The following is a 115343-nucleotide window of genomic DNA, read 5'->3' on the forward strand; positions in this document are numbered from 1 at the left end:
GCGGCCGTCGCCCGCACGCGGCGCAACCGGCTGCGTCTGGCCGTGGCCGGCACGGCCGTCGCTGCCGGCCTCGCCCTGGGCGGCGGGTTCCTCGGCGCCACCCTGGGCACTCCGGCGACTCTCGAGGCCGCACCGCCCTCATCCGCACCGTCCGCCACCGCGCCGCCCACACCCGCCGACCCGGCCCCGACGATGGTCGTTGCCATGGAGCCCGTGGAGGACGACGCCCTCACCGCGGCCCTCACCATCACCGACACCGACTGGGGCACCCGGTTCGACTGGTCGTGCGTGTACCTCAATCAGCTCTGGAAGGACAACGGGCCCCAGGACTACGACATGGTGATGACCGATCAGGACGGCACCGCGACGGTGCTCGCGACCTGGACGGCGACGAGCCCGAGCACCGAGAACCTCGCCGCGTCGACCGATGTGACCCTCGACCAGATTCGGAGCGTCGAGATCCGGGCCAGCCTCAGCGGCCTGCCGCTGGCGCACACAGACCTGTAGGACCGTTCGGAGAGTCAGACCGTGAGCGGCCGCAGTGTCCGCTCAGCCTGAACGCGCACCGCCGTCGAAACCGCGTCGAGCAGCGGCGACGCCAGGTTCCAGCGCTGCCAGTAGAGCGGCACGTCCACCGGATGCGCCGCCGCCAGCTCCACCAGACGGCCGTCGGCGATCTCGTCCAGACACTGCTGCTCGGGCAGCACTCCCCAGCCCATGCCCAGCAGCACTGTGCGGGCGAAATCGTGGGAGGTGGGGATGACGTGCCGGGGTGGGTCACCGGGCCCGCCGGCGTGCGCCCGCAGGAAGGAGTCCTGCAGGTCGTCGTTGCGGTCGAAGGTGACCACGGGCGCCTCCGGCAACGCGGCGAGTCCGTGGGCGAGCCAGCGGGCCACGAAGGCCGGCGTGGCGACTGCACGGTAGCGCATCCGGCCCAGCGGCTCGGTGACACAGCCCTGGATCGATTCGCGGTCGGAGGTGACCGCGGCCATCACGGCGCCGGAGCGCAGCAGCGAGATCGTGTGCTCCTGGTCTTCGCGGTGCAGGTCGAAGGTGATGTCGAGTTCGTCGGCCACCCCGGCGAGCGCGCCGAGGAACCAGGTGGCCAGGCTGTCCGCGTTCACGGCGAGGGAGATCTGCACGGACCGTTCGGCGGACCCGTTCTCGCGCAGCGCTCGCTCGGTGTCGGCCTCCAGGAGTTCGACCTGGCGCGCGTAGCGCAGCACCACCGCACCGGCGGCCGTGAGACAGACGGGGGTGGTGCGCTGCACGAGGACCCGGCCGCAGGACTGCTCCATGGCCTTGACCCGCTGCGAGACCGCCGACGCCGTGACGTGCAGCCGGCGGGCGGCCTTCTCGAAGGTGCCGTCCTGGACCAGGGCGCGCAGGGTCTCCAGCTGGTCGAGGGTGAAGCGTTGCATAAGTCCAGCTTACGCATCCTAAGAAAACGTAGCTGGACTGAATCACTGCGACTCCCTAGCGTGGGAGGCATGACACCTGCGACAACCCTCCTCCCCGCACTGTTGGGCCTGGTCACGGGTCTGTCCCTCATCATCGCCATCGGCGCCCAGAACGCGTTCGTGTTGCGGCTGGGCATCGAGGGCCGCACCCGGGTGATCGCACCGGTGGTGGCCATTGCCGCTCTGTCCGATGCGGCTCTCGTCCTCGCTGGCGTGCTGGGAATGGGTGCCCTGGTGGCGGCGGCGCCGGCGGTCATGGTGGTCGTGCGACTGGTCGGGGCCGCTTTCCTGGTCGGTTACGGCCTGTGGGCGGCGCGGCGGGCCATCCGTCCGGGCGCGCTTCTGGTGACCGGATCCTCGGGCAGCACCGGGATGCGGGTCGCCGTGGGCACGGTTCTCGCCCTCACCTGGCTCAACCCGCACGTTTACCTGGACACCGTGGTGTTCCTCGGCGCCGTGGCCAGCCAACAGGACCCCGCCGAGCGCTGGTGGTGGGCCGGCGGCGCCATCACGGCTAGCATCCTGTGGTTCACCGGCCTCGGCTTCGGGGCTCGTCTGCTGCGCCCGATCTTCGCGCGCCCCGGTGCCTGGCGGGTGCTCGACGGCGCTATCGCTGTGCTCATGCTCGCCCTCGGCGCCCGGCTCGCGTTCGACCTCTGACCCCGGTCGGCCGGCTAAGCGGCGGTACGCTTGCCCCGTGCTTTCCAAGGACCTGATCCGCCTCTACCCCGAGCTGTACCACGTGGCAGCGGATGGGTCGTGGCCGTCGATCGAGCGGCACGGACTGCTCAGCACGGCCGCGCTGGTCACCCGATGGGGCGTGCGGCAGGGGGCACCGCAGGCCGCGATCCTCACCAAGCGGCGTGGTGAGTCGCTGGAGTTGGAACATCCGGACTACGGCACCGCCGTCATCCGGCACCAGAAGGCGATTCACGAGTCATCGCTGGCGGCCGCGCTGGAGGACCTCTCCCCCAGCGAGTGGTACACGATGCTCAACGACCGGGTGTTCTTCTTCCTGCAGAAGCCGCGGCTGAACGAGCTGCTCGCCGCGCGCTCCTACCGGGACGACGCCCACACCGTGATCACGGTGGACACCCGCCGCCTGATCACCGCGCACGAGGCCGACATCGAGCTCACCAGCGTGAACACCGGCTTCGCGCAGCGATTCAGCGCCGAGCCGCGCGGGCGGGACAGCTTCCAGTCGATCGAGGAATTCGCGCATCCGACCCGGTCACACGCCTCGACCAAGGTGGTGGATGTTGCCGAACTCGCGGTGTATCGCGGGGTGCGCGACATCGCCAAGCACGTGAAGCGCGTCGAGCGGATGCGCGAGGGCACGGTGCTCGAGCGCTTCGTCTAGCCGCGCGGCGTCCCGCCGCACTGTTCCCGTTCCGGACACGTTCGGCCGGCGCACCGGGACCATTTGTCCGCCGGCAACAGTTGCAGCCGCGGAGGCGGCTCAGACGCCCTCCCGGGCCTCCAGCCAGCCGGTGTGCACGGCCTCGAGGAAGGCCTCGTAGTCCTTCTCGTTCTGGTCGGCATACCGGTTGGAGAAGTCGGTGACCGCGCGGTCGAACGTGTCGCTCTTTCCGAGGTACGCCGCGATCGCGACGGGGTCGCCCGACCTGGCGTGGGCCCGGGCCAGGGTCCAGCCGCAGGCGTGCGCGTAGAACGTCATCCCCATCGGCACCATCGCCTCCACGATCGCCGAGCCCTTCATGTCACGCAGCTGACGCCAGTACAGGTACCGGTCGGCCTGCACTCCCTTGGTCCAGCCCAGGAAGATGTCGCTGGCGGCCTGCATCATCCGCTGCCCCTGCACCACCCGCTCCCCCGGCTGCTCGTAGACGCTCTTGGGCAGGTGGTCCTCGAGCACGGATGCCGTGGCCTCCTTCACCTGCAGGAACAACGGGTCCTGCTCGTCGCGGCCCTGCAGCAGGGCGATGAACGCCCGGTTGCCGACGCTGCCGACACCCACCACCTTGTGAGCCACATCCACCACCTCGAAGCGTTCGAGCAGCCGGCGCCTGTCGTCCTGCAGGCTCTCGCGGTACGACCTCAGCTGTTCCAGGACCGCCGCCTGCACATCGTCGGACGACAGGCCGAGGGACTCCGCGAGGTCGCGGACCGGAATGACGATCGGCGGTTGGCTGATGATCCGGTACTGGCCGTCGACGAGCTCGGCAAGCTTGGACAGAGCCTGCATGCTGTCGCGGGAGCGTGCCTTCGCAGCGTTCTTCAGCGCGGTCTTCTCCAGCCCCTTGGCCGCCTTTCGCGCCGCCTTGTCCTTCTGGGTGGCCCTGGCCATGTCCATGGCCTTGAGCATCTCCTGCTCGGTCATCCGGGCATACCAGATGTCCATGGTGCGCATCGCGGCGAACTGAGCCATCCCCTCCCGATAGGAGCGCACGGCTTCCAGCGTCACGCTCCGGATGTCCGCGGCACTGAACCCGTTGTTGCGGGCCGCGATCGTGAAGCTCGCCGTCATGCGCAGCACGTCGTATTCGAAGGGACCGGGCAGGGTCTCATCGAAGTCGTTGAGGTCGAAGAGCAGGTTGCGCTCCGGCGACGCGAACACGCCGAAGTTGGAGAGATGGGCGTCACCGCAGAGCTGGACTATGAGTCCGGCGCGCGGGGTGTCTTTGAGGTCGGTCGCCATGATCTTGGCGGCGCCGCGGTAGAAGGTGAACGGCGAGACCATCATCCGCCCGTGCCGCACCGGCACCAGATCGGGCACCCGGGTGCGATTCTGCTCCTCGATCAGAGCGACGGGGTCGGGGCGGTCGGCGGCCGGCTCCCACCCGTTGTGGCTGGCGCGGGGGGTCTCGGCTCTCGCCGCCTTGCCTCGAGCGGCGCGCGCGACCACGGTCGGGTGCTCGACGATGTGGGGCGCGCTGGTCCGGCGCTCGGTGCTCGACCGCGTGGTGGACAGCTTCTTGGCGGGGGCCTTCTTCGCGGGCGCTTTCTTGGCGGGCGCTGTCTTAGCGGTCGCTTTCCTGACGGGCGCATTCTTCGCGGTCGGTTTCTTCGCGAGCGCTGCCTTGACGGGCGCTTTCTTGACGGGCGCTTTCTTCGCAGGCGCTTTCTTGACGGGCGCTTTCTTCGCGGTCGCTTTATCTGCCATGGTGGCGGCTCCTCTGTGGACGACGCTGGAGCCCTCGCGAGCGGCGAAACCCACCGGCGGGCGGAAAGACCCTGTGAAGGGTCCACGATTGCCCGGGGGTCGGCGGCTGTCAATGCCCGCCGAGGCAAAAAGTGTTCAGCCGGTGGGTGCCCGGACACCACGCGTTGAGCCTGGACGCCGAGTCCGTCGATGCCCAACTCGAGGCCTCCACTATGACGGCAGGGGCTCGACGGTGGCGCCCTCGCCAGGGATACCGACGTCCCGAAGTACTGGATGCTTCGCGCCGGCCGGCCACTCCCGGTAGCGCCGAAACGCCAGTGGCAGGCCTCGCGCGATAGACAGGTCCGGGCTGTCCATCACCTGCAGATGCAGGTGCGGCTGGGTCGAGTTGCCGGAATTCCCGCATTCGGCCAGAGGTTGCCCCGGGTTTACGGTGTCTCCCGGACGAACGCGAATGGAACCGGCTCGCAGATGCACGAGAGCCAGAAACCCGGCACCCCCGACGAGTTCGATGACGATGTGATTGCCCGCGATGGCTCCCACTCCGGCCCGGAGCCGCGCCACCTGGCCCAGGGCGTATGGCACGAGCGCCAGCTGAGATCGCCGGGCGGGGTGGTCGACCTCGCCGTCGAACGCCTCGACGACGACGCCGGCGGCCGGTGCCAGGATCGCCCGCCCGTAGGCGAAGAACCGCTCCGGTGGTTCTGTGCCGACGTAGGTGCCCCAGTCGCGGCTGGCTGCCGTGCGCCCGCGATCATCCACCCCGGTGAAGTCGATCGCGTAGCGCTCGCCGAGCAGGTCGGTGCCATGGCTCGGCACGCGTCGGGCCGGGCTGTTGCCCGCCAGCCACCGGCCCGCGAACGGCAGGGCGAGCACGACCGCGCCGCGCGCCGGGGGCTGGTTAGCTGGCGGTCTGCTCACGGCGCGGCAGGACCCAGCCCGGCCGCACGAAGTGGCAGGTGTAGCCGTTGGGGTAGTTCTGCAGGTAGTCCTGGTGCTCGGGCTCGGCCAACCAGAAGTCGCCGACAGGTTCCACCTCGGTCACGACGGGGCCCGGCCAGATACCGGATGCGTCGACATCCGCGATGGTGTCGCGGGCGACGCGCTCCTGCTCGGCATCCGCGAAGAAGATCGCCGAACGGTAGCTGCGGCCACGGTCGTTGCCCTGGCGGTCCTTCGTCGACGGGTCGTGGATCTGGAAGAAGAACTCCAGCAGTTCCCGGAAGCTGGTGCGCTCGGGGTCGAAGGTGATCTCGATCGCCTCGGCGTGGTCGCCGTGGTTGCGGTAGGTGGCGTTCGGGGTGTCGCCGCCGGTGTAGCCCACCCGGGTGGAGAGAACGCCCTCGCGCTTCCGCACCAGTTCCTCGACGCCCCAGAAACAGCCGCCGGCCAGTGTCGCCTTCTCAGTGGTTGTGCTCATAGTGTCTCTCCTCGTGTCGTGGACATTCCCTGGGCACAACGTGTCGGCGTAACGGCCTGTTCCGGCGCTCCCGTCACACACAGCCCGCTCACAGCTTAAGCGGTCGTTTGAGGGTACAGAAAAGCCCGGCCGCACACTCGCGGCCGGGCTTGTCTTTCGTGTGGTGCACCCCCCCGGACTTGAACCGGGAACCCGCTGATTAAGAGTCAGCTGCTCTGCCAATTGAGCTAGAGGTGCGTATTCTTGTGCATATCGTTCAGGCGGGGCATCCCCGCCGACATGAGACATTACCATCAGTTTCGGCGCTCGCGCCAATCGAGAGCTGACATCGGCGTGTCGCGCCCCAGTCACTATTCTGGGGAGCGTGACCGAGACCCTGCCGCCCACCCTCGCCGATGATCTCACGCTGGCCCTCGAGCTGGCCGATGCGGCCGACGCGATCTCGATGGCCCGATTCGAAGCCCTCGACCTTGTTGTCACCACCAAGCCGGACCGCACCCCGGTGACCGATGCCGACCAGGCGGTCGAGCGCGCCATCCGTGCTCTCCTGGCCGAGCGGCGCCCCGGCGACGGAATCCTCGGTGAGGAATTCGGCACGGCGGGGTCGACGACCCGGCAGTGGATCATCGACCCGATCGACGGCACCGCCGGCTTTTTGCGGGGCATCAGCATCTGGGGCACCCTGATCGCCCTCGCGATCGACGGGGTTCCGGTGCTCGGTGTGGTCAGCTCCCCCGCCCTGGGTAAACGGTGGTGGGCCGCGACCGGCGGCGGAGCCTGGGCGACCGATGCCCGCCGTCCCGAGGCCGCGCCCACCCGTCTGCACGTCTCCGGCGTCGAGACCCTCGCGGACGCGTCCCTCAGCTACGGCAGTATCCAGCAGTGGGATACGGCCGGCCGGCTCGACGGGCTCGTGGCGCTGACCCGGCAGGTCTGGCGCACCAGGGCCTACGGCGACATGTGGTCATACATGCTGCTCGCCGAGGGACACCTTGACATCGCCGGCGAATTCGACCTGCAGCCGTACGACATGGCGGCCCTCGTGCCCATCGTGCAGGAGGCCGGTGGCGTGTTCACCTCGGCCGATGGCGCGGCCGGCCCGTGGCACGGCAGCGCCCTGGCCACCAACGGCCTGCTGCACCAGCCGGCGCTGGACGCCATCGCCCCACCGGTTCGCTGAGCCGACCCCACTGGGCAGACGGCGCCAAGAGCCCGGACCTACGGCCCCGCGGTGTCGGCTCGGTCGACGGCGCCGGCCGACTGCCAGAGCTCGTACTGCAGCAACAGCGCCAACTCGCGCAACAACACCAGGTCAACGTCCTCCTGGGAGCGGGGGTTCTGGTCGTATACGCAGAGCGCGCCGATGCGTTCGCCCGAGGGTGATTCGATCGGGAAACCGGCGTAAAAGCGCAACCGGGGACCGGAGACGACCAGAGGATTGTCCCGGAATCTCGGGTCAAGCCGCGCATCGGGAACAACCAGAGCCGCCGACTCGAGCACCGTGACGGTGCAGAACGACTCGCTCCGTGGAATGTCGAACACCGCGAGGCCCACCGTCGCCTTGTGCCATTGCCTGTCACCGTCGATCACCGTGAACGCGGCCGCGCTGGTGCCCAGCGACGAGCGGGCCAGCGCAACAATCCGGTCGAACCGCGCCTCCGGTGCGGTGTCGAGCAGGTTCAACGCCATCAGCGCCCGGTGCCTGGCCTGCTCGATCTCCTCGGGCGTGCGGCCCTGTACCTCGGGTGCCGGCACCCCATCGGTGCGTCGCAGGGGCTCCAGCGGGCCGGCCATCGGCTCGGCCAGCACCTCCGCCCAGAGGTCGTAGTCGCTCGCGGACCGGAACCGGCCGGACCTGGCGACCGGCGTGCCGGGCAGCCTCACGAAGGTCAGCCGGTCCACGGCGGCACAGACGTCTTCGCTCACAGCGTTGAGCTCCAGCGCGTGCCTGCCGGCCAGTGCGCCGAAGGGGCCGCTGAAGGCCGGAATCAACGCCACCGGGGCGATCCCGGCGACGAAGACCTCGGTGCCGAGGGAGCTCGAGTGCTGGATCTGCTCAACCAGGCTGGCGAGGTCCCGGCGCCAGGCCCGTGTGGACGTGAGCCGGCCCGCGTCGAACAGGCCGAGGGTGAGCACCACGGCGTCGTATCGCCACAGGTTGGCGAAGTCGATGTGCTCTGGCGCGTTGCGCGGCGTCATGTTCGACCGGGCGATCACGTCGACATCCACGCCGCGACCGGTGCGGGCCGTGAGCGCCCTGGCCAGAGCGCCCGGCAGTGCGAGGGTGTGACTGAGCACACCCCAGCCGATGGCCGGTCCGCCGCCGACGATGAGGATACGGTCACTGTCGATTCCCGGCGAGTGCGCCTGGGGAGCATCGTCCGGCACCGGGATGCCGCGGAACTTGCGCTCGAGAGTAGCCAGCCATGCCAGCATCACGGGGACCATCGCGCACCGCAGGGCTTCGCGCACGTGACCCTCCAACTCGAAGTTGTTGGTACTGGACGGTCGTAGGCGTACATTGCATACAACTGGGTCTCATCATACGCATCCGCCGGTGTCATAAGATTCTGTAGTGTCCCCTGTTACAGATCCCCTGCGTATCGCCCTGGTTTCCCTGCACACCTCCCCCGGTGCCGAGCCCGGTTCGGGGGACGCCGGCGGCATGAATGTCGTGGTGCGGCACCAGGCCGAGGCCATGGCCGCGCTGGGCCACCAGGTGGAGATCCTGACCCGACGGTCCTCCCCCGAGATGCCCGCCGCCCGGAGCCTGGGCGCCGGCGTCACCCTGCGTTACCTCGACGCCGGACCGCTCCGCTCGGTGCCCAAGGGCGACCACGAGGGGTTCATCGACGAATTCCGTGCGCAGGCCGCCGCGCTGGGTCCGTGGGACGTCATCCACTCGCATCACTGGTTCTCCGGCATGGCGATGCTGCCACTGGCCCGCGAGCTGGGCGTGCCGCACGTACAGAGCTTCCACTCCATCGCGGCCGACGAGGCCACCCCGCTGTCGGCGGGCGAGCGGCCCGAATCCGGCGGGCGGATGGCCGGCGAAGCCTGGCTGGCCCGGGAATCGGACCTGATCGTGGCCGTGAGCGCCGCCGAGGCCGACACCGTCGTGCGTCGGCTCGGCGGGTCGATGAACCGCATCGCGATAGTCCCACCCGGCGTGGACGGGTCCCTTTTCCATCCCGTCGCGCCCGCAGCAGCCGGAGCGGACCGGGCCACGCCATCGGACCGCGGCTACGCGGTGGTCGCCGGGCGCCTCCAGCCGCTCAAGGGCCTCGACCTGGCCATCGAGGCCATCGCCGCCGTGCCGGCTCACCTGAGGCCGGAGCTCGTGATCGCGGGTGACGCCTCGGCCGACTACGACGGCTACATCGATGAGCTGAACCGGCTCGCGGCCCGGCACGGCATTGAGAACGGGGTGCGCTTCGTCGGTCCGCGGTCCCGCGTCGACCTGGCGGCCCTGCTCCGCGGCGCCCGGGTGGTGCTGGTTCCCTCACACTCCGAGACCTTCGGCCTGGTGGCCCTGGAGGCCGCGGCCAGCGGTGTTCCCGTCGTCGCCCAGGGCACGGGCGGACTGCGCGAAGCTGTGCTCGACGGCGACACCGGTCTGCTCATCGAGTCGCGCGACCCGCAGGTCTGGGCGGATGCGCTCACCGACGTGCTCGCGGACCCCGCCCTGGCGCGGCGCCTGTCGCTGGCGGCCCGCGCGCGCGCCGAGACCTTCGACTGGTCGCGCTCCGCCGCGTCCCTGCTCGACGTTTACTGCGCCCTGCTGCCGGTATCGGTCTGCGCGTGAGCCTGCTCGACGGCCAGCGGTCGGTGCTGTTCGTGCACGCCCACCCCGACGACGAGACCATCTCCACCGGCGCACTCATCGCCGAGTTCGTCGCCAGGGGCAGCCGGGTGTTCCTGCTCACCTGCTCACGGGGCGAACGCGGCGAGGTCGTCGACGGTCCGCTCACGGCCCTGGCCGGCACCGAGGAGCTGGCGCGCGAACGGGAACTGGAGCTCGAACGGGCCACCGGCATCCTGGGCATCACCGAACGGTTCTGGCTCGGTGAGCCGCCCGCCAGGGTCGACGGCCTCGAGCCCCGCCGCTACCGCGACTCCGGCATGGTCTGGATTCGGCCCGGCCTGGCCGGGCCGGCGGACGACGCCGCCGACGACGCCCTCTCGGTGGCGCCGCTGGCCGAGGTCACGGCCGACATCGCGGCCCTGATTGTGCGGCTGCGGCCGTCCCTGGTGATCAGTTACGACGACGGCGGCGGTTACGGGCATCCCGACCACGTGCGCGCCCACGATGCCGCCCGCGCCGCGACCACGGCCACCGGCACCGCCTTCGCCGAGGTCCTCGAGGCACCCGCGGGTGACGAAGAATGGATCGATCTGCCCCAGCACCTCGCGGTGGTGACGGATGCGCTGCGCGCGCACGCAAGCCAGCTCACCGTGCACGGCACCGAGATCGTGCACTCCGGCGGTCAGCGCGAGGCGATCGGCACCTCCGCCGGCCTGCGGCTGCACCCACACCCCGCCGTCTGACCATGGCGAGCGTCCTCAGCCGAGGATCGCTCCAGCGGCCACCGTCACCCTCTCGGCGCGCCGAGCCGGGGTCAACGTCCTGGTGAGCAGCCGGCGCAGCTCGGGCCGGCCGCCCCGGCTGAAGGCGGCACGCTGCTGTGCCGCACCGGTGCCGTCGACTCTGAGCCGGGCCACCGCCTCTCGCACCAGTTCGACGTCGCCCAGTTCTACGAGCTCGGGCTCGAGCATCCGCACGAATCGGCGGAGGCAGCCGTGAGCCGGGGCCAGCCCGCCGCGCAGCGGATCGAAGACCTGCCGGTCCATCCCGTGATGGGCCGAGTGCAGCAGGGCAGCGGAGAGGAGTTCGGAGGGCATCTGGGCGGATGCACTCGCGGCGGCGGCCTGCGCGGCCGGCACCCCGAGTGAATGTGCCACGAACGCCCGGCACAACGCGGTGATGAACAGCGTGGTCTGCGCATCGAGCTGTGCGTCTGCCACCCGGAACTCGATCGTGGGCAGGTGCTCCGAGAGCCGTACATCCCACATGATCACACCCAGGTCGACGGTGCCGCCAATGCCCAGCAGTCGTGCGATGCGTCGGTCGTAGTCCGCGGCGTCGAGGAAGGCCGGCGGGCAGCCCGAAGTCGTCCACCGGCGCAGCAACACCGTGCGCCAGCTGTCATGCCCGGTGTCCTGCCCCCGCCACAGCGGCGAGTTCGCGGCGATGGCCGTGAAGAGCGGCAACCAGGGCCGCACCGCATTCAGGACGATCACCCCGGCCTCCCGGCTTGGGATGCCGACGTGCACGTGCAGACCGCTCACCTGATGGTCGGCGATCACGGCGTCCATGGTGCGCACGATTCGTTGGTAGCGCTCGGTGTCGGTGATCGTGGGGAACGCCGTCGTGTCGGGCGGGGTGCCGACACTCGCCACGATCACACCGAGTTCGGCCGCCTGGTCGGCGACCGCGCGTCGAAAGCCCGTCATGGCCGTGTGAGCGTCGTCCATCTCTTCGAACACCGCCGAAGCGTGCTCGATCTGGGAGGCCAGGAACTCCCGGTGCGTCACGCCCTGCCATTCGGGCATCGTCGACAGGTGCTCGAAGGCCTGGGCGCCCACATCCACGGGGAACAGGGTGTCAGGATCGAGGAATTGGAACTCCTCTTCGATGCCAAACGTAGCCACGTTGACCTCTTCCGTCGCCGTCGGATCACGACAGTGTGAACCGTCTGCGACGAGTGTGACCTGTAGCCGGATGGCGGTCAAGGGTCTTGCATCACCCTGTTGGGGGAACCGGACCGCCCTCGGTGGACGGGTGCACAATGGTCGCGTGCGCGCCACCGCGGCGGTGCCGGATGGGAGATGGACGGATGTGCAGATGGCTGGCGTACCTCGGGGAACCCCTGCAACCCTCAATGATCGTGCTCGACGCTAAGCACTCGATAGTCGCGCAATCGCTGAACTCCCCGCTCGGGGCCGAGACGGTGAACGGGGATGGCTTCGGCTTCGGCTGGTACCCCACGGGAGCCCCGAAGGGCACCGCACCGGCGCTGTTCCACAGCATCGAACCCGCGTGGAACGACGCGAACCTGAGCGAGCTCACCAGGGCTCTCACCAGCCCGCTCTTCTTCACCCATGTTCGCGCGGCAACCGCACCGCCGATCCAGCAGACGAACTGCCATCCGTATCGCTATCAGAACTGGATGTTCATGCACAACGGCGCCATTGCGGGGTGGCGCGAGCTCAGGCGCGACCTGACGTTGGCGATCGACCCGTCGCTGTACCCGAACGTGCTCGGCACGACGGACTCAGAGGTGCTCTTTCACCTCGCGCTGACCTACGGGCTCCGTGATGACCCTATCGATGCCATCGGGCGCGCCATTCGCACCGTCGAGTCTGTCGGCCACGATCACGATGTGCGTTTTCCCTGGCAGGGCACCGTCGCCGTCTCCGACGGCACCACCTTGTGGGCCTTCCGTTACTCGACCCAGGGACGCACGCGCACGTTGTTTCATTCGGCGGACATCCGCACGCTCCGCCAGATGTACCCCGACCAGGAGCGGCTGGCCGCCTTCGGTGATCATGCGAAGGTCGTGGTGTCCGAGCCGCTCAACGACCTGCCCGGCGCCTTCGTCGAGGTACCGGAATCGTCCGCACTCATTCTCGAAATGGACGGGTATCGGCATCAGCCCTTCCTGGTCGACTGACCACGTCGGGCCGGCCGCTCCTGAATACACAAAACGCCACCTCGAGAGGTGGCGTTTTGCATGTTGGTGGTCAACAGCGTGTGGCAACAACCCAATGGTGGAGATGCGGGGAATTGAACCCCGGTCCATTGCTGTGGTCATGTTTCTTCTACGGGTGTATCCAGTGAAGGCGTTCTACTCGGCTCCGGAACTTGCCACTGGCAGCTGATCCGACGAGCCCAGCCCTCGTTTGAGTCCCCCTATACCCCGAGGCTCAGGATAGGAGCAATCTCTCTAAATGACGTCAGGATCCGAGTAGAGAGCATTCCCGGTCTGACGGTCTCAATGTGGTTCTACTTAGGCCGCGAGGGCGAAAGCGGAACGCGAGACAGTGCGGTTTGAATTGGCACTTATTGTTTTGCAGAGATCGTTTACGAGATAACCCTGCATCCTCGACCCGCTTCTCACAGTTACGCAGGCAATGTCGAAACCGATCATCCCCATGTTCACGTGCTGCCGACTCGAATGAGTTGCGCAGAACGCGGTTGTTGTCACACGCTGTTGAGTTACCAATCCTGTTTCCAGAACCGCAGTGGCGAACATTGCAGCTCACCACCACGGCCTTTCAGGATACAACACTTTCGCGCCACCCCGGTAGCGACGGATGCCGCATGCCGTCATCGACAACGCGCCGTCTAGCGAAAATGTTTCCTATACCTGGCCTACAGATTCATGACAAATTCTCGCATACTTCTACGATTTATGAGATAATGGGCGTATGGACGACGAGCTGGCTCCAGGCTCCCCCGCACCGACGGGAACTTCTCCCACCGGTTCCAATCTCCACGACTGGAACACCGGCCTGACCGGGCCGGCACCGGATGCCGGCAGCGTGAGCGGCACCGCCGACACTCAGTTCGGCGGTGAGGGCAAGCCGGAGTGGCGGGATCCGTCGGCGATCCCGGGGGTGCAGCGCGCGTTCACCGGCGCCTTCGGTGAAAAGCTCCGGGTCCTCGCGGATGCCGCGGAGATGGTGCAGGCCGTTCTGGAGTCGACCGACCTCGACTCGCTCAGTGACGCGGAGGTGGTGGCGTTCACCCAGACGGTCGAGAATGCCGGCCGGCCCGTGGACGCGGCCCGGGTTGGCGCGGCGACCGTTGTCGGATACCGGTCCCGCCCCGGGTTGGGCCGGGATTCGATGGCGTGGCGGTTGGGGGCGTCGCATCAAAGCGACCTGCTCACCCGCCTCACCTTGGCGTCTCGGCAGGAGATGAAACGGCGCCTGGCGCTGGGTGAGAAGGTGGCCCAGAGGATGCTGGCCGGCCAGGTGCTGGAGCCGGAGTTCCCCGCGGTGGCGGCCGCGATGCGCGCCGGGGAATTGGGGATCGATGCGGCGGAGACGATCGTGAAGGGGCTGGCCGACTATAAGGTGCACGGCCGCTTCGATGCCGACCAGGCCGACGTCGAATCCGCCGAGCTCGGCCTCGTCGAGCGGGCGACAGGGTCGGTCTTCGATCGCACCCGCGGCCCCGGCGACAGCGACATCCGGTGCACCGGTCCGATTCTGCGGCGTGGCGATTCGGAGGGGTTCACCTATCCGGCCGATGATCTGCGGTCCCTGGCGGCACGGATGCAGGCGCTACTAACCCCCGACGGGGCCGCCCCGAACGCGACCGCGGTTGAAGCGAAATCCACCATATCCTTCGGCGAGCTCACCCGGGGCCTCTACCCGCTGCGTGGCGGCGTGACCCCGGTCCTCAAGGGTGTCATCCAGAACCTGTTCAACACCTTCCAATCCGCCCGCTCCGCACCACGGTTCCCGTCCGCACAGGAACAGCAACACATCGAAGCCGGCGAACTCGTGCCCGGCGAGCTGATCGACGAACGCACCGGCGGGGAGAAGCGCGCCGATATTCTCCGCGGCATCCTGGTGCAGGTCGCCCAAGACCCCCGCACCCCGACCATGGGCGGCATGCCACCGACGGTGATGGTGCATGTGAACGCGGCCGACCTCCTCAAGGACGCCGGCGTCGGTTGGATCGACGGCGTCGACGGGCCGGTCTCGATGAAGACCATTACGCAGATGATCGACAACGGCGGCTTCCAGCCCGTCTTCTTCGGCAGGGCCGGTGCCGTCCTCGGCCTGGGCCTGGGCTCCAAAGCCCGTTGTTTCTCCCCGATGCAACGCAAAATGATCACCGCCCGAGACGGCGGCTGCATCATCCCGGGCTGCGACTGCCCACCCCAGTGGACCGAGGTACACCATGAAGGCCCCGCACTGGATCGACCCGTCCGGGACATGGCGCACACCCGGAAAACACCGGGCGCACGACCCGAAGACCCGACCACAAGACGAGTAGCGGCCAGATTGAGCGGGCGACTCGGGGCGGGGCGGGTCTGGCTAGTCGCCGAGGTTGCGGCGGGCGGAGATGGCTCGGTCGGACTCGCGCTTGTCCTGGCGTTCGCGCAGGGTCTGCCGCTTGTCGTATTCCTTCTTACCCTTGGCCACCGCGATCTCGACCTTGGCCTTGCCGTCGCTGAAGTAGATCTTCAGCGGAATCAGGGTGTAGCCGCCCTCTTTGGTCTTGTGGCTGATCTTGACGATCTCCGCCTTGTGCAGCAGCAGCTTGCGCTTGCGACGGGGCGGGTGGTTCGTCCAGGTGCCGGCGGTGTACTCCGGAATGTGCACGGCATCCAGCCAGGCCTCCCCGGACTCGATGAACGCGTAGCCGTCGACGAGGGACGCCCGTCCGGCGCGGAGGGACTTTACCTCGGTGCCGCTGAGCACCATTCCGGCCTCGTACGTATCCTCGATGAGGTAGTCGTGGCGCGCCTTGCGATTGGTCGCGACGACCTTCTCGCCTTTTTCCCTGGGCACGGCATTCTCCTCGATCGGTTCAGTGAAGCGGCCAGGCATCCGCCGGGCAGCCCATCAGTCTAGTGGATCTGATCAGACCTTCAGATAGCGGGTGATCGCGAAGTTGGCCGACGCCGCGGCCAGCGCCGCACCGAGCACCAGCAGGATCGGCACCACGGTGAACGCGTCATCGAGGCCGACCAGGGCGAAGCCAGTGAGACTGGCACCCAGGTAGCCCTGCACGAAGTAGTGCACGATCGCCACGATCGCCCCACCGGCCAGCAGTGAACCCAGCAGCGCCGCGAAGACACCCTCGAGGATGAACGGCGTTTGGATGAATCGGTTCGACGCACCCACCAGTCGCATGATGCCCAACTCCTTGCGCCTGGAGAACGCCGACAGCCGGATGGTCGTGGCAATCAGCAGGGCCGCCGCCACGAGCATCAACGATGCGATGCCGATGGCTGTATAGCTGGCCACGTTCAGCACCGAGAAAATCTGATCGAGGTACTTGCGTTGATCGGCGACATTCTCGACCCCGGCGACGCCGGACAGGCTCTCGACCAGCACTTCGGAGTCCTCGGGGTTGTTGAGGTTGACCCAGAAGGTCTGGTTGAGCTGTTCGGCTGTCACGTAGTCGGCCACGGGGTTGCCCGCGAACTGCGTTTTGAAGTTCTCGAACGCCTGCTCGTGCGTCTCGAAGTAGTACTTGTCGATGAAGGTTGCCAGGGTCGGGGACTCCAGCTGCGCCTGCACCGAGTCGATCTGCTCCTGGGAGGCTTCGCCTGCGGTGCAGGTCTCCCCCGGCGAGATGGCGGTGCACATGTAAATGCCCACCTGTGCGCGGTCGTACCAGAAGTTCTTCATCTGGCCGATCTGCATCTGCATCAGGATCGCCGCGCCCACGAAGGTGAGCGAGATGAAGGTGACCAGCACGACCGAGACGACCATGGAGGCGTTGCGGCGCAGGCCGTTGGATGCTTCGGAAAGCACAAGTCCGAGTCTCATCGGGTGGGTCCTACGTTCTGCTCACTGGTGGGATCGGCCTTTTCGCCCGGAGCCCGCAGGCCGAGCTTCTCGGCCAGGGTGAGCTGTTCTGGTTCGTCGTGTTGGGTGACCGGGAGCACCGGCCTGGACATCGTGGAGGTCGGCTGCTCGACCGGCGGCGCGGCGGCCTGCTGGTCGGGTTCCGGCTCAGGGGTTTCCGTCTGACGGTCAACCGCTGCGGGCTGCTCGGCCATGACCGGAACCGGCGGGATGGGCGCCACGACAGGGACCAATGGGGTGGAAGCCACGACCGACAGGGGCTCGGCCCGTTCGATCGCCGGTGCCGGTTCGGGCGTCGGCTCTACCGGCAGCCCGGTGCTCACCGCAACCGCGGCGGCCTCGACCTCGGCCGATGCCACCTCCTGGGGCAGCACCTCCGGCGCGGGGTGGGTCAGCGGCGTGGCCGGGGCGGAGCCCGTGGCCGGCATCCGCGAGGACCTCGACGCGGCCCGCTCGCCGGGGGGCAGCACCATCGGGATGGCCGCCGTGGCGTAGCCGCCCTGACGCTCGTCGCGCACGATCTGGCCCGCGGAGAGTTCGATCACGCGGCGCTTCATCTTGTCGACGATGCCGGCCTCGTGCGTGGCCATGATCACGGTGGTGCCGCCGGCGTTGATCCGGGCCAGCAGCGACATGATCTCCGCACTGGTGGTGGGGTCGAGGTTTCCGGTCGGTTCGTCGGCGAGAACGATCTGTGGTTTGTTCACGATCGCTCGGGCGATGGCCACGCGCTGCTGCTCACCACCGGAGAGTTCGTGTGGCAGACGCTGCGCCTTCTCAGCCAGGCCCACCATCTGCAGGGTGTCGGGCACGGCTTCCTGGATGTACCCACGGGACTTACCGATGACCTGCAGGCTGAACGCGACGTTGTCGTAGACGGTCTTGTTCGGCAGCAGACGGAAGTCCTGGAAGACCACCCCGAGGTTGCGACGGAAGTAGGGCACCTTGCGGTTGGAGATGGAGCGCAAATCCTGGCCGAGCACGTGAATGCTTCCGCTGGACGGCTTCTCCTCCTTCAACATCAGGCGAAGGCAGCTCGACTTTCCCGAGCCCGAAGCCCCGACCAGGAAGACAAACTCGCCGCGAAGAATTTCGACGTCGATTGAGTTCAGGGCCGGTCGGTTCGTACCGGGATATTTCTTGGTGATGTGATCAAATCGGATCATGGCGTTTCGAGCCTAGGCAGCCATCCGGGATTTACCTACTTGCGACATGCCTCAAGCAGCAAGTCCAAAGGTTGACACGCCTAGTCGGTGGGGGTCTTGCGCCAGCGGATGCCGGCGGCGATGAATCCGTCCAGGTCACCGTCGAACACGTTGGACGGGTTGTTGACCTCGTACTCGGTGCGCAGGTCCTTGACCATTTGATACGGCGCGAGCACGTAGCTGCGCATCTGGTCACCCCAGCTCGCGGTGATGATTCCGGCGAACTCCTTCTTGGTGGCCGCCTCCTGCTCACGCTGCAGCAACAACAGCCTGGACGCCAGCACCCGCATCGCCGCCGCGCGGTTCTGGATCTGGCTCTTTTCGTTCTGGCAGCTCACCACCAGTCCGGTGGGCAGGTGGGTGATGCGCACGGCGGAGTCTGTGGTGTTCACCGACTGCCCGCCGGGGCCGCTGGAGCGGAACACATCGACGCGGATGTCGTTGTCGGGAATCTCCACGGCCTCGGCCTGGGCGATCAGCGGGACCACCTCGACGGCGGCGAAGGAGGTCTGGCGCTTGCCCGCGGAGTTGAACGGGCTCATCCGGACCAGCCGGTGCGTGCCGGCTTCGACGCTGAGGGTGCCGAACGCGTACGGCGCGTTCACCTCGAACGTGGCGGACTTGATGCCGGCCTCTTCGGCGTAGCTCACGTCGAGAACGTTGGTGGTGTAATCGTGCTGCTCGGCCCACCGCAGGTACATGCGCAACAGCATCTCGGCGAAGTCGGCGGCGTCCACGCCACCGGCCCCGGCCCGGATGGTGATCACGGCAGGGTTGGGGTCGAACTCACCGTTGAGCAGGGTGTGCACCTCGAGGTCGCCGAGGACCTTCTGCACGCTGCGTAGTTCGGCCGTGGCCTCATCGGCCGATTCCTGGTCGCCCTCGGCGTTGGCCAGCTCCACGAGCACCTCGAGGTCGTCGAGGCGGGACTCGATGCTGTCGATGCGTTTGAGCTCGCTCTGGCGGTGGCTGAGCTCGCTGGTCACCTTTTGGGCGTGCTCGGAGTCGTTCCACAGGTCGGGGGCACCCGCCTGGTCGCTCAACTCGGCAATGTCCAGCTTCAGCCTGTCGATGTCGATCACCGACCGGATGTCGTCAAACGTGGCCCGCAGCGCGGCGATCTGCTCAGAGAAATCCAGCTCAATCATTGTGGAATCCAGCCTACCGGGCGAGAGGTAACATCGAACGGATGAGCACCGAGCGCCCCTTCAGCCTCCGGGGAGTGGCTCTGGCCGCGTTTCTACCCACGCTGCTCTTCTCCATCGGCGAGGGTGCGATGATCCCGCTCATCCCCCTGGTGGCGGACGGCCTCGGCGCGTCGCTGGCCTTCGCCGGTTTCATCGCGGCCATGGTCATGGTCGGTGAACTCGTCGGCGACATCCCCAGCGGCGCGATAGTGTCCCGCATCGGCGAACGCAACTCGATGATCGGGGCGTCGCTGCTGGCGATCATCGCCGTGCTGGTCTGCATCGTCGCCCCCAACCCGGTCGTGCTGCTGGTGGGCATCTTCCTGATCGGCCTGGCCACGGCCGTGTTCGCTCTGGCCCGCCATGCCTTCATGACCAGCTACGTGCCCGTGGCCTACCGGGCCAGGGCGCTGTCGACCCTCGGCGGCGTCTTCCGCGCCGGTTGGTTCGTCGGACCGTTCCTGGCCGCCGGGGTCATCCACCTCACCGGCAGCACCACCGCCGTCTTCTGGGTGTTCATCGTCTGTTGCGTGGCCGCCGCCGTCGTGCTGATGCTGCTGCCGGATCCGACGATTACCTTCGCGAAGCCTGCTCCCGTCGCCGTCGCGGAGACCGCGGGACTGTTCAGCACCATCTGGCGCTACCGGGGCGTGCTGCTGCGGCTGGGCACCGGCGCGGGGCTGGTCGGTGCGATGCGGGCCACCCGCACGGTGCTGCTGCCGCTCTGGGCGGTCAGCATCGGCATCAACGAACCCGACACCGCCCTCATCATCGGCATCGCCGGCGGCATCGACTTCGCGCTCTTCTATGCCAGCGGCCAGATCATGGACCGCTTCGGGCGCATGTGGACCGCGATCCCGTCGATGACCGGACTGGGGGTCGGCATGCTCGCCCTCGCGTTCACCCACGATCTGCCCGAGAACGTGGCGTGGTTCATCGCCGTGGCGATGTTCCTGTCCGTGGCCAACGGTATCGGCAGCGGATTGCTGATGACCCTGGGCGCCGACCTGGCGCCGGCCGGCGGCCCGGCCCCGTTCCTGGGCGCCTGGCGGTTCACCGCCGACTTCGGCAGCGCCGCCGCTCCCCTGGCCGTCGCCGCCATGATCGCGCTGTTGTCGCTGTCGGTGGCCAGTGCTGTGATGGGAGTGGTGGGCCTGGTGGGAGCCGGCGTGCTCTGGCGCTACATTCCGCGGTACGTCCCGCGCCACCCCCGTTTTCCCCCGAGAGAAAGATAGCCAGCATGCCCCTGCACGGAGAGTACGAGCCCAGCCCCGAGAAGTGGGTCCGCGACCAGGTCGAACTCTACGAGACCTCAGCCGGCACCAAGGGCACCACCATGCGCGGAATGCCCGTGATCGTCCTGAGCACCCTCGGCGCCAAATCCGGCAAGATCCGCAAGGCTCCGCTCATGCGCGTCGAACACGACGGCCGTTACGCCGCCGTGGCGTCGCTCGGCGGCAGCCCGAAGAACCCGGTCTGGTACGCCAACGTGCTCGCGCATCCGCTCGTCGAGGTGCAGGACGGTCCGGTGCGACGCGACATGCTCGCCCGGGAGATCACCGGCGACGAGAAGGCCCTTTGGTGGGAGCGGGCCGTTCTGGCGTACCCCGACTACGCCGATTACCAGGTCAAGACCGATCGGGTCATCCCGGTGTTCCTGCTCGAACCCGTCGCCGAACGGGCCTCCTAGTGGCCAAGCCACCGGCCCGGTCGAAGCGGCGCGGACCCCAGCTGGACCGGATCCTGCTCGAGAACCTGCTCGACAACGACGGCGCGCTGGTGGGCCGCGGTGACGACCGTGAGGCCGAACGCTACAGCCGGGTGGACTTCTCCGGCCGGGACTTCACCGGCACCCGGTTCGCGGAGTGTGAGTTCCACGGCGTCGACCTGAATACCACGGTGCTGCGCGGCAGCACCTGGAACGAGTGCGTCGCCACCGAACTGCACGCGGCCGTGTTCAGCGCGCCACGATCGAGCTGGCGGGACGTACGCATCGAGCACTCCAGGCTCGGCTCGGTCGAGCTCTACGACTCCAGCCTGCGCAGCGTTCAGCTGGACGGGTCGAAGCTGGACTTCATCAACCTGCGCAACGCCACCCTCACCGACGTGCTCATCTCCAACTGCATCATCGACGAGCTCGACCTCTCCGGGGCCACCGTGCAACGGCTGGAACTCCGCGACTGCCGGATCGGCACCCTCGACGTGGCCGGCGCACGGCTGACCGACGTGGACCTGCGCTCCAGCGACTTCTCGGCCATCCACAGCCTGGAAGGGCTCAGGGGCGCCACCATCGACGACGCCCAGCTCGCGCTGCTCGCTCCGTTGCTCGCGGCGCAGCTGGGCATCCTCGTTGAATAAAAGTAGGGCTCTCTATAGCCACTTCTCGGCAAGGTGCTCGGCCACGACCCGGCGGATGGTGCCGGTACTGCCGCGCAACACGATGCTCTCGGTGCGGATCTTCGGCCCCATCTTGCGCACCCCGCCGACCAGCTGGCCGTCGGTGACGCCGGTGGCGACGAAATAGGTGTTGTCGCTGGTGACGAGGTCGTTCACGCCCAGGATGCGGTCAAGGTCGTGGCCGGCGTCGATGGCCCGCTGGGCCTCGTCGTCGTCCTTGGGGTGCAGCTTCGCCTGGATGAAACCGCCCAACGCCTTCAACGCGCAGGCGGTGATGATGCCCTCCGGGGTGCCGCCGATGCCGACGCACATGTCGATCCGGGTCTCGGTGATGGCCGCGTTGATGCCGCCGGCCACGTCGCCGTCGAGCATCAACCGGGTGCCGGCGCCCGCCGCGCGCACCTCTTCGATCAGGCCGGCGTGCCGCGGCCGGTCGAGGATGGCGATGGTCATGTCGGACACATCCTTGCCCTTGGCCTTGGCCAGAGCGCGAATGTTCTCGCCGATCGGCTGGCGCAGGTCCACGACGTTGTGGCCCTCCCATCCGGTGACGATCTTGTCCATGTAGAACACGGCACTGGGGTCGTACATGCTGCCCCGGTCGGCGACCGCGATCATGCTCAGTGCGTTCTGACGCCCGTTGGCGGTGAGTGAGGTGCCGTCGATGGGGTCCACCGCGATGTCGCAGGAGGGCCCGCGCCCGCTGCCGACGTGCTCGCCGTTGTAGAGCATCGGCGCGTCATCCTTCTCGCCCTCGCCGATGACGACGACGCCGTCGAAATCGACAGTGCCGAGGAATTTGCGCATCGCGTCGACGGCGGCACCGTCTGCGGCGTTCTTGTCGCCGCGGCCGATGAACGGCACAGCGCGGATGGCGGCGGCTTCGGTGGCCCGCACCAGCTCCATGCCGAGGCTGCGGTCGGGGTGGAGGTAGAGAGAATCGTGTTCAGTAGTCACTGTGTATTGGTGTCCTTCGAGGTCGTATGTGGGTTGCTGAGGGACGCGCCGGAACTACGCCGGTACGGGGCCAGCATACCCAGCGTGCCTAGAGCGGGACCTTGTACCCCGAGCGCTCACACAGAAGCCCTCGCTAGACTTGACGGACACCCCCGCTCGATTTCGAGGAGAAGCAATGCCCATCGCAACCCCAGACCAATACGCCGAAATGCTGAACAAGGCCAAGTCGAAGGGGTTCGCGTACCCCGCATTCAACGTCTCCTCCTCGCAGTCCATCAACGCCGTTCTCCAGGGCCTGACCGAAGCCGGCTCTGACGGCATCATCCAGGTCACCACCGGTGGCGCCGACTACTTCGCCGGTCACACCGTCAAGAACCGTGCCGCCGGCGCCCTCGCGTTCGCCAAGTTCGCGCACGCCGTTGCTGACAACTACCCCGTCACCGTGGCCCTGCACACCGACCACTGCCCCAAGGGTGCGCTGGACGACTTCGTCCTGCCCCTCATCTCGGCCTCCGAGACCGCCGTCGCCGATGGCTTCAACCCGATCTTCCAGTCGCACATGTGGGACGGCTCGGCCATCGCGCTCGACGAGAACCTCGAGATCGCCAAGGGCATCATCACCCGCACCAAGGCGATCAACGCCATCCTCGAGGTCGAGATCGGCGCCGTCGGCGGCGAAGAAGACGGCGTTGAGGGCGACATCAACGACAACCTGTACACGACCTTCGACGACACCGTCAAGATGATCGAGGCCCTCGGCCTCGGCGAACAGGGCCGCTACATGGCCGCCCTCACCTTCGGCAACGTGCACGGCGTCTACAAGCCCGGCAACGTCAAGCTGCGTCCGGAACTCCTTGCGGAGATCCAGGCCAGCGTCGCCGCCAAGTACGGCACCAGCGCACTGCCCCTCGACCTCGTCTTCCACGGTGGCTCGGGCTCGACCGATGCCGAGATCGCCGAAGCCGTCGCCAACGGTGTCGTGAAGATGAACGTCGACACCGACACCCAGTACGCGTTCACCCGCGCCATCGCCGACTACATGCTGAAGAACTACGACGGCGTGCTCAAGGTCGACGGCGAAGTCGGAAACAAGAAGCTGTACGACCCGCGCGCCTGGGGCAAGGTTGCCGAGACGGCCATGGCCGCACGCGTTGCCCAGGCCACCCGCCAGCTCGGTTCCGCCGGGCACTCCAACAGCTAGTTCAACAGAAAACACCGGATGACGATGGCAGAGAACGCTTCAGACCAGACCCCGGCGGTCACCCCGCCGGTGGACTACCGCCCCCAGCCCCGCTACGGCGAGCTGGCTCCGGAGGGCTGGACCTGGACGCCGCCGCAGGACGAACCCGTTCCTGCGGCCTCTGCCGCCGCATCCACCACGGTGACGCCGGCCCGGGCGACGCGGGGATCGGCCGAACGGCCGGCCTCCGCGGCGCCAGGTTCGGTGCCGGGAACGGCGCCTGCCTGGGACCGACCCCTCACCATCAGCCTGCTGGTCTTCGGGCTGCTCGGCGCCTACTTCACCATCTCGATTCTCGGCAGCCTGCCGCAGGCCCTGGCGATGCTCTATTCGCAGGCCGAACTGGGTGAGTACACCGTGACGGACTCCGTCACCGCGATCATCACCGGCGGCAGCATCGGCCAGGCCGTCGTCTGGGTGGCCGCAGCCGTCTCGTCGATCCTGCTGCTGCTGCGCGGCCGACGCGCGTTCTACGTTCCGATCATCGGCGGCGTCGTCGCGTTTGTCCTGCTGGTCGCGGCCGTGGCCGTCGTGCTCGCCGGTGACCCGGCGTTGCTCGAGTACCTCAGCCAGCCGTAAGGCCCGGCCAGCCACCGACTACTCCGGTCGACTGACCCTGCCCCCGAGCGCACGCGCGTCGGTCTTGCCCTGCAGGTCTTTGCGCAGCTCCTTGGGCAGCGAGAAGAGCAGGTCTTCTTCGGCGGTCTTGATCTGCTCCACGTCGCCGTAGCCGGCGCCGGCCAGGTCGCGCAGCAGTTCCTCGACGAGTTCCTCGGGCACGGATGCTCCGCTCGTGACGCCCACGGTGTTCACGCCGTCGAGCCACTCCTGCTTCACTTCGTTGGCGTAGTCCACCCGGTAGGCTGCCTTCGCGCCGTACTCCAGCGCCACCTCCACCAGGCGTACCGAGTTGGACGAGTTCGCCGACCCCACCACGATCACCAGATCGGAGTCGCGGGCGACCTTCTTGATGGCCACCTGACGGTTCTGGGTGGCGTAGCAGATGTCGTCGCTGGGCGGGTCCTGCAGGTTCGGGAACCGGGCCCGCAGCCGGCGCACCGTCTCCATGGTCTCGTCAACGCTCAGCGTGGTCTGCGACAGCCAGACCACCTTGTCCGGGTCGCGCACGACGATAGTGTCGGCCTCGTCCGGGCTGCCGACGAGCGTCGTGTGCTCCGGCGCCTCGCCGGCGGTGCCCTCGACCTCTTCGTGGCCTTCGTGGCCGATCAGCAAGATCTCGAAGTCGTCGCGGGCGAAGCGCACAGCCTCGCGGTGCACCTTGGTGACGAGCGGGCAGGTGGCGTCGATGGCCGACAGGCCGCGAGCGGCGGCGGCGTTGACCACGGCCGGCGACACGCCGTGCGCGCTGAAGACGATATGCGAACCGGTGGGGACCTCATCCACTTCTTCGACGAAGATGGCGCCCTTCTTCTCGAGTTCGCTCACCACGTGGGTGTTGTGCACGATCTGCTTGCGCACGTAGACGGGCGCCCCGTACAGTTCGAGGGCCTTCTCCACCGCGATGACCGCCCGGTCCACGCCGGCGCAGTAGCCGCGCGGGGCCGCGAGCAGCACCTTTTTCGGCCCGACCACCGGGGTATCCTTGAGCCTGTTGCGCAGGCTGGGAATTCTGGGCATGCCAAGGCCGATCACGGGCGCATTAGTACTGGTACTCACCCGAACAGTCTAAGCGGGCATGTCTGAACGGACCGTGCGAGCCCTCAGTAGACCAGGAGACCCATGAACGCAGTCACGATGCCCGCCGCGGGCGACGAGCCGCCCACCGTCGACGCCCCCTGGCCCGTCGCCGTGCTCTCCAACAAGATCCGCGGCTACATCGAACGGCTCGGCACCGCCTGGGTGGAGGGCGAGATCGTGCAGTGGGGCACCAGCGGCGGCAACGTCTACGGCAAGCTCAAGGACCTCTCGGTGGATGCGACGGTGAGCTTCACGGTCTGGTCGTCGGTGAAGGCCCGCCTGACCGGTGACTTCAAGCAGGGCGACAGGGTCATCGCCCTCGTCAAGCCCAACTACTGGGTCAAGGGCGGCTCCCTCACGATGCAGGTCTTCGAGCTGCGCCACGTGGGGCTCGGCGACCTGCTGGAACGGCTCGAACGCCTGCGCGCGCAGCTCAAGGCCGAGGGCCTCTTCGACGCGTCCCGCAAACGATCGCTGCCGTTCCTGCCGCACCGCATCGGGCTGGTCACCGGCAAGGACTCCGACGCCGAGAAAGACGTGCTCCGCAACGCCCAGCTGCGCTGGCCGGCCGTCGACTTCAGGGTGGTGCACGCCGCCGTGCAGGGCGACCGGATGGTCGGTGAGGTCACCGCGGCCATCAGGGCGCTGGATGCCGACCCCGAGGTGGACGTCATCATCGTCGCCCGCGGCGGCGGCGACTTCCAGAACCTGCTCGGCTTCAGCGACGAGTCACTCGTGCGCGCCGTCGCGGCCTGCACTACCCCGGTGGTCAGCGCCATCGGCCACGAGGCCGACCGGCCGCTGCTCGACGATGTCGCCGACCTCCGCGCCTCGACTCCCACCGACGCGGCGAAGCGGGTGGTGCCCGACGTCTCCGACGAACTCAACAGGGTGCAGCAGGCGCGGGCGCGGCTGAGCAGCCGGCTCACCGGTATCCTCGCCACCGAGGTCGACAGGCTCGGCCAATTGCGCAGCCGACCGGTGCTCGCCGGCGCGGACTGGATCATCGACAGTCGTTCGCAGGACCTCACCCGCTACGTGGCGCGCGGCACCGAGTTGATGCACCGTACTCTCGAACGCGCCGGGTCCAGCGTGGTCGAGCTGCGCTCCCAGCTGCGCGCCCTCTCCCCCCAAGGCACCCTCGACCGGGGCTACGCCATCGTGCAGCTGCCGGACGGCCACGTGCTGCGCTCCAGCGACCAGGCCCCGGCCGGCACCGAGCTGCGCATCACCGTGGGCGTTGGCACCGTGCCCGCGGTCTCGAAATAGATGGAAAGAAATAGGATGGATGACATGACTTCGTCCGCAGCCCCGACTCCGACCACCGCCGGCACCGTCCCGGCGGTCGACTCGCTCAGCTACGAGCAGGCCAGGGACGAACTGATCCGTGTCGTCTCGGTGCTCGAGCAGGGTGCGTCCACGCTCGAGGAATCCCTGGCGCTCTGGGAGCGGGGCGAGGCCCTCGCCACCCGCTGTGAGGAATGGCTGATCGGCGCCAAAGCACGCCTGGACGCCGCCCGCGGCGCGGCCACCGCGGAATGAGCCGCAGTCCCCGCCCACCGCGCGTCGTCGCGGAGCTCGGCCGCCCCGAGACCGCCGAGGAACGCGCTAGGCGGCTGGCAACCAACTCCAAGAACTACCGGTCCCGCAAGACCATCAACAACCTCGTCTACTCGCTGTTGGCGACCCTCGGCGCGGTCATCGTGCTGGTGCTGATCCTGCCCCGCAGCGACACCCCGATCAATCGCGAGGTCGACTACACGAGCGTCGCCGAACAGGCGCAGTCCGGCGTCGAGGAACCGCTCGTCGTGCCCGAGCTCCCACCCGGCTGGAGCGCCAACGCCGCCCAGTGGCGCCAGGGCGGCAACGACGGTGTCTCGAGCTGGTACCTCGGCCTGCTCACCCCCGAGAATGAGTTCATCGGGCTCACCCAGGCCGTCGACGCCAACCCCACCTGGCTGGCCGACCAGCTCGAAGACGTCGAACCGACCGACACCATCACCATCGCCGGTCTGGACTGGGCTGTCTACCGCAATCCCGCGCCGGCCGCCGACCGGGGCAACTTCGAATCCGCCCTCGTCACCGAGGCCGGCGACAGCAGCTATCTCCTGATCGGCACCGCCACCGACGAAGAGCTGACCGTGCTCGCCGCCGCCGTGGCCCGGCAGATCAGCACCGAACCGACCGGCACCGAACAGAACGGCTCCAGCGAATGACCGACACACCGACTCTGACACCGGCCCAGGTCTGGAACGACCTCGCCGCGGGCAACGAACGCTTCGTGGCGGGCACACCGCAACATCCCCGGCAGGACGTCGACCGTCGCGCCGAGACCGCGTTCGTGCAGAATCCCATGGCCGCCCTGTTCGGCTGCAGCGACTCCAGGCTCGCCGCCGAGATCATCTTCGACAAGGGTCTGGGAGACCTGTTCGTCGTGCGGAACGCCGGCCAGGTCATCTCCGATTCGGTGCTCGGCTCACTCGAGTACGCCGTTGCGGTGCTCAAGGTGCCTTTGATCCTGGTACTCGGCCACGACAGGTGCGGCGCGGTCCGAGCCGCCATCGACTCGCAAGCCGAAGACGCCGAGGCCCTGCCGCCGCACATCAACAGCATCATCGAGAAGATCGTGCCGGCGGTGCGCCGCGTCAATGGACCCGAAACCGGTCCGCTCGACCCCGACGATGTGGATGCATCCGCCGTGGGCCGGGAACACCTGCGCGACACCGTGGCGGAGCTCGTGCAGCGCTCCGAGATGATCAGCGCCGCGATCGCAGAAGGTACATTGGCTATCGTCGGTGCGAACTACAGGCTCCTCGAGGGCCGCGCAGATCCTGACCTCGTCGTCGGCGTCGTCTAGGAACTCTCGACACCGACCGGCAACCCGCATGAATCGAAAGGTATGACACACCGTGGTGGACATTTCAGCTGAGACAGAATTCCGGATCGAACACGACACGATGGGCGAGGTCCGGGTTCCCGCCGACGCGCTCTACGGTGCGCAGACGCAGCGGGCGGTCGAGAACTTCCCGATCTCCGGATCCGTGCTCGAGTCCGCCCAGATCGCAGCCCTGGCCCGCATCAAAAAGTCGGCGGCCCTCGCCAATGCCCGTCTGGGCGTGCTCGACTCGAACATCGCCGACGCCATCGCGGCAGCCGCCGACGAGGTCATCACCGGTCGATACGACGCCCAGTTCCCCATCGACGTGTACCAGACCGGCAGCGGAACCTCGTCGAACATGAACATGAACGAGGTGCTCGCCACCCTCGCCACCCGCCGCCTGGGCAGCCCGGTTCACCCCAACGACCACGTGAACGCGTCGCAGTCCTCCAACGACGTCTTCCCCACCTCGGTGCACATCGCCGTGACCAGCGCCCTCATCGACGACCTCATCCCGGCCCTGGATCACCTCGCGGTCGCGTTCGAGGCCAAGGCCGAACTGTGGGCGACCGCGGTCAAGGCCGGCCGCACCCACCTGATGGACGCCACCCCGGTCACCCTCGGCCAGGAATTCGGCGGCTACGCCCGCCAGATGCGCCTGGGCATCGAACGGGTGCGCACCGCGCTCCCCCGCGTCGCCGAGGTGCCGCTGGGCGGCACCGCCGTCGGCACCGGCATCAACACGCCGGCCGGTTTCCCGCAGCTCGTCATCGAGCTGCTCTGCGACGAGACCGAGCTGCCGATCACCGAGGCCATCGACCACTTCGAGGCCCAGGCCAACCGTGACGGCCTGGTCGACGCCTCCGGTGCTCTGCGCACCATCGCCGTTGGCCTCACCAAGATCTGCAACGACCTGCGTTGGATGGGCTCCGGCCCCAACACCGGCATCGGTGAGCTGAGCATCCCCGACCTGCAGCCGGGCTCGTCGATCATGCCCGGCAAGGTCAACCCGGTCATCCCGGAGGCCGTGCTCATGGTCTGCTCCCGCGTGATCGGCAACGACGCCACCATCGCCTGGTCCGGCGCCTCCGGCGCGTTCGAACTCAACGTGGCCATCCCCGTGATGGGCACGGCGCTGCTCGAGTCGATCCGGCTACTCACCAACGGCGCCCGGGTGCTCGCCGACAAGACCGTCGACGGCCTCGAGGCCAACCTCGACCGTGCCCGCGCGCTGGCCGAATCATCGCCGTCGATCGTTACCCCGCTCAACCGGGTGATCGGCTACGAAGCCGCCGCCAAGGTGGCCAAGCACTCCGTGGCGCAGGGCCTCACGGTGCGCGAGTCGGTCATCGACCTGGGCTTCGTGGAACGCGGCGAGGTCACCCTCGAGCAGCTCGACACGGCCCTGGACGTCCTGAGCATGACCCGGCCGCCCCAGGCGCGCTAACCCCCCTACCGCGAAAGCGGCGAACCGGTTGCTTCAGCGTCGCTGAGGCAACCGGTTCGCCGCTTTCGCGCCCCTATGCCAGCTCGTTTCCCTCCAGCATCTCGGTGACTAGGGCGGCGATGGCGCTGCGCTCGGACCGGGTGAGGGTCATGTGGGCGAACAAGGGGTGGCCTTTCAGCGTTTCGATCACACTCGCGACACCGTCGAAGCGCCCCACCCGCAGGTTGTCGCGCTGGGCCACATCGTGGGTGAGCACCACCCTGGAGTTCTGTCCGATCCGGCTGAGCACCGTCAGGAGCACGTTCCGCTCCAGCGACTGCGCCTCGTCGACGATCACGAAGGCGTCGTGCAGGCTCCGACCACGGATGTGGGTCAGCGGCAGCACCTCGAGGATGCCGCGCTCGACGACCTCCTCCAGTACGTTCTCGCTCACCAGTGCCCCGAGGGTGTCGAACACAGCCTGGCCCCAGGGACCCATCTTCTCCTGCGCGTCACCGGGCAGGTAGCCGAGCTCCTGGCCGCCCACCGCGTACAGCGGCCGGAACACCATGATCTTGCGGTGCTGCTGCCGTTCCAGCACGGCTTCCAGGCCGGCGCAGAGGGCGAGCGCCGACTTCCCCGTCCCCGCTCGACCTCCCAACGACAGGATGCCGATCTCCGGGTCCAGCAGCAGGTCGATCGCCAGGCGTTGCTCCGCCGAACGTCCGTGCAGGCCGAACAGGTCGCGGTCCCCGCGCACCAGGCGCAGCTCGCCCCGCCCGGTGACCCGCCCTAGGGCCGAGCCTCGGTCGGAGTGGATCACCAGGCCCGTGTTGACCGGCATGTCCTGCACCAGGCGGGTCTGCAGGGACTCCTTGTCGTAGAGGTCGTTGACCTGCTCGGCGCTCAGGGTGATCTCGTCCATGCCCGTCCAGCCGGAGTCCACAGCCAGCTCATGCCGGTACTCGTCTGCGGTCAGTCCGATCGAGGCGGCCTTCACCCGCAACGGCAGGTCCTTGGACACCACGGTGACGGCGAGTCCGTCGTTGGCCAGGTTCATGGCCACCGCGAGGATGCGCGAGTCGTTGTCGCCCAGCTGCAACCCGGAGGGCAGCACCGACATGTTCGAGTGGTTCAACTCGACCCGCAGGCTGCCGCCCTCCCCCACCGGGATGGCGAAGTCGAGTCGTTCGTGCTTGACCCGCAGTTCGTCGAGGTAACGCAGCGCCTGCCGGGCGAAGTAACCGATCTCCGGGTCGTTGCGCTTGGACTCCAGTTCGGTGATCACCACCACCGGCAGTACGACGGAGTGTTCGGCGAACCGGAAGATCGCCTTCGGATCGGACAGGAGAACCGAGGTGTCCAGCACGAAGGTGCGCTCGGTTTGGTCGACCCCTGACGGTGTGTGTTCTGCGTTCAGGTAGTCGGTTCGATTAGCGGTCACAACCACTCCCACCCCGCACCCGAGGGTGCGGATTTGTTGGCGAGCGGCCACAAGCTTTTTCTCGAGCCGTACTTATGTGGCCGTCTCGATCAGGTGCCATACCTGATGAGATGAACGTACGTCGAGTGGCTGGGAATTAGAAAAGCGACACGCCCAACGTCACGAGACGTTAACGTTCGTCGGGCGGGTGCCGGCCAGGTCAGTATCCGGCGGCGGCCGCGTACGCCGTGAAGGCGCCGCGCAGCATGTCGACGGTCTCGTCGGCGAGGTGCGCGTGCACGCTGAGCCGCACCGTGCCGCCCCGGGTCGTGACCGTCACGCCGTGGTTGTGCAGCGCGGCACCGAGCGCGGTGAGACGTTCCGCGGGCGGTGCGAGTACCACCAGGCCGGCCCGTTCCCTGGCGTCCCTGGCGGACAGCACCGGAATGCCGAACTGGTCGGCCAGGTCGATCAGTCGCTCGACGTTGGCGCACACCAGGGCCTCGATGGCGGGCAGGCCCGCGACCTGGATCTCTTCCAGCGCCGTCGCGAACCGGGCCTGGGCGATGCCGTCCCCGTTGGTCACCCCGAACGCCGACGCCGCGTGTGCCGGCGGCGGCACCTGGTCCCACGGCTCGGTGATCTCGGTGCCGGTGAATCCGGAGACAACCGGGGTGAGCCGTTCCACGGCGCGGTCGCTCAGGGCGAGGAAGCCGGTGCCCCAGCCGGCCCTGACCCACTTCTGGCCGCCGGAGGCGACGACATCGGCCGCCTCGTAGGCGGCATCCACCACCCCGAAGCCCTGGATGGCGTCGACGATGAGCAGCCTGTCACCGATGACCTGCCGGATGCCTTCCAGGTCGGCCCTGAAGCCCGTGCGGGAATCGACGAGGCTGACGGCGACCGCGACGGTGGTCGGTGTCAGCTGGTCCCGCACCTGGCCGGGAGTGACCGCTCCGGCGCTGTTCTCGCCGCCGTCGGCCGTGAGCCACTGCGGCGTCGCCACGTGCAGGGCCTCCGCGGCACGGCTGGCCGCGAACGGCAGGCTCGGAAAGTCCGCCGGTGACAACAGCACGTCACCGGTCAGGCCGAACATGGCGTGCATGAGGCCCATGCTGGTGTTGGGTTGGGACACGATCTGGTCGGTCCTGAACCCCAGGCCCGCGGCCACGGCGGTGCGCATCCGCAGATCTTGCTCGCCGAAGTGGCCGAGGCTGCCGTGTCGGGCCCTGGCCAGGATCTCGGTCTGGCCGCGCGTTTCGGCGACGACGGCACTGGACATGGGGCCGATACGGCCGTAGTCCAGGTAGCCGGGGTCTTCGGTGAAGCCGTTCAGGAAGGCGGCGAGGGGCGTCTCGACCGCGCTCACCCGCCGAACCTGCGGTGCCGTTTGGCGAAGTCGCGCAGGGCCCGCAGGAAGTCGACCTGGCGGAGGTCGGGGCCGAGGGCCTCGACGAAATAGAACTCGCTGTGCGCGCTCTGCCAGAGCATGAAGTCGCTGAGGCGCTGCTCGCCCGAGGTGCGGATGACGAGGTCGGGGTCGGGCTGGCCGCCCGTGTACAGGTGCTGGCCGATGAGTTCGGGGGTGAGGGTCTCGGCGAGGTCCTCGAGAGTGCCGCCGTGGGCATGGTGGGTGGCGACGATGCTGCGCATCGCGTCGGTGATCTCGGTGCGGCCGCCGTAGCCGACGGCGAGGTTCACGTGCAGGCCCGTGTTGGCGTGCGTGCGGGCCTCCGCGGCGGACAGGGCGCCCTCCAGGGGCCCGGGCAGGCACTTCTTCGACCCGACCTGCTGCACCTTCCAGTCGCGGTAATGCGACAGGTCCTCGGCGAGGTCGGCGATGATCTCGAAAAGGGCGTCGAGTTCCTCGGTCGGGCGCTGGGTGAGGTTGTCGGCCGAGAGCAGGTACAGCGTGACGACGGAGATGCCGAGATCGTCGCACCACTCCAGGAATTCGCGCATCTTCGCGGCCCCGGCCCGGTGCCCGTGGGCGGCGGAGTCGTAGCCGAGCTGTTTGGCCCACCGACGGTTGCCGTCGATGATCATGGCCACGTGCCGCGGCAGGACCGCCGCGGTCAGCCCGCGACGCAGCCGACGCTGGTAGACCCTGTAGAGGAGTCCGCGTCCGAGGGAGAATTGCCGCATCTGCACACAGTTACGCTAGCTCAATCCGGCCCGCGTTCGCGCCGCGGCGCCGCCGAGGCTGCCGTATCCTGACAGCATGGCCGCTACGGATGACATCCCGAATCTCCCCCTCCTCGAAGACGAGATCGAGCATCCGGTTCCCGAAAAGCCCACCTGGCGGGGCTGGATCCACGCCGGCACGTTCCCGGTCACCATCGTCGCCGGCATCATCCTGCTGCTCGCGGCGGACGGCCCGGCTGCTAAATGGAGTTCGGCGGTCTTCGTGGCCAGTTCGATGCTCCTGTTCGGCAACTCGGCGCTGTACCACCGCTTCAACTGGCAGCCGCGCACCCGCATGGTGCTCAAGCGCATCGACCACGCCAACATCTTCCTGCTGATCGCCGGATCGTACACGCCCATCACGGTGCTGGCCCTGCCGCCGGACAAGGCAGTGCTGCTGCTGACCCTGGTCTGGGGCGGCGCGATCCTCGGCATCGCGTTCAGGGTGTTCTGGATCAACGCCCCGCGCTGGCTGTACGTGCCGCTCTACCTCGCGCTGGGCTGGGGCGCGCTGATGTTCATCGTCGACTTCTTCCAGGCCGATGCCCTGATGATGACCCTGATCATGGTCGGCGGGCTCTGCTACTCGGTCGGCGCCGTCGTCTACGGTCTCAAGAAGCCCAACCCGATCCCCGGGGTGTTCGGCTTCCACGAGATCTTCCACTCGCTGACCGTGGTGGCGTTCCTCTGCCACTGGTTCGCGATTCTGATCATCGCCACGCATCCGCTGTACCCGTAGGCGGGTACCCCCGAGCTCAGGCTTCTGGCGTGTCCTTCTTCTGGGCGGCCAGCGCGTCGCGTTCGGCGACCTCGGCCTGCAGCCGTTCCTGCATCTCCGCACGGTATGTGGTGCGGCGGATGCGGCGGGCCAGGTCCATGCCCAGCAGCAAGGTCACGGCCGCGACGAAGAAGATCGCGAAGAAGCCCCACGGGCCCGGTGTGACGGTGTCGGGGTTGAACTCGGGCGCCGGGGTGTTGGACAGGATGAAGCTGACCACGGGAGAGTACATCCCGCTCACGCGTCGTCCCTCACACCACTGAAAAGATCGGATTCGGGCATGTTCGTGTCAACTTTCGATTCGACGAGTTGGAAGTCCTCGTAGGGCCAGGCCTTGCGCACCATGTCATTGGGCCAGAAGAAGAAACTGCTCGTCGGCGACACCTGGCTGGCATGTGACCGCAAGGCATCGTCGCGCACCTCCAAGAAGTCCCCGATCGGCACGTGCGTCGTGGCCAGGTTCGGGTACTCGCTCATCCGTTCCCTGGCGCTGGCCAGCGGTTCGAGCAGGTCGGAGTCCGGTTCGGTGATGCTGAGTTCGAGGTACATGGCGTCCATGCGCTCGAGGTTGAAGATGCGGTCGTAGTACAGCTTGTCGATCTGCCACGGCGCGCCGGCATCGGGATACCGGTCGGCGTCGGCCGCGGCGCGGAACGCCTCGACGGAGACCTGGTGGCAGCGAATGTGATCGGGGTGCGGGTAGCCGCCGTTCTCGTCGTAGGTGATGAGCACCTGGGGACGGAAATCGCGGATGATGCGCACCAGGGGTTCGGCCGAGTACTCCAGGGGCACGTCGGCGAAGGAGTTCTTGGGCACCCCGCCGTCGTCGGCCATGCCGGAGTCCTGGTAGCCCAGCCAGAGGTGTTGGATGCCCATCGTCTGCTGGGCCGCCGTCATCTCCCGGCGGCGGAGGCCGGCGAGGTCGCGCTCGGCCATGGCCACGTCGGCCAGGTCCTCGTTGAGGATGCTGCCGCGTTCACCGCCCGTGCAGCTCACGATGAGAACCTCGGCGCCGAGGCTTCGGTAGTACGCGTACGTCGCGGCGCCCTTGCTCGACTCGTCGTCGGGATGGGCGTGCACTGCCAAGAGCCGCAGGGTCATGAAACTCCTCAGAAATGCCAGCTAACCTAAGGTACAAGCCTAATCGTTGAACCGTGAGTGTGGAGTCTGAGTGGCCGTGAGCAGCAACCTCGACGAACGCTATGGGCGAACCCCCGGCAGCACCCGCCGCGACCGCCGGGTGTTGTGGGTCGTTGCCGGACTCTTCGCCCTGATCCTCACCGGATGGGTCGTCTGGGCGGGCCTTGACGGCGCGGGCCCGGAGATCGAAGCCAGGGACACCAGGCACCAGATCATCGACGAGAACGGCATCAGCGTGACCTTCGAGGTGTCGCTGCCCCCGGAGAAGGCCGCCAGCTGTGCTGTGCAGGCGCTCAACGAGTCGTTCACCGTGGTGGGCTGGAAGGTCATCGATCTGGCGCCGTCCGCCGACTACACCCGCTCGTTCACGGAGATCGTGAAGACGACCGAGTTGAGCAACACCGGATTGATTTACCGCTGCTGGTTGACCTAGACTGATGTATTCGCCCTGACAGAAGTCGGGGCGTCCGCTGTATGTCGTGACGTACTAGGCCGCGATGTTCTAGGACGTGACGTGTCAGGCCGTGACCTGCCCAGCGACGAACGGCCGCTTCCTGCGGCACCATCGGCGCACTATCTGCCGGCGCACCACCGATCAGCACGAGAAGGAGAGAACCATGACTACCGAAACCTCGGTCACCTGGCTAACCCAGGAGGCCTATGACCGCCTCGCTGCGGAGCTGGACACTCTCAGCACTGTTGCTCGGGTGGACATCGCCAACAAGATCGAGTCCGCGCGGTCGGAGGGCGACCTCAAGGAGAACGCCGGCTACCACGCGGCCAAGGAGGAGCAGGGCAAGATGGAGGCGCGCATCCGCACCCTCACCCTGCTGCTGCGCACCGCAGAGGTGGGCCACGCCCCCGAGAGCAAGGGCGTCGTCGAGCCCGGAACCGTCATCACCGCCACCATCGCCGGTGACGAGAGCCGGTTCCTCATCGGCAGCCGGGAGATCGCCGGCGACAGCGACCTGGACGTGTACAGCGAGAAGAGCCCCCTGGGCGAAGCCATCATCGGGCTCAAGGTCGGCGCGAAGACGAGCTACGAGACCCCCAACGGCAAGCAGATCGCCGTGGAGATCCACCTCGTGGAGACCTTCACCGGCTAACTGCCCCTGGTGACTCGAACGGCCGGCTGCTCACGCAGCCGGCCGTTTTTGTGTGCCCGGTCTAGTCGGTGCGGGGATCGTACCCGGCGGCGCGCAGGGTGTCGACGACGTGTTGGCGGTGTTCGGGGCCGCGGGTCTCGACGCTGATGTCCAGCTCGACCTCGCTGATCTGCAGGCCGGCGCCGTGGCGGGTGTGCAGGACCTCGATGACGTTGGCGTGCGCCTCGGCGAGCAGCTCGGAGATCCGGGCGAGCTGGCCGGGACGGTCGGGCAGCATGATCCGCAGCTTGAGGTACCGGCCGGATGCCGCCAAGCCGTGGCTGATCACGCGCTGCATGAGCAACGGGTCGATGTTGCCGCCCGAGAGCACCGCAACGGTGCGGCCGGTGTTCGTGATCTTGCCGGCCAGGATGGCGGCGACCGAGACGGCTCCGGCCGGCTCGACGACGAGCTTGGCCCGCTCGAGGAGCACCAGGATCGCCCTGGCCATGTCGTCCTCGCTGACGGTGACGATCTCGTCGACGGCGTCGCGGATGATGGCGAAGTTCAGCAGGCCCGGCTTGGCCACGGCGATGCCGTCGGCCATGGTCGGGGTGATGTCGATGGCGAGGGCCTCCCCCGCGGCGATGGACGGCGGGTACGCTGCAGCGTTCTCCGACTGCACCCCGATGACCCGGATCCGACGGTTGTGCCGTGCCGAGTACTGCTTGAGCACACTGGCCATGCCGGAGGTGAGCCCGCCGCCGCCGATCGGCACGATCACGGTCTCGAGGTCGGGCATCTGGTCGAGGACCTCGAGGCCAAGGGTGCCGGCGCCGGCCACCACATCCGGGTGGTCGAACGGGGGAATCAGGACCGCGCCGGTCTCGCGGGCGTACTCGGCGGCGGCCAGGAGCGGCTCCGCGACCGTGTGCCCGCGCAGGATCACCTGGGCGCCGTAGTCGCGAGTGGCCTGCAGCTTGGGCAGCGCGACGCCGACGGGCATGAAGATGGTCGCCTCGATGCCGAGCTCCCTGGCGGCGAACGCCACCCCCTGGGCGTGGTTGCCGGCGGAGGCGGCGACGACGCCGCGAGCCTTCTCCTCGTCGGTGAGCTTGGACAGCCGGTGGTACGCGCCGCGGATCTTGTACGATCCGGTGCGCTGCAGGTTCTCGCACTTGAGGAAGACCGGTGCACCGAGGATCGCCGAGAGGTAGCGGGAGCTTTCCATCGGCGTGACATCGGCCACCCGCGACACCACGGTGCGGGCGGTCTCGAAGTCGTCGAGGGTGGGGCCGGCCAAGGTTGTGTCGGCACGGGCTGCGCCGGCGAGAACTGCGGGGGTGTCTGTCATGGACGGGTCTCTCTTACTCTGCTCTCGGTGACGGCGACTGTGCGCTGCGGCCGGAAGCCCGGCCGCTGCGGAATCGTCTGCCACAGAATGGAGCCGGGTGCAGCGCCGGCCGGCGGCACTCCCCCGCGCCAGGCACCGCTATGGATGTAGCTGATCATAACGTTCAGCACGGCAGCGACGGGAACCGCGAACAGGGCGCCGGGGATGCCGGCCAGCAGCGCACCGGCCGCCACGACCAGCACCACGCCGAGCGGATGCACCTTGACGGCGGTGCCCATGATCAACGGCTGCAGCACATGGCCTTCGATCTGCTGTACGAGCAGCACCACCCCGAGCATCAGCAGGGCCACGAACCAGTCGTTGAAGATCAGCGCTATCAGCACGGCCACGGCGCCCGTGGCCACGGCGCCGACGATCGGGACGAACGAGCCCAGGAACACCAGCACGCCGATCGGGATGGCCATCGGCACGCCCAGGATCGCGGCTCCGGCGCCGATGCCGATCGCGTCGATCGTGGCGACCAGGATCTGCACCCTGGCGAAGTTGCCCAGGGTCGTCCAGCCGGCCGCGCCGGCTCCGGCGACGGCAGGTCGCGCCCGGCGGGGGAAGATCCGGACGATCCAGTTCCAGATGCCCTTACCGTCGATGAGGATGAACAGCAGACTGAACAGGGTGAGGAGCGCACCCGTGGCCAGGTGCCCCAGCGACGACCCCAGCGACAGGGCGCCGCTGATGAAGATCTGGCTGTCGGCCTGGAGGGCGTCGACGGCCTGGCTGAGATAGCCATTGATCTCGGCGTTGCTCAGCTGCAACGGCGACGCCGCCAGGACCTCCTTGAGGTTCGCGTACGACGCCGCGAACCGGGCGCTCAGCCCCACCGAGCCGGCGGCGATCTGCGTGACGGCCAGCGTCACGAGACCGGCGATCACCGCGAGGGTGCCGACCAGAGCCGCCGCGACGGCGAGCCCCTTGGGCCAGTGATGCCGGGTGAGGAAGCCGACCAGCGGTACGAGCAGGGCGGACACCAGCACCGCCACGAGCAGCGGGATCACGATGAAGCGCAGCTGCACGATGAGGTACAGCAGCACGGCGATCACGGCGGCGATCACGAGAAGACGCCACGCCCACGCGCCGGCCAGGCGGATGCCCGCCGGGATGTTCTCGTCCACGCCGTTGGTCTCCGGCTGCACCGGCGTGAGGACCGCCGTGATATGCGCGGTCGAGGGGGTCGTTCGGAGTTTACGCCGGCGGCCGAACCAGCCGGGACTTCCCGTGGGTGTGCTCACCGAACCAGTCTAGGACGGCGTGGGAGCGCGGCGGCGAGGTCCTGCACAGCTTCCACCGGGACGGGTGCGCCGGCAAAGCGCACCAGCACGCTCTCGCCCACCTGATGGCGGTCGCGGACGTCGTGTTGCACCACGACGGTGCCGCCCTGCTCGAGTTGCACGCTGGTGCGGCGCAACGAGCCGAGGAAGCTGGAGACCAGCACGGTGCCCGCCAGGCTCATGCCTGCCGGAGCGTCGCCTGGCGTCCCGGCCGTGACCAGCGTCAGGTCCTCTGGACGCACGAAGACCCGCACCGGCCCATCCGCGTGGGACGGGTCCAGCAGCGGCAGGACCACCCCGTGCACCTCGGCGAAGCCGTGCCGCACCGCTCCGGGCAGCCGGTTGCTCAGCCCCACGAAATCCGCGATGAACGGCGTCGCCGGCCTGGTGTAGAGCTCCTCCGGCGTGCCCACCTGCTCGATCCGGCCGTCCCGCATCACCGCGACCCTGTCGGCGACGGCGAGGGCCTCGTCCTGGTCGTGCGTCACGAAGAGGGTGGTGATGCCCAGTTCGGTCTGGATGCGCCGGATCTCATCGCGCAGCTGCACCCGCACCTTGGCGTCCAGCGCCGAGAGCGGTTCGTCGAGCAGCAGCACCCGGGGCCGGGTGACCAGCGCCCTGGCCAGGGCCACCCGCTGCTGCTGGCCGCCGGAGAGTTCGTGCGCGAACCGGCCGTAGTGGGCGTCCAGGCCGACCAGGGCCAGGGCCGCCGCCGCCCGTTCGCGGCGCTCCGCGGCCGGCACCCGGCGCATTCGCAGTCCGAATTCGACGTTCTCGCCGGCGCTCAGGTGCGGGAACAGCGAGTAGGACTGGAACACCATGCCCATGTCGCGGCGGCTGGTCGGCAGCCCGGAGACGTCGTCGCCGTTGATCAGGATGCGTCCGTCGTCGCAGCTCTCCAGGCCAGCCAGCACCCGCAGCGCCGTGGTCTTGCCGCTGCCGCTGGGGCCGAGCAGGGCCACGAGTTCGCCGGGCTGCAGGGTGAGGTCGAACTCGGTCAGCGCAAGGTGGCTGCCGTAGCGCTTGGCCACGCCGGCGAACTCGACGACAGTCTTCTGCTGAACTGTGGGCGTTTGGATGTGACTCATGACTGGTCTCCGCCGGAGGTCGGGGTGGTCGGGGTGAGGGTGGTCGGGGTGCGGGCCGGCCGGCGACGTTCGGTGCCGAGCCGGCCGATGGCCAGCAACAGCAGGAACGCCGCGAACAGTGCAAGCAGCGAGAGGATCACGGCGCTGTACGGGTCGTTCTTGCTGACCACCACGAGCGCGGTCTGCAGGTTGACCCGGCTCAGTAGCGACGCGATGGTGAACTCGCCCAGCACCACGGCCACGGCGATGAACGCGCCGGCCAGGATGCCGCGGCGGAGGTTCGGGACGAGCACCCGCACCAGCACACTGGCCCAGCCGGCACCGAGGGTGCGCGCCGCCTCGCTGAGCGTGCGCACGTCCACACCGTCGAGGTTGGCCTGGATCGCCCGGTAGGCGAACGGCAGCACGGTGATGCCGTACGCGAATGCCAGCGTCCAGACGCCGCTGCCCGCGAACCGGGCCAGCACGCTGAACACCGGGGCCAGGCCCACCACGAGCACGATCGCGGGGATGGAGATGGGCAGGATGCACACGATCTCCAGCGTGCGGCGCAGCCGGGGGAACCGGATGTGCACGAGCAGCATCGTCGGCACCAGCAGCACCAGCACGATCATGACGGTGCCGACGGCCAGACCCACCGAGTTGCCGAGGGCGACCAGAACCGGGGCGTACTCGCCGGTCAGCCCGTTCTGGAACAGCTCGATCCAGCGCTGGAAGTCGTAGCCGCCGACCAGGCCGCGCCGCAGGGTGAACTCGATCATCGCGAGGATCGGCACCGCGAAGACCAGGCCGACCCCGCCGAGGATCAGCAGCCTGGTGAGCCGACCGGGCGCGTGCGCGACGCCGCGCACCGACCGGAGACCCGCCGTCATCGCTGCCACCTCGCGGCGCGGGACGCCAGCTTGGAGTAGCCGATCATCACGACGGTCATCACCAGGATCATGCCCAGCGCCAGCGCACCGGCGAGGTTCTCCCGGCCGAGCATGGTCTCGCTGGTCAGCGCCGACCGGATCTGCAGCGGCACGATCTGCGCGCCCTGGCTGGTGAGGGTGGCGGCGGTGGCGTACGAGGAGAACGCGTTGGCGAACAGGAGCAGCAGGCCGCCCAGGAACGACGGCGCCAGCACCGGCAGGCCGATGCGCAGCCAGTAGGTGCGCGTGCTGCCGCCGAGGGTGGCGTTGGCTTCCGCCCAGGTCGACTTGAGCGACGCGAGCGCCGGCATGAAGGTGATGATCATCAGGGGCACTTGAAAGTAGATGTACGGCAGCACCAGGCCGGGCAGTTCGTAGAGCCAGACCCCGTCGGCGAAGATGTCGATGCCCAGACGCTCCTGCAGCAGCAGGGTGACCATGCCCTGGATACCGATGGTCGCGGTGAACGCGAAGGCGAGCATGGCGCCGCCGAACTGGGCGATGACGCTGCTGAGGGAATCGACGGTGGAGCGCAACGCCCCGTCCGGGCGGGCGCCGAGCAGGGCGTAACAGACCAGGGCGCCCACGACGGCGCCGATGATCGCGGTCAGCGCCGACAACCAGATCGAGCTGCCGAAGGCGGCCAGCACCACGGGGTCGCCGAGCGCGGCGACGGTGTCGAGGGTGAAGCCGCCGTCGTTGCCGATGAAGCCGGTGCCGACGGCGATCAGGGTCGGCAGGGCCAGGAAGAGCAGCACATAGACCGCGAACGGCAGCAGCCCGAAGGCTGCTGCCGGCACACGGAACCTACTGGACAGCCGCGGCCCACTTTTCGCCGAGCAGCGTTGCCGCGGCTTCGCTCTGCGCGGCGGTCGGGACCACTGTGGTGTCCGGCACGGCGGGCAGGGCGTCGAACAGGTCGGCGTCGATGGTGCCTTCCGACGCCATGGCGTCGGCGCGCGCCGGGCGGGCGCCTCCTTCGAGCCAGAGGTTCTGCGCTTCGTCGCTGTAGAGGAATTCCTGCCAGAGGCGCGCGGCGGCCGGGTGCGGCGCATCCACGTTGATCGCCTGGTTGTAGTAGCCGGCGTAGCCGGTGCCGGGGAAGACCACGACCTCCCAGTTGCGCTCACCCTCCAGCTGGGCGCCGTAGCCGACGTTGAGGTAGTCCCAGTCGAAGACGACGGGGGTCTCGCCCGAGGCGATGGTGGCGGGGGTCGGGTCGACCTTCACGAAGTTGCCGGCGGCGTTGAGATCACTGAAGAAGTCGATGCCGGCCTGGAAGTCGTCCACCGACCCGTCGTTCTGGACGGCGGCCATGCCGACGGCGGCGAAAGCCGCTCCGGCCTGGGTCGGGTCGCCGTTGATGGCGACCTTGCCCTTGTAGTCGGCGCCGAGCAGGTCGGCCAACGACTCGGGTGCGGGAACGGCGTCGGGGTCGTAGCCCACGGCCATGTATCCGCCGTAGTCACCGACGTACAGGCCGCTCTCTTCCTTCAGCGCGTCGGGGATGTCGGACCAGGTGGCCACCTGGTAGGGGGCGAACTGGTCGGTGTTGGCCAGGGCAACGGCCAGGCCCAGGTCGAAGACATCGGGGGCGGTGTCCTGGCCGGCCAGGTTCTCGGCGGCCTGGATTTCCTCGGCGCTGGAGCCGTCAGGGGCGGCCTCGGTGATGGTGATCTCGGGGTACTTCTCGGCGAAGAGGTCCAGAACAGCGCCGTAATTGGCCCAGTCCCGCGGGAGGGCGATGACGTTCAGGGCGCCCTCCTCGATGGCGGCGGCCTCGAGGCCGGCCAGGTCGCCGAAGGCGGAGATGCTGGTGGCGGTGGCCGCGTCGACGGAACCGTCGGTGCCGGTCGCCTCGGCGGTGCCGCTCGCGCAGCCCGTAAGGGTGAGAGCGACGATGGCTGTCGCGGCGAGGGAAGCGGCCAGGGTGCGGGTGGTAAGCAAGGGTCCTCCGTATGAGAGAGCAGGGTGATGGCCGGCTGTACCGGTCGCTTCGAGACTAGAAGCGGCGGGTTGCGCAGGCACACCGCAGGGTTGAACGCGGCGTGAACGTCGGATGTCGCCGGCCGCCGGTAGGGTCGAGGCGTGCTCCAGACGATCTCGCCCGCCCTCGCCCGCCGTGTCGCCCTCGCCGCGCAGGGCTTCGGCCGCCCGGCCGCGCCCACTCCAGGCATCCGCCAGCTCGGCGCCCTCGTGGAGCGGCTCGGATTGCTGCAGATCGACTCGGTGAACGTCTTCGAACGCAGCCACTACGTGCCGGCCTTCAGCCGTCTCGGCCCCTACGACAAGGCCCAGCTCGACAGGTTGAGCACCGGCGCCAAGCCGCGGCTCACCGAGTACTGGGTGCACGAGGCGTCGCTGATCCCGGTGGATGACTGGCCGCTGTTCCGCTGGCGGATGCAGGCATACAGGGACAAGGCCGCCGCCGACGACACCCACTGGTCGCAGGAGAACGCCCCCATGCTGGCCTGGCTGCGGGCCGAGCTGGCCGCCAACGGCCCCATGCGCGCCAGCGCGATCGAGCACGACGCCAACAAACGCAGCGGCCCCTGGTGGGGCTGGTCGGATGTGAAGATCGGCCTGGAGACGCTGTTCCGCTGGGGCGACGTGGTCAGCGGCGGCCGCCAACGGTTCGAGAGGGTCTACGCGTTGCCCGAGCAGGTCTTCCCGACCGCGCTGCTCGACCGCGAGGTACCGGCCGCCGACGCGCACCGTGCGCTCATCTCGCAGGCGGCCCGGGCCCACGGCATCGGCACTGTGAAAGACCTGGCCGACTACTTCCGGTTGCGCACCGAGCCCGCCCGCGCCGCCATCGCCGAGCTCGAGGATGCGGGTGAGCTGATTCCGGTCGAGGTTCCCGGTTGGGGCCGGGGCGGGGCCGCCGGCGCCGCCTGGTTGCACCGGGACGCCCGGCTGCCCCGCCGGCTGGACGCCGCGGCGGTACTCAGCCCGTTCGACCCTGTGGTCTGGGAACGGGCGCGGGCGCTACGACTGTTCGGCTTCCACTACCGCATCGAGATCTACACCCCCCAGGAGAAACGGCAGTTCGGCTACTACGTGCTGCCGGTGCTGCTCGGCGACACCATCGTGGGCCGTGTCGACCTCAAGAACGACAGGCAGGCCGGGGTGCTGAGGGTGCAGGCCAGCTGGGCCGAGCCCACCGCGCCCGCCGACACCGCCGCACGCCTGGCCGAGGTTCTGCGGAGCACCGCGGCCTGGCAGGGTCTGTCCGACATCGAGGTGGTCCCCCGCGGCAACCTCGCGGCCGCTCTCGCCGCGGAGTTCTAGCGCCAGAGATCTAGCGCTTTAGAAGGTGCTGCCCATCGCGTGCAGTCGCTCGATGCGCTCGGTAAGCGGCGGGTGGGTGGCGAAGAGCTTGTCCATCACACCGGGTTTGAGCGGGTCGGCGATCCACAGGTGCGCCATTGAGGTGTTCTGCTTGCGCATCGGGCGGCCGTACTCGCCCAGCTTGGCCAGGGCGCTGGCCAAGGCATCCGGCTGACGGGTGGTCAGCGCGCCGGTGGCATCCGCGAGGTACTCGCGCTGCCGCGACACGGCCAGTTGCACGACCGAGGCGATCAGCGGGGCCACGATCATGGCGACCAGGCCGAACACCAGCACGATCGGGTTGCCGTTGTTGTTGTTGCCGCGGCCGAAGAACGCCATTCGCAGGAAGATGTCGGAGATGAAACCGACGGCCACGACCAGGCCGAAAACGATCATCGAGACGCGGATGTCGTAGTTGCGCACGTGCCCGATCTCGTGGGCCATGACGCCCTCCAGTTCGGCGTCGTCCATGATGTCGAGCAGACCGGTGGTGGCGGCCACGATGGCGTGTTTGGGGTCCCGGCCGGTGGCGAAGGCGTTGGGCGCCGGGTCGTTGATGATGTACACCTCGGGCATCGGCGTGCCCGTGGTGATGGACAGGTTCTCCACGATGCGCCAGAGCCGGGGGTGATCGGTGACGCTGTTCACCCGGATGCCCCCGCTCATGGCGATCGACTGCCGACCGGCTGCGAAGTACTGGATCAGCGCGTAACCGCCGGCGATCACCAGGGTGAGGATGAGCACGCCGGGACCCTGTACGCCGTAGGCAAGACCGGCGAGCCAGCCGAGCCCGGAGATGATCACCACGAACAGCACAATGATGACGACGGTGTTGCGCTTGTTACGCGCGATCGCGCTGTACATGGGTCCTCTTCGGGGCTGCGGTTACAGGTGTGGCGGCTAGAACTGCACGCGAGGCGGTTCGGCGATGGCCGCGGCGTCGCTGACCTCGAAGAACTCGCGCTGGCTGAAGCCGAGGTTCTTCGCGAACAGGTGGTTCGGGAAGACCTGGATCTTGGTGTTCAGCTCGCGCACGCCACCGTTGTAGAACCGGCGGGAGGCCTGGATCTTGTCTTCGGTGTCGACCAGCTCGCCCTGCAACTGCAGGTAGTTCTGGCTGGCCTGCAGCTGCGGGTACGCCTCGGCGACGGCGAAGATGCTCTTCAGGGCCGTCTGCATGTGGTTCTCGGCCGCGGCGGCGTCCACCGGGCCCTGCGCGGAGAGAGTCTCGGCGCGCGCCTTGGTCACGTTCTCGAAAACCGACTTCTCGTGAGCCGCGTAGCCCTTGACGGTTTCGATCAGATTGGGGATGAGGTCGGCACGGCGCTTGAGCTGCACAGTGATATCGCTCCACGCTTCATCCACCCGCACCTTGAGGGTGATGAGCGAGTTGTAGGTCGCCCACAGGTAGATACCCGCGATCGCAACGAGTGCGACGACGATGAGGACCGGGATGAGCCATTCCATGGCAGCGTCTCCTTGCGATTTGACCTGGGCGATACGTGTTCGAGCCCCATCATAACGAAGCCCGCTGGGGCTCCCATGTGCTTCCCATCACACTCCAAGGAATCATCCCGCCCGGGTCCGCTAAGTGTGAGAAAAGCACCCATCCGGGCCGGTTTTTGGGGCTTATCTCACACCTCGCGAACCTATCTTGCGCTGAGGACTTCCTGGAGCCAGCGGTAGGAGAGTTTGGGGGTGCGCTTGCGGGCGGGGTCGGTGAAGTCCACGTGGACCAGGCCGAAGCGTTGGGTGTAGCCGGCCGCCCATTCGAAGCCGTCCAGCAGCGACCAGACCAGATAGCCGCGAAGGTCAACCCCCTCGGCCGGTCCGCCGGGCGCGACGGCGTCCACGGCCGCGACGAGGTGCTCGGCCAGGTAGTCGATGCGGGCCAGGTCGGTCACCGCGCCACGGACATCCGCTGTGTCGGGATAGCTCGCGCCGCCCGCGGTGAGGTAGACCGGCGGCAGGGCCTCGCCGTAGCGGTCCTGCAATTCGGCCAGCAGCACCGGCAGGTACTCGGGTGCGTTCGGCCAGCCGAACCCGGTGACCGGATGCTCGCGGAACGAGGTCAGGTGGAACGGCAACCGGCTGCTCATCGGGCGTTCCTCTGCGGGACGGTCCTCGGGCGCGCGTACCGGTTTGGCCGCTCCGGCCGCAACCCGGCTGGGCTGGAAGTACTCGACGCCGTAGAAGTCCAGCGGCTGGTGGATCGTGCGCAGGTCGTCGGGTTCGATCTCGTGCAGGTAGCGCAGCTCGTTCTCGAACACCCCGACGGGGTCCGGATAGCGGCCGAGCAGCACCGGATCGGCGAAGAGCCGGTTGTGCAGCAGGTCGTAGAGGGCCGCGGCGTCACGGTCGGCTTCCCGGTCGGTGGCGCTCTGCACCGGCGAGTGCACATTGGCGAGGCCGATCCCGCCGCGCACGTCGGCGGCGCGCAGCCCCTGCACGGCGAGGCCGTGACCGAGCAGCTGGTGGTGGCCGGCCGGTAACGCGTCGAACAAGAGGGCCTGGCCCGGGGCGTGCACGCCGATCATGTAGCCGTTGAACATCACCGTCGCCGGGTCGGCGATGGTGACCCACCGGTCGATGCGGTCGCCGAAGACCGCACCCATCTCGTGGGCGTAATCGCCGAATCTCATCGCGGTGTCACGGTTCAGCCAGCCGCCACGGAGCGCAGCGGGGGTGTCCCAGTGCGACAGGGTTGCCATCGGGCTGATGCCGTTGCCGAGCAGCTGATCGAGCAGCCTGTCGTAGAACGCCAGACCCGACCGGTTCAGCGTCCCACGACCGTCGGGTTGCAGGCGCGGCCAGGCGAAGGAGAACCGATAGCTGTCTGCGCCCAACTCCCGCAGCAGGGTGACGTCCTCGGTCAGCTTGCCGATGTGGTCGGCGGCGACCGACGCGTTCTGGCCGTCCAGGATGCGGCCGGGCTCGCGGGTGAAGGCATCCCAATGGGATTCGCCGCGGCCGCCGTCACGCGCGCCGCCCTCGATCTGGAAGGCCGAGGTGGCCGTGCCGATCTGAAAACCGGTGGGGAGCCGATCGCCCAGTTCGGCGGCCCGGTGCTGCCAGGCGCGGGACGCCGGGGTGTTGCTGCTCATGGCCCAAGAACTCTTTCCAGGTAACGGTTGGTGAATCGACGCTCCGGGTCGAGCCGGTCCCGCACGGCGAGGAAGTCGTCGAAGCGCGGGTAGACCTGGCGGAGCGTGTCCGCGTCCAGGTTGTGCATCTTCCCCCAGTGTGGGCGACCGTCGTGCGCGCGCATAATCGCCTCGACGTCGGCGAAGTACTTCTGCGGGTTCTCGCGGAAGTACCTGTGCACGGCGATGTAGCCGGTGTCTCGGCCGTAGCCGGTGGAGAGCCAGACATCGTCGGCCGCGCTCGAGCGTACTTCGAGGGGGAAGGAGATGCGCCAGCCGCGCTTCTGGATGAGGGCGCGCACCTCGCGGAGCGCGTCCGGCACCGCCTGGCGCGGCAGCGCGTACTCCATCTCGTGGAATCGCACGGTGCGGTTCGTGACGTAAACCCGATGCGAGTGGTCGGTGACGTCGCGGCGGCCGGTGAGCCGTTCCACGAGGCGGTTGACCCTGGGCACCAGCGGCGGCAGGACCACTCCCGCCGCGCAGGTGGCGCGGAACACCGCGTTGCCGAGCAGTTCGTCGTCGACCCAGCGGTTCAGCCGGCCCAGCGGGTCCCGGCCGGTGCGCGGCGGCAGCCGGGTGTTGGTCTTGGTGAGGGCGGTCTCGGTGTGCGGGAACCAGTAGAACTCGAAGTGGTCGGCCGAGGTGCTGCGCTCGAGGTAGCCGTCCAGAACGACCTCGAACGGCTCCGGTGCGTCGACGGCGTGCAGGAGAAAAGCCGGCACGCACTGGATGGTGAGGTCCACGAGGATACCCAGGGCGCCGAGCCCCAGTCGCACCGCGGGTAGCAGCTCGGGATTCTCGGTCTCGGTGACGCGCAGCACCGAACCGTCGCCGGTGACCAGCGTCACGGCGACGATCTGGGCGGCGAGGCCGGCAAAGGCGCCGCCGGTGCCGTGCGTGCCGGTCGAGGTGGCTCCGGCGATGGTCTGCCTGTCGATGTCGCCCATATTCTCCAGAGCGAGCCCGTAGGGGGCCAGCAGCGCGGGCAGCTGGTGCAGGCGGGTGCCGGCGGCGATGGTCACCCTGGCCGTGGCCTCGTCGACGTCGATCAACCCGCCCCAGGCCAGGTCCAGTTGCACGCCGGGCGAAACCGCGATGCCCGAGAAACTGTGTCCGGAACCGACGGCCTTGATCCTGACGCCCGATTTCACAGCGGCGAGCACGGCGCGTTGCGTGGCGGCCGCGCTGGTCGGCCGCTCCACCCTGACCGGCACGACGGACTCGCTGCGTGCCCAGTTCTGCCAGCGGGCGCCGCTGGCCGTCACAGGAAGGCCTTGCCTTCGCCTCGGTAGGTCGGCAGCATGTCGACCACGATACCGTCCTCGACCAGCGCGAATTCGTTGAGATGTTCGCTGAGTTCGCCGGACTTGGTGTGCCGCATCCAGACACGCTCGCCGACCCGCAGTGCGGCGGCGGCAGACCCGGTGACCGGTGACTGCACCTCCCCCGCCATCTCGCGCGGCACCAGGCTCAGACCCTCCGGCCAGACCAGGCGCGGTGAGCGATCCGCCCCCGGCGGACCGGAGGCGATCCAGCCGCCGCCGAGCAAGGCCGCCGTCTGCGCGGTGGGCTTCCGCACAACCGACAGGGCGAATGCGGCGGCCGGTGCCGGCCGGAAGCCCGAGTAGCTGTCGAACAGGTGGCCGCCGAAAAAACCGCTCCCGGCCGCGATATCGGTCACCGAAGTGTCGGCGTGGGTGCTCTCCAGCGAGCCGGTGCCGCCGCCGTTGACGAATTCCAGGTCGGCGACCTGCCGCACCGCGGCGACCGCCGCGGCGCGCCGGGCCGTGATGTCGACGATCGACCGATTGCGCACCCACCGGTTCAGCCCGCCCTGCACGGGGTGGCCAGGGGGTCTGTCGCCGAGACCGGCGATCTGCGCCTCATACGCCATCAGCCCGACCAGCTCGAAGCCGGGCCTGGAGACGATGGCCAGGGCCAGGGCCCTGGCGTGCTCCGGCGTGTGCACGGGCGAGCGCCACACCCCCAGGTGGCCGAGCACCGGCGCGTTCCAGGACGCGTCCAGTTCGAGGCAGACCCGGATGCGTTCACGCTGCGACGGCGCGAGCACGGCGTCGACGATGTCGAGGTGGTCGATCGAGTCCACCATCAGGGTCACTCGGGCGGCCAGGTCGGCCGAGCGGGCCAGCGTGTGAAGCGCCGCCCTGTCGACGCTGGGGTAGCCGACCACGATATCGTCGTGGGTCTGGGCGAGCCAGAGGGCCTCGGCCAGGGTGAAGGCGAGAATGCCGCGGTAGCCGGGCAGGGCGAGCACGGCGTCGAGCACGCCGCGTACCCGCAGTGACTTGCTGGCCACCCGGATCGGGGTGCCCTGGGCGCGGCCGAGCATGTCGTGGGTGTTGTGCCGCAGGGCCCCGAGGTGCAGCGCCCCCACGGGGGTGTCCAGGCCCCGGGTGGCCTCGGTCAGGTCCGGCCAGTACTGCTGCGGGTCGAGCCAGGGCGTGGCAGCCGGACCGGTCGGCCGCGGTGAGAGGTCGAGGCTCATGCGGGCCGGCCCAGCGCGGCGACGGAGTCCGCGGCGAAATCGAGCAGGGTGGCGGTGGCGGTGTCATCCCGATCCACCAGCCAGGCGATGGTGAGGCCGTCGGTGAGGGAGACGAGAAGGCGGGCCACCTCGCCGACGGGATGCTGCCAGACCGAGCCGCTTCGCCGGGCCGCGGTGTCCAGCGCCTCGGCCGCGAGGGCGTGGTAGCGCTCGTACTGGGCCACGGCGAGGTGGTGCAACCCCGGGGACCTGAGGGCGTACTGGGTGAGTTCGAGCATGGCCTTCTCTCTCAGGGGGTCGCGGCTCATGTGATCGGCGTAGCGTTGCAGTCCGTCGCGCAGGATCTGCCGCAGCGACTGGATGTCGTCCTGTCCCTGCGATTCCGTGCTGGACGGCTCAGGTAGCACGGCGGTGGCTTCCTCAGCCACGACGTGCCTGATGAGTTCGACCATCAGCTCGTCGCGGCTCTGGAAGGCGTAGTGGAAGCTTGCCAGCGACATCCCGGCCTCGGCCACGATAGCCCGAGTGGTGGCCTGGGCCACGCCCCGGTCGGCGACGACCCGTAACGCGGCACGCACCAGGGCGCTGCGCCGGTCCGCGGCGGGAATGCGTGTCACCTGGTCACCTTGTCCTGCGTCGTTAACGTCGAATAGTGGGGCAGTTGACCCAGTGCACATTATGGCGCAGGATCTCCTCGGTCGGGCGCGCCACATTGACATTCCTGGCCATGGCCCATGGAATGGTCTGAGGGAGTCCATTGCAGAGGTCACGCCGTTTCAGCGCGCACGGGTCGAACACACGAACCGGTCGGGGTCTTCGGCGACCCACACGCACGCGGGTGGCCTCGTTCGGGATCCTGCTCGCGGCTCTGGTCGGCACCGTGCTGATCGGCCCGCTCGCCGGTGCGGTCCAACCGGCCATGGCCGTCACGACCGAGACGGCGCCTGCCACCGCGACCGAACCGGCACCCGCCGAAACCACGACTCCCGACGCCTCGCTGGCGCCGTCGGAGCCAGACTCGCCGTCAGAGTCACCAGCGGAGACGCCGTCCGAGTCGCCGGCTCCGCCCGCCCCCGCCGCGCCCACCATCGACAGCCCCGGCGCCAACGCCTTCGTGGCCGGGAGCGTCACCGTCTCCGGCACCCGTGACCCCACACACGACATTCAGCTGCTCTCCCCCACCGGCGGTGCTCCGCTGTGCACCGTCGCCGCCGACGGGTCGTCCACCTGGCAGTGCCCCGGAGTGGTCCTGCCCAGCGGACCCGCCGTCGACCTGCGGGCGGAGGTGCCCGGGGACTCCGCCCTCGCGGCGGTCCACACCGTGCGGGTGCTGCAGGCCCCGACGATCACGGGCGGCTCGACCGGCCATTCCTCTTCGAGCGGGATGGTGCGCGGCACCGGCTATCCCGGCGCCACCGTCACCGCCACTCTCGCCGCGGGAGCGAGCTGTTCGTTCACCGTCGACACCTCCGGGGTGTGGGCCTGCCTGCTGGAGGGCGCAGTGTCGAGCGGGGCGCAGCAAATCACCGCCTCACAGCAGACCTCGTTCAGCGCCCCGGAGTCGTCGCCGGCAAGCGATCCGATCAGCCTGACCTTCGACGTCGACGCCCCGGCCGCGCCCGTCGTGACGAGTCCCGCCGCCGACGCCACGCTGACCTCCGCCGCCGGGCCGTTCTCCGGGCGGGGCGAGAACGGGGCCACCGTCACGGTCTTCGCCGGCGCCTACTCGGTCTGCAGCGCCGTCGTGTCCGGTGGCACCTGGTCGTGCACAGGGTCCGGCATTGCGAACGGCTCGTACGACCTGCGCGCCGTGCAGCAGGATGCCGCCGGCAATGTGAGCCCCGGCAGCTCGGCGATCCGGGTGACCTTCGGTGCCGCGACCGCGGCGCCCGCACCGGCACCGACACCGACCGCCGCCCCGCCCGTCGTGCCTGCCCCGACGGCGACCGCACTGGCGACCCCCACGGCCACACCGGGCAGCGGTTCGCCCAGCCCGCTGCCCGCCGCCCCCAACGACGGCGACGCCGCCGCACCGCCCGAGCTGACCGTGCCAGGAGGCGGCTGGAACGACCCCACCCAGTTCAGCACCGCGGTGATCCCGCCCTGGACCGTGGCGCAATTCCCTTGGCTGCAGGCGGCGATGCTCACGCTGGGAGCCCTGCTGCTGCTCGTGATTCCGGCCCGGCTGCTGGCCGGCACCATCACCCGGGCGCGAGACGGCCGGCCGCTCCTTCGCGGCCACCAGCTCGCCGGCCGCAACCGCGCCGGTGAGGAATTCGAGGTCGCCCCCACCCTGCAGGTCAACCGCTGGGTGGCCTACGGCGGCACCGTCGTCGCCGCCGCCGTGTTCGTCCTGTTGTCTGGCCCGGTGTCCGCGACGCCGGCCTATCTCCGGCTGCTGCTGGCCGTGGTTCTCGCCCTCGTGGTGGTGAACGCCGTGGCCGCCCTGGTGCCGCAGTGGTGGGGGTCCAGGGCGCTGCACATCGAGGTGACCACGACGATCCTGCCGCGGTACCTCGCGGTCGTCGCCGTCACCGCGCTCGCCTCCAGACTGTTCGAGCTCCAGCCCGCCCTGCTCTTCGGCCTGCTGGGCAGCGTCGTCGTGGGCGCGGGGCCCGGCCTGGCCCAACGGGGCCAGTTGGCCGCCATCCGGGCCGGCAGCCTGTTCGCCCTGGGACTGGCGTCGCTGCTGGTCGTCGGCACCCTACCGGCGGCCGACGGTTTCCTCAGCACCCTGGCCGCTGAGGTCGCGAACACCGTCGTGCTGGCCTCGATCGGCTCGGCCGTGCTCGTGCTCATTCCGATCGGGAATACGAGTGGACGCAGCATCCTGGCCTGGTCGCCGCCGATCTGGGCCGCCCTGACGGTGCCGGCCTTCCTCACCCTGTTCACGCTGCTCTCGCCCATGCTTCCGCGTTGGACGGGCACCGGCACCGCGATGCTGCTCTGGGTGGTGGCGACAGGCTTCGCCGTGGTCAGCGTGGCCGCCTGGGCGTGGCAGCGCTTCGTACTGCCGGGCCGACGCTGAGGCGCGCCGCGCCGGGTGATTCCTGGTGCCCCCGCTGGGATTCGAACCCAGACTGTGACGATTTTAAGTCGCCTGCCTCTGCCGGTTGGGCTACGGGGGCACGCCCGGACTAGCCGGGCATCACGAGTGGATGCCGCACCGGAGTGCGGCATCCACCGGTGACTCTACGGTGCTGCGATGGTCTCCGTGCCGGACTCGGCAGCGGCGACCTCGACGACGGGCTTCTTGACCGGGGCCTTGCGCGGTGCACGCGGGGCCTTGACCGCGGCCGGGGCGACGACCGCGGGTGCGGCTGCCGGCGGCTTCGGACGGGACGCGAACTCCTGGAACACGGCGCGAGGCGTCTGCACGGCCTCGAGCGACACGATGTCGCGGCCCAGGAAGACGTTCAGGACCCAACCTCCGACGACGCGGATCTTGCGCTCCCAGCTCGGCATGGCCAGGCCGTGGTAGCCGCGGTGGGCGATCCAGGCCGGGAAACCCTTGAGGGCGAATTTGCCGGACTGGAATGCTCCGACGCCCACACCGAGACCGGCGACGGCTCCGAGGTTCTTGTGGTTGTAGTCCGCGGGGCCCTCACCGCGGAGGACCGCGACGATGTTCTTGGCCATGAGCTTGCCCTGGCGCACGGCGTGCTGGGCGTTCGGCACGCAGAAGCCGCCGACGCCGCCGCCGGAGAGGTCGGGAACCGCGGTGATGTCACCGGCGGCCCAGGCGTCGACGACGATCTCGTCCTCGGTGCCGACACGCAGGTCGGCGCGCACACGCAGTCGGCCGCGCTCTTCGACCGGGAGGTCGGTGTTGCGCACGATGCCGGGGTTCGCCATGACGCCGGCGGTCCAGACGATCAGGTCGGTCTCGAAGGACTCCCCGGTGGAGAGCTCGATCTTGCCGTCGACGGCGGAGGTGAGCTGGGTGTTCAGGTGCACCTCTGCACCACGCTCGGCGAGGTTCTTGATGACCCACAGCGCGGTGGTTTCGCTCACCTCCGGCATGATGCGACCCATTGCCTCGATGAGGTGGAAGTGCGTGTCCTCGAAGGCGATCTGCGGGTACTTGGTGAGCAGCGAGCTGGCGAAGGAGCGCAGCTCGGCGAACACCTCGATGCCGGCGAAGCCGCCACCGATGACCACGAAGGTCAGCAGGCGGTCGCGCTCGGGGCCGGCGGGCAGCTGGGCTGCCTTGTCGAAGTTGGTGAGGACGGTGTCGCGGATCGCGACGGCTTCCTCGATGGTCTTCAGGCCGATGGCCTGGTCCGCGACCCCGGGGATCGGGAAGGTGCGCGACACGGCGCCGGCGGTGACCACGATGATGTCGTAGTCGAAGACCCACGGTTCGCCGACCGGCGGCGTGATGGTGGCCTTCTTTTCCGCGTGGTTCACGTTGGTGACCTTGGCGGTGAGCACATTGGTCTTCTTGAGGTGGCGACGGTGGGCCACGACCGAGTGACGCGGATCGATGGATCCGGCGGCCACCTCGGGGAGGAACGGCTGGTAGGTCATGTACGGCAGCGGATCGACCATGGTGACCTCGGCCTCGCCGGGACGCAACCACTTCTCAAGCTTCCAGGCGGTATAAAAACCCGCGTAGCCGCCACCGACGATGAGAATTTTGGGCACGATTAGAAGGCCTCCTACAGGGATTGGATACGCGAAAGTTTAGAGATGAGAACGAATTCGCTTGAAATGCCGCGTGGCCCCAATGCCGAACAGCGTTACTAGGATAGCAAAACCCACCAGGACGGCGAGCGGCACGCTGACATAGGTGAGGGTGAGTGGGCTGGGCAGCCAGCCGGCGGCGCTGTTCTGCTCCGGCAGGGGCGGGTCGGCATCCGGGACAACGGGCACCGGAGTTCCCGGTGTGGTGGGCGTCATCGGCGCGGCGTCGGCACGGCGGTGCAGGGTGATCCACTCCTGCAGGAGCTCGGCGGGCGTGGCGGAGGTGGACTTCGGCACGTACGCGGAGACCGCGGCGGCGGCGTCGATCAGGCCGTTGCCGTAGATCGGGCTCGGCACCGTGTGCCCGTTCGGGTTCGCGGTCTCGATGATCCGGTTCATCACCTCGGTGGCATCCAGCTTCGGGTAGGCCGAGCGCACCAGGGCCACCAGCCCGGAGACTATCGGCGCGGCCGCGCTGGTGCCGTTCCATTCCATGTAGCCGCCGCCGGGCGCGACACCGACGAGCTTCTCGCTGGGCGCGGCGACGGCGATGGTGATGCCCTGCGAGGAGGCGTCGAAGCTGGCCTCCTTGGACTGGTCGACACCGGCGACGGTGAGTACGCCGGGAATGGTGGCGGGGGCGCCGACCTCGGTCGTTCCGCTGCCCCTGTTGCCGGCCGCAGCGACAACCACGACGTCGTTTTCGAACGCGTACATGAACGCGTCATCCCAACTGGTCGGCCAGTCCAGGGTGTTGCGGGTGAGTGACATGTTGATCACGTCGGCGCCGTTGTCGACGGCCCACCGGATGCCCGCGGCGATCTGGTCGTCATTGCTGAGCACGGCGTCACTGGTGCCGAACGCCACCGAGACGGCGAGGATGGACGCCTCTGGCGCCACGCCGATCAGGCCGCCGCCCGTTGGCGTGCCACGGCCGGCGAGGAGGGATGCCACCAGGGTGCCGTGTTCGTTCTCGGCGCCGACCGGGGTCTGGCCGTTCGACGAGCCGACACCGGAGACGTCGGTGCCGCCGACGACGGCGCCGTTGAGCTCGGTGATGCTGCCGTCGACACCGGTGTCGATGACGGCGACGGTGACGCCGGCTCCCTTGGTGGTGGTCCAGGCTTGGCTGAAGCCGTAGTCATTCAGCCAGTATTCGAGGTCGCGTACCTGGTCGGCGCGGGCGACGGAGGTGTCGCCGACGACGCCCACGACCGCGACGGCTGCCGCGAGGGTGATCGCGACGCCGGTGAGGATGCGGCGCGCGGCGCCGGTCACGCGTCGGCCGGCGGGACCGCCGGCGGAGCGTAGTCCAGGCACTCGCACACCTGGGGCGACCAGGCGGCCCGCAGCAGGGCCAGGTCGCCGATCGGGTTGACGCCGGGACCGGCCGCCAGGGCGTGCGCGGCCAGGGCGTGCAGGCACTTGACCCGCACCGGCATCCCGCCGGAGGAGACGCCGGCGAGCTCGGGGACCACGCCGATCATCTCGCGATCGGCCAGGAAGCTTTCGTGCGCGGCGCGGTAGTGGGCGCGCAGGTCCTCGTCGTCGGCGAGCATCTGGTTGTACTCGTTCATCACCTGGGTGGCTTCCAGGAACGACAGCGCGGCCGTGGCGGCGGGGTGCGATAGGTAGTACAGGGTGGGGAACGGGGTGCCGTCCTCCAGCCGCGGCGCCGTGGCCACGACGGTGGGCGCGCCGCAGGTGCAGCGGGCGGCGATGCCGATCACGTTGCGGGCGGGGCGGCCGAGCTGCGCGGAGACCGTGGCGATGTCGGCCTCGGAGGCGGGGTCGAAGGGCGGTCGGGTCATTGTGCTGCCTCCTGGGGGGCCAGTGCGGATGTCATCACCGATCGGAAGACGGAGTCGACCCAGTCGACTTCGGTGTCCTGGATGGCGGTACTGATGGGTGCGGTGTCGGCGGCGTCCTCGACGCTGGCTCCGCTGTCGTTGATCACGAGAAAACTGATGTCACCGGGCAGCACGTAGGAGAGCCGGTCCCGCGCCTGGGTGGTCACGAAGGTGCGGTCGTTCCACCGTTCCCGCTCCGCCTTGAGGTCGTCGACCGAGTCCTGTTGCGCTGCGACGGTGTCGCTGAGCTGGTCGATTTGTTTGCGCTGTTCGGCGTAGGTGCGCACACTGGGCGCGAGCACGACGACAGCGAGCACCAGAAGACCCATCATCACGAAGGAGAATCCGCTCAATCGCAGGCCACGGAGCCAGCTGCGCACCGCGGTCTCGTCGGTGGCGAGTTTGACCGCCCTCTGCTCTGTTCGGCGGGGCTCGGTCCGGCGGGGCTCGGTTCCGCGGGACTCGGTTCCGCGGGACTCGGTTCCGCGGGACTCGGTACCGCGGGACTCGGTACCGCGGGACTCGGTACCGCGGGACTCGGTACTGTGCGGCTTCGCCCGGCGCGGTTTGGGCAGGCGCGGTGGGGTCATGCCAGAACCGGTGAAGGTCACGGTGACTCCCGTCGGGTGCTCGGTGGGTGATGCTCGCCGGGGCACACAGAAATGCCCCGGTTCTAGAGTGCCAGATCTTTCGGCCCGCACCGTTCGCCACGGCCCGCGAACCCGGATCCTGTGCAAACCCGCAGCCTGGCGGTGGCGCACGCCCCAAAAAAAAGCTCCCCGCCCCGGACGATGTCCGATGAGCGGGGAGCCCGGGTGGTTCAGAGGGGATTAGCCCTTGAAACGCGGGAACGCGGAACGGCCGGCGTAGACCGCGGCCTCGCCGAGTTCTTCTTCGATGCGCAGGAGCTGGTTGTACTTGGCAACGCGCTCGCTGCGGGCCGGGGCGCCGGTCTTGATCTGGCCGGCATCCGTGGCGACCGCGAGGTCGGCGATGAAGGTGTCTTCGGTCTCACCGGAGCGGTGCGAGATGACGGTCGTGTAGCCGGCGCGCTGGGCGAGGGCGACGGCGTCCATCGTCTCGGTCAGGGTGCCGATCTGGTTGACCTTGATGAGGATGGAGTTCGCTGCCTTGATCTCGAGGCCCTTGGCCAGGCGGATCGGGTTGGTGACGAACAGGTCGTCTCCGACGATCTGAACCTTGTCGCCGAGCTGAGCGGTGAGGTGGACGTAGCCTTCCCAGTCCTCTTCCTCGAGCGGGTCTTCGATGGAGACGAGCGGGTACGCCTCGAGGAGTTCGGCGTAGTAAGCGACGATCTCGGTGGAGGTCAATTCCTTGCCCTCGAAGTGGTAGACGCCGTCCTTGAAGAACTCGGTGGCTGCGCAGTCGAGCGCCAGGCCGATGTCGGTGCCGGGCGTGTAGCCGGCCAGCGTGATGGCTTCGACGATGAGGTCGAGCGCCGCACGGTTGCTGGGCAGGTTGGGGGCGAAGCCACCCTCGTCGCCGAGGCCGGTCGCCAGGCCCTTGCTCTTCAGCAGGCCCTTGAGGGCGTGGTAGACCTCAACGCCCCAGCGCAGGCCCTCGCTGAAGGTGGGGGCGCCGAGCGGGACAACCATGAATTCCTGGATGTCGACGTCGTTGTCGGCGTGCGAGCCACCGTTGATGATGTTCATCATGGGAACGGGCAGGGTGTGCGCGTTCGGGCCGCCGAGGTAGCGGAAGAGGGGCAGGTCGGCCGAGCTGGCGGCGGCCTTGGCGACGGCCAGGCTCACGCCGAGGATGGCGTTGGCGCCGACGCGCTCCTTGTTGACGGTGCCGTCGGTCTCGTTGAGGACCATGTCGATGATGCGCTGGTCGGCGGCGTCGAGGTCCTCGACGGCCGGGCCGAGCTCGTCGGTGACGGAGCCGACGGCCTTGAGCACGCCCTTGCCCAGGTAACGCTTCTTGTCACCGTCGTGCAGCTCGTAGGCCTCGAAGGCGCCGGTCGAGGCGCCTGAGGGTACGGCGGCACGGCTCAGCGTGCCGTCCTCGAGCAAAACCTCGACCTCGACGGTCGGGTTGCCCCGAGAGTCGAGGATTTCGCGTGCAACAACTGCGTCAATAAGAGCCACAACTATCTCCTGTGTCTGTCTGTGTATCGATTTTTGGATTCTAAGTCCGTGTGGATTTTGAGGAAGACGCCGCTGTGTTCCAGTCCGTAGAACAGTCTAGTGACCGGTTCGCCGGCCCGCTCAGGACTGAAGTCCCGTTCACCGCCGGAACATCAACCGTTCAGCCGGTGCTCGGTTCAGCCGGCCAGCGGCTTGAAGACCAGGTCGTCGGGCTCGACGGAGTCATCGGTCACGAACGCGAACCGGCCGTAACCCGCGGCACCGGCCCGTTCGAGCAGAGCCTTGAGGTTCTTGGTGCGCTTGTCCAGCCGCACCCGGAGGCCCTCTGCCACGAGGGCGGTCTTGAGCGCGACGAGGGCGGCCGGGTCGGCATCCTTCTCGTGAACGAGCAGGACGGCGGACTCGGTGTCGTCGTCGGAGCCGGCGAGCAGGTCGACGATGCGTTCGAACCCGATCGAGAAGCCGCAGGCGGGCACGTCGGTGCCGAGGAACCGGCCGATCATGCCGTCGTAACGGCCGCCGCCGCCCAGCGAGTAGCCCAGGTCGGGGTGCTTGATCTCGAAGATGGTTCCGGTGTAGTAGCCCATCCCGCGCACCAGGGTGGGGTCGAACTCGAGCGCGACTCCGGGCAGCGCGGCCCGCAGCGCGGACAGGTCGGCGTACGCGGCGGCGTCCAGCCAGGCCGGCGCATCCTGCGGGTCGGGCCAGCCGGCGTCGCTGAACCCGGCGAGGGTGTCGGCCAGGCCGGTGGTGTCGATTCCGAGGCCGCCGAGCTCGGTGACGACGCCGTCCACACCGATCTTGTCGAGCTTGTCGAGGGTGATCAGGGCGCGTTCGGTGAGGTTGCCGGCCACGCCCCAGGTGCTGAGCATGGCGGTGAGGATGCGGCGATCGTTGATGCGGATCGAGCAGCCGGTCAGGCCCAGGTTGTCCAGGGCTGCGACGGTGGCGGTGATCAGTTCGATCTCGGCAAGCGGGCCGGCCTCGCCGATGATGTCGATGTCGCACTGCACGAACTGGCGGTAGCGGCCCTTCTGCGGGCGTTCGGCGCGCCAGACCGGGGCGATCTGGATGGAGCGGAACACCGTGGGCAGCTCGGCGCGGTGGCTGGCGTAGAACCGGGCCAGCGGCACCGTGAGGTCGAAGCGCAGCCCCAGGTCGGCCAGGGAGAGCAGGTCGTCGGCCTCGGCGGCCGTCACGAGGTCGGCCGGGCCGATTCCGCGCTTGAGCACGGCGAAGCCGAGCTTCTCGTTGTCGCCGCCGAGGCCGGAGTGCAGCCTGATGGTGTCTTCCATCACGGGCGTTTCGATCTCGTCGAAACCGTGCGCGGCAAAGCTGGAGCGGATGATGCCCAGAGCCCTTTCGCGGGTGGCCTTGTCGGCCGGGAGGAAGTCGCGCATGCCGCGGGGAGGGGTCACTGCTGTTGCCATGCCCCAATTCTGTCAGGTCGCCCGGCCCGACCCCGCCGCGGCGTTAGATCGCGCCGCCGGCGGCTCCGGGCGCGTCGGCGTCGCCGCCGGCGTCACCGACCTGCTCGCGGGCGATGAAGTTCTCGATGTCGAACAGGTTGTCCTTGGCGCGCTTGGCGATGGTCAACAGGGTCGACATGGAGGCGACCTCCTCGACCTGTTCCTTGAGGAACCAGAGCATGGCCTGCTCGCCGAGGGCGTCGCCGTCGGTGCGGGCGGCTTTGAAGAGCGCCTCGATCTGAGCGGTGACCTGCTGTTCCTGCGCGAGGGCCAGCGCGATCGGTTCGACGATGTCAGCGAAACCGTTGATCACGGCGGGGATCCCGGGGATCACGACCTCCAGGCCCCGGTCGAGCCGGTACTGCACGAGCATCATCGCGTGGTTGCGCTCTTCTACGGACTGCCGGTAGAAGTGTGCGGCCAGCTGGGGCAAATCCTGGCTGTCGAACCAGGTGGCGATGGCGATGTATTGCTGGGACGCGGCGAACTCGTTGCCGATTTGCTGGGTGAGGAGCGCGTTGAAGGTCGTTTCGGTCATGCTGCGACGTTAGCGGGCCGCACCGCCTGGCGCTATGCGGTGGGGAACGCGATAACGCCGGCGTCGGCCGGGTCGCCGTCGGCCACGCCGAAGGACCCGTCGCCGCTCTCCTGCTCGGCCGCGCGGATCTCGTCCTGCAGGTCGCGGAGCGCGGTGCGCAGCGCCCGCTCGGAGTCCAGCCCCTGGGCCTTGGCCGCGGACACGATGGCGAGCAGGATCGGGCCCAGCTCGGCCTCGCTGTCGATGGGCAGCAGGGCGGGCGCATCCGTCTCGAGCAGGCCGATCTTCTGGGCCCGGCCGAGCACCTTGTCGGCCAGCGCCAGCGCCGGCATGCCCTGCGGTATGCCGTCGAGCACGCTGGTGCGGTGCGGCTTCTCGGCGGCCTTCACGTCATCCCAGCCGGCGATGACCTCGTCGGTGGTCTTCTGAGCGCCGCTCTCGGCGAAGACGTGCGGGTGCCGGCCGACCATCTTGCGAGTCATCCGGGCGGCCACCTCCTGGATGTCGAAGTCCTCCCCCGGTGTCTCGGCGGCGATGCTCGCGTGGAAGACCACCTGGTAGAGCACGTCACCGAGCTCCTCCAGCAGGTCGTCGCGGCTGCCGCTCTCGATCGCCTCGATCAGCTCGTGAGTCTCCTCGGTGAGGTACTGCACGAGCGACGCGTGGGTCTGCTCGGCGTCCCACGGGCAACCGCCCTGCGCACGCAGGCGGGCGACCGTGGCGACGAGCTCGTCGAAAGCGGATGGCGTGGGCTGGGCGTATTCGGTCACACTCCATCGTAGGCGGCGGGACTAAACTGAACGCTGGTGTGCCGGGAAGTCTGGTCGGCGGGCGAAATGTTTCGCTCACGACGTACGACCGACCCGCTTTTACCGTGGGTGGACAGGATCTCCATGACTTTCATCCGTTCCGAACGCTACGCCGCCGGGTTCCTGCTTCTCGCCGGTGTGCTCGGCCTGATCATGGCCAATCTCGCCTTCGGTCCGGCGCTGATCGAGGCGGCCAACGAACATCTGCACACCGGCCTGTTCGGGCTGGACCTGTCGGCCAAGCACTGGATCAGCGACGGACTGCTGTCGATCTTCTTCTTCCTCATCGCCATCGAGCTCAAACGCGAACTGGTGATCGGCGACCTGAACAGCTTCGGCAAGGCGGCGCTGCCCGCCCTCGCCGCGCTCGGCGGGGTCGCGGTTCCCGCCGGCATCTACCTGCTGCTCACCCAGGGCTCGGGGCTGGCCGCGGGCTGGCCGGTGCCCACGGCCACCGACATCGCGTTCGCGCTGGGGGTGCTGGCGGTGTTCGGCCGCGGGATCCCCACCCGGGTGCGGGTGTTCCTGCTGGCCCTGGCGGTGCTCGACGACCTCGTGGCGATCCTGATCATCGCGTTTTTCTTCACCCAGGACCCCGAGCTGCAGTACATCGGCTTCGCGGCGATCACGGCCACCCTCTTCGGGGTCACCAGCCGGCTGCTCAAGCCGCGTTCGCCGTGGGTGCTGGGCCGGAAGCCGGTCTGGCCGATCATCGTCCTGCTGATCGTCCTCGGCGTGGCCACCTGGTACTTCACCTATCTCTCCGGCGTGCACGCCACCATCGCCGGCGTGATCCTCGGCCTGGTGATGGCCCGGGTGCCCGGTGGCCGCACCCACCACGTGCTCGAGCCGTACTCCAACGCGGTGATCCTGCCGCTGTTCGCGTTCTCGGCGGCCCTCGTGGCCATCCCGCAGGTGAGCCTGGCCGAGCTCAGCCCGGCGTTTTGGGGCATCCTGGTGGCCTTGCCGGTGGGCAAGCTGATCGGCATCACCCTGGCCGGGAGCCTGGGTAGCCTGATCTCCCGGCGCCCCAACGGGTCCAGGTCCGGGCTCAAATTCATCGACATCGTGATGGTCGCCTGCCTGGGCGGCATCGGCTTCACAGTGTCACTGCTGATGGGCGCGCTCGCCTTCGCCGGCAGCGTCGAGGTGGTCGACGAGGCCACCCTCGCCGTGCTGCTGGGCTCGGGCTTCGCGATCCTGGTCTCGGCCGTCGTGGTCAGTGCGCGGGCACGGCAGTATCGACGGGCCGCGGAAACACCGCGTCCAGCAGCGAGCCCGTCCACGCTATAAGGGCGGCGTCGGCCAGCGGCTCGCCGTTCAGGCGCGGCAGCGGCACGATCATCGACCCGGCCGCGGCCGAATACTTGGCACCCGGGTACATCCGCTGCACCCGAACCTGCATGGAGTCGGCCAGGTCGACCGGCGCCACCCGCAGGTTGGAGCCCATCGCGACGACCTCACCGAGGCCGGCCTGTTGCGCGTGCCTGCGCAGCCTGGACACGGCGATGAGGTTGGTGACGGCTTCGGGCGGTTCGCCGTAGCGGTCGGTTAGCTCCTCGAGCACGAGCCCGATCTGGTCGTCGGCGGCCGCGAGCCCGCTGGCGCCGGAGAGCTTCTGATACGCCTCCAGGCGCAGCCGCTCGCTGTCCACGTACTCCTCGGGGATGTGCGCGTCCACGGGCAGCTCCAGCCGCAGCTCCGTCTGGCCCTCGGCCACGTCACCGCGGAAGGTCGACACGGCCTCGCCGATCATGCGCAGGTAGAGGTCGAAGCCGACCCCGGCGATGTGACCGGCCTGCTCGCCGCCGAGCAGGTTGCCCGCACCGCGGATCTCGAGGTCCTTCAGCGCCACCTGCATGCCGGCGCCGAGTTCGTTGTTGGCCGCGATGGTGGCCAGCCTGTCGTGCGCGATCTCGGAGAGCGGCTTGTTCTCGTCGTAGAGGAAATAGGCGTATGCACGCTCCCGGGCACGGCCGACCCGGCCGCGCAGCTGGTGCAGCTGGCTGAGCCCGTACTTGTCGGCCCTGTCGATGATGATGGTGTTCGCGTTGGCGATGTCCAGGCCGGTCTCGATGATGGTCGTGGAGACCAGGATGTCGAACTTGTTCTCCCAGAAGTCCACCACCACCTGTTCCAGCTGCGCCTCCGGCAGCTGCCCGTGCGCCACGGCGACGCGGGCTTCCGGCACCAGTTCGGCCAGCTGCGCGGCCACCCGGTTGATGCTGGAGACGCGGTTATGCACGAAGAAGATCTGGCCCTCGCGAAGCAGTTCGCGGCGGATGGCGGCGGCCACCTGGCGGTCGGAGTACGGCCCGACGAAGGTGAGGATCGGGTGCCGGTCCTCCGGCGGGGTGGCCAGGGTGGACATCTCCCGGATGCCTGTGACGGCCATCTCCAGGGTGCGCGGGATGGGCGTGGCGCTCATGGCGAGGATGTCGACGTTGGTCTTGAGCTTCTTGAGAGCGTCCTTGTGCTCGACACCGAAACGCTGTTCCTCGTCGATGATGACCAGGCCGAGGTCCTTGAAGATCGTGTTCTCCGACAACAGCCGGTGGGTGCCGATGACCATGTCGACGGTGCCGTCGAGCATGCCGGCCACGGTCTCGCGGGATTCCTTGTCGGTCTGGAACCGGCTGAGCGCCCGCAGGTGGATGGGGAACCCGGCGAAGCGCTCCTGGAAGGTCTCCATGTGCTGGCGCACGAGCAGGGTGGTCGGCACGAGCATGGCCACCTGCTTGCCGTCCTGGATGGCCTTGAACGCTGCGCGGACGGCGACCTCGGTCTTGCCGAAGCCCACGTCACCGGACAGCAACCGGTCCATCGGGATGGGCCGCTCCATGTCGGCCTTGACCTCCTCGATGGTGGTGAGCTGGTCGGGCGTCTCCGCGAACGGGAACGCCTCCTCGAGCTCACGCTGCCAGGGCGTGTCAGGGCCGAATGCGTGACCCTTGCTGGCCATCCGTGCCGAGTAGAGCTTGACGAGTTCGACGGCGATGTCGCGCACCGCCCGCCGGGCCTTTGTCTTGGCGGCCGACCAGTCGCTGCCGCCCATCTTGGACAGCGCGGGTGCCTCGCCGCCGACGTAGCGGGAGACCAGGTCGAGCTGGTCGGTGGGCACGTAGAGCTTGTCGCCGCCGTGACCGCGCTTGGACGGCGCGTACTCGAGCACCAGGTATTCGCGGGTGGTCTTGACCGGGTTCCGGCCGCCGCTGGAGACCTCACGCTGGGTGAGTTCGAGGAACTTGCCGATGCCGTGGGTCTGGTGCACGACGTGGTCGCCGGTCTTGAGCTGCAACGGATCGACGACGTTCTTGCGCCGACTGGCGAGCTTCTTGATCTGGCGGGCGTCGTAACCGACGGTGCGGCCGTAGAACTCGCTCTCGCTGACCAGGGTGAGCTTGGTCTCCGGGATCTCGAACCCGTGAGTGATGGAGGCCTTGATCAGGTAGGCGATGCCCGGTTCCGGGTTCGCCGGGAACTCCTCCACGATGCGGGCGGGCAGTTCGGCGCCGGAGAGGACGTCGGCGGCGCGGTCGACGAGGCCGGCGCCCTGCGCGACGACGGCGACGGTCCAACCGTCCTTGAGGCGCGTGGAGAGGTGCCCGACGGCGCCCTCGACGCTGCCGGCGAAGCTCGGCACGGCGTCGCCCTCGATGCGGATGGTGAGCAGTTCGTCGATCTCGCGGTGTTCGGGCAGCACCGGGATGTCGGTGGGCGCGGCCTGGAAGGAGCTCAACGTCCACCAGACCCGTTCGCTGGCCCCGGCGCCGGGGGCCGAGTACCGCACGGCGTCGCGCAGGGTGCCCAGGGTGAGGAAGTCACCGCTGGCGAGGTCGATGGGGGCCTCGGCGCCGGCGGTGGCGGCGTTCCAGGCGGCGGAGAGGAACTCCCGGTTGGTCTCGGCGAGGCTGATGGCGCGGGAGGCGACCCGTTCCGGCGAGATCACGGCGACGGCGGCCTGGCGGGGCAGGTAGTGCGTGACGGGCACCAGCCTGTCGACGAGGGCGGGCGCGAGGCTCTCCATGCCCTCGACGGGGATGCCCTCGGCCACCTTGGCGAGCAGACCCGCCAGGCTGGGGAACTCGTGTTGCATCTCCCGGGCGCGCTGGCGCACGGCGGGGCTGAGCAGCAGTTCGCGGCTGGGCGGCAGGGTCACCGACTCGATGGGTTCGGGCATCGAGCGCTGGTCGGCGACCGCGAAGGCGCGGATCTGCTCGACCTCGTCGCCGAAGAACTCGATGCGGTACGGGTGCGCGGCCATCGGCGGGAACACGTCGAGGATGCCTCCGCGCACGGCGAACTCGCCGCGCCGGGTGACCATGTCCACTCGGGCGTACGCCACGTTGACGAGGTCGACGGCGATGGCGGCGAGGTCGTGGCCGCGGCCGCCGGCCGTGAGCTCGAGCGGGTCGTAGTCGGTGAGGTTGTCGGCCACAGGCTGCAGGGCGGCGCGCACCGAGGCCACCACGATGAGGGGACGCCGGGTGGCGGCATCCGCAGCCTCCCAGTCGCGCATCCGCCTCAGGGCGTAGAGGCGGCGGCCCACGATCTCGGCACTGGGGCTGAGCCTCTCGTGCGGCAGGGTCTCCCAGGCGGGGAACTCGACGATCTCGGCGTCGTCGGAGAAGCAGCCCAGGTTCTCCCGCAGCGCCTCGGACTCACGGCCGGTGGCGGTGATGATCAACAGCGCCCGGCCCTTGTCCAACCTGTCGCGCTGCTCGAGCAGCGCGGCCAGCAGCGGGGCGCGGAGGCCCTCGGTGAGCGAGAAGTCGGCGTCACGGGCCGCAAAGGCGAGGGCGGCATCGAACGTGGAGGCACGCGAAAGCGCCGGAATCAAGCCCTGAAGAATCACCGCACAAGTCTACGGGTAGTTTTCTACGCGGGTGGGGCGTGGAACTTCTGCTGGGCGGCGGTGACACCCTCCGCGGCGATCATCTCGATCGCATCCGCCGCGTCCTCGAGCATGATCCCCAGGGTGGTGCGTTCGGTGCTGGAGAAGTCGTGCAGCACGAAGTCGGCGGCGTTCTGCCGGCCGGGCGGCCGGCCGATGCCCATCCGGATGCGGGTGAACTCGTTGCTGCCGGTGGCCGCGATGATGTCGCGCAGCCCGTTGTGGCCCCCGTGGCCGCCGCCCACCTTGATCTTGAGGGTGTCGAAGGGCAGGTCCAGCTCGTCGTGCACGACGATGAGGCGGGAGACGTCCAGGGAGTAGAACCGGAGCAAGGCCGCGACGGGTCCGCCGGAAAGATTCATGAAGCTGTTCGGCTTGGCCAGGATCAGCTTGGGACCGCCGGGGAAACTGCGCCCCTCGGCGACGGCGGAATTCGCCTTGTGGTTCTTGAAATTCGCGCGCATCCGGTCGGCGAGCACGGCCGTGACCATGTGGCCGACGTTGTGGCGGTTACCGGCGTAGCCGGGCCCGGGGTTACCGAGCCCGACTACGAGCCAGAGATTCTCGTCCAGGGGGTTCCTTTACAAAAGTTTCTGTCCGGTGTTGAAGGGGGAAGACTACTCGGCGGCAGCTTCCTCGGCGGGAGCTTCTTCGCCCTCGACGGTCTCCTCTTCCTCTTCTTCCTCGGCCGGCAGGTGCACGCCGACGACGACCATCTCGGGGTCGGAGATGAGCGACGCGCCGTCGGGCAGGGTGATCTCGCTGGCGTGGATGAGGGTGCCGTCTTCGAGGCCCTCGACGTCGACGCTCACGCTCTGCGGGATGTTGGTGGCTTCGACCTCGAGCAGCAGGGTCTTGGCGTCGAGGTCGGCGGTGGTGCCGGGGGCGGTCTCACCGATGACGTGCACGGCGACCTCAACCTGGACCTTCTCACCCTTGCGGATGACGATGAGGTCGAGGTGCTCGATGATCTGGCGAACCGGGTCCTTCTGCACGTCCTTGACCAGGGTCAGGTGGGTGGTTCCTTCGACGTCGAGCTCGAGCACGGCGTTCGCGCGACGCAGCAGCAGGCCGATCTCGTGAGCCGGCAGGGCCACGTGCACGGGCTCGGTGCCGTGGCCGTAGATGACGGCGGGGATCTTGCCCAGCACGCGCAGCTTGCGGGCCGCGCCCTTGCCGAAGCTGTTGCGTGCGTCTGCGGAAATCTTGTTGTTGCTGTTCTTGGCCTCGGCCATGATGTGTCTCCTTGCGGGCCTCGTGTGCCCGTATTGGTGTTGCGGGCACGGGGCCCGCAGTACGGATGCTGGTTCAACTCGAACGCATGTCAGCGTGAGGAAAGGCCTGAGAGGACTTTTCGCCGCGTCGATTACGGATTTCGCAGGCACCGGTTTCCCGGCTGGCGCGAATCCCTCGCCGAAGTTCAACTCAACAGTCTAGGCGATAAAGTGACGACCATGCCGCCCAGCCTGCACACCCGAGTGACCGAAGACGTCGGACGGTCCATCGTCGATGGGACGGTTCCAGCGGGAACCGTCCTGCTCTCCGACGAGATCGAGCGCCGACAGGGGGTGAGCCGGTCGGTCATCCGGGAGGCCATCCGGGTGCTGGGGTCGATGGGCCTCGTCGAGTCCGTCAAACGGGTCGGCATCAGGGTTCTGCCACCGTCCAGCTGGAACGCCTACGACCCGACCATCATCCGTTGGCGCCTGCTCGGCCCCGGCAAGGGCGAACAGCTGCGCTCGCTCACCGAATTGCGCTCCGCGGTGGAACCGATGGCTGCGGAACTGGCCGCTCGGCATGCGGCGGCCTCGGTCGCGGCCGAGCTGATGGACGTGGCCGACCTGATGCGGGCCGCGGGTGACTCGGGTGACCTGTCCTCGTTCCTGGAGCTCGACATCCGGTTTCACCGGCTGGTGCTGCGGGGCTCGGGCAATGAGATGTTCGCCAAGCTCGACGGAGCCGTCGCCGCGGTCCTGTCCGGCCGCACCGACCTGGGCCTGCAGCCGGACCGCCCGCACGAGAACACCCTGCAGTTGCACGCCGAGGTCGCCGAGGCGATTTCGGGCGCGCAACCGCAGAAGGCTCGGGAGGCGATGGAGCGGATCATGCGCCGCACCTACGCCGAGGTGCAGCCCACCTGGGCCGCCGATCCGACCTCCGCGCTATAAATATGATTACATGGGCTATGTAAGCCACTAATCTTGAACATGATCACAACTCACAGATCTAAGGGAGAACACGTGTCAGAAACCGGTTCAGCAAACATCGGCGTTGTCGGACTGGCGGTGATGGGCTCCAACCTCGCCCGGAACCTCGCCAGCCGCGAAGGCAACACCGTGGCCGTGTACAACCGTTCGCCCGAACGCACCCGGCTGCTCATGGATGAGCACCCCGAGGCCGGTTTTGTCGCCTCCGAGACCATCGAGGCATTCGTCGCCTCGCTCAAGACCCCCCGCACCGCGATCATCATGGTGCAGGCCGGTAAGGGCACCGACGCCGTCATCAGCCAGCTGACCGAGCTGTTCGAGCCCGGCGACATCATCGTCGACGGCGGCAACGCCCTGTTCACCGATACCCTCCGCCGCGAGAAGGCCGTGCGCGAGACAGGTATCAACTTCGTCGGCGCCGGCATCTCCGGTGGTGAGGAAGGCGCCCTCAAGGGTCCCAGCATCATGCCCGGCGGCTCCGCCGAGGCGTACGTCACCCTCGGCCCGATCCTCGAGTCCATCGCCGCTGTCGTCGACGGTGAGCCCTGCGTCACCCACGTCGGCACCGACGGCGCCGGCCACTTCGTCAAGATGATCCACAACGGCATCGAGTACGCCGACATGCAGCTCATCGGCGAGGCGTACGACCTCATCCGTCGCGGAACCGGCAAGACCCCGGCCGAGATCTCCGAGATCTTCACCGAGTGGAACAAGGGCGACCTCGAGAGCTACCTCATCGAGATCACCGCGGAGGTCCTCAAGCAGGTCGACGCCGAGACCGGGAAGCCGCTCGTCGACGTCATCCTCGACCAGGCCGGCAGCAAGGGCACCGGCGTGTGGACCGTGCAGACCGCCCTCGACCTCGGCATCCCCGTGTCGGGCATCGCCGAGGCCGTGTTCGCCCGCTCCGTCTCCTCCAAGCCCGCGCAGCGTGCCGCTGCCGCCGCTCTGCCCGGCCCGACCGTCAACCCCGTCGAAGATGTGGATGGCTTCATCGAGGGTGTCCGCCAGGCGCTCTACGCGTCCAAGGTCATCGCCTACTCGCAGGGCTTCGACGCCATCGTCGCCGGTGCGGAGCAGTACAACTGGGACATCAAGAAGGGCGACATCGCGAAGATCTGGCGCGGTGGCTGCATCATCCGCGCCCGCTTCCTCAACCGCATCACCGAGGCCTACACCGAGAACCCGGGACTCGTCTCGCTCGTCACCGCCCCGTTCTTCACCGATGTCGTTGCCACGGCCCAGGACTCCTGGCGCAACGTTGTCGCCGACGCCGCCCACGCCGGCATCCCCGCGCCGGTTTTCGCGTCCTCGCTGGCGTACTACGACAGCCTGCGTGCTGACCGCCTTCCCGCTGCCCTCACCCAGGGCCAGCGCGACTTCTTCGGGGCGCACACCTACAAGCGCGTCGACAAGGAAGGCACCTTCCACACCCTGTGGTCCGGCGACCGTACCGAGATCGTCACCGAGGGCTCCTCGCACTAGAGGCTCCTCCGCACTAGAGGCTCCTCCAACCAGGGGGCCCTCCCCCGGAGTTCCTCGCTCCCGCACCACCCGCTCGGCAACTGTTGCCCGTGCGGACATTTGCGCCCGGCACGCCGGGTCCAGTTGTCCGTACGGGCAACAGTTGTTTGGCCGTTGGGATGCCCGGCGAGCGGCACTCATCGGGTCCCGGACAACCCGGCAGCGACCAGAAGGCGACTCAGCGCACCCCGGTCGGCGAGCTCGCCAGGGCCCCACCGCACCACCCGAAATCCGTCGGCGCGCAGGTGGTCCTCGCGCACCTTCTCGGCGTAGACGACATCACCCGGTGTGCGCCCACGTAGGTACTCGTCCTTGAGGTACTTGCCCCGTCCGTCGAACTCCCCGATCAGCCGAAAGCGCGGCCACTCGAAGTCGGTGTAGTACCACCCGCCTCGCGGATTCGGGTGCCGGCACTGTAACTCGGGATCGGGGAGGCCCAGCTCGAAAATCGCGACGCGGCTAATCGACTCCCCCGGATTGTCGGCGTTTGGACGCGCGAAGGCTATGGCCCGCTTCGCTTTGGTGCTGCCACGCAATGACCCACACCGGGCGAGCATTTCGGACAGTTCGTCCGAATAGACGAGCACCTCCGGGGTGGCCCGCCGAGGATTGATGCCGTGGTCGAGTGCGACAACGGCATCTTCGAAGCTTGCCGTTCTGGCCAAGTCGAGCAGGGTGCGAGCCGGGCTGGTCACGAGCACGCCGTCGAGTTCGACGACCTCGGCCCAATCGAACGCAGTCCGATGCACGAATACGCCGTTCTTGCTGCGCACCCGTGCCGCCGGCACCGCCAGGACATGCACGGCTTCTGGCCAAGCGCCACCCAGCGGGATGCCCCACAGCGCCGCGGCGGACTGGTGGCTGACGACGGGGTCATGCCGCCTGGTCGCCACAACGGCACGAATGTGGTCGACGTATCGGTCCCGTGACGCCAAGCCGCCCCAGCGGTCCATCGTCGTGAAGACCCCGCGGCGCAAGCGGGTGCCCTGCCCCCGATCGACAGATCTTCGAAACTGCCGGGCATCCGTGTCGGTCACACCGATGTTCTTGACAAGGAACAGGCCCGTTCGTGGGTCCAGCCGGTCATCAGTCATGTGGCGAGACTCTCAACCACCGTGTCAGCGATACCCGGCACCCACCCACCTGTGCACTCCTGACCCGGTGCCCCGACTGGGGAGGGACGGTGCCGCCAATTCGCTTCTGTTACCCCTGCGGACATGTGCACCCCGCGTGCCGGGGCCATATGTCCGCACCGGGACCATTTGGGGCGGGGCAGGCTAGCTCGGGGCGGAGCGGGACAGGCGCAGGGCGCGTCCGACCAGGCCCAGCGCCAGCCAGCCGAACGCGGCGACGACCCCCGGCCAGGGCAGGGTCAGGGCCAGGAGCAGGCAGCCGGCCACGCCCAGGTACTGCACCCAGCGCGGCAGCCAGCGCTGCTCGCCCGGCTGCCGTAGAGCGGCCAGATGCGCGATTGCGTAGTAGACCAGCACCGCGGAGGCCGAGAAGCCCACCAGCCGGGCGGCATCCAGCAGCAGCACGCCGAGCACCGCGACCAGGCCCATGGCCATCTCCGCCGACACCGGGGTGTTCAGGGTCGGCGACACGCGGCTGAGTGCGCCCGGCAGGTCGCCTTCCCTCGCCATCGCCAGCCCGGTGCGGCTGAGTCCGGCCAGGATGCCGGCTAACGAGCCCAGGCAGGCGATGGCCGCCAGCACCCGGACGATGACGGTCCACGGCTCCGCACCGCCGACGAGGTCGGCCAGCGGCGAGACCGAGTCCGCCAGGACCGCCGGTCCGAGCACGAGCACGCAGAGCACTCCGATCACCGCGTAGACCACCAGGGTGACGCCGAGGGCGGCCACGATCGCGCGGGGCAGGGTGCGGCGGGGGTCCCGCACCTCCTCCCCCAGCGTGGCCATGCGGGCGTAGCCGGCGAACGCGAAGAAGAGCAGGCCGGCCGACTGCAGGATGCCCGCCCCGCCGCCAGCCAGCAGCGACCCGGTGTCGAACGAGGCCGTGAGCGACCCGCCGGCAAGCCCGGCAGCCACCACGACCACCAGCATGAGCAGCCCGCCGAGCACCAGGAACACCACCGCGGCGCTGAGCCTGGCGGTGCTGCGCACACCCGTCAGGTTGACGGCTCCGAGCACCAGGATCGCCATTACCGCCACCGGCCGGGCCTGCTCCGGCCACAGGTAGCCGCCCAGGATCGAGGCGATGGCCGCGGCCGAAGCGGTCTTGCCGGCCAGGAACAACCAGCCGGCGGAGAACCCCCACCACGGGCCGAGGGTCGCCCGCCCGAACACATAGACTCCCCCGGACACCGGATGGCTCATCGACAGCTGCGCCGAGCTCAGGGCATTGAGCGAGGCGACCAGCCCCGCCAGGACCAGCCCGATCAGCAGACCGGAGCCGGCCGCCGCCGCCGCGGGCACCCACACGTAGAACACCCCGGCGCCGATCATCGCGGCCAGGCCCAGCACCATCGCCCCGACGGTACCGAGGTGCCGCTGGAGGGCACCCTGGCCCTCCCGCCGATCCGTAGCGTGCATGCGGCAAGGATACGGCCGCAAGGTGAACCGCAGGCATCCGCGATCGGGCGCCCTCAAGCCGGCGCGATCTGATTTACTGGAGGGCACTCATGAGCGACTTTCACCCCGAACTCTCCGGTTACGAACCGACGGACTCCTCCCGGCCCCTCCGCGGCCGGCGGATGGTGCTGCTCATGCGCATCACCGTGATCCTCGGCCTCGTCGCCCTGCTCGTGCCCGGCGTGCTCACCACCATGAGCATCGCCTCGGCCACGGCCGCCAGGGCCTGCGCCGCGGCCGTGACGCGCTACTACCCGCTCTCTGAGGGCATCGACGCCAGGTTCGAGCTGGTCGGGGCGGGCGGCTTCGGCTGGCAGTGTTACGCAATCGACCAGAACGAACGCCAGACCTTCGTCATGCCGCTGGGCATCATCCCGGGCCCGTTCCGGCCGCCGGCCGCCGGCGCCACGACCTAGTCCGACGAAAGGCGCCCGATGGGACCCACCTTCACCTTCACGACGGCACTGTGGAACACCGAAAGCATGAACGCGTGGGTGTTCGTCTCGCTGCCCGCCGACCAGTCCGACGAGATTCGGGAGCTCACCGACGGACTGCGGGTCGGCTTCGGCTCACAGCGAGTGCGGGTGGCCATCAACGGCTCAAGGTGGGCCACCTCGATCTTCCCCGAGAGCGCCACGGGCCGGTTTGTTCTGCCGGTGAAGAAGGCCATCCGCGAGGCCGAGAAGATCGGCGTGGGCGACACAGCGACGGTCACCGTCGAACTCGTGCTCTGAAACGCGAAAAGGCCGGCCCCGAAACAGGACCGGCCAACCGCGAACGTGCTGAGTGCGAGCCTTACGCGGCGCCCTCGAACATCGATGTGACGGATCCCTCGTCGAAGACCTCGTGGATGGCGCGCGCCAGCAGGGGCGCGATCGGCAGCACGGTCAGCGTCGGGAAACGCTTGTCCTCGGGGATCGGCAGGGTATCGGTGACGACGACTTCCTGGATGGCGTCGTTCTGCAGCAGCTCGAGCGCGGGCGGGCTGAAGACGGCGTGCGTGGCGGCGACGACGACACCGATGGCGCCGGCGGCCATGAGCGCCTCCGCGGCCTGCACGATGGTGCGGCCGGTGTCGATCAGGTCGTCGACGATCAGGCAGACCCGACCCTTGACCTCTCCGACGATCTCGTGAACGGTGATCTGGTTGGGCACCAGGGGGTCGCGGCGCTTGTGGATGATGGCCAGCGGGGCGCCGAGCTTGTCGCTCCAGATGTCGGCGACGCGCACGCGGCCCATGTCCGGCGACACGATGGTAAGGGTGGACGGGTCCAGCTTGGCCCGGAAGTGCTCGAGCAGCACCGGCATGGCGAAGAGGTGGTCGACGGGGCCGTCGAAGAAGCCCTGGATCTGGGCGGCGTGCAGGTCGACCGACATGATGCGGTCGGCGCCGGCCACCTTGAACAGGTCGGCGACGAGGCGGGCGGAGATCGGCTCGCGACCGCGACCCTTCTTGTCCTGACGGGCGTACGGGTAGAACGGGGCGACCACGGTGATCCGCTTGGCCGACGCACGCTTGAGCGCATCCACCATGATCAGCTGTTCCATCAACCACTCGTTGATGGGGTTGGTGTGCGACTGGATGACGAACGCGTCGGCACCGCGCACACTCTCGTCGAACCTGGCGTAGATCTCGCCGTTGGCGAAGGTACGCGCGTCGGTGGGGATCAGCTCCGAACCAAGTTCTGCGGCGATGTCGATCGCGAGTTGTGGGTGCGCTCGCCCCGAGATGAGCACCAATTTCTTCTCGCCGCTGCTCTTGATTCCAGGCACCTAGTCTCCGCTCTGTGACGCGGCTGTCGCCGCATCTGTTCCCGGCCGGTTGGTCTCTACCCAACCGACCATATTGCGTTGCGGAGCCACGTTGATCGCGAGCGCCCCGGCCTGCACGTCCTTACGGACCACAGTTCCGGCGCCCGTGTAGGCTCCGTCACCGATTCTAATCGGCGCGACGAACACGTTGTGCGACCCGGTGCGCACATGGGACCCGATCACCGACGGGTTCTTGGTCACGCCGTCGTAGTTCGCAAAGATCGTGCCTGCGCCGATGTTGGAGTGCACCCCGACCGTGGCGTCGCCCACGTAGCTGAGGTGCGGCACCTTGCTGCCCTCGCCGATGACGGCGTTCTTGGTCTCCACGAAGGTGCCGATCTTGCCGTCGGCGCCGAGCCAGGTGCCCGGCCGCAGGTAGGCGAATGGGCCGACGGTGGCGCCGGCGCCGATCACCGCGAGAGTGCCGTCGGTGCGCTTGACCGTGGCCCCTTCGCCGATCTCGCAGTCGAGCAGGGTGGTGTCCGGGCCGACGATCGCTCCGGTGGCCACCGTGGTGGAACCGAGGATCTGGGTGCCCGGCAAGAGGGTCACGTCATTCGCGAGCGTGGCCTTGAGGTCGATCCAGGTGGTGGCCGGGTCCTGCACGGTCACACCGGCCAGCTGCCAGCCCCGCACGATGACGGCGTTGAGCTTGGCGGCGGTGTCGCTGAGCTGGGCCCTGTCGTTGATGCCTGCGACGAGCCAGGCATCCGCCACCGGCACGGCGCGCACCTCCGACCCGGCGGCGCGCAGCAGACCGATCACGTCGGTGAGGTACTTCTCGCCCTGTACGTTGTCGGTGGTGAGTCTGGCCAGCTGGTCGCGCAGTTCGGACAGGCCGAAGATGTACACGCCGGCGTTGATCTCGTCGACGGCGCGTTCGTCGTCGTTGGCGTCCTTGTGTTCCACGATCCGGTCGAAGCCGCCGTCGTCGCTGCGGATGATGCGGCCGTAGCCGGTGACGTCGGTCGGGAACGCCGACAGCACGGTGGCGGACACCTCCGCGCGTTCCCGGTGCGCCTCGATGAAGTTCGCCAGGGTCGCGGCGTTCAGCAGCGGCACGTCACCGCTGATCACGAGCACGTCACCGTCGAAGTCGGCGGGCAGCGCGGCGACGGCCTGCTCCACGGCGCGACCGGTTCCGGGGATCTCGTCCTGATCGACGAGCAGGCTCTCCGGCAGGTCGAAGGCGACGAGCTCGGCCAGGCGCTCACGCTCGTGCCGGAGCACCGTGATCACGTGCGCGGCATCCAGGGCACGGGCCGTGGCCAGCACATGGCTGATGATCGGCAGTCCGGCGAGCGGATGCATGAGCTTGGGCAGGCTGGACTTCATGCGGGTGCCCTGGCCGGCGGCCAGCACGATGATAGCGAGGCGGGAATCGGTCACTGTGGTCCTCTCAACTGTGCTCTCACACATGAGCTCCGCCGCCAGGACTCGAACCTAGACCTAACAGCTCCAAAGGCTGTCGTGCTGCCATTACACCACGGCGGATTGCATCGGCTCGGGGCCGGGCAACGGAGTCAAGTCTGCCAGATGCGCGGACGCCCCGCGTCATCCGCGGTTTCCGGGGTCGACGAAAACCGGATAATGGACGGATGCCTGCTCATGACGAAGTCGACCGGATCGTTGATGCCTGGTTGCGGGAGCGCCCCGACCTGGATTTCGCGCCGCTTCAGGTGTTCTCCCGCGTCGCCCGGCTGAGCAAGCATCTGGACCGTGCCCGCCGCACCGCGTTCTCGCGGTCGGAGCTGGACTCCTGGGAATTCGACGTGCTGTCGGCGCTCCGCCGGGCCGGCGCCCCGTTCGAGCTGAGCCCGAAGCTGCTGCTGCAGCAGACCCTGGTGTCCAGCGGAACCATGACCAACCGTATCGACAGGCTGGTCGAACGGGGCCTGGTCACCCGCCGCACCGACCCCAACGATGGCCGCGGCATCTTTGTGGGCATGACCGCCGGCGGATTGACCCGGGTGGATGCCGCGATCACCCGTCTGGTAGACGCCGAGGCCGCCCTTCTGGCCAGCCTGCCCTCAGCAGACCAGGAGCGCCTCGCCGCCCTCCTGCGCAAGCTCAGTCTCGACTTCGATTGAGCGTCACGCCGGCTATCCGAACCGGCCGTTGACGTAGTCCGCCGTGCGGCTGTCGATCGGGTCGCCGAACATCAGGTCGGTCGGCCCGTGCTCGACGATCCCGCCGGGGGTGCCCTGGGCGGCGAGGAAGAACGCGCAGTTCTGGGAGACCCGCTGGGCCTGCTGCATGTTGTGGGTGACGATGACGATAGTGACCTCGTGGGCCAGCTCGAGCATGGTCTCCTCGATCACCCGGGTCGACGTGGGGTCCAGGGCCGAGCACGGTTCGTCCATCAGCAGGATCCGAGGCGTCACCGCGAGGGACCGGGCAATACACAGACGCTGCTGCTGCCCGCCGGACAGCCCGCCGCCGGGGGCACGCAACCGGTCCCGAACCTCGGTCCACAGCCCGGCCTTGGTCAGGCAGCTCTCGACCAGATAGTCCTTCTCGTCGTTCGAGGCACGGACGCCGGTGAGGGTGAGCCCGGCAATGACGTTGTCGTAGATCGACATGGCCGGGAACGGGTTGGGCTTCTGGAAAACCATGCCAATGTGCTTACGGGCGTCGACGAGTTTGCGTTCCGGATCGTAAATGTCCTCTCCGTCGAGCAGCACCTCGCCGGCCAGGCTCGCTGACGGCACGAGCTCGTGCATCCGGTTCAGGATGCGCAGGAATGTCGACTTTCCGCAGCCGGATGGGCCGATCAGGGAGGTGATGACGCCCGCCGGCATGGTCAGGTTCACCCTGTCGAGCACCTGCCGCTCGCCGAACCAGGCCGACACGTTGCGCCCCTCCAGGGTGGCCAACGGTCGCGGCTCCACCGCGATGGGCAGCCCGACGGTCGGGGTTCGTGTGCCCATGCGGGCCGGAAAGGCGAAGCCGCGGGACCGCCGCGCCCGACGGTCTGGCTGAGCCCGGTCGGCCGGGTGAGCGGGGCGAGGGGCCGTCGTCACGGCCGGCAGCACCTGCGTCAGCTCGGCATCCTGGGTGGACTGGGTCATGAGGACTCGTTTCGTTCGCTAGAGCAGGTTGGGGAGGAGCCGAACGGCCTGGTCGGCGACGAAAAGCCCACCGACTGCCACGACCGGGATGAAAACCGTCCAGGCCTTCTGCAGGCCGACGCGGCGGAAGGACCAGATCATCGCCAGTTCAATCAGGAGGAAGAATTGGAGAGCGAAGGCCAGCGCCCACACCGTCGTGGTGTCCGTTGCCAGTTCCTTGTGCGACGCCGGCAGGGTGACATAGCTGGTCTGGCGGATGCCCGCCGGCTGTGTCTCGCTCGTCAGAACGGCATCCACCCTGGCCACGCCGCCCGGCACGAAGGCCGCCCCGCGCGCGGTCTCCAGGATCAGACGGCTCTCCCCCGCGGCCAGCGGGGTCGGTGCTGGATCTCCGGCGTAGCGCACCCCGATCACTTCGAAGGTCTGCTCGCCCTGGCCGGTCAGCACGGTGAACACCTGGCCGGGCGCCAGTTCCTGGATGCGCGCGAACGGCCCGCCGTACGCGGCGGCCCGGCCCATGACCACGCTGATGCCGGCCTGGCCGGGCAGCACAGTGTCGCGGCGGTGCCCGGGACCCAGGCGGGTGGTCCCGGAATCGGAGCCCTCGACAATAACCTCGTGCACACCGAGCGAGGGGATGTCGATGATCGCGAGCGGGGCGCCGTCGGCCAGGAGCACCTTGTCGACGGTTCCCTCGCTCACCGGCGCCGTTCCCTGGGCCAGTTCCACCCGCAGCGTGTCGGTGAGCTGCTGCTGGGAGACGAGGTGCTGCAGGTTTCCCAGCACCGTGAGGTTGGCGAGGAAGCCGAAGATCAACGCCGCGACAATCGCCAGGATGGTGCGCAGCAGCAGGTCAGCCGGGGTGAGGACCAGCACGGTCGGCGGTGCCGGCATGCGGCGCGGGGGTTTCGGCGGCTGGCGCGGGCGCCATCCCTTGGGCGGCTGCGATCCGACGGGCGTTGGAGCGTCAGGCTGTTCGTAGGACGGCTCAGGAGCCCGGCCCGGCTTCCAGCCGCGCGGCGGCCTGGTCAGGGTCACGATGCGGTTTCCGCGACGCTGACGGGAAAGAGCCTCTTGGTGAGGAACGCATAGCGAGCGGCGACGGACAGGCCGACGACCAGACTGGCGACCAGCAGTACGAAGTATGGCGGAACCAGAAGCAGTGCGTCCCGGGTGACCGGTGTCATCGCGGTGCCGTCGACACTGTCCGGCGGTGTCAGGGTCACGTGGCTGTTGAAGACGCTCCACTGGCTCACATCGGTGAAGGTCGTGGTGACGGTGCGGGTTTCACCACCGGCCAGGTCGGTGAGCGAGGCGTCATTCGCGGCACGGATTTGTAGGCCGACGGCGTTGTCCACCCAGAACCGGAGGGACGAGCTGATCGGATTGTCGGTGAGGTTTTTCACCGTGAACGTGAGCACGATGTCCCCGCCGTCGGGACCCGCGGTCGGGTGTGCGGTCGCGGTGAGCCCGCTCACGGCGAGGACGCCGGCCATGACGACGGGGTCCGTTCCCAGCGCCTCCGTGGCCGCGGAGCCCACCGGGGTCACCTGCGTAGTCGGGGAGGTGACGGGCGCGGCGGGCCTGGTGCTCGCCCGAGTCGTGGCTGCCGGGCTGGGTGCTGAGGTGGAGCCGAGGACGCTGACCGTGAGGCTCACCCCATCCGGGTCTTCGTTCGCCTGGGCGCTGACGGCGAGTCCCATCAGGCCGATCACGGGCACCAGCGCGCAGAGCGCCACGATCAGGAGGTGACGCACGGTGTGGGAGATGAGCACAGTCAAGTTAGTCTGGTCCGGTTTTCTCTGAGCTGTTGGGCGAGCAAACTACAAGCAAACGCGCGGGGAAGAAATGGCGGCGCACGCTCGAATGATCTGCCTCGGAATGGATGAGATCTGGAAGTAGCGGCTAGGCCGTGGCTTCCTCGCGGGCTTTGCGGCGGGCCTCGGCCTCTGTGTAGGCGATCCAGGCCGTGGCGCGAGCCGAATCCCTGGAACGACTCAGTCGCACGACGAGCAGGACGAACCCGGCAAGGACCAGCACGATCACGAAGGCCCACGGCACAACGAACAGATCGCTGCTGCGCTGGGCGGAGGGCAGGAGCCCTGGCGGCAGGGCATCTTCGTCGACAGTGGCTGCGAGGGAGACCTGCGGGTTGAGGTAGATCCATGGGCCCACTCCCGGCACGACGATGGTGACGGTGCGGGAGCTGCCGGGGAGCATCTCGGGGATCGGCGTCCGGGTCAGGTCCGACAGCGGGATGCCGAAGATGCCGCGCACCTGGGCGACGGTGTTGGCGCCCAGCGAGACGTTTCCGGTGTTCTGCAGGCTGATGGTGAGTGATGTTTCGCCGGCGAACGGATTCAGCTCACCGCGGTAGGACGAGGAGATGCTGCTGATGGTGAGACCGGGCTGGAGTTCCCCCTTCACCCTGGCGTAGAGCCGGATGGCGACCCGGCGGTCCACCGTCACCTGGCCGGCCGGGGAGAGGGCAGAGACGATGATGCCGCCGGCGTGGTCGCCGGGCTGGGCGTCGGCGGGCACGGTGACCGTGAACGGGATGATCTGCGAGCCGCCGGGTTCCAGCGTGACCTCGACCTTGTTCGCGCCGTTGTCGAAGCTGACCCAGTGCCCGACATCGACGGTCTCCACCCCGCCGTCGAGCAGGGAAAAGCTGCCGTCTTCAGCGTTGAAGGCGTCGGTGGCGTAGACGGTGACGGCCTGCGCGGTGGTGCCGGTGTTCTGCACCAGGTATTCGTCTGCCACCTGCTGGCCGGGGTCGACCTGATAGCTGTAGCGCGAACGGGTCTGGTCGACGCTGCCGTTGGCCGCCGGGGATCCGGCGATACCGTCTGAGTCATCCGCCCAGGCGCCGGCGGCACCGAGGCCCACGGTCAGTCCCAGGGTGACGAGCAAACCCGACGAGACGAGGGCGAGGCGGCGGGAGCGGGTGCGGCGGTTAGTCACGGTCGGCGATCTCTTTTCTGGCGGAAGGTACGGGGTGAGGAGGGGAGGGACGGCGTCAGACACCGCCCCTCCCCCGTCATTCAGGTGCTGATTACTTCGAGACGACCGTCAGGGTCATGGTCGACGTGTAGGTACCCGCCGCCTTCGCCTGGGGAGCGACAAAGGTCAGTCCGGCGTTCAACACGCTGGCGCCGACGGTGCTGCCTGCCGCCGCCGCGGCGAAAGCCGCCGGGTAGGAGGCGGAACCGGCGACCTGCGCGGCGGCGGCGGTGACACCAGTCGCCGTGGTGCCCGTCGCGGTGACCGACGGTGCAACGCCGAGCTGGGTCTTGCCGATGATGCTGGTTGTGTCCGCGGAGTTCACGAAGTCAGCGACATTGGCGGTCAGGTCCCAGCCGTTGAGGGTCAGAACACGACCGTCGTTCACCGTGACGGCACCGAGGGTACCGGTGGTGGTCGACTTGTTGTCCACCAGCGACGGGGTGCCGAAGGTCGCCGCGGCGCCCGCCGGAACCGTCAGCGCCAGCACGCCGTTGGTGGCACCGACGACAGTCGGTGCCAGGGCGATCGTGCCGGAGGTGCCCTCAGGGGCAGGGTCGGTCGGGTCGGTCGGGTCGGTCGGGTCGGTCGGCGTGGCGTCTGCGACCGCCGCAGCGCGCCAGACACCGGTGCCGGCGTCGACCGTGATGGTGCGGTAGAACGCGCCCACGACGGTGACGTCGTTGTTGATGGTGCAGGCCACGCCGAGGCTGTATGTTCCGCCGGCAGCCTTGGCCGCGGCCTGGCCGGGAAGACCGTTGATCAATCCCTCAGGCATGAGCGGAGCCAGCAGCACCGACAGGTCGAGGGAGGGGTCGAATCCACCCGGGGAGAAGGCCGTCCAGTTGAGCACGGTGCGCTCCTGGCCGACCGGGGAGAGGAACTGCTGGGCGCCTTCAGAGCCGACCGGGCAGAACAGCGGTTCGCTGGGGTCTGTGGCGGAGTTGGAGGACACGGCGGATTCGTCCCACGCGAACGGCGAGCCGGCGGGGATCAGTTCGCCGGTTGCGCCGTCGTAGAGGTACATGGGTCCGTCGGAGCCGTTGGTCTGCGGGGCGGCCTGGGCCGCCGTCGCTGCACCGGCTACGAGGGCCAGGGACATCAGGCCGGCTGCTGCGATGCTGGCTTTTCTGCTGATCTTCATTGTCATATTCCTTTTGTGAATGTGCGCGGGTGCGGGCTAGGCAGTTTTGAGAACGCGGAAGGCGGTGGTGTTGGACGGGGCGAGCATGCCGAACTTCTTCTTGACCGCGCCCGGCTGGTTGGCCAGAACCGAGGCGGTGTTGGTGAGGCTGGTGACCTTGGTCGGGTCGACCAGGCCGGCAAGCTTGGCGTCGTACTTCGCGTTGGTCGGGTCGACCCGCGCGAATTCGACAACCAGGTAGGTGTCGCGGCCCCAGGTGCCGTTGCTGTAGTAGGAAGCGTTGGGAACCATGGCGGTTCCGGTGCCGGTGACCGGCGCGACGCCGGAGACGAGGGAGCCCAGGGTGCCGCTGCCGCGCTTGTCGTAGCTGGCGCCGGTGTTCATGGCGATCCAGCGCGAGACGGCCATCGGCATGACGGACTCGGCCGTCAGGGTGGTCGCGTCGTGCTCCTGGCCCTCAACGACACAGCCACCCTCCGCGACCGTCAGCATGCTGGCCTCGGTGACGCCGATCTTGCTGATGAAGTCCTTGCGGGTTCCCGATCCGGCCTGCGGAATGATCGGGGTGACGGTGACGCCGCCGATCTTGAATCCGGCCGAGCACTCATAGAGGCTCTTCATCTGGGTGGCGGTGATCGAGCCGATGCCGCTGGCCGAGCCCTGGTAGGCGTAGGCGATGGCGTCGCGGGCGAACGGCACATACAGCAGCTCACCGTTCGCGTTACTCGTGCCGGCGCTGGACGAGCGGGCGATGTCGACCTGGCCGGTGATGGTCACGTTGGCCGGTCCGCCGGCGGTGCCAGAGGTGTATGCGGCGCCGTCGATGGAGCGGCTGAGCGCCTTGACGCCGTCGCCGGAGCCGTTGGGCCGGCCGAGACGAACGCCGGAAGACTTGGTGGTGATGTAGGGCGTTCCGGTGGCGTCGAACGAGCCGAGCGTCGAACCGGATGCGGTGGTACGCACGGTGGATCCGGTGATTCGAGTGCCGTTGGCCAGTGCGCCGACAACGTCTTCGAGGGTGTCGGATCCGACGATGGAATAGCTATTGGAGACGGGCTCGGCGTATGCCGGTGCAGCGAGGGCAATTCCAGACAGGGTGACGCCGACAGTCGCGCAGAGCGCAATAGCCTTCTTCGAAATCACGGTGATGCCTTTCGGATGTGATGCAAGGAACGGAGTCCGGGCGGATCCGTTTGTCCCGACGTGCGCGCCCTGGGCGTGTGCCCGGGGTCGAACCGCCAAGCTGTGGCGCATCAGAGCCGCTTTCGTCTGAGGCGCGAAATCATGGGGACAGCCCCTGCGGCTACCAGGCCGGAGAGAAGTCCGGCCGGAACCGCCATGGCCACGGGGCCGACGACGGGGTCGTCGGGAGTCTTCGACCCCAGCAGCGGCCCGGCCACGGTTCCGGTGGCCGTGGGGTCGGTGGCCGCCGCGACAGTCGCCGCAGCGGCGGCAACGGCTCCCGTCACACTGGCTGCTGCGGGCACCGCCGCCGGCTTGGTGACCGGCACCGTCACAGCAGCGGCAGGGGCAGGGGCGGGGGTCGGCTTGGTATTGGGGCTGATGCCCTTCTCGATGGCCGTGGCTGCGACGAGCGCCTGGTCGATCCAGGGCTGAGGCATGGGCGCATACCCGGCGGGCAACTGGCCGAGCGCGGTGCCCGGCTTCTGGCCGTCCGTGGCCGCGTACCGAATCAGATTCGCGAACTTCGCCCGCAGGGTGGCGTCCGTCTGCAACGGATTCAGCGCGGCGTAGATCGGCATGGTCAGCGGGTACGCGGTGGTGGCGCCCTCTGCGGCGGCGGTGGCCGGGTCGAATTCCAGGACCTTCGCCTGCTGGCTGGTCGGAGTCATGGCCGCGGCGGCGGCGAGGAGCGCTTCGCTGGTCGGGGCCACGAAGGAACCGGCCGGATTGCGCAGCGAGGCAGTGACGTTCTGGTACCGGGCAGCGGAGGCAGCGGTGCTCAGGCCGATCACACCCTGCTCGCCGACCAGGCTGCGAGCCGTTTTCAGGTACTTCGGTGGTGTGCTGGTTTGGTCCCAGCCACCGAGCTGCTGACCGTCACCGCGCAGGGTGAGGTAGGCGCCGTTCTCGAAGTCGGAGGTGTAGGGCCGCCAGGTCACGAGGTTCACCGGGCCGACCCCATTCGAGCCGGTCGTAGCCGGCTTCTCCACCGGGTCGGCCTTGGGGAAATTGTCCCTGGGCAGAGTGAAGCCCGCGCCGGTCGGGTTGATGCCGGCGTTGGTCGAATACCACGGGTTGACGATCATGCCCCACTCGTCCGGGGTGCCGTCCAGGAAGGCCACGGCGTCGGCATCCGCCATCACGTACCGCCACAGTTGGGTGGCGAGGTCCGACCGGCCGGACGGCGCCATCGAATCGGACAACGAGGCGCTGTTGAGGTCCTGGGCAGCCCACTCGGCGTCGTTGATCTCGAGGAACTCGGGGTCGCTGGTGATGTTGCGGGCGTTGTCGCCCTGGTGCGCGTAGTCGATGTAGTTGATGTGGGTGAGGTCGGCGCCCGGCGGCAACGCAGAGATGTAGGACGCCGTGAGCAGCTTGGCGATCAGGCGAGGGGTCAGGTTGAGGGAAGTGAAGGCCTGGGTTTCCCGGTCCTTGTACTCCTGGCTGATGCCCTCGACCGGTTTGACCCGGCGGTCGATGGCGAAGGACACGGTGACCCCCGAGATTCCGACCGGGGCGTATTGCAGCGGATCGGCCACGGTCGTGCTGGCCGGGAAAGAAGTCAGCGCGAGCGGGCTCGGCGCGGTGCCGCTCGCCTTGGCGAGCACGTCTGCCTCGTTGCCCGTGCTCAGCACGAACGCGGATCCGGTCGCGCCGGAACAGAGGTTCGGTTGCCAGGACGAGATGGCACCGGCCACGAGCGCGCTGCCGCCGAGCTGGGCCTCCGCACTGCCGATCTCGCAACGGACCCCGACGGGCTTGAAGTCCAGCTTGACCGCGACGTGGTGCTGCCAGGCATCCCAGAACAGACCGGGCCGGACGATCTCGTTGGTGCCTGAATCTCCCACGGGGCGGGGAATGACGACCAGCCAGCAGGATTTGCCGCTGGTCACGCCGTCCGCCACCTCCGGCTCACCGCAGCCGAGACCGGGAGACTGCATGGTGGTCTGCACCTCGAACTTGGCCGAGCCGGTACCGGTGTCGTCTGAACCGGCCCATTTGACCTCGTTGGAGGTGTACTCGGTGAAGTACTCGTTCTTGTTCACATCGACGGTGGTGTCGTGCACCAGCACGCCGTCCTTCTCGATCACCGAGGCCACGATGGCGCCGTTGCGGGGCTGGAAGGGGATCGACGTGTATGGCGGCACGGCGAACCCGGAGCCGGCCGAGGTGTATTGCTCGTCCTCCGGCGCGATGTTCGGCGCCACATCCGGCTTGTCCGGGTCAGGGGCGACGTTGGCGTTGACGTTGGCGTCGCGGCCCGCATTGGGGAAGGCGCCGTATTGGCAGGTGGTGCGGTCGGGGTGCCCGGGGTGGTCCTTGTCTTCGCCCCAGCACTGCGCGATCTGCAGGAAGTTCTCTCCGCCGACGTTGCCCTGTGGCCGCACCGACTTCTTGCCGCCGGTCCAGCTCACCAGGATGCCCTCGGACACGAGGTCGGTGGTTTTGGAGACGGTCACGGCGAGATCGGGAAAAGGTGCCCCGTCCGGGTCGAGCTCGTAGTCAGCGGAGGTCACGGTGACGGCACTTGAGTTGTCGGCCACGGCGGGGACGGGGGCCAGTGAGGTGAGCGCGGCAACGCCGACGCCGACCAGAAGGCCCACGACGATGCCGCCGGCACCGGCTCGGGTCCAGAGCGAGGTTTTCACGGTTGCGTGGCGGCTCATTTGAGGCCGCCCTTGCCACCGCGCGGCGCCAGGCGTCGCCAGAAGACCGGCGGCAGCACTGCCGCCGCCACCAGGAGGGTCGCGGCCAGGAGCATCAAGGATTGCTGTGTCCCCCAGCCTTCGTCGGCCAGTGCGAAGGGCGTGGCCACGGCAGCACCGGCCAGGGTCGACCCGGCTGCCCCGCCGGAGATCAGGGCGCCGTTTGCGTCGTACACCGCCGCGGCACCCGTCGAGGCGGCGGCAGCGCCGCCGGTCGCGGCGGCCGCCGCCGCGGCGGTCTCCGTGGTTCCACCGGTGGCGCTTCCGCCGGTTCCCGAGCCGGAGACCGGGGTCTCCGCCGGGGCGCCGGCGGTCCCGGTGGTGCACTGGTTGGGACCCACCTTGTCGCAGTCCTGCGGTTGCGCGGCGGTGAGGGCGAGCTGGTTGCTGGAGGGTGAATCCCCGGGTTTGAAGGTGGGGTTGTTGCACTTATTGATGTCCACACCCGACGTGTCCGCCCCCGGGATGCGCTTGATCTGGTCGAACCCGGCCAGCACCAGGTTCATGGGAAGCGGCGAGTAGCCCAAATCGGCGGCCTGCTGCTGGCCCTCGCAGAGCATGTAATTCGCGAACGCGCCCAGGGTGAAGCCCTTACTGGCCGAGAAGACGCCGCCGACCTCCGTGGGAACGATCATGTACGAGTAACTCGACAGTGGGTAGGTTCGTGCGTCGGCGCTGTTGTACACCCCGTCCAAGATCTGAGTGAGGTAGTTCGGACCGGGGGTCTGGTCGATTTGGGCTGTCGTCAGGGCAACGGCCACCGAAGAGGCAGTGGGCTCGACGTAGTAGCCGGCCTGGTTGAGCACCTTGGCCACGGGAAAGCCGGACTCGAGGGCGTACGAGTACTCGACGTAGGTGATGGCGCCTTCGCCGTAGTCCTGGCTGACGTAGCCGGCCACCCCTGAGGACAGGCTCTGGGCCTTGGCGTTGCCGAAGGTGGGGTACTGGGAGGTCAGCCCGCAGGGTGTTGGACGGTTGACCGAGGTGCAGAATGCGTTCCACAGGTCGGGGTGCTGCTTGGACATCCAGAGGGTGAACTGGGCGGTGGAGCCGGAGCCGTCGGAGCGGACAACCGGCACGATGCCCTTGTCTGGCATGGCCAGGCCGGGGTTGTCAGCCTGGATGGCCGGGTCGTTCCAGTTGGTGATGACGCCGGTGAAGATCTTGGTGACGACCTCGCCGCTCAGCCGCAGGTTGGATACTCGCACCCCGTTGATCTTGAGGTTGTACATGAAGGAGGTGCCTCCAGCCACGATGGGCATGTACGCGTATCCCCTGGTCGGTACTTCTGGTGCCGTACCGTTTTCCGGGGCGAGCTGGAAGGGGACCTCGCTCACAGCGAAGTGGACGACGCCGGCGATGAAGTCGCTGCGACCGGTCGAAGAACCGCCGCCGTTGTAGTTCACGGTCATCCCGTAGTTCGACGCCACGTTGGTGCGCCACTGGTCGAGGGCGTTCTGCGACCAGGTCGAGCCGCTGCCCGAGATCGGGTCGTAGCTGACAGCCTGCGCCGGCAGGGCGCCGGTCAGGCTCACGATCACGACGGCGCTGAGTGCGAACAGGGCGTGGATTGCACGAATCCACCGGGTTTTCGGCGTCACGAGGACGACTCCTTCTTCTTTGGGGCAGGCGGGAGCGGGGCAGGCTGGTGCGGATGGCGGAGGTCGCCCCGGATCGTGATGCGCTGCAGGTCACGCAACGAGGCCGCCACCACCCGCTGCTGTTGGCGGCGCGACAGGTCGCCCGGGCCGCGCCCACCGATCAGCCTGGCGATGGCGAACAGGGCGAGCACCAGCAGGATCAGAACCGCCGCCGCCCCGAAGCCGCGGGCGATCATGTTGGGCTCAGGTGACTTGACGAAGTCGAACACCTGAAGCGGCAGCGAGATCATCGGGCCCTCGAACGGGTTGAGGTTGACGACCGCGGTCACGCCGCTGGTGAGCAGGACCGGGCTGGTCTCACCGATTCCCCGTGCGGTGCCCAGGATCACGGCCGTGGCCAGCCCGGGCCGGGCCGTGGGCAGCACAACGTGCCAGATGGTGCGCCACCGGGTTGACCCCAGGGCATATGCGGCCTCGCGCAGGTTGCCGGCCACCAGGCGCAGCACGATGTCGGAGGCCCGGATGACGATGGGCAGCATCATCACCGTGATCGCCATCGCTGCGGCAAAACCCGACCGCTGGTGGGTGATCAGTACGATGATCGCCGAGTAGACGAAGAGGCCGGCCACGATCGAGGGCAGCGCGGTCATGGCATCCGAAATCGTGCGCACGAACCGGGCGAACCGGCCGCCGACCTCGTTGAGGAAGAGCGCGGTGAGGATGCCCAGCGGAACCGTGATGATCAGCGCCATGCCGATCTGCATCAGGGTGCCGACGATGGCGTGCAGGATGCCACCGACGTCGAGTCCGTCGAGGGGCCCGGCCATCTCCATGCTCTCGGTGAAGAAGTTGAGGTGGGGCAGCGCCTCCTGCCCGCGCACCAGGGTGAAGGCCACGACGAAGACCAGGGCGCCGAAGAGCACAACACCGGCGCTGGAGAGCAACACGGCCATCACCCGGTCCTTCACCTCCTGGAAGTCAGCCGTGAAGCTCACCAGCAGGGCGTAGAAGCCGATGAAGGAGAGGAAGGCGACAATCGTCCATCCAATGCCCCCGGACAGCGGCGTGACCCAACCGAAGATCAGGGTGGCAAGGGCCATGGCCGCGGCGGCGGCGCCCAACACGTTGAAGCGGTCGCCCACCCGCGCCGAGCGCACCCGGCGGCGTTGGCCGATCGCGATTCCGTCGGGTGACGGGATGTGGGTGCTGCGCGCAGCCGGCGTCAGGGTGGTCTCTGTCAGTGTCATGGTCAGTCGCTCTCTGCCCCTGAGCGGGACCTGGCCACAATGGAGGAGGCTGTGAAGTTGATGACCAGGGTCAGCAGGAACAGCACCAGACCGGCCGCCATCAGCGCGGAGAGGCCGAACGCGCTCGATTCGCCGTAGCGCAGGGCGATGAGCGCCGACACCGAATTGCTACCGGTCTTGAGCAGCTGCCAGTTGATGGTGAAGATCGGCGAGATGATCATGTAGACGGCGATGGTCTCGCCCAGGGCCCGGCCGAGGCCGAGCATGGTGCCGCCGATGATTCCGCCGCGTCCGAAGGGAAGAACGACGGCCTGGATCATGCCCCAGCGGGTCGACCCGAGGGCGAACGCCGCCTCGCGTTCCCCGATCGGGGCCTGGGAGAAGGCCTCGCGCATGACCGAAGTCTGGGTGGGCACCACCATCAGCCCGACGACGATGCCGGCGATGAACGCCGAGGAGGTGAAGGCGCTGGCGTCGGTGAGGGCATCGCCGGACGCATCCGAGACCCTGAAGAACGGGATCCAGCCGAAGTAGGTCGAGATCCAGCTGGCCACCGGGATGACGTTGGCTTGCAGGAAGAAGACTCCCCAGAGCCCGAAGACCACGCTCGGCACGGCGGCCATCAGGTCGACGAGGGTGACCAGGGTGGACCGCAACCGGCCCTGGGCGACCTCGGAGATGAGCAGCGCGGTGCCCAGCGCGAGCGGCACCGCGACACACATGGCGATGAGGGCGATCGTGATGGTGCCGAAGAGCACAGAGGCGATGCCGAAGGACTGGGACTCCGGTGACCATTCCTGTTCGGTGAGGAACGAGAAGCCCGCGACGCCGAGGGCGTCAGAGGCCCGGATCGAGAGGAAGACCCCCACGGCGAGCATGATCGCGACGGTGATGCCACCGGCGGCGAACGCCACCGAACGAAACACGGAGTCCGACACCGACGGCCGGGACACCAGCGTGCGCCGACGTTCCTTCTCGAAGGGGAACGCTTCGGTGTCCGGCGCGGGGCGCGCAGACAGAGAAGCATTGATCGTGCGTGGCATGGGTGTCCTCGGGAGCGACAGGGGGGAAAACGTGGGCAGGGCCGTGCGGGCCGGGTAAGCGGCCGCACGTCCGAAACATATGTTTGGGTTGCCGGGTGAATTCGCGGAGTCGGTTTCGCTACCGAGCCATGGACACGGTGTGTTGACTTGGCGCCGGTCGACGCTCAGGGCGACGGAGCCGGCGGTGCGCTGTCCGTGGGCGTGTTGCTCGGGCCCGGCGACGACGACGGCGTGGGCGTCGGATGGACCGGGGCCGCGGCGGCCACGGTGATCGTCACGCTCGTTCCGAGGCGCAGCACCGCTGCCGTGTCCGGATGGCTCGCGAGCACCGTGCCAGGCACCGTATCCCCGTCGACGCGGGTCTCGACGACGGCGACGAATCCCGCGTTCTGCAGCGCAGCCACAGCCTCAGCCGAGGCAAGCCCGACGGTGGCGGGAACGCTGTTCGAGCCGGACGCCACCACCAGGTTGACGGTGTCCCCCGCGTTCAGCCACGACCCTGGCCCCGGCTCAAGGGCGAGAACGGTGTCGCCGGTCCGTACCGAATCCGCCGGTGTCAGGCTGCCCAGACGGAGACCGGCGGCCTCGAGGGCAGCGCGGGCCTCGCCGAGCGGCATGATGGTGAGCTCGGGCACCTGGACCGATGGGGATGGGGCATCGACCGGCGCTGGGGGTGCCGTCGACATGTCGGTGCTGACCTCCGCAGCGGTCGCCGATGGCGTGCTGCTCACGGCCACGAACGACCGGGCAGAACCGCCGGCGGCCGCCACCCAGCCTGCCGCGATCACCCCCGCGACGAGCACCAGGGCGACCCAGCCGCCCGCCTTCCCTCCGCCCGGTCGCCGGGGTCCGGGCCGAGGCACGGCGGGCGATCCGGCCGCGGAACCGGTGACCGACCCGGCCGTCGCCCCACCCGGCGGACGTTGCGCGGTGCGCGGCAGCACGGTGGTGCGGCCGGGATCGATGACGGCGTGGGGCAGCCCGTCAACCAGGCGGTCGAACCGGCGAGTGCGGTCGTCGCCGAAACCGGTATCGGCTGGCGCGGGCGGCGTCAGGGCCAGAATGGCGTTCCGCATCTCAGCCGCGGAGGCGAATCTGTCCTCCCGGTGCTTGAGCAGCGCCCGCACCACGATCCGGTCGACGCCCCGAGGGATGCCGGCCCGTGCCACCGACGGAACCGGTGGCGGTGCGAGCGCGTGGGCGCGCATCACCGCGGCCACGGTGTCGCGGACATAGGGCGCCTCCCCGGTCAGCGCGAAGTACAACACCCCGCCCAGCTGGTAGAGGTCACCGCGCTCGTCGACGGGAATACCGGCGGCCTGCTCGGGTGAGAGGTAGTTGACACTGCCCAGCACGCCCACGGGCCGGTCCGCGTCGGCATCCGGATCGTGGCCGTCTGCCGGTTCGCTGCCCAGCACGTCCGACCCGACCGCCACCCGGCCGGCCGCATCCGCCAGGCCGAAGTCGAGCAGTCGTACGCCAGCTATATGGAGTCGGCCATCGCCGCCGGGTGCGATCATGATGTTCGCCGGTGATACGTCGCGGTGGATCAGCCCGGCGGCGTGGGCTGCGGCCAGCGCCTGCAGCACGGCTAGAGCGACCGTGAGGGCATCCGGGACCGGCAGCGGGCCGGTGCGGCCGACGTGCTCGGCGAGGCTCTCGCCCGGTGCGAGATCCAGGGCGATCCAGGCGAGCGGCTCGGCGGCATCGTCGTGCACGCCCACGTCGAGGACAGCCACGATGTTCGGGTGCCGGACCGAGGCCGCCGCACGGGCCTCCCGGAAAAACGCCTCCCGGAGCCTCGGGGAGCTGGACAACACCGGATGCAGGATCTTGAGCGCGATGGTGTCGCCGGAACGGGTGTCGACTGCGGCGAAAACCGACGCGGATCCGCCCGTGCCGAGCAGCGCGCCCAGCCTGTAGCGCTCGGAGATCAGGCCGGCGACCGGGCCGGACAGCCGGTTCACGGCATCCGCGCTGCGTAGCCGTTCGCCGCCACGGCGACGGAATCGACGTAGCTCTCGACGTGGTTGTACGAGTAGACGGCCGCCCGCCAGGCCGTCGCGGCCGAGAGGTCGCCCGAGTCGCAGAGGTACCGGCCGGTCGCCAGCGCGGCGTCGTCGATCTGTTGGGGGTCGGCGGTTCCGTCGCCATTGCCGTCCGCACCCCACCGGTCCCAAGTGGCCGGGATGAATTGGAGCGGGCCGACGGCACGGTCGAACTCGGTATTGGCGTCCCAGCGGCCGGCGTCGGTGTCGACGAAGACGTCGTAACCGGACCCATCCAGCAGCGGCCCGTAGATCCCCGGCGCCGCGACGCCGTCGGCGCCGATCGCTGAGCCGTCGTGGCTGCCGTGGTCGGATTCGATCGATCCCAGCGCCGCGAGGGTAGTCCAGCCCAGGCGACAGTCGGGCTGTTCGTTAGCCAGCCGCAGTGCTGCGCCCGCGTACCCGAGCAGAGCCCGGTGCGGGATGCCGGTGGCCGATGCCGCCGCCCTGGCCCAGTCCCCCGACACCAGGCCGGCAGCGGGGACTCCGACCAGGACGGAAGTGCCGACGGCCACGTTCTCCGGCTGGCTGACGGGTTCCGTTGGCGCCGGGGCAGGCAGCAATACTGCCGGCGCAGCTGCACTGCTCGACTCGACCGCACTGCTCGACCAAGCCGTCCGGGACGCCCCTGGACCTCCCACCGATTCCAGCAGGGCTCCCCCCACCAGCCAGGCCGTCAGGACCAGGAACAGGCCGAGGGGCACCCAGTCGGCCCAACGCCCGCGGGCGCTCACCAGACGCCGGTCAGTTCTGCGTCGCCACGGGGCCGGCGGGAACGGCGGGCTCCGGGCTCGACCATTCGCCGAGGATCAGCCGTCACCACTGCGCTGCGCAAGGCGGCCAGAGCGCCCGCGCAGGCATCCCGGCTGGCCGACGTCGTTCCGTACCACCGTCCACTCGTCATCACGGCGACGTCGTCGACGGTCACAACCCAGCCGTGGGTTCCGGATACCGGCCCGGTCACGGCGCGCATGGCCATCCGGTCGACCCCCAGCTGCAACACGAGCACGTGCGCCCGAGCCGTGGCGAAGGACGAATACACGGAGGAACTGCGCCCCAACTCCCGGCTGTTCGACGCGAGAAGACGCCAGATCCCGGAGTGTGCCGACCAGGACCCGTCGGTGGCCACCGTGCCGCGCGCGCCGCCGCGGCGTGGAACCGGCACGATGCGGGCAAGCCCGACCTCGCCCGATTGCAGGTGTTGCCTAAACGACAGCCAACCCTGCAATCGGGGGTCAGCGGCCGAGCTGAAGGCGCAAAAGATCACGCTGGCGCTCGTTGACACGCTGCTCCTCGAAACCCTGGATTGACTCGGTACGAGGACAAACCCAGCGGGTGTCGGTGATGACAACGCTGACGTGGCCGGCCTCAGCGAGAACATTCGTGGGACGAGGTGACCGTAACCGGTCAGTTGACTGAACGAGAGGTGTACGCTCCCTGACCGAACCCTGTGCCTATCGGCGCAGCGCCTTGCGGGCCAGTCGGTTGCCGAGGAACTGCACAACCTGCACGAAGATGACGATCAATAGCACCGCGGCCCAGGTGACGACGGGGTCGAACTGGCGCCAGCCGTAGAGCAACGCGAACGCACCCAGTCCGCCGCCGCCGACGTAGCCGGCTACCGCTGACATGTCCACGAGCGCGACGAAGATGAACGTGTAGCCCAGGATCAGCGGGCCCAGAGCCTCGGGCAGCAGCACCGTGAAGATGATCCGCACGGGGCCGGCGCCCACGCTGCGGGCCGCTTCGATCACACCGGGCGTCACGGTGAGCAGGTTCTGCTCCACGATGCGCGCCATCGCGAACATGGCCGCGAGGGCGATCGTGAAGATCATCGCGTTGTTGCCGATCCCGGTGCCCACCACGGCGCGGGTGAGCGGTTGCACGGCGGCCAGGAAGATGATGAACGGGATGGGCCTGATGGTGTTGACCAGAACGTTGAGCACGCCGAACACCATTCGGTTGGCCAGGATGCTGCCCGCCCGGGTGAGGTAGAGGCCGAGGCCCACGAGCAGGCCGCCGAACCCGCCCAGGAGCAGGGTGAGGCCCACGATGTACAGGGTCTCCCACGCGGCTACCCACAGCTGGGGCAGAAGATCGATGAGTCCGTCCATGGTCAGCGCACCTCGGTGACTGTCGTGAGCGCGCGCACCCTGTCGAGTGCGGCGTCGATGGTCGTGTCGTCGCCGCTCAGCGCGAGGGTGAGGTGCCCGAACGGGCGCCCCTGGATTTCGTTGATGCCGCCGTAGACGACCTGGAAGGCGATACCGTCGCGGGACAGTTCGCCGAACACCTGGGTCTGGTCGACGGTGTCGCTGCGGAACGCGAGGGTCACGATGCGGCCGGTGTGCCTGGCGCGGAGCACCTCCAGCTCGGGCTTGGACGGCAGCCCCTTCACCACCGTTGAGACGAAACGAGCGGATGCGGCCTGCTGCGGGTTCGAGAACACGTCGAACACGTCGCCGCGTTCGATGATGCGACCCTGGTCCATCACGGCGACCTTGGTGGCCAGCGTCTGGATGACATCCATCTCGTGGGTGATGACGATGATGGTGACGCCGAACTCGCGGTTGACCCGCTTGAGCAGTTCGAGGACCTCGTGGGTGGTCTCGGGGTCGAGGGCGCTGGTGGCCTCATCGGCCAGCAGCAGCGCGGGCGATGAGGCGAGGGCACGGGCGATGCCCACCCGCTGCTTCTGTCCGCCGGAGAGCTGGTCGGGATAGGCGCCGGCCTTGTCGGCCAGTCCCACGAAGTCGAGCATCTCGGCGACCCGTTTGGTGCGCTCGGCCTTCTCTCGACCGGCCACCTCGAGCGGATACGCCACATTCCGGGCCACGGTGCGGGAGTTCAGCAGGTTGAACTGCTGGAAGATCATGCCGATACCCAACCGGACCGGCCGCAGTTCGCGTTCGGGCAGCTGGGCGACGTCCCGACCGTCGATGAGGATCTGGCCCGCGGTTGACCGCTCGAGCACATTCACCAAGCGCACCAGGGTGCTCTTGCCGGCACCCGAGTAGCCGATGATGCCGTAGACGTCGCCGGCGTCGATTCTGATGCTCACGTCGTCGATCGCCGTCACATCCGGGGCTCCCTTGACAGTGGCCGGGTACACCTTGCTGACGTTGCGCAATTCTACGAGTGGGGTTGAAACGGTCATGCAGATCCTTCGGTTGGAACGGGGAAAGGCCGGCCGCGCCTCACGGGGAGGGGCGACCGGCCGGGACTGCCTACTTCTGTGCTGCGGTGTCCTTCTCGACCGTGGCCAGGGCGGCCTGCAGGTCGGCGGGCGACGTGGTGGCCAGGACCGCGGAATTGCCGGAGACCTCGAGCAGGCCGTCGGTGACGGTCGTCGTGGTCTGGAACAGCTCGACGAGCTTGGCGTAGGTCTCGTTGTCCTTGTCGTCGGCGCGCACGGCGAACACGTTCACGTAGGGCAGTGCGGACTCGTCGGAGGGATCGTCCTTGACGAGGGCGTCCTCGAACTTGAGGCCGGCCTTCTCCACGAAGTCGTTGTTGATGATCGCGGCATCCACGTCGGGCAGCGACGTCGCGGTGAGGGACGGCTCGAGCGCGGTGACGGTGACGAGGGACTTCTCGGTGTCGACGTCGTCGAGGGTAGAGAAGATCGTGCCGCCGTCCTTGAGGGTCAGCAGGTCGGCGCTCTGCAGCACGAGCAGCGCGCGGGCCAGGTTGCTGGCGTCGTTGGGCACGGCGACGGTGTCGCCCTTGCCCAGGTCGGCCACGTCGGTGACCTTGGTGGAGTACAGGCCGAGCGGGTAAATGGCCGTCGCGCCGATGGGCGTGAGGTCTTCGCCGCTGGAGACGTTGTAATCGGCCAGGTAGACCAGGTGCTGGAACTGGTTCATATCGATGTCACCGTTGGTCAGCGCCGGGTTGGGCTGGTTGTAGTCGGCGAAGTCGACGACCTCTACGGTGATGCCCTCTTCGGCGGCGGCCTCGGTGTAGTCGGCCCAGTAGGGGTCGCTGGCCCCGACAACACCGATTTTCACGGTCTCGTCGTTGCCGCCGGCGCCACCGGCGCAGCCGGCGAGCAGGGTCACGCTGGCGCCGAGCGCCAGGGCTGCCAGGATGCTCTTCTTCGTTGTGATGTTTTTCACTCTGATGTTCTCCACGTTTCGTTCGCTGTGTGTGCGCCCGCGCACGACGATGCGTTCACAGGCACAGCGCAACCACGGAGTCTTCGCGTGGGGGTTCTGTGCCGCAGCGTCGGGTGGCACTCTTCTACGGTAGCCGCAGCTCGGTCGAGCCGTTGGCCGCTCGGACACGAAACGTCACAGGAACTTCGACGAAAGCCGCCCAGTCACAGAATCTGCGAGCCGGGCGGCGGGTCGAGCAACCGGGGGGTGCCGGTGGTGAGGCCGGTGACCTATTTTTCGAGCAGCACCGAGAGTTCCACCCACCGGGTTTCGAAGCCGGCGACGGCGTCTTCGGCCGCGGCAACCTCGGCCTGCAGTTTGCCCAGGCCCGTGTAGTCGCTCTGGTCGTGCGCGGCGAGGGCGTTGTGGAGTTCCTTGATCTTGGCCTGCTGCTTGGCGACCTTGCGGTCGATGGAGGCGAGTTCCTTCTGGGCGTTGCGCAGCTCGGCGCCGCCGAGCGCCGGCTTACCGGAACCCTTGGCGGTGGCGGATGTCGGGGACGCCGCATCCGCCGTGAAGGAGCCGCCGGCGACCTGGCGCTTGCGCAGCTCGAGGTACTGGTCCACACCGCCTGGCAGGTGGTGGAAGCCGCCGTCGGAGACCGCGTATTGGTTGTCGGTGACGCGCTCGATCAAGTACCTGTCGTGCGAGACCACCAGCAGGGTGCCGGGGAAGGAGTCGAGCAGGTCTTCCATGGCCGCGAGCATGTCGGTGTCCAGGTCGTTGGTGGGCTCGTCGAGGATCAGCACGTTCGGCTCGTCCAACACGATCAGCAGCAGCTGCAGGCGACGCTTCTGGCCGCCGGAGAGGTCCTTGACCTGGGTGGAGAGCTGCGCGCTCATGAAGCCCATCCGCTCGAGCATCTGGCCGGGCGTGATCTCTTTGCCACCGGCCATGTACGAGGTGCGCTGGCGGGCGATGACGTCGCTGACCCTGTCATTGCGGATGTCATCTAGTTCGAACAGCTGCTGGGTGAGCACGGCGACCTTGATGGTCTTGCCGCGCTTGACCTTGCCGCTGTCGGGCGTGAGGGTGCCGGCCACGAGGTTGAGCAGGGTCGACTTGCCGGCGCCGTTGACACCGAGGATGCCGGTGCGTTCACCCGGTGCGATCAGCCAGGTGATGTTGTTGAGCACCGTCTTCTCACCGAAGGTGACGGAGACATCGACGAGGTCGACGACATCCTTGCCGAGGCGCTGCATGGCCATCGACTGCATCGACACGGTGTCGCGGGGCGGCGGCTCGTTCTCGATCAGTTCGTTGGCGGCGTCGATGCGGAACTTGGGCTTGGCGGTGCGGGCGGGAGCGCCGCGGCGCAGCCAGGCCAGTTCCTTCTTCATCAGGTTCTGGCGTTTGCCCTCCATCACGGCGCTCATCCGGTCGCGCTCGACGCGCTGCAGGATGTAGGCGGCGTAGCCACCCTCGAACGGTTCGATCAGGCGGTCGTGCACCTCCCAGGTCATGTTGCAGACCTCGTCGAGGAACCACCTGTCGTGGGTGACGACTACGAGGCCGCCGGAGTTCTGGGCCCACCGGTTCTTGAGGTGGCCGGCCAGCCAGGCGATGCCTTCGACGTCGAGGTGGTTGGTGGGCTCATCGAGGAAGACCACGTCGTGGTCGCCGATGAGTACCTGGGCGAGGGCCACCCGGCGGCGCTGGCCACCGGAGAGGTCGTCGACGAGGGTGTCCCAGGGGATGTCGCGCACGAGGCCCGCGATCACGTCGCGCACCTTCGAGTCGCCCGCCCAGACGTGCTCGTCGATGCCGCCGACGATGGTGTGCCCCACGGTCTGGCCGTTGACGAGGTCGTCGGACTGGTCGAGGACGCCGATGGTGACGCCGCGTCGGCGGGTCACCCGGCCGGAATCCGGCTCCATGCGACCGGCGAGCAGGCGCAGGAGGGTGGACTTGCCGTCGCCATTACGGCCGACGATGCCAATGCGGTCACCCTCGTTCAGTCCGGCGGTGACGCTGTCGAAGATGACGCGGGTGGGAAATTCAAGGTGCAGGGACTCGGCCCCGAGCAAATGTGCCATAGGGTTCGAGCCTATCCCCCGCAGCTGAGCGCCAGTACCGCGCGGGCGGGCTAGGAGGTGAGGATTCGGGCGCCGTGCACGGGGCCGGTGGCGCGCACCACGTTCAGGCGGGCGGCGCTCAGCGCCACCGTCAGTTCGAGGCCGGCGTCCAGGTCAGGCACGAGGAACGCCACGGTGGGTCCTGACCCCGAGAGGATGCCGGCCAGCGCGCCGTTGGCCTCGCCGAGCTCGAGCACCCGGCCCAGACCCGGCGCCAGCTGCAGCGCCGGGGCCTGCAGGTCGTTGTGCATGGTGTCGGCGAGCATGGCCGGGTCCCCCGCGCGCAGGGCCTGCAGCACGTCGGCATCCACGGTGGGCTGCTGTGAGGCGGGGAAGATGTCCTGGGCGTGCCGGGTGCGGTGCCGGTCGAGCTCGTTGTAGACCGAGGGTGTCGACATGCCGAACTCGGCCAGGGCGAGCACCCAGTGGAAGGTGCCCTTGGCCAGGGCGGGGCTGAGCTGGTCACCACGGCCGGTGCCGATGGCGGTGCCGCCGGTGAACGCGAACGGCACATCCGCGCCGAGGGTGGCCGCGATCTTCAGCAGCTCGTCGCGGCTCAGCTCGGTGCCCCAGAGCGTGTCGCAGGCGAGCAGCGTGGCCGCGGCATCCGCAGAGCCGCCGCCCATGCCGCCGGCGATGGGCACGTTCTTGTCGATTTCGAGGTGCACCCCGCCGGTGTAGCCGGTGGCCCTGGCCAACGCACGGGCGGCCTTGATCGCCAGGTTGCTGCCGTCCATGGTCAAATTCGACGTGTCGATGGTGCCGGTGAACTCGACGCTGAAGTCGTCGGAGGCCGAGGCACGCACGTCTTCGTAGAGGGAGACGGCCTGGAACGCCGTGGCGAGATCGTGGTAGCCGTCGTCCATCACGGCTCCCACTTTGAGGAAGACATTGATTTTGCCCGGTGCCCGCGCATGCACAACCGGTGAGGTCGCCGTGTTGGTCATGTTCCTAACCTAGGCCAGCCAGGCCCGGGCGATCGCCAGGAAGTCGTGGACGGTGAGCTGCTCGCCGCGCTCGGTGGGGTCGATGCCCGCCTTGCCGAGCACGTCCGTCGCCTGGGCCGAGTCGCCGAGCACACCGGACAGCGACTGGCGCAGCATCTTGCGGCGCTGCTGGAATGCACCGTCGACCAGGGCAAACGTGGCCAGGCGCAGTTCCTCGGATTCGAGTTCCTCTGCACGACGTTCGAAGGCGATGAGGATCGAATCGACGTTGGGGACCGGCCAGAAGACCTGCCGGCTCACCTTGCCGGCGGTGCGGAACTGCCCGTACCAGGCGGCCTTGACGCTGGGACTGCCGTAGATCTTCGAGCCCGGCGCGGCGGCGAGGCGCTCGCCCACCTCGGCCTGCACCATCACCACGCCGGCACGGATGGAGGCGAAGTGCTCGAGCAGGTGCAGCAGCACCGGCACCGACACGTTGTAGGGCAGGTTCGCCACCAGGCGGGTGGGGTCGCCGGGCAGCTCGGCGATCTTCAGAGCGTCGGCACGGATGACGGTGAGCGCGGCGCCCGGCTGCATCAGCTGCACGGTCAGCGGCAGCTGCTCGGCGAGGCGGTCGTCGATCTCCACGGCCACGACGGCGGCGCCCACCTCGAGGATGCCCAGGGTGAGCGAGCCCAGGCCTGGACCCACCTCCACCACGGTTTCGCCGGGCTTCACGGCGGCGACCTTGACGATCCGCCGTACGGTGTTGCCGTCGATGACGAAGTTCTGGCCGAGCTTTTTGGTCGGGTTCACCCCGAGCATCTCGGCGAGGTCGCGGATCTCGGCCGGCCCGAGCAGGGTGGGCGCGGTCGGTTCTTTGGCTGAGTTGTGGGCAGAGTCGGTCATGCGAGGCCTCCGGCCGGGCTGATGCGGGGGTCTCGGGGGGAGTCGGTCAACACCACGGGTTCCGCGTCCCAGCGGCCGTAGACGAGTTCGGTGTTCGAGGTGATCTGGGCGGCGAGCACCGCGACATCCGTCTGCAGGTGCTGGGCCATGGCGCGCAGGGTGTGCGGCAGCAGGTACGGCGCGTTGGGGCGACCGCGGTGCGGGGTGGGCGTGAGGTAGGGCGCGTCGGTTTCCACCAGCAGCAGGGCGCGAGGGGCGACGTCGAGTGCCTCCCGCAACGTGGCGGCGTTTTTGAAGCTCACCGGTCCGGCGAACGACATGTACCAGCCTTGGTCGGCGCACAGCCGTGCCAGTTCGGCGTCGCCGGAGAAGCAATGGAAGACCGTGCGCTCGGGGGCTCCCACCCTCAGCAGGGTCGCGACGACCTCGTCGTGGGCGTCCCGGTCATGGATCTGCAGGGCGAGACCGTGTCGTTTGGCGATCTCGATGTGCGCCTCGAAAGACCGGAACTGGGCCGCCCGGCCGTCGGGGCCGGTGCGGTAGAAGTCCAGCCCGGTTTCGCCGATGGCGACCACCCGGGGGCGGGCGGCGAGCTCGTCGATCACCGCGAGGGCGTCGTCGAGGGTGCCGGCGGTCTCCAACTCCGGTGTGTCGTTGGGGTGGATGGCGACGGCGGCGAGCATCCGTGGTTCATGGGCCGCCATCTCGGCGGACCAGCGGGAGGTGGCCACGTCGGTGCCCACCTGGATGACGCCGCGGACGCCAACGCTGGAGGCCAGGTCCAGTTGCTCGGCCACCGAGAGCGGCGTGATTCCGTCTGAGATTTCGAGGTGGGTGTGGTTGTCGTAGACGCCAACGACCAGCGGCACCGGCGCCGGCGGGTAGACCAGGTCGCGGCCGGCGGTGGCCTCGCGCGAGCGGATGTGGGTGCTGTCGGCCGAACCGTTAGCCAACAGTGGCCTCGATGCGCGGGAACAGGGCGGCTAGCGGCGAGACGTGGCTGCCGCCGGTCCATTCCCAGGCCCGGTCGATCTGTGCGTCCTGCACGTCGCCGGTGCCGCCGAGGGCGGCCCATAGCGTCGCGGTGGCCTGCGGGGTCACCGGGGAGAGCAGCACGGCGAGGGTGCCGAGGCCGCGGACCACGGTGTGCAGCACGGTTTCGAGGCGTTCGCGGTCGTCAGGGTTCTTGGCCAGCGCCCACGGTTCCTGCGTGGTGATGTAGCCGTTGAGCTCGTCGACGAGCTCCCACACCGCGGCGAGGGCCTCGTGCAGGGCGAGCCTGTCGATGGCCGCGTCGGCGGCCTTGGTGACCCGGATTTCGGTGTCGCGGATGGCGGTATCCGCATCACGCGGCGTACCGCCGGCCGGGATCTCGCCGTCGCAGTAGCGCACGACCATGGCGATGACGCGGGATGCCAGGTTGCCGAAGCCATTGGCGAGCTCGGACTGGTAACGCGCGGACAGGTCCTCCCACGAGAACGAGCCGTCCTGGCCGAAGCTGATGGCGCGCATGAAGTAGTACCGGAAGGTGTCGGAGCCGAAGACGTCGGTGATCTGGTTCGGGGCGATGCCGGTGAGCTTGGACTTGCTCATCTTCTCGCCGCCGACGAGCAGCCAACCGTGGCCGAAGACCTGGGTGGGCACCGGCAGCCCGGCGGCCAGCAGCATGGCGGGCCAGATGACGGCGTGGAAGCGCAGGATGTCCTTACCGACGATGTGCGTGGCGGGCCAGAGCCGGCTGAACTTCTCATCGTCCTGGCCGTAGCCGGCGGCGGTGATGTAGTTGAGCAGGGCGTCGAACCAGACGTAGACGACGTGGCTGTCGTCCCACGGCACCTTGATGCCCCAGTCAAAGCTGGACCGCGAGATCGACAGGTCGCTCAGGCCCTGCTTGACAAAGGAGATGACCTCGTTGCGGGCCGATTCGGGCTGGATGAAGGTGGGGTTGGCCTCGTACATGGCCAACAGCTGGTCGGTGAAGGTGCTCATCCGGAAGAAGTAGTTCTTCTCGTGCAGCAGCTCGACGGGGATCGAATGGATGGCGCAGACCTGCTGGCCGGTGTATTCGCCGGCGCCGGCCACGAGGTCGCCGGGCTGCTTGTACTCCTCACAGCCCACACAGTAGAAACCCTCGTACTCGCCCGTGTAGATGTGGCCGGCGTCGAAGAGGTGCTGCAGGAACTTCTGCGCGTTCTCCTCGTGGCGGACGTCGGTGGTGCGGATGAAATCGTCGTTTCGGATATCGACGGTCTTCAGCAGCGGCTTCCACGCGGTCTCGACCAGCCGGTCGGCCCACTCCTTGGGGGTGACGCCGTTGGCGGTGGCGGTGCGCAGGATCTTCTGGCCGTGCTCGTCGGTGCCGGTGAGCAGCCAGGTGTCCTCCCCCCGCTGGCGGTGCCAGCGGGCAAGCACATCCGCGGCCACCTCCGTGTAGGCGTGCCCGATGTGCGGGACATCATTCACATAGAAAATAGGCGTGGTGATGTAAAAAGATGAGCCGTCGGACATGCTCATATCTTATGGGGGCCTGCGTAGGCGTCAGACCCTGTTACGCCGCGCGGCAGCCCGGCCCGGCTCAGCCCATTGCTCAGTCCAGCGGCAATTCAGGCTGCGGGGCGGCTTTCTGGCGCGGCGCGGCGGTCCCGGCGGCCTTGCCGGTGAGCGCGGCCTCGTACAGGTCGCGCTTGCCGAGCCCGGATGCGGCTGACACGTCGGCAGCTGCGTCCTTCAGGCGAGCCCCGGCCGCGACCAGCGCCAGAACCTCCTCGACGCCGGTGGCCAGGTCGAGCACCCGCGGCGTCGCCCCGGCGACGACGATGCAGATTTCGCCGCGGACGCCCGCCGCGGCCCACTCGGCCAGCTCGGCGGCGGTGCCCCGCTTGACCTCTTCGTAGAACTTGGTCAGCTCCCGGCAGACCACAACGCGGCGGTCGGCGCCGAGCGCGACGGCGAGGTCGGTGAGCGACGCGGCAAGCCGGTTGGGTGATTCGAAGAAGACCATGGTGCGGCGTTCGGTGGCCACCTCGCGCAGCGCCTGCATCCGCTCACCGTGTTTGCGGGGCAGGAAGCCCTCGAAGGTGAACCTGTCGGTGGGCAGGCCGGAGACGGCCAGCGCGGTGAGCACGGCCGACGGTCCGGGCAGCGCGGTGACGGTCACACCGGCGGCGATCGCGGCATCCACCAGGTGGAAGCCGGGGTCGGAGACCGTGGGCATGCCCGCGTCGCTGAGCACGAGCAGGTCGGTGTCGCGGGCGAGTTCGACGAGTTCGGCGGCCTTGCCCCGTTCGTTGTGGTCGTGCAGGGCGATCAGACGGGGCCGGTTCTCCACGCCGAGGGCCTTGAGCAGGTGCACCGTCACCCGGGTGTCCTCGGCGGCGATGACGGTGCTGGTACGCAGCGCCTCGATCAGGCGGGTCGAGGCGTCCCCGAGGTTTCCGATGGGCGTGGCAGCCAGAATGATCATGGTCCCAGTCTCGCAGCACAGTCTTGCAGCACAGTCACGCAGCAGTGGCTCACTACGATGGTCAGGTGCTCCTCACCCCCGTTGCGACCGCCCGTGTGACCGAGCGTTGGAGTGCCCTGTGGGGCAACCGGTGGGTTCGCCTGGCCGGGCCGGCACTGGTGGTTCTGCTGGCCGCGGGCTTACGGTTCTGGAACCTCGGCCACCCCGGCACCCTGGTGTTCGACGAGACCTTCTATGTGAAGGACGCCTGGAGCCTGTTCAACAACGGTTACGAGTCCACCTGGCCGGATGGCGCCGACGCCCTGTTCGCGGCGGGGCAGAGCAATATCTTCGGTACCGCCCCGTCGTTCGTGGTGCATCCGCCGCTCGGCAAATGGCTCATCGCCCTGGGGATGGCGATCTTCGGCGCCGATAACCCGTTCGGTTGGCGGGTCGTCACGGCGCTGGTCGGGGTGCTCGCCGTCGTGCTGCTCATGCTCATCGCCCAGAAGCTGTTCGGCTCGGTGTTACTGAGTACGATCGCCGGTTTCCTCTTCGCCATCGACGGCAACGCGATCGTGATGAGCCGGGTCGCCCTGCTCGACAACTACGTGATGTTCTTCGCCCTCCTCGGCTTCGGCGCGGTGCTGATGGACCGGGACCACCACCGGGCCAGGCTCGGGGCGTGGCTGAACGAGAAACGGGACAACGAGGTCGACCCCACCTGGGGCCCCGCGCTCTGGTGGCGGCCGTGGGTGCTGGCCGCGGGCCTGGCCTTCGGGCTGGCCTGTTCGGTGAAGTGGTCTGGGGCCTATTTCCTGGCCGCCTTCGGCATCTACCTCGTGGTGGTCGACGCGCTCGCCCGCCGCCGGGCCGGGCTGCCGTTCTGGGCCAGCGGAGCGATCCTCAAGCAGGGGCCGGTGACCTTCCTGCTCCTGGTTCCCGTGGCGGCGCTGACCTTCCTGGTCTCCTGGACCGGCTGGTTCGTCACCCACGGCGGCTACTACCGGGACTGGGCCGATCAGGCCGGACAAGCCTGGACCGGGGCTCTGGCCTGGGTTCCGCACAGCCTGCAGAGCTTCTGGCACTACCAATCGGCCGCCTACGGCTACCACGTTGGCCTGGTGACCCCGCATCCGTACCAGGCGAACCCGCTCACCTGGCTGCTGATGAGCCGGCCGACGAGCATGTATTACCAGGGCTCGTCCCTGGGCGAGAACGGCTGTGGTTATGCCACCTGCTCCGAGGCCATCACCGGCATCGCCAACCCGCTGATCTGGTGGGCGGCGACGGCCGCGATCCTCTATTTGGTCTACAGGTTGGTGCGGTACCGGGAGTGGCGCGTCGGCCTGATCCTGATGGGCATGGTCGCCGGATACCTGCCCTGGCTGATGTACCTGAACCGAACGGTGTTCCAGTTCTATACGATCGCGTTCGAGCCGTACTTGATCCTCGGGCTGACCCTGGTGATCTCTCTGCTGATCAAGAATGGATCCGGTCGGGCGATCGTGGCGGTGTTCCTGGCCCTGGCCACGTTAGTGAGCGCGTACTACTTCCCGCTCTGGACCGGTGCCCAGGTTCCGTTCGCTTTCTGGCAGGCGCACATCTGGCTGCCGAGCTGGCGCTGACCAGCATTAACGCTGTGATTGCAACACATTCCCAGCCCCGAACATATGCCAAAATTGGAATACATCCCCTGTTAAAGGCGTGTGAATTCACGCTATTTTCGGGTCTCGAACCCGTAGGATGGCCGTTATCTGCTTGACGAGTGATTGCTCTACAACCGACTGAGAAGTCCAGATACAAACCAAAGGCCTCATGTCGGAAGCATCTGCCGCACCCACGGTGCGTATTGTCCGCACCCGCAAGGGTGGCGACTCCCAGAACCCCACCACCGAGTACTCCTCCCTGCTGCACACCGTGCGGAATCTCGGTCTGCTCGGCCGCCGCACCGGCTTCTACTGGGGCGTCTTCGCCGCCCTGGTCCTGATCACCGTCGGCCTCGGCGTCGGCTTCGTGCTGCTCGGCGACTCCTGGTACCAGCTGATCATCGCCGGCGTGCTCGGCATCATCCTCACCCAGTTCGCGTTCCTCGCCCACGAGGCGTCGCACCGCCAGGTCTTCCAGTCCGGCCCCGCCAACGACAGGGCCGGCCGTGTCCTCGCCAACCTCTTCGTCGGCATCAGCTACGCCTGGTGGATGACCAAGCACAGCCGCCACCACGCCAACCCGAACGTGGTCGGCAAGGACCCCGACATCGACCCCGACTTCATTGTGTTCCGCGAGGAAGACGCCGCGAAGGTCAACTGGATCACCTCGTTCATGACCCGCAAGCAGGGCTACCTGTTCTTCCCGATGCTCACCCTCGAGGGCATCAACCTGCACATCCAAGGGTTCAAGACAGTCTTCGGCAAGGGCAAGGTCGACAAGCGTTGGCTCGAGATCAGCATGCTCACCAGCCGCATCGTGATCTACCTCGCCGTCATCTTCTACTTCCTGCCGCTGGGCATGGCGTTCGCCTTCGTCGGCGTGCAGATGGCCGTGTTCGGTGTCTACATGGGCGCCTCCTTCGCCCCCAACCACAAGGGCATGCCGCAGCTGCCGCACGAGAGCAAGGTCGACTTCCTGCGTCGCCAGGTGCTGACGTCGCGTAATATCCGCGGCGGCACCCTCATGGACACCTTCATGGGCGGCCTGAACTACCAGGTCGAGCACCACCTGTTCCCGAACATGGCCCGCCCGCACCTGAAGAAGGCGCAGGAGATCACCAAGGAATATTGCCAGTCCAACAAGATCCTCTACACCGAGACCGGCCTGTTCGAGTCCTACGGCATCGTGGTCGCCTACCTCAACAAGGTGGGCCTGGCCGCCCGTGACCCGTTCGACTGCCCGATGGTGCAGCGCTTCCACCACCGCTGACCCTCCTCTCGGACTGAGAGAGAGGCCCCGAGAATTTTCGATTCTTGGGGCTTTTCTCACGCTTCGCGGGCGATGGGTAAAGTTGACCCAATGTGGATCTGGGGAGTGGGCGCGGCCGGGGTGGCCGCGCTGGTCGCGTGGGGCGTGCACGCCGCACTTCCCGCGGTACCCCTGCTGACGGCGGCCGTGCTGCTCGGCATCGTGGTGGGGCAGCTGCCCGTGCTGCGTCCGGCGGTCACCGGGATGCTCGCGCCCGGCCTGACCCTGGCGTCCCACCGGCTGATGCGCCTGGGCGTGGTGTTGCTGGGCCTCAAGCTCAGCCTGGTCGACATCCTCGGTCTGGGCTGGGTCACCATCACCAGCACGGTCCTCATCGTGGTGCTCACCTTCTTCGGCACCCTGTGGCTCGGCCGCCGCGTCGGCCTACCCGGACACCAGCCGCTGCTCATCGCCACGGGCTTCGCCGTCTGCGGCGCGTCTGCGATCGGGGCGATGAGCGGCGTGGTCAAGGCCAAGGACCGGGAGACCGCCACCCCGGTGGCGTTGGTGACCCTGTGCGGCACCCTCGCGATCGGCGTGCTGCCGTTGCTCTGGCATCCGCTGGGCCTGACCGACCTCCAGTTCGGCCACTGGGTCGGCGCCGGTGTGCACGATGTGGGCCAGGTGGTCGCCACGGCGCAGATCGCCGGGTCGGCGGCCCTCGCCGTGGCCGTGGTCGTCAAGCTCACCCGGGTGCTGATGCTGGCGCCACTCGTGGCCGGCGTGGCGGTGTACGAGCGGCGGCGGGCGGGCACCGTCGATCGCACGGTCCGGCGGCCGCCGGTGGTTCCCCTGTTCGTCGCGGGGTTCCTGGCCATGGTGCTGGTGCGCACCTTCGTTCCGCTGCCCGCCACCGTGCTCGAGTCCATCGATCTGGTACAGACGGTGCTGCTGGCCATGGCGCTGTTCGGCCTGGGCACCGCGGTGCGCCTGTCCGAGCTCCTGCGCACCGGCGGCAAGGCCCTCGGCGTGGGCCTGGCCTCCTGGCTGCTGATCGCCCTGCTCGCTCTGGCCGCCGTCCTCATCAGCTGACGGTCGCTGCTGTGCAAGCCGGGCGGAGGTCATGTGGCGCACTGTTACGCCACTCCGCCCGCGGTCCCGCGCCGGGCCGGTAGCGTACCCGCATGGCAGATCGCGAGTACGGCTTCACCACCAGGGCAATCCACGCCGGGAACATCCCCGACGCAGTGACCGGGGCCCGGGCCCTGCCCATCTACCAGACCAGCGCGTTCGTGTTCGACGACACCGCGGATGCCGCGGCCCGGTTCGCGCTGCAGAAGTACGGCAACGTCTACTCCCGGCTGTCGAACCCCACTGTGGCTGCGTTCGAGGAGCGCATCGCGAGCCTCGAGGGGGGCCTGGGCGCCGTCGCCACGGCATCCGGCCTGGCCGCGCAGTACATTACCTTCGCCAGCCTGGCCGGGGCCGGCGACCACATCGTCTCCAGCGCCAACCTCTACGGCGGTTCGATCACCCAGCTCGACGTGACCCTGCGCCGCTTCGGCGTGGAGACCACCTTCGTGCAATCCGCCGACCCGGCCGACTACGCCGCCGCGATCACCGACAAGACCAAGCTGATCTTCGCCGAGACCGTCGCCAACCCGTCCGGTGAGGTCGCCGACATCGAGGGCCTCGCCGCGGTGGCGCACGCCGCCGGAATCCCGCTGATCATCGACTCCACCATCGCCACGCCGTACCTCTGCCGGCCCATCGAGTGGGGCGCCGACATCGTCATCCACTCCGCCACCAAGTTCCTCGGCGGCCACGGCACCACACTCGGCGGCGTGGTCGTGGAGAGCGGCCGGTTCAACTGGCACAGCGACAAGTTCCCGCTCTTCACCGAGCCGGTGTCCAGCTACGGCGGCCTGGAGTGGTCGGGCAACTTCGGTGAGTACGCCTTCCTCACCCGCCTCCGCGCCGAACAGCTGCGCGACATCGGGCCGGTTCTCGCGCCGCACTCCGCGTTCCTGCTCGCCCAGGGTGTCGAGACGCTGCCCTACCGGCTGCAGGCGCACGTGAACAACGCCCGCATCGTGGCCGAGTGGCTGGACGCCGACCCGCGCGTCGACTTCGTCAACTGGGCCGGGTTGCCCAGCCACCCGCACTACGAGCGCGGCCTCAAATACCTGCCCAAGGGCCCCGGTTCGGTATTCAGCTTCGGCGTCAAAGGCGGCCGCGACGCCGGTCGTACCTTCATCGAGTCCGTCGACCTGGCCAGCCACCTGGCCAACATCGGCGACGCCAAGACCCTCGTCATCCACCCGGCCTCCACCACCCACGCCCAACTCAGCGAGCAGCAGCTCGCCGATGCCGGGGTTCTGGCCGGCCTGGTGCGCATCAGCGTGGGCATCGAGGATGTCGACGACATCATCTACGACCTCGACCAGGCGCTCAGCCAGGCCGCAGCGGGGGGACGCTCATGAGCACCGAGACAGTCCAGCTCACCAACGGTTTGAGCTGCAGCGTTCCCACAAATTCGCCGCTGGCCAAGCTGCTGCGCACCCAGCGCACCTGGGAGGGCCCGGACGCCAAGGCGCGCCTGGGCATCCTGCGGCGGGCACAGTCGATCGCCATCGTGGGTGCCTCCCCCAACCCGGCCCGGTCCAGCTACTTCGTGGGCACCTACCTGCAACAGTCGAGCGACTACAGGGTCTACTTCGTCAATCCGCGTGCCGACACCATCCTGGGCCAGAAGGCCTACCCCGACCTGGCGTCGCTGCCCGAGGTACCCGACATCGTCGATGTCTTCCGCAAGGCCGCCGACATCCCCGCCGTGATCGACGACGCCCTCGCCGTGGGCGCCACGACGGTGTGGGTGCAGCTGGGCATCTGGAACCAGGAGGCCGCGGAGTACGGCGAGGCGAAGGGGCTCACCATTGTGATGGACCGCTGCATCAAGATCGAGCACGCCCGCTTCCACGGCGGCCTGCACCTGCTCGGTTTCGACACCGGGCAGATCACGGCGCGCAAGACCATCAGGTAGCCGCCCGCGTACGATAGAGCGGGTGACTGCGTACGTATCGGCTCTCGACCTCTTCTCCATCGGAATCGGTCCATCCAGTTCCCACACTGTCGGCCCGATGCGGGCCGCCCTGACCTTCGCCCAGCACCTCGCCGAGAGTGGGCGGCTGCCCGAGGTGCGCCGCATCCGCTGCTCGCTGTTCGGCTCGCTCGGCTCCACCGGTCTCGGCCACGGCACGCCCGACGCGATTCTGGCGGGCCTGGCGGGCCTCACCCCGGAGACCTGCGACCCCGCCGAGGTGCGCAACAGCTGGGTCGATCTCACCGACGGGTCCACTCTGCGCCTGAACGGCAGCCACCCGGTTGCTGTGCAGAAGAGCGACGTGGTCTTCGAACCGCGCACCCGGCTGCCCGGACACCCCAACGCGATGACGCTGTCGGCCTGGGGGGACGACTCGAGCGGCACCGCGCTGCTCGAGGAGACCTACTACTCCATCGGCGGCGGCTTCATCCGCCGCGACGGCGACCCGGTCCGGCCTGTAGCCACGGTGGTCCAGCCGATGCCGTACGCCTCGAGTGCCGCCCTGCTCGCGCTCTGCGACAGCCACGGCATCGGCATCTGCGATGTCGCGCGCGCCAACGAGGAAGCCATCCACGGCGCCGACGGGTTGGATGCCGGGTTGGACGCGATCTGGGCTGCCATGCACGCCTGCGTCGAGGCGGGCCTGCGCGTGGACGGCACCCTGCCCGGCGGTCTCGGCGTCAAACGCCGTGCCTCCGCCATCCGTATGCAGCTGGAGGAATACGACGGTCTGCAGCAACGCGAGCGGGACACCTCGACCGAGTGGCTGCACGCCTTCGCCCTCGCGGTCAACGAGGAGAACGCGTCCGGCGGCCGCGTCGTGACGGCGCCCACCAACGGCGCCGCGGGCATCATCCCCGCCGTCGCCCACTACTACCTGCGTTTTGTGCCCGGCGCGAGCGCGGCCGGCATCCGTCGGTTCCTGCTCACCGCGGTGGCGATCGGCTCGCTGGTCAAGGCGAACGCCTCCATCTCCGGCGCCGAGGGCGGCTGCCAGGCCGAGGTCGGCTCGGCCTGCGCCATGGCCGCGGGGGCGCTCTGCGCGGTGCTCGGCGGCACGCCCCGCCAGGTGGAGAACGCGGCGGAGATCGCGATGGAGCACCACCTCGGCCTGACCTGCGACCCTGTCGGCGGACTCGTTCAGGTGCCCTGCATCGAACGCAACGCCATCGCCGCGTCGACGGCGGTGTCGGCGGCCCGGCTGGCCCTGCACGGCGACGGCACCCATCTGGTCTCGCTCGACACCGTCATCGAGACCATGCGACAGACCGGCCTGGACATGATGACCAAGTACAAGGAAACCAGCGAGGGCGGCCTCGCGGTCAACGTCATCGAGTGCTGAGCGCCCGGCCTTTCGGGTCAGCGACCGCCGCCTCCACCACCGCCGGAGAAGCCGCCACCTGAGGTTCCTCCGGAGGAACTGCTGCCGCCGGAGCCCGACCGTGACGACCCCGAACCCGACCCCGAACTCTTCGTCGGTGTTGTGGCGAAGCTCACCCGACCTATCAGCGGGTGAACCCGGCGACGTTCTGGGTGAACACGGCGGTGCCACCCGCGCCGGAATACCAGGTAGTCGCGCAGGCCCAGCAGGTAGTCCCGCTGCCTGGCGCCCTTCTCGCTGGTCGGTGATCGAACCGCGCAACCGTTCGAGCCGGTCGCCGAGTTTCTGGTCCGTGGTGTCCAGCCGCAGCCTGGAACCGTTTTTCAGCTGGGGGCCCAGGGCAGTGAGGATGTGCGACAGATCCTCCGGCGGGGTGTACTGCACGATGATGGTGCCGGGGGTGAAGCCGACCGCGATGGTGATGTTCTCCCCCGCAACCAGATCGCGGGAGGGCGCGATGATTACGGTGCCTGCCGCATCCGTGCTCGTCTCGATGGCGCACGGGTCGCCGCCCCCGTAGTATCCGGCGTAGCAGGCCGCGTCGCCGGTGAGAGCCTTCGTGAGCGCCCCGGCGGATGCCCCGGCCAGGGCCAGGACCGCGGCCAGCACACGCCGTCGCTGCAGAATCTGTCGGTGTGTCGTGGTTCCCCCGGCTCGATCATATCCAGCGGGTACCTGGCGACGCGGCCCGGTGTCCCCCGTATTAGGCACAGCACGCCGGCTGCGCCGGGAGAATCCTGACCTAAACTGTCTTCTCGGGGGTACACCATCAACAATCTCACCAGTTCACCGCAGTCGGCCGCGCCGCGCCTCTCTGTTCCGCGCCCAGCTGCACCGCGTCGCACTGCCCAGACCCGGCCGACCCGACGGGCCGTCGTGCTGTCGGTGATGCTGATCGGTGGCCTGGCCTTGGCCGGCTGCGCCGCCGCGCCCGCACCGGTGGTGACGGCGACTGTCGTGGTCACCCAAACACCGACCCCCACGCCGACGCCCACGCCCACACCGACCCCGACCCCGACGCCGGTGGCCGAGGCGCCCGCGCCGGAGCTCACCGCAAACCCCGAGGTGCCGGCCGAGCCCATTCCGGAGGGCCCCGCCGTTGACCTCGGCGCGATTCCCGGCGCCCAGGCCGCGCCGGAATACGACGGCGCCGGCAACCCGATCAGCTACACGGTCATCGAGGGCGATTCGTTCTTCGATATCGCCCAGCGCTTCGACCTGCCGATGCAGCAGCTCCTCCGCATGAACCCGAAGGTCGCCGGGCTCGGCGAGGACATCTACCTCCGCCAGGTCATCAACCTCGACTGGACCAAGAACGGCTGAGCCCGCGGGCCGGCGGTGACAAGCGCGGGTCAGCGCACGGACGCGTGAATGCGTTCGATCAGCTCGATGGTGTGTGCCGAGTCGACAGCGTTGACCGGCAATGGCGCTCCGCGCAACAGCGCATTCGCCAGGCCCTCGTAGAAGGCCGTGTACTGGCCGCGCTGGGTCGGCACGACCTGGCTGGCGCCGTCGGCGCCGAGCCGGCCCCAGGTGGCTTCCGGTTCGAGGCCGAAGTCGGCGTCGCTGGGCAGGTTGCCGGCCTGGATGGCGGCCTCCTGGCCGTCCACTCCCCATTTGGTGTACCCCGCGGCCGAGCCGAGCACCCTGAACCGTGGGCCGGTCTGGGCCGCGAACGAGCTTACCCAGAGGTGCGAACGCACCCCGGAGCCATGGTGCAGCGACACAAACGAATCGTCGTCGGCGGCGCCGCCCGGCCGGCGGGTGGACAGTTCGGCGGTGAAGTCATCGACCGGGCCGAAGAGCAGCACGGCCTGGTCGATCAGGTGCGCGCCGAGGTCATAGAGCACGCCGCCGCCCGCGGCCGGGGTCGCCCCGGCCTTCCAGCTGCGCGGGGTGCCGGGCTTGAAGAACTCGAACCTGGACTCGAATCTGTAGACGTCGCCGAGGGCGCCATCGGCCAGGAGCGCTTGAAGGGTGAGGAAGTCACCGTCCCAGCGTCGGTTCTGGAACACCGTGAGCGGAAGCCCCAGGCTCTCGGCCCGGTTCAGCAGCGCCCAGCCCTGCTCGGAATCCACCGCGAACGGCTTGTCGATGACCACGGCGAGGCCCGCATCGAGGGCGGCGTTGGCCAGCGCCACATGGGTGTCCGGCGGGGTGCCGATGATCACGAGGTCGAGGTCGGCCGCCTGAGCGAACAGCGCCTCGGCGGTGGGTACGATCCGCACCCCCGGGTAGCTCTCGATGGCCTTGGCGCCCCGATCGGGGTCGCCGGTCACGATGGCCTCGAGCGAGAAGTCGGGGTTGGCCGCGAGGAACGGTGCGTGGAAGACCCGGCCGGAGAGCCCGAAGCCGATGACGGCCGCGCGGATCGGGCCGGTCCGCGGGGTAGGCGTTCCCCCGGTGGCCGCCGAATTCGGCTGGGCGCCGTGCTGCGGTCCCGGACCGGGCCGCGGGCCCGGCTTGGGTGCCGGCTTCGGCGTCATGATCGGGGTTTCCGGCTGGTTGTCTGAAGTGGCCATGGCCCGAGGTTACGCCGGTTCGGGCGCCCTCCCGCCCACAACTGTTCCCGTTCCGGGCAATTGCACCCGGCACACCGGGCGCACTTGTCCGCTTCGGGAACAGTTGGGCGCGGTGAGGAGCGGGCGAGGAGCGGGACCGGCGGCTAGAGCCGGTTGATCCCGGTCACCGTCAACGCCGGCACTCCCAGTTCGTCGGACTCGGCGAGGTCGATCGTGGCGCTGATGCCCCAGTCGTGGTCGCCGGCCGGGTCGTCGAAGATCTGCCGGGCGGTCCACACGGTGGCACCCTCGTCGAGGATGAGCAGTCCGGCACCGCGGGCATTCGCCCCGGCCAGCAGCTCGTCATGATCGGCGTAGTAGCCGTCCATGGCGTCGGCCCAGGCATCCGCCCCGAAACCGCTGTCGCGGTCGAGGTCGCCGAGGGCGTCGTAGTTCTCCAGCGCGGCCAGCTGCACCCGGCGGAAAAGTTCGTTCCGCACCAGGATCCGGAATGCCCGGGTGTTGGTGGTGAGCCGGTGCGGCGCGGGCGGCACCACGGCGTGCGCCGTCGACTCGTGCGCGGCCAGGTCGGGGTGGATGAGTTCCTCCCACTCGTCGAGCAGACTGGAGTCCACCTGCCGCACGAGCTCGCCGAGCCACTCGATCAGGTCGAGAAGGTCTTCGGTCTTGGCCTCGTCGGGGATGGTCTGCCGGGCGGCCCGGTAGGCATCCGAGAGGTAACGCAGCACCACACCCTCGCTGCGAGCGAGCTTGTAGTAGGCCACGAACTCGCCGAACGACATCGCCCGCTCGTACATGTCACGCACCACGGTCTTGGGCCGCAGCGGGAAGTCGGCGATCCAAGGCTGGGACTGCTTGTAGGTCTCGAACGCGTAGCTGAGCAGCTCGTCCAGGGGCTTGGGCCAGGTGATCTCCTCGAGCAGCTCCATCCGCTGGTCGTACTCGATGCCCTCCTGCTTCATCGCGTTCACGGCCTCACCGCGGGCGGCGAACTGCTGACCCATCAGCACCGGCCGCGGGTCGTCGAGGGTGGACTCCAGTACCGAGATCATGTCGAGGGCATAGGTGGGCGCCTCGATGTCGAGCAGGTCGAACGCGGCCAGCGCGAACGGCGACAGCGGCTGGTTGAGCGCGAAGTTCGCCTGCAAATCGACGGTCAAACGGATGCTGCCGTCCGCACCCTGCTCCACGATCCCGGCCGCACGCAGGGTCTTGTAGATCCCGAGCGCCCGGCGGGCGTGGGCGAGCTGACGTTTCCACGGCTCGTGGTTGTCGAACACCAGCGAGTACACGTTCGCGAAAGCGTCGCCGCCGCGGGCGATCACGTTGATCAGCATGGCGCTGGTCATCTGCATGCTCGAGGTGAGGGTCTCCGGCTCGGCGTCGACGAGGCGCCTGAACGACGGCTCGCCCCAGGACACGAAGCCCTCCGGGGCGCGCTTGCGGATGATCTTGCGTTTCTTCTTCGGGTCGTCACCGGCCTTCTGGATGGCCTTGAGGTTCTCGGTCTCGTGGTCGGGCGCCTGGATCATCACGGTGCCGGCGGTGTCGAAGCCGGCCCGGCCGGCCCGCCCGGCGATCTGGTGGAACTCGCGGGCGTTGAGCTGGCGCATTTTGACGCCGTCGTACTTGGTCAGGGCGGTGAACAGCACGCTGCGGATCGGCACGTTGATGCCCACGCCGAGGGTGTCGGTGCCGCAGATCACCCGCAGCAGGCCGCGCTGGGCGAGCTGCTCCACCAGCCGGCGGTACTTGGGCAGCATGCCGGCGTGGTGCACACCGATGCCCATCCTGATCAGCCTGGAGAGGGTCTTGCCGAAGCTGGTGGTGAACCTGAACTCGCCGATGAGCTCGGCGATGGCCTCCTTCTGCTCCTTGGTGACCACCTTCACGCTGGAGAGCGCCTGGGCGCGTTCCAGGGCGGCGGCCTGGGCGAAGTGCACGATGTACACCGGCGCCTGGCCGGTCTTGATCAGGTCCTCCACGGTCTCGTGCACTGGCGTGGTCTCGTAGAAGTAGTGCAGCGGCACCGGGCGCTCCACACCGGTGACGACGGCGGTATCCCGGTTGGTGCGGCGGGACAGGTCGGCGGCGATGTCGGTGACGTCGCCGAGGGTGGCCGACATCAGGATGAACTGCACCCGCGGCAAGAGCAGCAACGGCACCTGCCAGGCCCAGCCGCGGTCGGGGTCGGAGTAGAAGTGGAACTCGTCCATCACGACCTGGTCGACCGGGGTGTCCTCGCCGTTCCGGAGCGCCAGGTTGGCCAGGATCTCGGCGGTGCAGCAGATGATCGGAGCGTCGGAGTTGACCGACGAGTCGCCGGTCATCATGCCCACGTTCTCGGCGCCGAAGATCTCCACCAGGGCGAAGAACTTCTCGCTCACCAGCGCCTTGATCGGGGCCGTGTAGAAGGTGCGCTTGCCGGCCGAGAGGGCGGCGAAGTGCGCCCCGATCGCCACCAGGGACTTGCCGGTGCCGGTCGGGGTGGACAGGATCAGGTTCGCGCCCGA

Annotated in this window: 102 protein-coding genes, 3 tRNA genes, 1 other RNA gene and 2 pseudogenes (1 of these 108 running past the window's edge); 36 read left to right on the forward strand and 72 right to left on the reverse strand. The window is 68.5% G+C overall.

Annotated features, from left to right (window positions below):
* Positions 1-507, forward strand: a pseudogene (locus tag E3T19_RS19120) (hypothetical protein); the annotation flags it as partial.
* Between the two features lie 14 nt (positions 508-521).
* Here E3T19_RS19120 and E3T19_RS15670 read toward each other — a convergent pair.
* On the reverse strand, positions 522-1421 hold the full coding sequence (locus tag E3T19_RS15670; RefSeq protein WP_088456678.1) for a LysR family transcriptional regulator ArgP: 900 nt from the start codon (positions 1419-1421) through the stop codon (positions 522-524).
* A 69-nt stretch (positions 1422-1490) separates the two neighbouring features.
* Here E3T19_RS15670 and E3T19_RS15675 point away from each other — a divergent pair, with 69 nt between their 5' ends.
* A complete protein-coding gene (locus E3T19_RS15675) occupies positions 1491-2120 on the forward strand; it encodes a LysE/ArgO family amino acid transporter (protein WP_134409314.1) in 630 nt (209 codons plus the stop codon).
* 37 nt (positions 2121-2157) lie between these two features.
* Positions 2158-2820 carry a hypothetical protein gene (locus E3T19_RS15680; protein WP_088456680.1) on the forward strand — a complete coding sequence of 221 codons (663 nt, stop codon included), beginning with the start codon at positions 2158-2160 and terminating at the stop codon, positions 2818-2820.
* 99 nt (positions 2821-2919) lie between these two features.
* Here the strand turns inward: E3T19_RS15680 and E3T19_RS15685 are convergent, their stop codons facing one another.
* From E3T19_RS15685 to E3T19_RS15700, 4 genes are all read right to left on the reverse strand, one after another.
* Entirely contained in the window at positions 2920-4584 is a 1665-nt protein-coding gene (locus E3T19_RS15685; protein ID WP_134409315.1) for a DUF2252 family protein, read from the reverse strand.
* Positions 4585-4794: 210 nt separating this feature from the next.
* Positions 4795-5505, reverse strand: a complete 711-nt coding sequence (locus E3T19_RS15690; protein ID WP_134409316.1) for a M23 family metallopeptidase — start codon at positions 5503-5505, stop codon at positions 4795-4797.
* Positions 5486-6004 carry a peptide-methionine (S)-S-oxide reductase MsrA gene (gene msrA / locus E3T19_RS15695; protein ID WP_134409317.1) on the reverse strand — a complete coding sequence of 173 codons (519 nt, stop codon included), beginning with the start codon at positions 6002-6004 and terminating at the stop codon, positions 5486-5488. The genes E3T19_RS15690 and msrA overlap by 20 nt, the downstream gene beginning before the upstream one ends.
* A gap of 161 nt (positions 6005-6165) precedes the next feature.
* A tRNA-Lys gene (locus E3T19_RS15700) sits at positions 6166-6241 on the reverse strand.
* A 127-nt stretch (positions 6242-6368) separates the two neighbouring features.
* Here E3T19_RS15700 and E3T19_RS15705 point away from each other — a divergent pair.
* Positions 6369-7184, forward strand: coding sequence for an inositol monophosphatase family protein (locus tag E3T19_RS15705; protein ID WP_241980301.1), 816 nt, complete (start codon positions 6369-6371; stop codon positions 7182-7184).
* A gap of 38 nt (positions 7185-7222) precedes the next feature.
* Here E3T19_RS15705 and E3T19_RS15710 read toward each other — a convergent pair whose 3' ends face one another.
* On the reverse strand, positions 7223-8476 hold the full coding sequence (locus tag E3T19_RS15710) for a GAF domain-containing protein (RefSeq protein WP_134409318.1): 1254 nt from the start codon (positions 8474-8476) through the stop codon (positions 7223-7225).
* Positions 8477-8579: 103 nt separating this feature from the next.
* Here E3T19_RS15710 and E3T19_RS15715 point away from each other — a divergent pair, with 103 nt between their 5' ends.
* Both E3T19_RS15715 and E3T19_RS15720 read left to right on the forward strand, forming a co-directional pair.
* On the forward strand, positions 8580-9809 hold the full coding sequence (locus E3T19_RS15715; RefSeq protein ID WP_134409319.1) for a glycosyltransferase: 1230 nt from the start codon (positions 8580-8582) through the stop codon (positions 9807-9809).
* Positions 9806-10552 (forward strand): PIG-L family deacetylase, encoded by a 747-nt coding sequence (locus E3T19_RS15720; RefSeq protein WP_241980302.1) that lies wholly within the window; start codon positions 9806-9808, stop codon positions 10550-10552. Before E3T19_RS15715 ends, E3T19_RS15720 begins: the two co-directional genes overlap by 4 nt.
* Before the next feature lie 15 nt (positions 10553-10567).
* On the opposite strand, the gene E3T19_RS15725 is transcribed toward E3T19_RS15720, so the two are convergent.
* Positions 10568-11716, reverse strand: a complete 1149-nt coding sequence (locus tag E3T19_RS15725) for a YbdK family carboxylate-amine ligase (protein WP_166788902.1) — start codon at positions 11714-11716, stop codon at positions 10568-10570.
* Between the two features lie 230 nt (positions 11717-11946).
* Here E3T19_RS15725 and E3T19_RS15730 point away from each other — a divergent pair, with 230 nt between their 5' ends.
* Positions 11947-12738, forward strand: coding sequence for a class II glutamine amidotransferase (locus E3T19_RS15730; protein ID WP_240632222.1), 792 nt, complete (start codon positions 11947-11949; stop codon positions 12736-12738).
* Between the two features lie 95 nt (positions 12739-12833).
* Here the strand turns inward: E3T19_RS15730 and ssrA are convergent.
* Positions 12834-13219: a transfer-messenger RNA gene (gene ssrA, locus E3T19_RS15735) on the reverse strand.
* 528 nt (positions 13220-13747) lie between these two features.
* On the opposite strand from ssrA, the pseudogene E3T19_RS19425 reads away from it, so the two are divergent.
* Positions 13748-14914, forward strand: a pseudogene (locus tag E3T19_RS19425) (DUF222 domain-containing protein); the annotation flags it as partial.
* A 204-nt stretch (positions 14915-15118) separates the two neighbouring features.
* Here the strand turns inward: E3T19_RS19425 and smpB are convergent.
* The 4 genes from smpB to prfB all read right to left on the reverse strand — a co-directional run bounded on the left by smpB (position 15119) and on the right by prfB (position 18974).
* The gene (gene smpB / locus E3T19_RS19125; protein ID WP_088458063.1) at positions 15119-15595 is read right to left on the reverse strand and encodes an SsrA-binding protein SmpB; all 477 of its coding nucleotides are present in this window, start codon (positions 15593-15595) and stop codon (positions 15119-15121) included.
* Positions 15596-15667: 72 nt separating this feature from the next.
* Positions 15668-16582: a permease-like cell division protein FtsX gene (gene ftsX, locus E3T19_RS15745; protein ID WP_088456690.1), complete on the reverse strand. Its 915-nt coding sequence runs from the start codon at positions 16580-16582 to the stop codon at positions 15668-15670.
* On the reverse strand, positions 16579-17787 hold the full coding sequence (gene ftsE / locus E3T19_RS15750; RefSeq protein ID WP_134409322.1) for a cell division ATP-binding protein FtsE: 1209 nt from the start codon (positions 17785-17787) through the stop codon (positions 16579-16581). Before ftsE ends, ftsX begins: the two co-directional genes overlap by 4 nt.
* Positions 17788-17867: 80 nt before the next feature.
* On the reverse strand, positions 17868-18974 hold the full coding sequence (gene prfB / locus E3T19_RS15755; protein WP_088456692.1) for a peptide chain release factor 2: 1107 nt from the start codon (positions 18972-18974) through the stop codon (positions 17868-17870).
* Between the two features lie 41 nt (positions 18975-19015).
* Here prfB and E3T19_RS15760 point away from each other — a divergent pair, with 41 nt between their 5' ends.
* The 3 genes from E3T19_RS15760 to E3T19_RS15770 are packed head-to-tail and all read left to right on the forward strand — an operon-like array spanning position 19016 to position 21371.
* Positions 19016-20248 carry an MFS transporter gene (locus E3T19_RS15760; protein WP_134409323.1) on the forward strand — a complete coding sequence of 411 codons (1233 nt, stop codon included), beginning with the start codon at positions 19016-19018 and terminating at the stop codon, positions 20246-20248.
* Between the two features lie 5 nt (positions 20249-20253).
* Entirely contained in the window at positions 20254-20703 is a 450-nt protein-coding gene (locus E3T19_RS15765) for a nitroreductase family deazaflavin-dependent oxidoreductase (protein ID WP_088456694.1), read from the forward strand.
* Positions 20703-21371: a pentapeptide repeat-containing protein gene (locus E3T19_RS15770; protein WP_088456695.1), complete on the forward strand. Its 669-nt coding sequence runs from the start codon at positions 20703-20705 to the stop codon at positions 21369-21371. Before E3T19_RS15765 ends, E3T19_RS15770 begins: the two co-directional genes overlap by 1 nt.
* Before the next feature lie 12 nt (positions 21372-21383).
* Here the strand turns inward: E3T19_RS15770 and glpX are convergent, their stop codons facing one another.
* The gene (gene glpX / locus E3T19_RS15775) at positions 21384-22316 is read right to left on the reverse strand and encodes a class II fructose-bisphosphatase (protein ID WP_174776216.1); all 933 of its coding nucleotides are present in this window, start codon (positions 22314-22316) and stop codon (positions 21384-21386) included.
* A 226-nt stretch (positions 22317-22542) separates the two neighbouring features.
* Between glpX and fbaA the strand changes: the two genes are divergently transcribed.
* Both fbaA and E3T19_RS15785 read left to right on the forward strand, forming a co-directional pair.
* A complete protein-coding gene (fbaA, locus tag E3T19_RS15780) occupies positions 22543-23568 on the forward strand; it encodes a class II fructose-bisphosphate aldolase (RefSeq protein WP_088456697.1) in 1026 nt (341 codons plus the stop codon).
* An 18-nt stretch (positions 23569-23586) separates the two neighbouring features.
* On the forward strand, positions 23587-24186 hold the full coding sequence (locus tag E3T19_RS15785; RefSeq protein ID WP_121678487.1) for a DUF6264 family protein: 600 nt from the start codon (positions 23587-23589) through the stop codon (positions 24184-24186).
* Positions 24187-24204: 18 nt separating this feature from the next.
* Here the strand turns inward: E3T19_RS15785 and E3T19_RS15790 are convergent, their stop codons facing one another.
* A complete protein-coding gene (locus tag E3T19_RS15790; protein WP_088458064.1) occupies positions 24205-25245 on the reverse strand; it encodes a 4-hydroxy-3-methylbut-2-enyl diphosphate reductase in 1041 nt (346 codons plus the stop codon).
* A 102-nt stretch (positions 25246-25347) separates the two neighbouring features.
* Here E3T19_RS15790 and xseA point away from each other — a divergent pair, with 102 nt between their 5' ends.
* The 5 genes from xseA to E3T19_RS15815 are packed head-to-tail and all read left to right on the forward strand — an operon-like array spanning position 25348 to position 29630.
* Positions 25348-26574: an exodeoxyribonuclease VII large subunit gene (gene xseA / locus E3T19_RS15795; protein WP_240632223.1), complete on the forward strand. Its 1227-nt coding sequence runs from the start codon at positions 25348-25350 to the stop codon at positions 26572-26574.
* A 24-nt stretch (positions 26575-26598) separates the two neighbouring features.
* The gene (locus E3T19_RS15800) at positions 26599-26847 is read left to right on the forward strand and encodes an exodeoxyribonuclease VII small subunit (protein ID WP_088458066.1); all 249 of its coding nucleotides are present in this window, start codon (positions 26599-26601) and stop codon (positions 26845-26847) included.
* Positions 26844-27521: a DUF4245 domain-containing protein gene (locus tag E3T19_RS15805; RefSeq protein ID WP_134409324.1), complete on the forward strand. Its 678-nt coding sequence runs from the start codon at positions 26844-26846 to the stop codon at positions 27519-27521. The genes E3T19_RS15800 and E3T19_RS15805 overlap by 4 nt, the downstream gene beginning before the upstream one ends.
* A complete protein-coding gene (locus tag E3T19_RS15810; RefSeq protein WP_088456700.1) occupies positions 27518-28162 on the forward strand; it encodes a carbonic anhydrase in 645 nt (214 codons plus the stop codon). Before E3T19_RS15805 ends, E3T19_RS15810 begins: the two co-directional genes overlap by 4 nt.
* A 52-nt stretch (positions 28163-28214) precedes the next feature.
* Positions 28215-29630: an aspartate ammonia-lyase gene (locus tag E3T19_RS15815; RefSeq protein ID WP_174776212.1), complete on the forward strand. Its 1416-nt coding sequence runs from the start codon at positions 28215-28217 to the stop codon at positions 29628-29630.
* Positions 29631-29703: 73 nt separating this feature from the next.
* Here E3T19_RS15815 and E3T19_RS15820 read toward each other — a convergent pair whose 3' ends face one another.
* The 3 genes from E3T19_RS15820 to E3T19_RS15830 form a co-directional block, all read right to left on the reverse strand.
* Positions 29704-31053 carry a PhoH family protein gene (locus E3T19_RS15820; protein WP_370291286.1) on the reverse strand — a complete coding sequence of 450 codons (1350 nt, stop codon included), beginning with the start codon at positions 31051-31053 and terminating at the stop codon, positions 29704-29706.
* Between the two features lie 199 nt (positions 31054-31252).
* The gene (locus E3T19_RS15825) at positions 31253-32401 is read right to left on the reverse strand and encodes an aminotransferase class V-fold PLP-dependent enzyme (protein ID WP_241980304.1); all 1149 of its coding nucleotides are present in this window, start codon (positions 32399-32401) and stop codon (positions 31253-31255) included.
* The gene (locus tag E3T19_RS15830) at positions 32398-33177 is read right to left on the reverse strand and encodes an isoprenyl transferase (protein ID WP_103429803.1); all 780 of its coding nucleotides are present in this window, start codon (positions 33175-33177) and stop codon (positions 32398-32400) included. The genes E3T19_RS15825 and E3T19_RS15830 overlap by 4 nt, the downstream gene beginning before the upstream one ends.
* Positions 33178-33253: 76 nt before the next feature.
* On the opposite strand from E3T19_RS15830, the gene E3T19_RS15835 reads away from it, so the two are divergent.
* A complete protein-coding gene (locus E3T19_RS15835) occupies positions 33254-33955 on the forward strand; it encodes a hemolysin III family protein (protein WP_088456701.1) in 702 nt (233 codons plus the stop codon).
* Positions 33956-33971: 16 nt separating this feature from the next.
* Here E3T19_RS15835 and E3T19_RS15840 read toward each other — a convergent pair whose 3' ends face one another.
* Both E3T19_RS15840 and mca read right to left on the reverse strand, forming a co-directional pair.
* Positions 33972-34226 (reverse strand): hypothetical protein, encoded by a 255-nt coding sequence (locus E3T19_RS15840; protein ID WP_088456702.1) that lies wholly within the window; start codon positions 34224-34226, stop codon positions 33972-33974.
* A gap of 5 nt (positions 34227-34231) precedes the next feature.
* Positions 34232-35095, reverse strand: a complete 864-nt coding sequence (gene mca, locus E3T19_RS15845; protein ID WP_174776211.1) for a mycothiol conjugate amidase Mca — start codon at positions 35093-35095, stop codon at positions 34232-34234.
* Positions 35096-35171: 76 nt separating this feature from the next.
* Here mca and E3T19_RS15850 point away from each other — a divergent pair, with 76 nt between their 5' ends.
* Positions 35172-35567: a DUF4307 domain-containing protein gene (locus E3T19_RS15850; RefSeq protein ID WP_166788903.1), complete on the forward strand. Its 396-nt coding sequence runs from the start codon at positions 35172-35174 to the stop codon at positions 35565-35567.
* A 184-nt stretch (positions 35568-35751) separates the two neighbouring features.
* Entirely contained in the window at positions 35752-36240 is a 489-nt protein-coding gene (greA, locus tag E3T19_RS15855) for a transcription elongation factor GreA (RefSeq protein WP_088456704.1), read from the forward strand.
* Positions 36241-36301: 61 nt separating this feature from the next.
* Here greA and ilvA read toward each other — a convergent pair whose 3' ends face one another.
* The 6 genes from ilvA to E3T19_RS15885 are packed head-to-tail and all read right to left on the reverse strand — an operon-like array spanning position 36302 to position 42844.
* Positions 36302-37573 (reverse strand): threonine ammonia-lyase, encoded by a 1272-nt coding sequence (gene ilvA / locus E3T19_RS15860; RefSeq protein ID WP_088456705.1) that lies wholly within the window; start codon positions 37571-37573, stop codon positions 36302-36304.
* The gene (locus tag E3T19_RS15865) at positions 37570-38859 is read right to left on the reverse strand and encodes an AI-2E family transporter (RefSeq protein ID WP_241980306.1); all 1290 of its coding nucleotides are present in this window, start codon (positions 38857-38859) and stop codon (positions 37570-37572) included. Before E3T19_RS15865 ends, ilvA begins: the two co-directional genes overlap by 4 nt.
* Positions 38856-39986, reverse strand: coding sequence for an ABC transporter ATP-binding protein (locus E3T19_RS15870; protein WP_088456706.1), 1131 nt, complete (start codon positions 39984-39986; stop codon positions 38856-38858). Before E3T19_RS15870 ends, E3T19_RS15865 begins: the two co-directional genes overlap by 4 nt.
* On the reverse strand, positions 39983-40858 hold the full coding sequence (locus E3T19_RS15875; RefSeq protein WP_088456707.1) for an ABC transporter permease: 876 nt from the start codon (positions 40856-40858) through the stop codon (positions 39983-39985). The genes E3T19_RS15870 and E3T19_RS15875 overlap by 4 nt, the downstream gene beginning before the upstream one ends.
* Entirely contained in the window at positions 40855-41697 is an 843-nt protein-coding gene (locus E3T19_RS15880) for an ABC transporter permease subunit (RefSeq protein ID WP_088456708.1), read from the reverse strand. Before E3T19_RS15880 ends, E3T19_RS15875 begins: the two co-directional genes overlap by 4 nt.
* Before the next feature lie 7 nt (positions 41698-41704).
* Entirely contained in the window at positions 41705-42844 is a 1140-nt protein-coding gene (locus tag E3T19_RS15885) for an ABC transporter substrate-binding protein (protein WP_134409326.1), read from the reverse strand.
* 141 nt (positions 42845-42985) lie between these two features.
* Here E3T19_RS15885 and E3T19_RS15890 point away from each other — a divergent pair, with 141 nt between their 5' ends.
* Positions 42986-44188, forward strand: coding sequence for a winged helix-turn-helix domain-containing protein (locus E3T19_RS15890; protein ID WP_088456710.1), 1203 nt, complete (start codon positions 42986-42988; stop codon positions 44186-44188).
* 18 nt (positions 44189-44206) lie between these two features.
* On the opposite strand, the gene E3T19_RS15895 is transcribed toward E3T19_RS15890, so the two are convergent.
* From E3T19_RS15895 to E3T19_RS15920, 6 genes are all read right to left on the reverse strand, one after another.
* Positions 44207-45091: a M48 family metalloprotease gene (locus E3T19_RS15895; protein ID WP_088456711.1), complete on the reverse strand. Its 885-nt coding sequence runs from the start codon at positions 45089-45091 to the stop codon at positions 44207-44209.
* 36 nt (positions 45092-45127) lie between these two features.
* On the reverse strand, positions 45128-45694 hold the full coding sequence (locus tag E3T19_RS15900; RefSeq protein ID WP_088456712.1) for a LemA family protein: 567 nt from the start codon (positions 45692-45694) through the stop codon (positions 45128-45130).
* Between the two features lie 182 nt (positions 45695-45876).
* Positions 45877-47331, reverse strand: coding sequence for a glycoside hydrolase family 1 protein (locus E3T19_RS15905; RefSeq protein ID WP_134409327.1), 1455 nt, complete (start codon positions 47329-47331; stop codon positions 45877-45879).
* Complete coding sequence (locus tag E3T19_RS15910; RefSeq protein ID WP_088456714.1) at positions 47328-48638, reverse strand: D-arabinono-1,4-lactone oxidase; 1311 nt, start codon at positions 48636-48638, stop codon at positions 47328-47330. The genes E3T19_RS15905 and E3T19_RS15910 overlap by 4 nt, the downstream gene beginning before the upstream one ends.
* Positions 48635-49879 carry an alanine racemase gene (locus E3T19_RS15915; RefSeq protein WP_088456715.1) on the reverse strand — a complete coding sequence of 415 codons (1245 nt, stop codon included), beginning with the start codon at positions 49877-49879 and terminating at the stop codon, positions 48635-48637. Before E3T19_RS15915 ends, E3T19_RS15910 begins: the two co-directional genes overlap by 4 nt.
* Positions 49876-50496, reverse strand: coding sequence for a TetR/AcrR family transcriptional regulator (locus tag E3T19_RS15920; protein ID WP_166788904.1), 621 nt, complete (start codon positions 50494-50496; stop codon positions 49876-49878). The genes E3T19_RS15915 and E3T19_RS15920 overlap by 4 nt, the downstream gene beginning before the upstream one ends.
* Positions 50497-50717: 221 nt before the next feature.
* On the opposite strand from E3T19_RS15920, the gene E3T19_RS19575 reads away from it, so the two are divergent.
* The gene (locus tag E3T19_RS19575; RefSeq protein WP_134409329.1) at positions 50718-52907 is read left to right on the forward strand and encodes an Ig-like domain-containing protein; all 2190 of its coding nucleotides are present in this window, start codon (positions 50718-50720) and stop codon (positions 52905-52907) included.
* 23 nt (positions 52908-52930) lie between these two features.
* Here E3T19_RS19575 and E3T19_RS15930 read toward each other — a convergent pair.
* The 9 genes from E3T19_RS15930 to E3T19_RS15970 all read right to left on the reverse strand — a co-directional run bounded on the left by E3T19_RS15930 (position 52931) and on the right by E3T19_RS15970 (position 61303).
* Positions 52931-53007, reverse strand: a tRNA-Leu gene (locus E3T19_RS15930).
* A 64-nt stretch (positions 53008-53071) separates the two neighbouring features.
* Positions 53072-54526 carry an NAD(P)/FAD-dependent oxidoreductase gene (locus E3T19_RS15935; protein ID WP_103429767.1) on the reverse strand — a complete coding sequence of 485 codons (1455 nt, stop codon included), beginning with the start codon at positions 54524-54526 and terminating at the stop codon, positions 53072-53074.
* Positions 54527-54565: 39 nt separating this feature from the next.
* Complete coding sequence (locus E3T19_RS15940; protein WP_370028145.1) at positions 54566-55891, reverse strand: S8 family serine peptidase; 1326 nt, start codon at positions 55889-55891, stop codon at positions 54566-54568.
* On the reverse strand, positions 55840-56376 hold the full coding sequence (locus tag E3T19_RS15945) for a DUF501 domain-containing protein (RefSeq protein ID WP_088456719.1): 537 nt from the start codon (positions 56374-56376) through the stop codon (positions 55840-55842). Before E3T19_RS15945 ends, E3T19_RS15940 begins: the two co-directional genes overlap by 52 nt.
* On the reverse strand, positions 56373-57005 hold the full coding sequence (locus E3T19_RS15950) for a septum formation initiator family protein (protein WP_134409330.1): 633 nt from the start codon (positions 57003-57005) through the stop codon (positions 56373-56375). Before E3T19_RS15950 ends, E3T19_RS15945 begins: the two co-directional genes overlap by 4 nt.
* Positions 57006-57245: 240 nt before the next feature.
* Positions 57246-58526, reverse strand: a complete 1281-nt coding sequence (eno, locus tag E3T19_RS15955) for a phosphopyruvate hydratase (protein WP_088456721.1) — start codon at positions 58524-58526, stop codon at positions 57246-57248.
* A gap of 176 nt (positions 58527-58702) precedes the next feature.
* Positions 58703-59956: a histidine--tRNA ligase gene (gene hisS / locus E3T19_RS15960; RefSeq protein ID WP_103461583.1), complete on the reverse strand. Its 1254-nt coding sequence runs from the start codon at positions 59954-59956 to the stop codon at positions 58703-58705.
* A 43-nt stretch (positions 59957-59999) separates the two neighbouring features.
* Positions 60000-60533: a ferritin gene (locus tag E3T19_RS15965; RefSeq protein WP_088456723.1), complete on the reverse strand. Its 534-nt coding sequence runs from the start codon at positions 60531-60533 to the stop codon at positions 60000-60002.
* A gap of 32 nt (positions 60534-60565) precedes the next feature.
* The gene (locus E3T19_RS15970) at positions 60566-61303 is read right to left on the reverse strand and encodes a MazG family protein (RefSeq protein WP_134409331.1); all 738 of its coding nucleotides are present in this window, start codon (positions 61301-61303) and stop codon (positions 60566-60568) included.
* 123 nt (positions 61304-61426) lie between these two features.
* Between E3T19_RS15970 and E3T19_RS15975 the strand changes: the two genes are divergently transcribed.
* Positions 61427-62635 (forward strand): Na+/H+ antiporter NhaA, encoded by a 1209-nt coding sequence (locus E3T19_RS15975; protein ID WP_134409332.1) that lies wholly within the window; start codon positions 61427-61429, stop codon positions 62633-62635.
* On the opposite strand, the gene mfd is transcribed toward E3T19_RS15975, so the two are convergent.
* The 3 genes from mfd to E3T19_RS15990 are packed head-to-tail and all read right to left on the reverse strand — an operon-like array spanning position 62562 to position 67471.
* Positions 62562-66197 (reverse strand): transcription-repair coupling factor, encoded by a 3636-nt coding sequence (gene mfd, locus E3T19_RS15980; RefSeq protein WP_103429772.1) that lies wholly within the window; start codon positions 66195-66197, stop codon positions 62562-62564. The genes E3T19_RS15975 and mfd overlap by 74 nt on opposite strands.
* A gap of 23 nt (positions 66198-66220) precedes the next feature.
* Positions 66221-66808 (reverse strand): aminoacyl-tRNA hydrolase, encoded by a 588-nt coding sequence (pth, locus tag E3T19_RS15985; RefSeq protein WP_088456727.1) that lies wholly within the window; start codon positions 66806-66808, stop codon positions 66221-66223.
* 45 nt (positions 66809-66853) lie between these two features.
* A complete protein-coding gene (locus E3T19_RS15990) occupies positions 66854-67471 on the reverse strand; it encodes a 50S ribosomal protein L25/general stress protein Ctc (protein WP_103429773.1) in 618 nt (205 codons plus the stop codon).
* Between the two features lie 219 nt (positions 67472-67690).
* On the opposite strand from E3T19_RS15990, the gene E3T19_RS15995 reads away from it, so the two are divergent.
* Both E3T19_RS15995 and gndA read left to right on the forward strand, forming a co-directional pair.
* On the forward strand, positions 67691-68404 hold the full coding sequence (locus tag E3T19_RS15995; RefSeq protein WP_103479458.1) for a FadR/GntR family transcriptional regulator: 714 nt from the start codon (positions 67691-67693) through the stop codon (positions 68402-68404).
* A gap of 72 nt (positions 68405-68476) precedes the next feature.
* Entirely contained in the window at positions 68477-69928 is a 1452-nt protein-coding gene (gene gndA, locus E3T19_RS16000) for an NADP-dependent phosphogluconate dehydrogenase (protein WP_255453176.1), read from the forward strand.
* Positions 69929-70104: 176 nt separating this feature from the next.
* On the opposite strand, the gene E3T19_RS16005 is transcribed toward gndA, so the two are convergent.
* Together E3T19_RS16005 and E3T19_RS16010 are read right to left on the reverse strand one after the other, a co-directional pair.
* The gene (locus tag E3T19_RS16005; RefSeq protein ID WP_088456730.1) at positions 70105-71061 is read right to left on the reverse strand and encodes a hypothetical protein; all 957 of its coding nucleotides are present in this window, start codon (positions 71059-71061) and stop codon (positions 70105-70107) included.
* Positions 71062-71244: 183 nt separating this feature from the next.
* Complete coding sequence (locus tag E3T19_RS16010) at positions 71245-72519, reverse strand: APC family permease (RefSeq protein WP_134409333.1); 1275 nt, start codon at positions 72517-72519, stop codon at positions 71245-71247.
* Positions 72520-72608: 89 nt separating this feature from the next.
* Here E3T19_RS16010 and E3T19_RS16015 point away from each other — a divergent pair, with 89 nt between their 5' ends.
* Positions 72609-72974 (forward strand): hypothetical protein, encoded by a 366-nt coding sequence (locus E3T19_RS16015; protein WP_134409334.1) that lies wholly within the window; start codon positions 72609-72611, stop codon positions 72972-72974.
* A gap of 18 nt (positions 72975-72992) precedes the next feature.
* Complete coding sequence (locus E3T19_RS16020) at positions 72993-73292, forward strand: DUF1905 domain-containing protein (protein WP_088456733.1); 300 nt, start codon at positions 72993-72995, stop codon at positions 73290-73292.
* Positions 73293-73353: 61 nt separating this feature from the next.
* Here E3T19_RS16020 and E3T19_RS19195 read toward each other — a convergent pair whose 3' ends face one another.
* The 3 genes from E3T19_RS19195 to E3T19_RS16030 form a co-directional block, all read right to left on the reverse strand.
* Positions 73354-74331, reverse strand: coding sequence for a ribose-phosphate diphosphokinase (locus E3T19_RS19195; RefSeq protein WP_134479672.1), 978 nt, complete (start codon positions 74329-74331; stop codon positions 73354-73356).
* The gene (gene glmU, locus E3T19_RS19200; RefSeq protein ID WP_198415067.1) at positions 74332-75789 is read right to left on the reverse strand and encodes a bifunctional UDP-N-acetylglucosamine diphosphorylase/glucosamine-1-phosphate N-acetyltransferase GlmU; all 1458 of its coding nucleotides are present in this window, start codon (positions 75787-75789) and stop codon (positions 74332-74334) included.
* 3 nt (positions 75790-75792) lie between these two features.
* A tRNA-Gln gene (locus E3T19_RS16030) sits at positions 75793-75864 on the reverse strand.
* Positions 75865-75968: 104 nt separating this feature from the next.
* On the opposite strand from E3T19_RS16030, the gene E3T19_RS16035 reads away from it, so the two are divergent.
* Complete coding sequence (locus tag E3T19_RS16035; protein ID WP_088456734.1) at positions 75969-76460, forward strand: MarR family winged helix-turn-helix transcriptional regulator; 492 nt, start codon at positions 75969-75971, stop codon at positions 76458-76460.
* 12 nt (positions 76461-76472) lie between these two features.
* Here E3T19_RS16035 and E3T19_RS16040 read toward each other — a convergent pair whose 3' ends face one another.
* The 22 genes from E3T19_RS16040 to rsmI all read right to left on the reverse strand — a co-directional run bounded on the left by E3T19_RS16040 (position 76473) and on the right by rsmI (position 102947).
* Positions 76473-77441: a phosphate ABC transporter ATP-binding protein gene (locus E3T19_RS16040; RefSeq protein ID WP_241980308.1), complete on the reverse strand. Its 969-nt coding sequence runs from the start codon at positions 77439-77441 to the stop codon at positions 76473-76475.
* 18 nt (positions 77442-77459) lie between these two features.
* Positions 77460-78335: a sortase gene (locus tag E3T19_RS16045; protein ID WP_103461594.1), complete on the reverse strand. Its 876-nt coding sequence runs from the start codon at positions 78333-78335 to the stop codon at positions 77460-77462.
* Between the two features lie 140 nt (positions 78336-78475).
* The gene (locus E3T19_RS16050; protein WP_134409335.1) at positions 78476-79216 is read right to left on the reverse strand and encodes a hypothetical protein; all 741 of its coding nucleotides are present in this window, start codon (positions 79214-79216) and stop codon (positions 78476-78478) included.
* A gap of 130 nt (positions 79217-79346) precedes the next feature.
* On the reverse strand, positions 79347-80405 hold the full coding sequence (locus tag E3T19_RS16055) for a WxL protein peptidoglycan domain-containing protein (protein WP_166788905.1): 1059 nt from the start codon (positions 80403-80405) through the stop codon (positions 79347-79349).
* Between the two features lie 91 nt (positions 80406-80496).
* Positions 80497-81588 (reverse strand): WxL domain-containing protein, encoded by a 1092-nt coding sequence (locus E3T19_RS16060; RefSeq protein WP_166788906.1) that lies wholly within the window; start codon positions 81586-81588, stop codon positions 80497-80499.
* 36 nt (positions 81589-81624) lie between these two features.
* Positions 81625-82731: a hypothetical protein gene (locus E3T19_RS16065; protein ID WP_088456739.1), complete on the reverse strand. Its 1107-nt coding sequence runs from the start codon at positions 82729-82731 to the stop codon at positions 81625-81627.
* A gap of 110 nt (positions 82732-82841) precedes the next feature.
* Entirely contained in the window at positions 82842-85439 is a 2598-nt protein-coding gene (locus E3T19_RS16070; RefSeq protein WP_134409336.1) for a hypothetical protein, read from the reverse strand.
* Positions 85436-87079 (reverse strand): phosphate ABC transporter substrate-binding protein PstS, encoded by a 1644-nt coding sequence (gene pstS, locus E3T19_RS16075; protein ID WP_241980310.1) that lies wholly within the window; start codon positions 87077-87079, stop codon positions 85436-85438. Before pstS ends, E3T19_RS16070 begins: the two co-directional genes overlap by 4 nt.
* On the reverse strand, positions 87076-88326 hold the full coding sequence (gene pstA / locus E3T19_RS16080; protein WP_134409337.1) for a phosphate ABC transporter permease PstA: 1251 nt from the start codon (positions 88324-88326) through the stop codon (positions 87076-87078). The genes pstS and pstA overlap by 4 nt, the downstream gene beginning before the upstream one ends.
* A gap of 2 nt (positions 88327-88328) precedes the next feature.
* Positions 88329-89369, reverse strand: a complete 1041-nt coding sequence (pstC, locus tag E3T19_RS16085; protein ID WP_088456742.1) for a phosphate ABC transporter permease subunit PstC — start codon at positions 89367-89369, stop codon at positions 88329-88331.
* Positions 89370-89533: 164 nt separating this feature from the next.
* On the reverse strand, positions 89534-91336 hold the full coding sequence (locus E3T19_RS16090) for a PASTA domain-containing protein (RefSeq protein ID WP_166788907.1): 1803 nt from the start codon (positions 91334-91336) through the stop codon (positions 89534-89536).
* Positions 91333-92151, reverse strand: coding sequence for a lytic transglycosylase domain-containing protein (locus E3T19_RS19130; RefSeq protein WP_166788908.1), 819 nt, complete (start codon positions 92149-92151; stop codon positions 91333-91335). The genes E3T19_RS16090 and E3T19_RS19130 overlap by 4 nt, the downstream gene beginning before the upstream one ends.
* Entirely contained in the window at positions 92148-92702 is a 555-nt protein-coding gene (locus E3T19_RS16095) for a hypothetical protein (protein WP_134409338.1), read from the reverse strand. The genes E3T19_RS19130 and E3T19_RS16095 overlap by 4 nt, the downstream gene beginning before the upstream one ends.
* Positions 92703-92871: 169 nt before the next feature.
* On the reverse strand, positions 92872-93531 hold the full coding sequence (locus E3T19_RS16100; RefSeq protein ID WP_088456745.1) for a methionine ABC transporter permease: 660 nt from the start codon (positions 93529-93531) through the stop codon (positions 92872-92874).
* Positions 93532-93533: 2 nt separating this feature from the next.
* The gene (locus tag E3T19_RS16105) at positions 93534-94574 is read right to left on the reverse strand and encodes a methionine ABC transporter ATP-binding protein (RefSeq protein ID WP_134409339.1); all 1041 of its coding nucleotides are present in this window, start codon (positions 94572-94574) and stop codon (positions 93534-93536) included.
* A 70-nt stretch (positions 94575-94644) separates the two neighbouring features.
* On the reverse strand, positions 94645-95535 hold the full coding sequence (locus E3T19_RS16110) for a MetQ/NlpA family ABC transporter substrate-binding protein (RefSeq protein WP_370028148.1): 891 nt from the start codon (positions 95533-95535) through the stop codon (positions 94645-94647).
* Between the two features lie 269 nt (positions 95536-95804).
* Positions 95805-97610, reverse strand: coding sequence for an ABC-F family ATP-binding cassette domain-containing protein (locus tag E3T19_RS16115; RefSeq protein ID WP_103429582.1), 1806 nt, complete (start codon positions 97608-97610; stop codon positions 95805-95807).
* Positions 97611-97660: 50 nt separating this feature from the next.
* A complete protein-coding gene (locus E3T19_RS16120; protein ID WP_134409340.1) occupies positions 97661-98596 on the reverse strand; it encodes a 4-(cytidine 5'-diphospho)-2-C-methyl-D-erythritol kinase in 936 nt (311 codons plus the stop codon).
* Between the two features lie 9 nt (positions 98597-98605).
* Positions 98606-99484: a 16S rRNA (adenine(1518)-N(6)/adenine(1519)-N(6))-dimethyltransferase RsmA gene (gene rsmA, locus E3T19_RS16125; RefSeq protein WP_134409341.1), complete on the reverse strand. Its 879-nt coding sequence runs from the start codon at positions 99482-99484 to the stop codon at positions 98606-98608.
* Positions 99481-100437, reverse strand: a complete 957-nt coding sequence (locus E3T19_RS16130; RefSeq protein WP_134409342.1) for a TatD family hydrolase — start codon at positions 100435-100437, stop codon at positions 99481-99483. The genes rsmA and E3T19_RS16130 overlap by 4 nt, the downstream gene beginning before the upstream one ends.
* Positions 100430-101992, reverse strand: a complete 1563-nt coding sequence (gene metG / locus E3T19_RS16135; protein WP_134409343.1) for a methionine--tRNA ligase — start codon at positions 101990-101992, stop codon at positions 100430-100432. The genes E3T19_RS16130 and metG overlap by 8 nt, the downstream gene beginning before the upstream one ends.
* Before the next feature lie 79 nt (positions 101993-102071).
* The gene (gene rsmI, locus E3T19_RS16140; protein WP_088456752.1) at positions 102072-102947 is read right to left on the reverse strand and encodes a 16S rRNA (cytidine(1402)-2'-O)-methyltransferase; all 876 of its coding nucleotides are present in this window, start codon (positions 102945-102947) and stop codon (positions 102072-102074) included.
* Positions 102948-102991: 44 nt separating this feature from the next.
* Here rsmI and E3T19_RS16145 point away from each other — a divergent pair, with 44 nt between their 5' ends.
* From E3T19_RS16145 to E3T19_RS16180, 7 genes are all read left to right on the forward strand, one after another.
* The gene (locus E3T19_RS16145; protein WP_241980315.1) at positions 102992-104554 is read left to right on the forward strand and encodes a dolichyl-phosphate-mannose--protein mannosyltransferase; all 1563 of its coding nucleotides are present in this window, start codon (positions 102992-102994) and stop codon (positions 104552-104554) included.
* A 190-nt stretch (positions 104555-104744) separates the two neighbouring features.
* A complete protein-coding gene (locus E3T19_RS16150; protein ID WP_088456754.1) occupies positions 104745-105845 on the forward strand; it encodes an acyl-CoA desaturase in 1101 nt (366 codons plus the stop codon).
* Between the two features lie 90 nt (positions 105846-105935).
* Entirely contained in the window at positions 105936-106916 is a 981-nt protein-coding gene (locus E3T19_RS16155; RefSeq protein ID WP_241980316.1) for a YeiH family protein, read from the forward strand.
* Positions 106917-107008: 92 nt separating this feature from the next.
* The gene (locus tag E3T19_RS16160) at positions 107009-108307 is read left to right on the forward strand and encodes an O-acetylhomoserine aminocarboxypropyltransferase/cysteine synthase family protein (RefSeq protein WP_088456756.1); all 1299 of its coding nucleotides are present in this window, start codon (positions 107009-107011) and stop codon (positions 108305-108307) included.
* Positions 108304-108867: a CoA-binding protein gene (locus E3T19_RS16165; RefSeq protein WP_088456757.1), complete on the forward strand. Its 564-nt coding sequence runs from the start codon at positions 108304-108306 to the stop codon at positions 108865-108867. Before E3T19_RS16160 ends, E3T19_RS16165 begins: the two co-directional genes overlap by 4 nt.
* A gap of 22 nt (positions 108868-108889) precedes the next feature.
* Complete coding sequence (locus tag E3T19_RS16170) at positions 108890-110269, forward strand: L-serine ammonia-lyase (RefSeq protein WP_134409345.1); 1380 nt, start codon at positions 108890-108892, stop codon at positions 110267-110269.
* 915 nt (positions 110270-111184) lie between these two features.
* Positions 111185-111631 carry a LysM domain-containing protein gene (locus tag E3T19_RS16180; protein WP_166788909.1) on the forward strand — a complete coding sequence of 149 codons (447 nt, stop codon included), beginning with the start codon at positions 111185-111187 and terminating at the stop codon, positions 111629-111631.
* A gap of 29 nt (positions 111632-111660) precedes the next feature.
* Here E3T19_RS16180 and E3T19_RS16185 read toward each other — a convergent pair whose 3' ends face one another.
* Both E3T19_RS16185 and E3T19_RS16190 read right to left on the reverse strand, forming a co-directional pair.
* On the reverse strand, positions 111661-112830 hold the full coding sequence (locus tag E3T19_RS16185; RefSeq protein ID WP_240632231.1) for a Gfo/Idh/MocA family oxidoreductase: 1170 nt from the start codon (positions 112828-112830) through the stop codon (positions 111661-111663).
* Positions 112831-112973: 143 nt separating this feature from the next.
* Positions 112974-115343: the 3' portion of an RNA helicase gene (locus E3T19_RS16190; RefSeq protein WP_134409348.1), read on the reverse strand. The gene runs 129 nt beyond the window's last position; only the last 2370 of its 2499 coding nucleotides appear in the window; its start codon lies beyond the right edge, outside the window — the gene reads right to left on this strand; it ends in the stop codon at positions 112974-112976.

It is taken from the genome of Cryobacterium sp. TMT4-31 (assembly GCF_004403385.1).
In the GTDB taxonomy this organism is placed as follows: Bacteria; Actinomycetota; Actinomycetes; order Actinomycetales; family Microbacteriaceae; genus Cryobacterium; species Cryobacterium zongtaii.

Coding starts and splice junctions, on each gene's coding strand:
- E3T19_RS15670 (WP_088456678.1), bottom strand. CDS start 1,421: ATGCAACGCTTCACCCTCGACCAGCTGGAGACCCTGCGCGCCCTGGTC.
- E3T19_RS15675 (WP_134409314.1), top strand. CDS start 1,491: ATGACACCTGCGACAACCCTCCTCCCCGCACTGTTGGGCCTGGTCACG.
- E3T19_RS15685 (WP_134409315.1), bottom strand. CDS start 4,584: ATGGCAGATAAAGCGACCGCGAAGAAAGCGCCCGTCAAGAAAGCGCCT.
- msrA (WP_134409317.1), bottom strand. CDS start 6,004: ATGAGCACAACCACTGAGAAGGCGACACTGGCCGGCGGCTGTTTCTGG.
- E3T19_RS15730 (WP_240632222.1), top strand. CDS start 11,947: ATGATCGTGCTCGACGCTAAGCACTCGATAGTCGCGCAATCGCTGAAC.
- ftsX (WP_088456690.1), bottom strand. CDS start 16,582: ATGAGACTCGGACTTGTGCTTTCCGAAGCATCCAACGGCCTGCGCCGC.
- ftsE (WP_134409322.1), bottom strand. CDS start 17,787: ATGATCCGATTTGATCACATCACCAAGAAATATCCCGGTACGAACCGA.
- prfB (WP_088456692.1), bottom strand. CDS start 18,974: ATGATTGAGCTGGATTTCTCTGAGCAGATCGCCGCGCTGCGGGCCACG.
- E3T19_RS15760 (WP_134409323.1), top strand. CDS start 19,016: ATGAGCACCGAGCGCCCCTTCAGCCTCCGGGGAGTGGCTCTGGCCGCG.
- E3T19_RS15765 (WP_088456694.1), top strand. CDS start 20,254: ATGCCCCTGCACGGAGAGTACGAGCCCAGCCCCGAGAAGTGGGTCCGC.
- glpX (WP_174776216.1), bottom strand. CDS start 22,316: ATGGAGCTGGTGCGGGCCACCGAAGCCGCCGCCATCCGCGCTGTGCCG.
- fbaA (WP_088456697.1), top strand. CDS start 22,543: ATGCCCATCGCAACCCCAGACCAATACGCCGAAATGCTGAACAAGGCC.
- E3T19_RS15785 (WP_121678487.1), top strand. CDS start 23,587: ATGACGATGGCAGAGAACGCTTCAGACCAGACCCCGGCGGTCACCCCG.
- E3T19_RS15790 (WP_088458064.1), bottom strand. CDS start 25,245: ATGCCCAGAATTCCCAGCCTGCGCAACAGGCTCAAGGATACCCCGGTG.
- xseA (WP_240632223.1), top strand. CDS start 25,348: ATGAACGCAGTCACGATGCCCGCCGCGGGCGACGAGCCGCCCACCGTC.
- E3T19_RS15800 (WP_088458066.1), top strand. CDS start 26,599: ATGACTTCGTCCGCAGCCCCGACTCCGACCACCGCCGGCACCGTCCCG.
- E3T19_RS15805 (WP_134409324.1), top strand. CDS start 26,844: ATGAGCCGCAGTCCCCGCCCACCGCGCGTCGTCGCGGAGCTCGGCCGC.
- E3T19_RS15810 (WP_088456700.1), top strand. CDS start 27,518: ATGACCGACACACCGACTCTGACACCGGCCCAGGTCTGGAACGACCTC.
- E3T19_RS15830 (WP_103429803.1), bottom strand. CDS start 33,177: ATGCGGCAATTCTCCCTCGGACGCGGACTCCTCTACAGGGTCTACCAG.
- E3T19_RS15835 (WP_088456701.1), top strand. CDS start 33,254: ATGGCCGCTACGGATGACATCCCGAATCTCCCCCTCCTCGAAGACGAG.
- E3T19_RS15840 (WP_088456702.1), bottom strand. CDS start 34,226: ATGTACTCTCCCGTGGTCAGCTTCATCCTGTCCAACACCCCGGCGCCC.
- mca (WP_174776211.1), bottom strand. CDS start 35,095: ATGACCCTGCGGCTCTTGGCAGTGCACGCCCATCCCGACGACGAGTCG.
- greA (WP_088456704.1), top strand. CDS start 35,752: ATGACTACCGAAACCTCGGTCACCTGGCTAACCCAGGAGGCCTATGAC.
- ilvA (WP_088456705.1), bottom strand. CDS start 37,573: ATGACAGACACCCCCGCAGTTCTCGCCGGCGCAGCCCGTGCCGACACA.
- E3T19_RS15870 (WP_088456706.1), bottom strand. CDS start 39,986: ATGAGTCACATCCAAACGCCCACAGTTCAGCAGAAGACTGTCGTCGAG.
- E3T19_RS15875 (WP_088456707.1), bottom strand. CDS start 40,858: ATGACGGCGGGTCTCCGGTCGGTGCGCGGCGTCGCGCACGCGCCCGGT.
- E3T19_RS15895 (WP_088456711.1), bottom strand. CDS start 45,091: ATGTACAGCGCGATCGCGCGTAACAAGCGCAACACCGTCGTCATCATT.
- E3T19_RS15900 (WP_088456712.1), bottom strand. CDS start 45,694: ATGGAATGGCTCATCCCGGTCCTCATCGTCGTCGCACTCGTTGCGATC.
- E3T19_RS15905 (WP_134409327.1), bottom strand. CDS start 47,331: ATGAGCAGCAACACCCCGGCGTCCCGCGCCTGGCAGCACCGGGCCGCC.
- E3T19_RS15915 (WP_088456715.1), bottom strand. CDS start 49,879: ATGAGCCTCGACCTCTCACCGCGGCCGACCGGTCCGGCTGCCACGCCC.
- E3T19_RS15945 (WP_088456719.1), bottom strand. CDS start 56,376: ATGACCCGACCGCCCTTCGACCCCGCCTCCGAGGCCGACATCGCCACG.
- E3T19_RS15950 (WP_134409330.1), bottom strand. CDS start 57,005: ATGACCCCACCGCGCCTGCCCAAACCGCGCCGGGCGAAGCCGCACAGT.
- hisS (WP_103461583.1), bottom strand. CDS start 59,956: ATGGCAACAGCAGTGACCCCTCCCCGCGGCATGCGCGACTTCCTCCCG.
- E3T19_RS15965 (WP_088456723.1), bottom strand. CDS start 60,533: ATGACCGAAACGACCTTCAACGCGCTCCTCACCCAGCAAATCGGCAAC.
- E3T19_RS15975 (WP_134409332.1), top strand. CDS start 61,427: ATGACTTTCATCCGTTCCGAACGCTACGCCGCCGGGTTCCTGCTTCTC.
- E3T19_RS15990 (WP_103429773.1), bottom strand. CDS start 67,471: ATGGCCGAGGCCAAGAACAGCAACAACAAGATTTCCGCAGACGCACGC.
- E3T19_RS15995 (WP_103479458.1), top strand. CDS start 67,691: ATGCCGCCCAGCCTGCACACCCGAGTGACCGAAGACGTCGGACGGTCC.
- E3T19_RS16005 (WP_088456730.1), bottom strand. CDS start 71,061: ATGACTGATGACCGGCTGGACCCACGAACGGGCCTGTTCCTTGTCAAG.
- E3T19_RS16010 (WP_134409333.1), bottom strand. CDS start 72,519: ATGCACGCTACGGATCGGCGGGAGGGCCAGGGTGCCCTCCAGCGGCAC.
- E3T19_RS16015 (WP_134409334.1), top strand. CDS start 72,609: ATGAGCGACTTTCACCCCGAACTCTCCGGTTACGAACCGACGGACTCC.
- E3T19_RS16020 (WP_088456733.1), top strand. CDS start 72,993: ATGGGACCCACCTTCACCTTCACGACGGCACTGTGGAACACCGAAAGC.
- glmU (WP_198415067.1), bottom strand. CDS start 75,789: ATGTGTGAGAGCACAGTTGAGAGGACCACAGTGACCGATTCCCGCCTC.
- E3T19_RS16035 (WP_088456734.1), top strand. CDS start 75,969: ATGCCTGCTCATGACGAAGTCGACCGGATCGTTGATGCCTGGTTGCGG.
- E3T19_RS16040 (WP_241980308.1), bottom strand. CDS start 77,441: ATGACCCAGTCCACCCAGGATGCCGAGCTGACGCAGGTGCTGCCGGCC.
- E3T19_RS16045 (WP_103461594.1), bottom strand. CDS start 78,335: ATGCCGGCACCGCCGACCGTGCTGGTCCTCACCCCGGCTGACCTGCTG.
- E3T19_RS16060 (WP_166788906.1), bottom strand. CDS start 81,588: ATGAAGATCAGCAGAAAAGCCAGCATCGCAGCAGCCGGCCTGATGTCC.
- E3T19_RS16070 (WP_134409336.1), bottom strand. CDS start 85,439: ATGAGCCGCCACGCAACCGTGAAAACCTCGCTCTGGACCCGAGCCGGT.
- pstA (WP_134409337.1), bottom strand. CDS start 88,326: ATGACACTGACAGAGACCACCCTGACGCCGGCTGCGCGCAGCACCCAC.
- pstC (WP_088456742.1), bottom strand. CDS start 89,369: ATGCCACGCACGATCAATGCTTCTCTGTCTGCGCGCCCCGCGCCGGAC.
- E3T19_RS16100 (WP_088456745.1), bottom strand. CDS start 93,531: ATGGACGGACTCATCGATCTTCTGCCCCAGCTGTGGGTAGCCGCGTGG.
- E3T19_RS16105 (WP_134409339.1), bottom strand. CDS start 94,574: ATGACCGTTTCAACCCCACTCGTAGAATTGCGCAACGTCAGCAAGGTG.
- E3T19_RS16115 (WP_103429582.1), bottom strand. CDS start 97,610: ATGGCACATTTGCTCGGGGCCGAGTCCCTGCACCTTGAATTTCCCACC.
- E3T19_RS16120 (WP_134409340.1), bottom strand. CDS start 98,596: ATGACCAACACGGCGACCTCACCGGTTGTGCATGCGCGGGCACCGGGC.
- rsmA (WP_134409341.1), bottom strand. CDS start 99,484: ATGACCGACTCTGCCCACAACTCAGCCAAAGAACCGACCGCGCCCACC.
- metG (WP_134409343.1), bottom strand. CDS start 101,992: ATGTCCGACGGCTCATCTTTTTACATCACCACGCCTATTTTCTATGTG.
- rsmI (WP_088456752.1), bottom strand. CDS start 102,947: ATGATCATTCTGGCTGCCACGCCCATCGGAAACCTCGGGGACGCCTCG.
- E3T19_RS16150 (WP_088456754.1), top strand. CDS start 104,745: ATGTCGGAAGCATCTGCCGCACCCACGGTGCGTATTGTCCGCACCCGC.
- E3T19_RS16155 (WP_241980316.1), top strand. CDS start 105,936: ATGTGGATCTGGGGAGTGGGCGCGGCCGGGGTGGCCGCGCTGGTCGCG.
- E3T19_RS16160 (WP_088456756.1), top strand. CDS start 107,009: ATGGCAGATCGCGAGTACGGCTTCACCACCAGGGCAATCCACGCCGGG.
- E3T19_RS16165 (WP_088456757.1), top strand. CDS start 108,304: ATGAGCACCGAGACAGTCCAGCTCACCAACGGTTTGAGCTGCAGCGTT.
- E3T19_RS16185 (WP_240632231.1), bottom strand. CDS start 112,830: ATGGCCACTTCAGACAACCAGCCGGAAACCCCGATCATGACGCCGAAG.